The 115,343-nt window shown below is 27.5% G+C and carries 104 protein-coding genes, 2 other RNA genes and 1 other annotated feature (1 of these 107 running past the window's edge); of the genes, 6 read left to right on the top strand and 100 right to left on the bottom strand.

The window, feature by feature from the left end; all coding sequences use genetic code 4:
- From SLITO_RS00540 to SLITO_RS00425, 23 genes are all read right to left on the bottom strand, one after another.
- On the bottom strand, nt 1-428 hold the 5' end (the start) of the coding sequence (locus tag SLITO_RS00540) for a pseudouridine synthase (protein ID WP_075057868.1). Its footprint begins 472 nt before the window's first position; 428 of the gene's 900 nt are visible here — the first part of the coding sequence; its start codon is at nt 426-428; its stop codon lies off the left edge, out of view.
- Nucleotides 428-1,396: a CPBP family intramembrane glutamic endopeptidase gene (locus SLITO_RS00535; protein WP_075057867.1), complete on the bottom strand. Its 969-nt coding sequence runs from the start codon at nt 1,394-1,396 to the stop codon at nt 428-430. The genes SLITO_RS00540 and SLITO_RS00535 overlap by 1 nt, the downstream gene beginning before the upstream one ends.
- Nucleotides 1,397-1,410: 14 nt before the next feature.
- Complete coding sequence (gene guaB / locus SLITO_RS00530) at nt 1,411-2,880, bottom strand: IMP dehydrogenase (protein WP_075057866.1); 1,470 nt, start codon at nt 2,878-2,880, stop codon at nt 1,411-1,413.
- 13 nt (nt 2,881-2,893) lie between these two features.
- Nucleotides 2,894-4,432 (bottom strand): glutamine-hydrolyzing GMP synthase, encoded by a 1,539-nt coding sequence (gene guaA, locus SLITO_RS00525; RefSeq protein ID WP_075057865.1) that lies wholly within the window; start codon nt 4,430-4,432, stop codon nt 2,894-2,896.
- A 43-nt stretch (nt 4,433-4,475) separates the two neighbouring features.
- On the bottom strand, nt 4,476-4,952 hold the full coding sequence (locus tag SLITO_RS00520; protein WP_075057864.1) for a PTS sugar transporter subunit IIA: 477 nt from the start codon (nt 4,950-4,952) through the stop codon (nt 4,476-4,478).
- A gap of 74 nt (nt 4,953-5,026) precedes the next feature.
- A complete protein-coding gene (ptsP, locus tag SLITO_RS00515) occupies nt 5,027-6,748 on the bottom strand; it encodes a phosphoenolpyruvate--protein phosphotransferase (RefSeq protein WP_075057863.1) in 1,722 nt (573 codons plus the stop codon).
- Between the two features lie 137 nt (nt 6,749-6,885).
- The gene (locus tag SLITO_RS00510) at nt 6,886-8,826 is read right to left on the bottom strand and encodes a hypothetical protein (protein WP_075057862.1); all 1,941 of its coding nucleotides are present in this window, start codon (nt 8,824-8,826) and stop codon (nt 6,886-6,888) included.
- Between the two features lies 1 nt (nt 8,827).
- The gene (locus tag SLITO_RS00505; RefSeq protein ID WP_075057861.1) at nt 8,828-9,571 is read right to left on the bottom strand and encodes an ABC transporter ATP-binding protein; all 744 of its coding nucleotides are present in this window, start codon (nt 9,569-9,571) and stop codon (nt 8,828-8,830) included.
- 11 nt (nt 9,572-9,582) lie between these two features.
- On the bottom strand, nt 9,583-11,454 hold the full coding sequence (locus tag SLITO_RS00500) for a hypothetical protein (RefSeq protein WP_075057860.1): 1,872 nt from the start codon (nt 11,452-11,454) through the stop codon (nt 9,583-9,585).
- A gap of 1 nt (nt 11,455) precedes the next feature.
- On the bottom strand, nt 11,456-12,205 hold the full coding sequence (locus SLITO_RS00495; RefSeq protein WP_075057859.1) for an ABC transporter ATP-binding protein: 750 nt from the start codon (nt 12,203-12,205) through the stop codon (nt 11,456-11,458).
- 81 nt (nt 12,206-12,286) lie between these two features.
- Nucleotides 12,287-14,431: a class 1b ribonucleoside-diphosphate reductase subunit alpha gene (nrdE, locus tag SLITO_RS00490; protein WP_075057858.1), complete on the bottom strand. Its 2,145-nt coding sequence runs from the start codon at nt 14,429-14,431 to the stop codon at nt 12,287-12,289.
- Nucleotides 14,432-14,438: 7 nt separating this feature from the next.
- Nucleotides 14,439-14,900 (bottom strand): class Ib ribonucleoside-diphosphate reductase assembly flavoprotein NrdI, encoded by a 462-nt coding sequence (nrdI, locus tag SLITO_RS00485; protein ID WP_075057857.1) that lies wholly within the window; start codon nt 14,898-14,900, stop codon nt 14,439-14,441.
- A 3-nt stretch (nt 14,901-14,903) separates the two neighbouring features.
- Complete coding sequence (gene nrdF, locus SLITO_RS00480) at nt 14,904-15,926, bottom strand: class 1b ribonucleoside-diphosphate reductase subunit beta (RefSeq protein WP_075057856.1); 1,023 nt, start codon at nt 15,924-15,926, stop codon at nt 14,904-14,906.
- A gap of 80 nt (nt 15,927-16,006) precedes the next feature.
- Entirely contained in the window at nt 16,007-16,270 is a 264-nt protein-coding gene (locus SLITO_RS00475; RefSeq protein ID WP_075057855.1) for an HPr family phosphocarrier protein, read from the bottom strand.
- Nucleotides 16,271-16,337: 67 nt separating this feature from the next.
- The gene (locus tag SLITO_RS00470; RefSeq protein WP_075057854.1) at nt 16,338-18,503 is read right to left on the bottom strand and encodes an ATP-dependent helicase; all 2,166 of its coding nucleotides are present in this window, start codon (nt 18,501-18,503) and stop codon (nt 16,338-16,340) included.
- Nucleotides 18,504-18,511: 8 nt separating this feature from the next.
- Nucleotides 18,512-20,317 (bottom strand): serine hydrolase domain-containing protein, encoded by a 1,806-nt coding sequence (locus SLITO_RS05770; RefSeq protein ID WP_083433313.1) that lies wholly within the window; start codon nt 20,315-20,317, stop codon nt 18,512-18,514.
- A 15-nt stretch (nt 20,318-20,332) separates the two neighbouring features.
- The gene (locus SLITO_RS00455) at nt 20,333-21,298 is read right to left on the bottom strand and encodes a glycosyltransferase (RefSeq protein WP_075057853.1); all 966 of its coding nucleotides are present in this window, start codon (nt 21,296-21,298) and stop codon (nt 20,333-20,335) included.
- Nucleotides 21,299-21,427: 129 nt separating this feature from the next.
- The gene (gene pflA / locus SLITO_RS00450; RefSeq protein WP_075057852.1) at nt 21,428-22,174 is read right to left on the bottom strand and encodes a pyruvate formate-lyase-activating protein; all 747 of its coding nucleotides are present in this window, start codon (nt 22,172-22,174) and stop codon (nt 21,428-21,430) included.
- A 37-nt stretch (nt 22,175-22,211) separates the two neighbouring features.
- A complete protein-coding gene (locus SLITO_RS06150; protein ID WP_075057851.1) occupies nt 22,212-22,460 on the bottom strand; it encodes a glycine radical domain-containing protein in 249 nt (82 codons plus the stop codon).
- Between the two features lie 61 nt (nt 22,461-22,521).
- Nucleotides 22,522-24,579: a formate C-acetyltransferase gene (pflB, locus tag SLITO_RS00440; protein ID WP_075057850.1), complete on the bottom strand. Its 2,058-nt coding sequence runs from the start codon at nt 24,577-24,579 to the stop codon at nt 22,522-22,524.
- Between the two features lie 124 nt (nt 24,580-24,703).
- The gene (adhE, locus tag SLITO_RS00435) at nt 24,704-27,307 is read right to left on the bottom strand and encodes a bifunctional acetaldehyde-CoA/alcohol dehydrogenase (protein WP_075057849.1); all 2,604 of its coding nucleotides are present in this window, start codon (nt 27,305-27,307) and stop codon (nt 24,704-24,706) included.
- A gap of 87 nt (nt 27,308-27,394) precedes the next feature.
- On the bottom strand, nt 27,395-28,759 hold the full coding sequence (asnS, locus tag SLITO_RS00430; RefSeq protein ID WP_075057848.1) for an asparagine--tRNA ligase: 1,365 nt from the start codon (nt 28,757-28,759) through the stop codon (nt 27,395-27,397).
- Between the two features lie 72 nt (nt 28,760-28,831).
- Nucleotides 28,832-30,640 (bottom strand): PTS transporter subunit EIIC, encoded by a 1,809-nt coding sequence (locus tag SLITO_RS00425; RefSeq protein ID WP_075057847.1) that lies wholly within the window; start codon nt 30,638-30,640, stop codon nt 28,832-28,834.
- Between the two features lie 132 nt (nt 30,641-30,772).
- Here SLITO_RS00425 and SLITO_RS06145 point away from each other — a divergent pair, with 132 nt between their 5' ends.
- The gene (locus tag SLITO_RS06145) at nt 30,773-30,904 is read left to right on the top strand and encodes a hypothetical protein (protein WP_268794773.1); all 132 of its coding nucleotides are present in this window, start codon (nt 30,773-30,775) and stop codon (nt 30,902-30,904) included.
- A 19-nt stretch (nt 30,905-30,923) separates the two neighbouring features.
- Here the strand turns inward: SLITO_RS06145 and SLITO_RS00415 are convergent, their stop codons facing one another.
- The 6 genes from SLITO_RS00415 to deoD form a co-directional block, all read right to left on the bottom strand.
- Nucleotides 30,924-31,838 (bottom strand): type I phosphomannose isomerase catalytic subunit, encoded by a 915-nt coding sequence (locus SLITO_RS00415; RefSeq protein WP_075057845.1) that lies wholly within the window; start codon nt 31,836-31,838, stop codon nt 30,924-30,926.
- A 10-nt stretch (nt 31,839-31,848) separates the two neighbouring features.
- The gene (locus SLITO_RS00410) at nt 31,849-32,628 is read right to left on the bottom strand and encodes a MurR/RpiR family transcriptional regulator (RefSeq protein ID WP_075057844.1); all 780 of its coding nucleotides are present in this window, start codon (nt 32,626-32,628) and stop codon (nt 31,849-31,851) included.
- Between the two features lie 17 nt (nt 32,629-32,645).
- A complete protein-coding gene (gene tsaD, locus SLITO_RS00405) occupies nt 32,646-33,596 on the bottom strand; it encodes a tRNA (adenosine(37)-N6)-threonylcarbamoyltransferase complex transferase subunit TsaD (protein WP_075057843.1) in 951 nt (316 codons plus the stop codon).
- A gap of 52 nt (nt 33,597-33,648) precedes the next feature.
- Nucleotides 33,649-34,155 (bottom strand): anaerobic ribonucleoside-triphosphate reductase activating protein, encoded by a 507-nt coding sequence (gene nrdG / locus SLITO_RS00400; protein ID WP_075057842.1) that lies wholly within the window; start codon nt 34,153-34,155, stop codon nt 33,649-33,651.
- Nucleotides 34,142-36,265, bottom strand: a complete 2,124-nt coding sequence (locus SLITO_RS00395) for an anaerobic ribonucleoside triphosphate reductase (RefSeq protein ID WP_075057841.1) — start codon at nt 36,263-36,265, stop codon at nt 34,142-34,144. Before SLITO_RS00395 ends, nrdG begins: the two co-directional genes overlap by 14 nt.
- Nucleotides 36,266-36,371: 106 nt before the next feature.
- Nucleotides 36,372-37,091: a purine-nucleoside phosphorylase gene (gene deoD, locus SLITO_RS00390; RefSeq protein WP_075057840.1), complete on the bottom strand. Its 720-nt coding sequence runs from the start codon at nt 37,089-37,091 to the stop codon at nt 36,372-36,374.
- A 110-nt stretch (nt 37,092-37,201) separates the two neighbouring features.
- Here deoD and SLITO_RS00385 point away from each other — a divergent pair, with 110 nt between their 5' ends.
- Complete coding sequence (locus SLITO_RS00385; RefSeq protein WP_075057839.1) at nt 37,202-37,753, top strand: hypothetical protein; 552 nt, start codon at nt 37,202-37,204, stop codon at nt 37,751-37,753.
- Here the strand turns inward: SLITO_RS00385 and trmB are convergent.
- From trmB to secG, 7 genes are all read right to left on the bottom strand, one after another.
- Complete coding sequence (gene trmB, locus SLITO_RS00380; RefSeq protein WP_075057838.1) at nt 37,734-38,381, bottom strand: tRNA (guanosine(46)-N7)-methyltransferase TrmB; 648 nt, start codon at nt 38,379-38,381, stop codon at nt 37,734-37,736. The two genes, SLITO_RS00385 and trmB, sit on opposite strands and share 20 nt — an antisense overlap.
- A 7-nt stretch (nt 38,382-38,388) precedes the next feature.
- On the bottom strand, nt 38,389-39,846 hold the full coding sequence (mgtE, locus tag SLITO_RS05765; RefSeq protein ID WP_083433312.1) for a magnesium transporter: 1,458 nt from the start codon (nt 39,844-39,846) through the stop codon (nt 38,389-38,391).
- Between the two features lie 10 nt (nt 39,847-39,856).
- A complete protein-coding gene (locus SLITO_RS05760) occupies nt 39,857-41,899 on the bottom strand; it encodes an EAL domain-containing protein (protein ID WP_158500609.1) in 2,043 nt (680 codons plus the stop codon).
- Nucleotides 41,851-42,254, bottom strand: a transfer-messenger RNA (tmRNA) gene (gene ssrA / locus SLITO_RS00360). Before ssrA ends, SLITO_RS05760 begins: the two co-directional genes overlap by 49 nt.
- A gap of 126 nt (nt 42,255-42,380) precedes the next feature.
- The gene (gene smpB, locus SLITO_RS00355; protein WP_075057837.1) at nt 42,381-42,818 is read right to left on the bottom strand and encodes an SsrA-binding protein SmpB; all 438 of its coding nucleotides are present in this window, start codon (nt 42,816-42,818) and stop codon (nt 42,381-42,383) included.
- A 9-nt stretch (nt 42,819-42,827) separates the two neighbouring features.
- Nucleotides 42,828-44,924 (bottom strand): ribonuclease R, encoded by a 2,097-nt coding sequence (gene rnr / locus SLITO_RS00350; protein WP_075057836.1) that lies wholly within the window; start codon nt 44,922-44,924, stop codon nt 42,828-42,830.
- 24 nt (nt 44,925-44,948) lie between these two features.
- Entirely contained in the window at nt 44,949-45,239 is a 291-nt protein-coding gene (secG, locus tag SLITO_RS00345; RefSeq protein WP_075057835.1) for a preprotein translocase subunit SecG, read from the bottom strand.
- A 122-nt stretch (nt 45,240-45,361) separates the two neighbouring features.
- Here secG and SLITO_RS00340 point away from each other — a divergent pair, with 122 nt between their 5' ends.
- Nucleotides 45,362-45,757: a rhodanese-like domain-containing protein gene (locus SLITO_RS00340; protein ID WP_075057834.1), complete on the top strand. Its 396-nt coding sequence runs from the start codon at nt 45,362-45,364 to the stop codon at nt 45,755-45,757.
- Here the strand turns inward: SLITO_RS00340 and SLITO_RS00335 are convergent.
- The 11 genes from SLITO_RS00335 to secA form a co-directional block, all read right to left on the bottom strand.
- Entirely contained in the window at nt 45,754-45,975 is a 222-nt protein-coding gene (locus SLITO_RS00335) for a helix-turn-helix domain-containing protein (protein WP_075057833.1), read from the bottom strand. The genes SLITO_RS00340 and SLITO_RS00335 overlap by 4 nt on opposite strands.
- 1 nt (nt 45,976) lies before the next feature.
- Entirely contained in the window at nt 45,977-46,936 is a 960-nt protein-coding gene (gene whiA / locus SLITO_RS00330; RefSeq protein WP_075057832.1) for a DNA-binding protein WhiA, read from the bottom strand.
- Nucleotides 46,936-48,258, bottom strand: coding sequence for a prolipoprotein diacylglyceryl transferase (locus SLITO_RS00325; protein ID WP_075057831.1), 1,323 nt, complete (start codon nt 48,256-48,258; stop codon nt 46,936-46,938). The genes whiA and SLITO_RS00325 overlap by 1 nt, the downstream gene beginning before the upstream one ends.
- A 45-nt stretch (nt 48,259-48,303) precedes the next feature.
- Complete coding sequence (trxB, locus tag SLITO_RS00320; RefSeq protein WP_075057830.1) at nt 48,304-49,242, bottom strand: thioredoxin-disulfide reductase; 939 nt, start codon at nt 49,240-49,242, stop codon at nt 48,304-48,306.
- Entirely contained in the window at nt 49,226-50,629 is a 1,404-nt protein-coding gene (locus tag SLITO_RS00315; protein ID WP_075057829.1) for a prolipoprotein diacylglyceryl transferase family protein, read from the bottom strand. The genes trxB and SLITO_RS00315 overlap by 17 nt, the downstream gene beginning before the upstream one ends.
- A complete protein-coding gene (gene hprK, locus SLITO_RS00310; RefSeq protein ID WP_075057828.1) occupies nt 50,619-51,551 on the bottom strand; it encodes an HPr(Ser) kinase/phosphatase in 933 nt (310 codons plus the stop codon). The genes SLITO_RS00315 and hprK overlap by 11 nt, the downstream gene beginning before the upstream one ends.
- The gene (locus SLITO_RS00305) at nt 51,532-52,245 is read right to left on the bottom strand and encodes a folate family ECF transporter S component (protein ID WP_075057827.1); all 714 of its coding nucleotides are present in this window, start codon (nt 52,243-52,245) and stop codon (nt 51,532-51,534) included. Before SLITO_RS00305 ends, hprK begins: the two co-directional genes overlap by 20 nt.
- Nucleotides 52,246-52,247: 2 nt before the next feature.
- Complete coding sequence (locus SLITO_RS00300) at nt 52,248-53,342, bottom strand: Mur ligase family protein (protein WP_075057826.1); 1,095 nt, start codon at nt 53,340-53,342, stop codon at nt 52,248-52,250.
- A complete protein-coding gene (uvrA, locus tag SLITO_RS00295) occupies nt 53,335-56,175 on the bottom strand; it encodes an excinuclease ABC subunit UvrA (RefSeq protein WP_075057825.1) in 2,841 nt (946 codons plus the stop codon). The genes SLITO_RS00300 and uvrA overlap by 8 nt, the downstream gene beginning before the upstream one ends.
- 7 nt (nt 56,176-56,182) lie before the next feature.
- Complete coding sequence (gene uvrB / locus SLITO_RS00290) at nt 56,183-58,165, bottom strand: excinuclease ABC subunit UvrB (RefSeq protein ID WP_075057824.1); 1,983 nt, start codon at nt 58,163-58,165, stop codon at nt 56,183-56,185.
- A 131-nt stretch (nt 58,166-58,296) separates the two neighbouring features.
- On the bottom strand, nt 58,297-61,206 hold the full coding sequence (gene secA, locus SLITO_RS00285; protein ID WP_075057823.1) for a preprotein translocase subunit SecA: 2,910 nt from the start codon (nt 61,204-61,206) through the stop codon (nt 58,297-58,299).
- A 239-nt stretch (nt 61,207-61,445) separates the two neighbouring features.
- On the opposite strand from secA, the gene SLITO_RS00280 reads away from it, so the two are divergent.
- Both SLITO_RS00280 and SLITO_RS00275 read left to right on the top strand, forming a co-directional pair.
- Nucleotides 61,446-62,054, top strand: a complete 609-nt coding sequence (locus SLITO_RS00280; protein WP_083433310.1) for a YigZ family protein — start codon at nt 61,446-61,448, stop codon at nt 62,052-62,054.
- An 18-nt stretch (nt 62,055-62,072) separates the two neighbouring features.
- A complete protein-coding gene (locus SLITO_RS00275; RefSeq protein ID WP_075057821.1) occupies nt 62,073-63,011 on the top strand; it encodes a 5'-3' exonuclease in 939 nt (312 codons plus the stop codon).
- Between the two features lie 13 nt (nt 63,012-63,024).
- On the opposite strand, the gene SLITO_RS00270 is transcribed toward SLITO_RS00275, so the two are convergent.
- The 27 genes from SLITO_RS00270 to SLITO_RS06060 form a co-directional block, all read right to left on the bottom strand.
- The gene (locus SLITO_RS00270; protein WP_075057820.1) at nt 63,025-63,309 is read right to left on the bottom strand and encodes a F0F1 ATP synthase subunit epsilon; all 285 of its coding nucleotides are present in this window, start codon (nt 63,307-63,309) and stop codon (nt 63,025-63,027) included.
- On the bottom strand, nt 63,293-64,705 hold the full coding sequence (atpD, locus tag SLITO_RS00265; RefSeq protein WP_075057819.1) for a F0F1 ATP synthase subunit beta: 1,413 nt from the start codon (nt 64,703-64,705) through the stop codon (nt 63,293-63,295). The genes SLITO_RS00270 and atpD overlap by 17 nt, the downstream gene beginning before the upstream one ends.
- 15 nt (nt 64,706-64,720) lie before the next feature.
- Entirely contained in the window at nt 64,721-65,566 is an 846-nt protein-coding gene (gene atpG, locus SLITO_RS00260) for an ATP synthase F1 subunit gamma (RefSeq protein WP_075057818.1), read from the bottom strand.
- Between the two features lie 4 nt (nt 65,567-65,570).
- Complete coding sequence (atpA, locus tag SLITO_RS00255) at nt 65,571-67,142, bottom strand: F0F1 ATP synthase subunit alpha (protein ID WP_075057817.1); 1,572 nt, start codon at nt 67,140-67,142, stop codon at nt 65,571-65,573.
- Between the two features lie 13 nt (nt 67,143-67,155).
- Nucleotides 67,156-67,701: a F0F1 ATP synthase subunit delta gene (locus SLITO_RS00250; RefSeq protein WP_075057816.1), complete on the bottom strand. Its 546-nt coding sequence runs from the start codon at nt 67,699-67,701 to the stop codon at nt 67,156-67,158.
- A gap of 3 nt (nt 67,702-67,704) precedes the next feature.
- Nucleotides 67,705-68,241, bottom strand: coding sequence for a F0F1 ATP synthase subunit B (atpF, locus tag SLITO_RS00245; RefSeq protein WP_075057815.1), 537 nt, complete (start codon nt 68,239-68,241; stop codon nt 67,705-67,707).
- Nucleotides 68,242-68,244: 3 nt separating this feature from the next.
- Entirely contained in the window at nt 68,245-68,571 is a 327-nt protein-coding gene (locus SLITO_RS00240) for an ATP synthase subunit c family protein (protein ID WP_235443369.1), read from the bottom strand.
- Nucleotides 68,572-68,585: 14 nt separating this feature from the next.
- Nucleotides 68,586-69,356, bottom strand: coding sequence for a F0F1 ATP synthase subunit A (locus SLITO_RS00235; RefSeq protein ID WP_075057814.1), 771 nt, complete (start codon nt 69,354-69,356; stop codon nt 68,586-68,588).
- A 32-nt stretch (nt 69,357-69,388) separates the two neighbouring features.
- Nucleotides 69,389-69,760: an MG406 family protein gene (locus SLITO_RS06235; protein WP_144416383.1), complete on the bottom strand. Its 372-nt coding sequence runs from the start codon at nt 69,758-69,760 to the stop codon at nt 69,389-69,391.
- A gap of 71 nt (nt 69,761-69,831) precedes the next feature.
- A complete protein-coding gene (gene upp, locus SLITO_RS00230; protein WP_075057813.1) occupies nt 69,832-70,455 on the bottom strand; it encodes a uracil phosphoribosyltransferase in 624 nt (207 codons plus the stop codon).
- A gap of 16 nt (nt 70,456-70,471) precedes the next feature.
- Nucleotides 70,472-70,900, bottom strand: coding sequence for a ribose 5-phosphate isomerase B (gene rpiB / locus SLITO_RS00225; protein ID WP_075057812.1), 429 nt, complete (start codon nt 70,898-70,900; stop codon nt 70,472-70,474).
- Nucleotides 70,901-70,963: 63 nt separating this feature from the next.
- Complete coding sequence (gene rpoC / locus SLITO_RS00220; RefSeq protein ID WP_075057811.1) at nt 70,964-74,731, bottom strand: DNA-directed RNA polymerase subunit beta'; 3,768 nt, start codon at nt 74,729-74,731, stop codon at nt 70,964-70,966.
- 18 nt (nt 74,732-74,749) lie between these two features.
- Nucleotides 74,750-78,556, bottom strand: a complete 3,807-nt coding sequence (gene rpoB, locus SLITO_RS00215) for a DNA-directed RNA polymerase subunit beta (RefSeq protein ID WP_075057810.1) — start codon at nt 78,554-78,556, stop codon at nt 74,750-74,752.
- Between the two features lie 143 nt (nt 78,557-78,699).
- Nucleotides 78,700-79,068: a 50S ribosomal protein L7/L12 gene (gene rplL / locus SLITO_RS00210; protein ID WP_075057809.1), complete on the bottom strand. Its 369-nt coding sequence runs from the start codon at nt 79,066-79,068 to the stop codon at nt 78,700-78,702.
- Nucleotides 79,069-79,085: 17 nt separating this feature from the next.
- Complete coding sequence (gene rplJ, locus SLITO_RS00205; protein WP_075057808.1) at nt 79,086-79,586, bottom strand: 50S ribosomal protein L10; 501 nt, start codon at nt 79,584-79,586, stop codon at nt 79,086-79,088.
- A gap of 29 nt (nt 79,587-79,615) precedes the next feature.
- Nucleotides 79,616-79,744: a sequence feature (ribosomal protein L10 leader region), on the bottom strand.
- Between the two features lie 26 nt (nt 79,745-79,770).
- On the bottom strand, nt 79,771-80,457 hold the full coding sequence (gene rplA, locus SLITO_RS00200; protein WP_075057807.1) for a 50S ribosomal protein L1: 687 nt from the start codon (nt 80,455-80,457) through the stop codon (nt 79,771-79,773).
- Nucleotides 80,458-80,459: 2 nt separating this feature from the next.
- Nucleotides 80,460-80,894 carry a 50S ribosomal protein L11 gene (rplK, locus tag SLITO_RS00195; RefSeq protein WP_075057806.1) on the bottom strand — a complete coding sequence of 145 codons (435 nt, stop codon included), beginning with the start codon at nt 80,892-80,894 and terminating at the stop codon, nt 80,460-80,462.
- 97 nt (nt 80,895-80,991) lie between these two features.
- Nucleotides 80,992-81,498, bottom strand: coding sequence for a peptidylprolyl isomerase (locus SLITO_RS00190; protein ID WP_075057805.1), 507 nt, complete (start codon nt 81,496-81,498; stop codon nt 80,992-80,994).
- 9 nt (nt 81,499-81,507) lie between these two features.
- Nucleotides 81,508-82,134, bottom strand: coding sequence for a transcription termination/antitermination protein NusG (gene nusG, locus SLITO_RS00185; RefSeq protein WP_075057804.1), 627 nt, complete (start codon nt 82,132-82,134; stop codon nt 81,508-81,510).
- Between the two features lie 12 nt (nt 82,135-82,146).
- Nucleotides 82,147-82,542 (bottom strand): preprotein translocase subunit SecE, encoded by a 396-nt coding sequence (gene secE, locus SLITO_RS00180; protein ID WP_075057803.1) that lies wholly within the window; start codon nt 82,540-82,542, stop codon nt 82,147-82,149.
- 1 nt (nt 82,543) lies between these two features.
- The gene (rpmG, locus tag SLITO_RS00175; RefSeq protein ID WP_075057802.1) at nt 82,544-82,702 is read right to left on the bottom strand and encodes a 50S ribosomal protein L33; all 159 of its coding nucleotides are present in this window, start codon (nt 82,700-82,702) and stop codon (nt 82,544-82,546) included.
- 42 nt (nt 82,703-82,744) lie between these two features.
- Nucleotides 82,745-83,365: a sigma factor gene (locus SLITO_RS00170; RefSeq protein ID WP_075057801.1), complete on the bottom strand. Its 621-nt coding sequence runs from the start codon at nt 83,363-83,365 to the stop codon at nt 82,745-82,747.
- A gap of 10 nt (nt 83,366-83,375) precedes the next feature.
- Nucleotides 83,376-84,101, bottom strand: coding sequence for a 23S rRNA (guanosine(2251)-2'-O)-methyltransferase RlmB (gene rlmB / locus SLITO_RS00165; protein ID WP_075057800.1), 726 nt, complete (start codon nt 84,099-84,101; stop codon nt 83,376-83,378).
- On the bottom strand, nt 84,101-85,432 hold the full coding sequence (gene cysS / locus SLITO_RS00160) for a cysteine--tRNA ligase (RefSeq protein ID WP_075057799.1): 1,332 nt from the start codon (nt 85,430-85,432) through the stop codon (nt 84,101-84,103). Before cysS ends, rlmB begins: the two co-directional genes overlap by 1 nt.
- Before the next feature lie 12 nt (nt 85,433-85,444).
- Nucleotides 85,445-86,344 (bottom strand): hypothetical protein, encoded by a 900-nt coding sequence (locus tag SLITO_RS00155; RefSeq protein WP_075057798.1) that lies wholly within the window; start codon nt 86,342-86,344, stop codon nt 85,445-85,447.
- A gap of 9 nt (nt 86,345-86,353) precedes the next feature.
- Nucleotides 86,354-87,019 carry a uracil-DNA glycosylase gene (locus SLITO_RS00150; protein WP_075057797.1) on the bottom strand — a complete coding sequence of 222 codons (666 nt, stop codon included), beginning with the start codon at nt 87,017-87,019 and terminating at the stop codon, nt 86,354-86,356.
- Between the two features lie 3 nt (nt 87,020-87,022).
- Nucleotides 87,023-88,228: a hypothetical protein gene (locus SLITO_RS06060; protein ID WP_075057796.1), complete on the bottom strand. Its 1,206-nt coding sequence runs from the start codon at nt 88,226-88,228 to the stop codon at nt 87,023-87,025.
- Here SLITO_RS06060 and SLITO_RS06055 point away from each other — a divergent pair.
- Nucleotides 88,219-88,644: a hypothetical protein gene (locus SLITO_RS06055; protein WP_075057795.1), complete on the top strand. Its 426-nt coding sequence runs from the start codon at nt 88,219-88,221 to the stop codon at nt 88,642-88,644. The two genes, SLITO_RS06060 and SLITO_RS06055, sit on opposite strands and share 10 nt — an antisense overlap.
- A 385-nt stretch (nt 88,645-89,029) precedes the next feature.
- Here the strand turns inward: SLITO_RS06055 and SLITO_RS00135 are convergent, their stop codons facing one another.
- The 26 genes from SLITO_RS00135 to dnaA form a co-directional block, all read right to left on the bottom strand.
- Nucleotides 89,030-90,433 carry a hypothetical protein gene (locus tag SLITO_RS00135; RefSeq protein WP_075057794.1) on the bottom strand — a complete coding sequence of 468 codons (1,404 nt, stop codon included), beginning with the start codon at nt 90,431-90,433 and terminating at the stop codon, nt 89,030-89,032.
- An 18-nt stretch (nt 90,434-90,451) separates the two neighbouring features.
- Nucleotides 90,452-91,807 (bottom strand): replicative DNA helicase, encoded by a 1,356-nt coding sequence (dnaB, locus tag SLITO_RS00130; RefSeq protein WP_075057793.1) that lies wholly within the window; start codon nt 91,805-91,807, stop codon nt 90,452-90,454.
- Nucleotides 91,808-91,812: 5 nt separating this feature from the next.
- Nucleotides 91,813-92,259, bottom strand: coding sequence for a 50S ribosomal protein L9 (rplI, locus tag SLITO_RS00125; RefSeq protein ID WP_075057792.1), 447 nt, complete (start codon nt 92,257-92,259; stop codon nt 91,813-91,815).
- A gap of 62 nt (nt 92,260-92,321) precedes the next feature.
- Nucleotides 92,322-92,549, bottom strand: coding sequence for a 30S ribosomal protein S18 (gene rpsR / locus SLITO_RS00120; RefSeq protein WP_083433308.1), 228 nt, complete (start codon nt 92,547-92,549; stop codon nt 92,322-92,324).
- Nucleotides 92,550-92,561: 12 nt separating this feature from the next.
- Nucleotides 92,562-93,017 (bottom strand): single-stranded DNA-binding protein, encoded by a 456-nt coding sequence (locus SLITO_RS00115; protein ID WP_075057790.1) that lies wholly within the window; start codon nt 93,015-93,017, stop codon nt 92,562-92,564.
- A 13-nt stretch (nt 93,018-93,030) separates the two neighbouring features.
- Complete coding sequence (gene rpsF / locus SLITO_RS00110) at nt 93,031-93,621, bottom strand: 30S ribosomal protein S6 (RefSeq protein WP_075057789.1); 591 nt, start codon at nt 93,619-93,621, stop codon at nt 93,031-93,033.
- 171 nt (nt 93,622-93,792) lie between these two features.
- Nucleotides 93,793-94,404, bottom strand: a complete 612-nt coding sequence (locus tag SLITO_RS00105) for an IspD/TarI family cytidylyltransferase (RefSeq protein WP_075057788.1) — start codon at nt 94,402-94,404, stop codon at nt 93,793-93,795.
- An 8-nt stretch (nt 94,405-94,412) separates the two neighbouring features.
- Nucleotides 94,413-95,417, bottom strand: a complete 1,005-nt coding sequence (locus SLITO_RS00100) for a class-II aminoacyl-tRNA synthetase family protein (RefSeq protein WP_075057787.1) — start codon at nt 95,415-95,417, stop codon at nt 94,413-94,415.
- Nucleotides 95,417-96,931, bottom strand: a complete 1,515-nt coding sequence (gene lysS, locus SLITO_RS00095; protein WP_075057786.1) for a lysine--tRNA ligase — start codon at nt 96,929-96,931, stop codon at nt 95,417-95,419. Before lysS ends, SLITO_RS00100 begins: the two co-directional genes overlap by 1 nt.
- A gap of 14 nt (nt 96,932-96,945) precedes the next feature.
- Nucleotides 96,946-97,911: a tRNA dihydrouridine synthase DusB gene (gene dusB, locus SLITO_RS00090; protein WP_075057785.1), complete on the bottom strand. Its 966-nt coding sequence runs from the start codon at nt 97,909-97,911 to the stop codon at nt 96,946-96,948.
- Nucleotides 97,911-98,225: a DUF1904 family protein gene (locus SLITO_RS00085; RefSeq protein ID WP_075057784.1), complete on the bottom strand. Its 315-nt coding sequence runs from the start codon at nt 98,223-98,225 to the stop codon at nt 97,911-97,913. The genes dusB and SLITO_RS00085 overlap by 1 nt, the downstream gene beginning before the upstream one ends.
- 69 nt (nt 98,226-98,294) lie before the next feature.
- A complete protein-coding gene (locus SLITO_RS00080) occupies nt 98,295-99,218 on the bottom strand; it encodes an ABC transporter ATP-binding protein (RefSeq protein ID WP_083433306.1) in 924 nt (307 codons plus the stop codon).
- A 53-nt stretch (nt 99,219-99,271) separates the two neighbouring features.
- Nucleotides 99,272-100,129: an Hsp33 family molecular chaperone HslO gene (locus SLITO_RS00075; RefSeq protein ID WP_075057783.1), complete on the bottom strand. Its 858-nt coding sequence runs from the start codon at nt 100,127-100,129 to the stop codon at nt 99,272-99,274.
- Between the two features lie 40 nt (nt 100,130-100,169).
- Nucleotides 100,170-102,083, bottom strand: a complete 1,914-nt coding sequence (gene ftsH / locus SLITO_RS00070; RefSeq protein ID WP_075057782.1) for an ATP-dependent zinc metalloprotease FtsH — start codon at nt 102,081-102,083, stop codon at nt 100,170-100,172.
- 32 nt (nt 102,084-102,115) lie between these two features.
- Nucleotides 102,116-103,240: a tRNA lysidine(34) synthetase TilS gene (gene tilS, locus SLITO_RS00065; RefSeq protein ID WP_075057781.1), complete on the bottom strand. Its 1,125-nt coding sequence runs from the start codon at nt 103,238-103,240 to the stop codon at nt 102,116-102,118.
- Between the two features lies 1 nt (nt 103,241).
- Nucleotides 103,242-103,964, bottom strand: a complete 723-nt coding sequence (locus SLITO_RS00060) for a tRNA1(Val) (adenine(37)-N6)-methyltransferase (RefSeq protein WP_075057780.1) — start codon at nt 103,962-103,964, stop codon at nt 103,242-103,244.
- Nucleotides 103,958-104,707 (bottom strand): hypothetical protein, encoded by a 750-nt coding sequence (locus tag SLITO_RS00055; protein WP_075057779.1) that lies wholly within the window; start codon nt 104,705-104,707, stop codon nt 103,958-103,960. Before SLITO_RS00055 ends, SLITO_RS00060 begins: the two co-directional genes overlap by 7 nt.
- Nucleotides 104,700-105,335: a dTMP kinase gene (gene tmk / locus SLITO_RS00050; protein ID WP_075057778.1), complete on the bottom strand. Its 636-nt coding sequence runs from the start codon at nt 105,333-105,335 to the stop codon at nt 104,700-104,702. Before tmk ends, SLITO_RS00055 begins: the two co-directional genes overlap by 8 nt.
- A 14-nt stretch (nt 105,336-105,349) precedes the next feature.
- Entirely contained in the window at nt 105,350-105,922 is a 573-nt protein-coding gene (locus SLITO_RS00045; protein ID WP_075057777.1) for a toprim domain-containing protein, read from the bottom strand.
- A gap of 6 nt (nt 105,923-105,928) precedes the next feature.
- The gene (gene dnaX, locus SLITO_RS00040) at nt 105,929-107,737 is read right to left on the bottom strand and encodes a DNA polymerase III subunit gamma/tau (RefSeq protein ID WP_075057776.1); all 1,809 of its coding nucleotides are present in this window, start codon (nt 107,735-107,737) and stop codon (nt 105,929-105,931) included.
- 6 nt (nt 107,738-107,743) lie between these two features.
- Nucleotides 107,744-108,172 carry a deaminase gene (locus tag SLITO_RS00035; protein WP_075057775.1) on the bottom strand — a complete coding sequence of 143 codons (429 nt, stop codon included), beginning with the start codon at nt 108,170-108,172 and terminating at the stop codon, nt 107,744-107,746.
- A gap of 17 nt (nt 108,173-108,189) precedes the next feature.
- Nucleotides 108,190-108,277: signal recognition particle sRNA small type (ffs, locus tag SLITO_RS00030), an RNA gene on the bottom strand.
- Between the two features lie 95 nt (nt 108,278-108,372).
- Nucleotides 108,373-110,799: a DNA gyrase subunit A gene (gene gyrA / locus SLITO_RS00025; protein ID WP_075057774.1), complete on the bottom strand. Its 2,427-nt coding sequence runs from the start codon at nt 110,797-110,799 to the stop codon at nt 108,373-108,375.
- An 18-nt stretch (nt 110,800-110,817) separates the two neighbouring features.
- Nucleotides 110,818-112,716 carry a DNA topoisomerase subunit B gene (locus tag SLITO_RS00020; protein WP_075057773.1) on the bottom strand — a complete coding sequence of 633 codons (1,899 nt, stop codon included), beginning with the start codon at nt 112,714-112,716 and terminating at the stop codon, nt 110,818-110,820.
- Nucleotides 112,717-112,782: 66 nt separating this feature from the next.
- Nucleotides 112,783-113,910, bottom strand: a complete 1,128-nt coding sequence (dnaN, locus tag SLITO_RS00015) for a DNA polymerase III subunit beta (protein WP_075057772.1) — start codon at nt 113,908-113,910, stop codon at nt 112,783-112,785.
- Between the two features lie 101 nt (nt 113,911-114,011).
- Entirely contained in the window at nt 114,012-115,343 is a 1,332-nt protein-coding gene (dnaA, locus tag SLITO_RS00010) for a chromosomal replication initiator protein DnaA (protein ID WP_075057771.1), read from the bottom strand.

The raw sequence follows: 115,343 nt of genomic DNA, 5'->3' as shown, positions 1-115,343 counted from the left end.
AACTTATCAATTCTATGAACATGACTTACAACAAAACTATTTTCTAATTCTGGATCATAATCATTTTTTGAAATTAAATAAGAACGCACCATTGAATCGAGTGAAATTGCAACTGGTGAGTGAACTTCAACTCCTTGGTCTTTGTCAATCACTATTATATTTTCATCCTCGTACAAGATTTTTAAGTTTGAAAAATCTACTTCTTGTTGTATTAGTCTTTGTACTGGATTTTCATTATCATAAACTTCAATGAAATCATTTAACATCAAAAGATACTTTGGGTCTTTTGTTCTTTTTGAATTTACTTTAATTTTACCTTTTCTAAATCATTTTTGAATAATGCTAAGATTTGTATTTTTATACATTTTTTTTATAAACTTTATTAAAGTTTGATTAGCATCATTATTATTTATAGTAAAATTTTTCATTATAGTAATGCAAAGGTAAGAATTAAAGCAAATAAATTATTTATTAAATGTACTAACCAACTATAAGTAACATTGCCTTTCGAAAACCAAAATACCCCCGATAAAACAAATCCTGCAGTTGTATAAGTCATAATGTGTTCAAAATCTCCTGTGCTTCCATAATGGATAAATCCAAAAGACAATCCACTAAATATAAAACCTAAATATTGATTTGAGCTATTTGAAAAATAAGATTCTCTCATACATAATTCTTCACAAACTGGAGCTACAATTATAGACAATATAGATAATAATACTCCATAAGATACTTTAACTAACACCGAACTATTTCCTTGTAAAACACTTTTTAAACTGTTTTCGTTTTCACTTTGTGGTAATTTTAAAAGATTATCTTCGATCAACATTGAAAAGAATAAGCTAGAAATAAGATATAAAAGTATAAATCCTACAACACCTGTTATCAAAAGTGTTCATATAGATTTTTTAAAAGTATTTTTTATTCTTAATCATAAATTTCTATCGAAAAAGAACGCTATCGATATAATAATGACTTCACTTAATATTTGGCATATCATTTGTATAAAGATGTTAATTGTTTGTTTATTTTCGCTATCTTTTATTAAACTATTAGAAACTGTGCCAATAATTATATAAGTTAAACTTGGAAGTAAGGCAAAAAAATAAAACAGTGAATAACCTTTTGTTAAAATTTTTTTAGGGTTTCTTAATATAAATATAACTAAACCAAAAATATTTGACAAAATATTTATATAAAAAAATATTTCTTGTGAAGTGGTATTGGTTTTTAAATTTAAAAAAATTCTAAAAAATAAAGAAAACGCAAACGGCACAACAAAAGCACAAATAATAAAAACAGTTCCGTCAATTTTATAATTTAAACTGTTGAAATTAAATTGTGCTTCTTCTTGGGAATAATGCTTATTTCTAAACTCTAGAATTTTTTTCATTTTCTAACCTAAATCTATTTATTATAATTTGGAGCTTCTTTTGCAATTTCAATATCATGTGGGTGAGACTCAATCAAACTAGCTGAAGATACTTTAACAAATTTTGCATTTTTTATTAAATCATCAATTGTTTTTGAGCCTGTATATCCCATTCCACTTTTTAATCCTCCAATTAATTGAAAAATTACATCTTTAACTTTACCTTTAAATGGAACTCTTCCCTCGATACCTTCTGGCACCAATTTTTTTGCTCCTTTTTGGAAATATCTATCGCTACTTCCTCTTTTCATTGCTGCGATCGAACCCATTCCAACATAGCTTTTATATTTTTTACCGTTAAGAATAATTTCTTCTCCTGGTGATTCTGATGTTCCAGCAAATATACTACCAAGCATAACACAATCAGCACCAGCAACAAGCGCTTTAACAATATCACCTGAATATTTAATTCCACCATCAGCTATTACTGTTAAGTTTTTATCTTTTGAGTAATTATATATATCATTTATTGCAGTAATCTGAGGTACACCAATACCAGTAACAACCCTTGTTGTACAGATGCTTCCAGGTCCTACTCCAACTTTTACTGCATTTGCACCTGCTTCATGTAAATTTTTTGCAGCGTCTGCAGTACAAATATTTCCTGCAATAATATTTAGTGTTGGGTATTTATGTCTTATTTTTTTTACAACATCTATAATACCCTTACTATTTCCATGTGCTGAATCAACAACTAAAACATCTACTTGAGCTTTAACAAGAGCATCGGTTCTATCCATAAAATCTGGGGTAACACTTACCGCTGCACCAACCCTTAACCTACCTTTTTTATCTTTACAAGCATTTGGATAGTCAATTGCCTTATCAATATCTTTTGTAGTAATTAAACCAACAATTTTATAGTTTTCATTGACGATTGGTAACTTTTCAATTTTATTTTTTACCATAATTTCTTTTGCTTCATCTAAAGTTGTTTTGGGATTACCAGTGATAATATTTTTTGTTGTCATTATTTTACTTACAGGTTCTTCAACATCATAAAAATATTTTAAATCCCTATTAGTAACAATTCCAATTAATTTATTATCTTTGTCGACTACTGGAAGACCTGATATTTTATACATTCCCATAATTTCATTTGCTTTAGATACTTTTGTATCTGAACTTATTGTAATTGGGTCAGTTACAAAACCCGATACATTTCTTTTAACTTTTTGAACTTCCATAGCTTGATCTTCAATTGATAAATTTTTATGAATTATTCCAATACCACCAGCTCTTGCCATTTCAATAGCAAGTTTTGATTCAGTAACTGTGTCCATTGCCGCACTTATAATTGGAATATTTAGTTCGATTTCATTTGTTAATTTTGTTTTTGTTATTACATCATTTGGTAAAACTTCAGAATATCTTGGCACTATAAGAACATCATCAAATGTTATTCCTTCACTTACAATTTTGTCATTTAAATTATCTATGCTCATTTTATTCTCCTAATTATTCCCACTCTATAGTTCCTGGTGGTTTTGATGTTATATCATAAACTACTCTATTTACTCCTTTAACGCTATTAATTATTTCATTAGTTACGTTTGAAAGAAAATCTCAAGGTAGTTCACTTGCAACTGCAGTCATAAAATCAATAGTATCTACAGATCTTAATGCTACAAGATATTCATAAGTTCTATTATCACCCATAACACCAACAGTTTTAACTGGTAGCAATGTTGCAAATGCTTGACTAACTTTATTATATAATTTTTTTTCTATTAGTTTATTAATAAATATATCATCCACTTCTTTTAAAATGTCTGCTTTTTCTCTGCTCACTTCACCAATTATTCTTATTCCTAATCCGGGACCTGGGAATGGATGCCTATTCAATATAAAATCTTTTATCCCTAACTCTTTACCAACTCTTCTAACTTCATCTTTAAATAAAGATCTTATTGGTTCAATTAAACTAAAATTCATTTCTTTAGGTAAACCACCGACATTGTGATGTGATTTAATAGTTTTAGAAGAATGACCTTCAGAAGACGATTCAATAACGTCTGGATAAATTGTTCCCTGAGCTAAGAAACTTGCATTTTTTAATTTTAAAGCTTCTTCGTTAAAAACATCTATAAAAACTTTACCTATTACTTTTCTTTTTTCTTCTGGATCTGAAACACCTTTTAATGCAGTAAAAAACTTATCACTTGCATCAACCAATTTTATATTCATATCAAACTCTGAATAGTTTTGCATAATTTTTTTTGCTTCATCTTTTCTAAGTAAACCAGTATCAACAAAAATACAATTTAGTTGTTTACCTATTGCTTTAGATAACAAAACTGCACAAACAGAAGAGTCTACTCCACCGCTTAATCCTAAAATAACATTTTCATTTTTTACTTTATTTTTAATTTCATTTATTGAATCGTTTATAAACTGAGCCATAGTTCAATCTTTTTCACATTTACATATATTGTATAAAAAATTCTCAATTAATTTTAATCCATGTATTGAATGAGTAACTTCTGCATGAAATTGGATACCATATATTTTGTTTTTTTCATTTGAAATGGCTGCAATAGAATTATCTGATTTAGCTGCGATGCAGAAATCTGGCGGCATCTTTATAATGTGATCAGCGTGACTCATTCACACTTGAGAGTTATCATCTATATCTTTGAATAACAATGATTCATTATCTTCAATTGATAAAATTGATTTACCAAATTCTTGTTTTTTTGCTAATTCGACTTTCCCCCCAAGTTTTTGAGCAATTAATTGCATTCCATAACATACTCCTAGAACTGGAATATTTAAATTAAATATTTCATCATCGAATTTATATGCATCATAACTGTAGACACTTGCTGGACCACCTGATAATATAATTCCTTTAAGATTTTTGTATTCTTTTACTTTTTCTGCTGTTATTTGATAATTAACTACTTCAGCGTATACGTTTAAATCTCTAACTCTCCTAGCTAATAATTGAGTATATTGACTACCGTAATCTAAAATAATAATTTGTGTTTTAACCATATTTATTCCTTTCAAAAAAAACAATAAACATTAGTTTATTGTTTTATTTTACAACTGCTATTAAATCGCCTTTTTTAACTTTTCCGGTTTTTTGTATTTCAAACTTTTTACCTTCCATTGACTCAGTTGTAAATATAATTGGTGTTTGCATTGAAGGTACTTTTTTAGATACTTCAGCAATATTAACAACTGCAAGCAAATCTCCAACTTGTACTGAATCATTTTGCTTAACTTTTATGTCAAATCCTTCACCATTAAGAGAAACTGTATCAAGACCAATGTGAACCAATACTTCAACTCCATTTTTTGCAAGAATACCATATGCATGACCACTTGGAAAAACTGTTACTAATTTCCCTTCGATTGGTGAATAAAAACTATCATCGCTTGGTATAATAGCTAATCCATCTCCAAGCATTTTCTCTGAAAATACTTCATCTTCTACTTTACTTATATCAATAATTTCTCCATCTACTGGAGAAAATACTTCAAGACTTTTATTTTTTGTGAATAATCCCATGGGCTTACCTTCTTTCTTTTATTATTTTATAGCAAATTATTTATTTAAGTAAATAAATAATTTGGAAAAATTTATTATAGACTTTTATCCATTAAATCTTTTACAAGTTTAAGAACATCATCTGTTTTGTCACATTTTAAAGCTTTTTCAGAAAGTTCTTGTGTGTCTTTTAGAGTTAATTTTGACATAATACTTCTAGCTTTTAAAACGCTTGTTGCAGACATTGAGTAAGCATCAAGTCCTAATCCCATTAACAATGGTAGGGCATTTGGTTCACCAGCCATTTCACCACACATACCAACTCATCTATTGTGTTTATGTCCACCATCAATAGTCATTTTAATCAAATTTAGAATTGAAGGATTATATGGTTGGTAAAGATAAGCAACATTTTCACTCATTCTATCTGCGGCCATTGAATATTGAATTAAGTCGTTTGTTCCAATTGAGAAAAAGTCTGCATGTTTTGCAAAGTTTTCAGCATTAACTGCAGCTGCTGGAATTTCAACCATCATACCAATTTCAAGGTTTTTTCCAATTTTGTGACCTTCTTTTTCAAGTTCTTTTTTGCATTCTAAAGTAAAATCTTTTGCTGCTAAAAATTCATCTATAGTGGCAATCATTGGAAACATAATTCCTAAATGACCATAAGCACTTGCTCTCAATAGGGCTCTTATTTGGTCTCTAAATATATCTTTTCTATCAAGAGTAAATCTAATAGCTCTATAACCTAAAAATGGATTCATTTCTGATGGAAAATTGAAGTATGAAAGTTTTTTATCTCCACCAATATCTAATGTTCTAATTACTACTAATTTATTATTCATTTTTTCAACAACTTCTTTATATGAATTAAATTGTTCTTCTTCTGTTGGGAAATGATCATTATCCATATACAAGAATTCACTTCTGAATAATCCAATACCCTCTGCTCCATTTTCTAAAACACCTTCAACATCCTTAGGACTACCAATATTAGCTTCTAAAATAAATTTATCATAGCCGTCTTTTGTTAAAGTTGGTTGGTCTTTCATTTTTTTTAGTTCTTCTTTTTCTTGTTTAAATGCGTTTGATAGATTTTCTCAAGTTTTTTTATCTTCTGGGTTTAATTCAACATCCCCGTTTGAACCATTAATTGCAATGATATCATTTGGTTTTACTTTTGAAAGTATGTCTTTAAGTCCCAATACAGCAGGAATTTCTAAACTTCTTGCCATAATTGCAGCATGACTTGTTCTACCACCAACATTACATGCAAATCCTTTTACAAAAAGCGGATTTAATTGAGCTGTTTGTGATGGTGTTAAATCTTCTGCTACAATAACAACCTCTTCATTTATAGTTGCCAAATCAAGAACAGTTAATTTTAATACATAACGTAATAGTCTTTCTGTTACATCTTTTATATCCGCTGCTCTTTCTTGAAAATATTGGTCATCCATTGCCTTAAACATTTCAATATATTTATTGGCAACTTCTGATATAGATTTTGAAGCACTATATTTTTTATGTTTAATAAGTGAAACAAACTCTTCTGACATTACAGGGTCTTCTAAAATTGATGCATGCGCTTCAAAAATAGCTGCTTTTTCTTCGCCTAATTTATCCTTTGCTATATTTTTTAAATTTTCTAAATCTTTTTTAGCTTTTTCAATTGAACTATTAATTAAACTTATTTCCTCATCAATGTTTTTTGTTTCTTCATCTTTTATTATTATTGGTTCTTCTTTTAAGATGTAAACTTTTGCAAGAGCTATCCCATTACTTGCACCAATTCCATTAAATTTTTTGCACATTATATTTTTACCCTCCTAATATTCAATATATATTATACCTAAATTATTGCCATTAAATTATAAGTATATAAAAGAATCCAACTAATTAAAAAATTCTACCCTTCTTTATAGCGTAGAATTTATTTTTTCATATTTTTTTATATTCTTGAAAATCTTTTAAAGATTAAGAAAGAAAAGTATGTAATTAATGCTGAAAATAACAAATAAAATACATATGCACCAGTTACACTAAAAGTTGCATTTCTTTCTGGTTTGTACTCTTCGTAAATAGGTGATATTTCATCATCCTTTCTATTTTCTGAGTCATATTTAGCAAGACTTTTAAGATTTACAATCGGTTTTCTTGATCCTTGTCACATAGCTACATTATATATTGATGAAAATAAGTCATTTGTAACCGGAGAAGAAAATGAATTAAAATACATTGTAGAAAAATGAGTGAATGGGTTAAATGTTAAATAATTACTTGATGATCCCCCAATTGAGTCTGCTGCTGATAAAAAAGCATCTAAAGATTTACTGTTAGAATTTTTAGCACTGTCAATTCTTACCGAGTTTGAAAAATTACTTAATACAAATCAATTAAATAATAATAATTCAGGGTATCTATTGTATATTTTATTTACATTATTATTGTATTCTGTTGTTTTTTCTTGTGTTTTTGGGTTAAGTGGAATAAATCTATTTCAGTCAATACTTGGGTTTGATGTACCACTATTATTATAAATAAGTTGAAATGGTGTGTAATAATCTGAAGAGTTATAGTCACTGACCCTAGTTGACATTATTGAATATATATATTTATCATAATTTTTATCTAGTCACTCAAGATAACTTTTATAATCTTTCATTGATTCTTGTTTATCCAATCATTCAATTAATGGACTCAATTTAATTACATTTCCATTAGTTGTATCTCAAAATACCGGTTCTGCCGCATTGTTGTGTGGTGCTTTTTTAGAACTATCTAAAAAATTTGTGTCAATTAAGTTATATACTTCTGATAAAAAAGAATAAATGTTTGTGTTTTCAAGAACATGAACAGGTTTGTTACCGTTATAATCTAATGCATAATTAAGTTTATAACCATATAACATTTGACTTAATAATTGTTCATATGGATTTGCGCTAGAACTATGCCCTCCATTATTGTTATAATTGTATTCTTGCGAACTTTTTCAAGTTTTATAATTAAATTTAAAATTATTTTTTAAATTTAATGAAGAATTATTTTCAGGTTCTGGTGCACCCTCTTCATCCTCAACATAAAAATAATTCAAATTATTATTTACTTTTGCAAAGAAACTATCATTAAATCATTTTGAGATTTTATCATCATTTTTAAACTCATCATAAAATGAGTATGATAATTCAACTCTTGCAGTTCAAATTGGATTAGTTGTTAAATTTGCTGATGTAAAATAATCATATTGGGTTGTTTGTAACACAACACCTGAAATTAACTGTGAAAAAATCACTACAGTCCCTAAGAAAATATTAAGAACAACTGAACCTGCAACACTTACCGAAACGTTAATTGCAATAATTATTGGTGCTCATATTAATGTAAATATGAAGAAAAAGAAATATGTACTTCAATAAATAGATGCAGATATAGATGTCTCAAATAGAGATTTGTTTCTTAAAGCTACTGATATTAACATATTTAAAGTGCAAAGACTAAAAGCAATAGTCAAGTAAATTAAATATCTCATAAAAAATGAGTTAGTTATTTTAATACCGGATCTCACTTCAATTATCTGTATACCATCAATCATTTGTTTTTTATATAAATCATTTACAAGTAAAGTTAAGAAGATTATAAAGAAGAATAATTGCAAAATAAATTGTGCTATTAAAGTTATATAGGTATCTAAACTAATACTTGATGAAGTTGATATAGTAAAAAGAACATTTAATATAATAAAAATACATGCCATTGCAATAATACCTTTATTCACAATAACTCTTTTAAGATTTATTAAAAATAAAGTTTTAATTTTTGAATGAGCACCCATTTCTTTTTTTACTTTTGTTTTTTTGGGTTTTATTTCTTTCAGGTTTTTTGTATTTTCCATTTTATTCTACCTTTCCTGAATATAAACTATTCAAAATTGTTTCTTTATCAACTTTTTTTGAACGATACCTTTTATAAATTTCTGCAATACTTTCTTTTTTATTATCAAACTTGTTTTCATAAACTATTTCACCTTCATTTATCAAAACTAAATAATTTGCCATCTCTTGAAGTTCTTCTAAGATATGACTTGTTATAAGTATTGTTACACCTATATTTTGAAGTTCATGTAATATATTCATAAATGAAAGTTTAGCTTCTACATCAACGTTTGCAGTAGGTTCATCAAGAACAATATATTCTGGTGTCCTTACTAATATACTTGCCATAATTGCTCTTTTTTTTCAACCCGCACTTAATTGAGCTAATTTTCTTTTAGCAAACTTTTCTAAACCTAACATTTTAAAAACTGCTTGTGAGTTTTTTTTGGTTTCTTTTTTTGAAATGCCATTTGCTGCACATAAATAATATACATAATCTTTCAAAGATAAATCCATGGGAACATTGTTTGAATCTGGGAAAAACGCAACTTTTCTCAAATTATTATTTTTGAATATGTTTTCCCCATCGATTGTTATTTGACCACTATCAAGTTTAAGTTCTCCAAATAGAGCTTTAATTGTTGTTGTTTTACCTGCACCATTATCACCAACAAACGCAACAACAGAACCTTTTTTTATTTTAAAACTAACTTTATTTAAAAGAAATCCGCCAACTTCTCTTGTTACATTTTTTAATTCAATCATAATCCAATCACCTAAACTCTAGCCCTTCTTCTATATGATAATCAAGTTAAATACGCAAGCGGTGAAGCTACTAGTAAGTAAACAAAGAAAGCAAGTCCTTTAATAAAATATGAAGAGTATTTTAAATATCCATCTTTAAATAGAGGTGTTAAAGAAGAGTTATTTGTTTTGTTTTTATTTTCAGGAGCTTGTTTTTCATAATCAAATAAATTTTTTATGTAAGTTACAGGTCTTGAAACAGATAAAAATGATTGTGTACTTAATCCATCATCAACTAATGAATCCATAAATATACCACTAAACATCATTGGAAAGTGAATCATAATGTTTGTAGATGATGTTGAAAACGATTTTGTTAGTTTTGAATAGTCATCAAGTGAGTAGTTAACATCTTCTTTATTGTCAATATTAAAAATCATTGAGTTTTTTCATAATCCTAAAAATAGTCCATTAAATATTGTTAGTTCTGGATATTCTGTGTATTTATTTTTATATTCATCATTTTTATTAATAGTTTCAGAGTTACAATTTTTGCTTCCTTCACCTCAAGTTGAACAAGCTGATTCTTTTCCTCATGATGACTCATTATAAATTGAATCATTGCTAATAGTATCTATTAGTGTTTTATTATCTAAAATAAGATAATCATAATTTGCTAAATAGAATTTATTTATGTAATTTACCAAACCACTATATTGTGGTAATGTTTTATCTATTTCTTTAATAAAATTATTTAAGGTAACATTTATTTTATTAGAATCTTGACCCATATTATAAGATCTTTTATATATGTTTGGTGTAACAGATTTAAATTCTTTTACTAAATTTGAGTAAATATCTTCTTTAAAAAAAGTTTCATTTATATCTATTAGTAATTTACCAAATGATGTATTACTTAATAAATTTCATTCTGTTAATTGATCTTCTCCAAGCATATAGTTATACATTATTTCACCTTTTTTTAAAGCATATGTATAAAGTTGATTATTATCTGAAACTCTTCATGTTTTTAAATCGTTATTTTTAAATCTGTTATTACTTGGATTTATTTTTGCCAAACTATCTGCAGCTTTATTATAGTTTTCATTTAAATTATCTAATGTTTTTGATTTATTTTCAGGTGTATTGTCATCAAAAACACTGCTCAAATTCGCATCGTTTTTAAAATTATTATAAAAGTCTGATCCTGATTTAAATTTTAAATTTATTAAAGGTACTTTTTGTTTTTCTCCACTTGAAAGATTTCCAACAGAAGTTGCTAAGTTGTAAACAAACGGAGTTATTGAACAAAAAATCATAAAAATAGTTGATAAACAAGCTGCCATTGCAGTTTTGAAACTAAGTACAATTGCGTTAATTATCAGAGAGGAAAATATTCCTAGAAAAATAATAAAAAATAGTTGTGAAAATAATGTACCAAAATAAAACTTTGAATCCATATTAAAAATAAACATCATTGGTACTGATAATAAAAATAAAGGTAGTAAGTAAACAACTATAATTGTCAATTGAACTAATTGTCTTATTATAAACGATTTAAATACAGTATAACCCGCTCTAAGTTCAATTGCTTGAATACCGGTTCTGTTTTGTGTTTTATATAAATAAAATGAAATAACCATAGCATTAACAATAACAATTGCAGTTATAAAAATATAAACTACATCTCTATAAGAAGCATAACTTTTTTGAACTGAATATCCAGATGCAAATTCTACAATTAATAATAAAAATATACTAAACGAAGTTATAACTCCAGCTGTAATAATACTTGTAGCTTTTAAAGATATCTTTAGATTTATTCAATAAAGATTATTAAAATTTTTATAAGAAGAAATATAATTTTTGCTATTTGTCTTAGTTTCTTTTTCTAATTTTTCCATCTTATGATTCCCTCTTTTGATTTGCATATAAATTTCTTAATATTGATAGATCTTTAATTGGACTTTGCATATATTTCTTATATACATCCATTATTTTTTCTTTTGAATTATCAAACTTAGCATCGTGAACTATTTCGCCTCTTCTTATAAGAACCAAATGGTTTGCAACTTCTTGCAACTCTTCAATTATATGACTTGTTATAAGTATTGTTATCCCAACTTTTGCTAATAATCTAAATATTTCCATAAAATACATTTTAGACTCAACATCCACGTTTGCAGTAGGTTCGTCAAATATGATATATTTAGGTTTTCTTATTAGAACACTGGCCATTATAGCTTTCTTTTTTCAACCTGAAGACAATTTTTTAATTAATTTATCTTTAAAAGGTTTTAATTCAAGTAATCTATAAACATACTCAGTATTCAATTCAGTTTCTTCTTTTGATAAATCATTTGCAGCACAAATATAACGCAAATAATCTGATAATTTCATATTTAAAGGAACATTATTTGAATCTGGAAAGAAAGCTACTTTTCTTAAGTTATTATTTTTAAATAAGTTTTCTCCATCAATTAAAATTGATCCACTATCAATTTTTAGTTCTCCAAATAGAGCTTTAATTGTTGTTGTTTTACCTGCACCATTGTCACCAACAAAAGCAATTACATCACCATTGTTTATATTAAAACTAACTTTTTTCAAACTAAAATTTCCAATTTTTCTTGATACTTCTTTAATTTCTATCATGGTAAAATTTCCTTTCCTAACCATTATATATGAAAAAAAATAAAAAATTCTTTTATAAAACGGTACGTTTATAAAAGGATTTTATATTACACAAGCATCACAATCATAGTTTTCACTATCTTCTAATACATCTTGACGAACTCTAACATAATAAATTGAAGCACAACCTTTTTTGAAAGCTCTTATATAAGCCTTGTTTAAATCTCTTGTGGTTGCTTTATCTGTCATAAATAATGTAAGTGATATTGCTTGATCAACATGTTGTTGTGCTGCTGCAGCAATATCGATAATTCAATCTGGACCAACTCCGTATGCGTCCATTGCATAGTATTGCATATTATCAAAATTAATGTTATATGCAGGCACATAAACTCTACCTAATTTACCTTCTTTTCTTACTTCAACTGGTGCAACAACTGGTTGTAAGCTTGGGGTACAAGAAGATAAATAACTTATTGATCCTGTAGGAGCAACCGCTAATAAATGCGAGTTTGCTATCCCTGTTTTTTTTATTTCTTCAACTAAATTTATTCAATTTTGTTTTGAAGGTATTTCAACATTATATTTTTTAAATATATCTTTAACTTTTTCAGTAATTGGTAATCATTTTCCATCTTCACATTCTGTATACTTTTTGAAATATGATCCATCAGCAAATTTTGTATTTTTAAAATTTTTAAATGCTCCATATTTTTTTGCCAGTTTAGCAGATGATTTAAAAGCATTATAAGCAAGTACATAAAAGAATATATTTGTAAAGTCAACAGCTTCTTCAGAATTATAATATATTTCGTTTGTTGCTAAAAATCCATGGAGATTCATAGCTCCTAAACCAACAGCATGATTGTTTCTATTTCCGTTTTCAATTGAAGGCGCACTTTTTAGATCTGAGTTTCTTGATACATAATCTAATGCAAAGATTGAATCATAAACAACATGACCAAAATCTTTACCGCTTTCCATTACTTTTGCAATATTTAGACTTCCTAAATTACAACAAATATCTTCTCCAATTGTTTCAAAACTTAAATCATCTCTAAATGTACTTGGGGTACTTACTTGAACAATCTCGCTACACAAGTTACTCATAACAATTCTACCATTATGTGCATTTCTATTATTTACAGTATCATCAAATAGAATATAAGGATATCCACTTTCGAAATGTAATTCAGCAATTGTTTGAAATAGTTTTCTTGCATTTATATATGTTTTTTTAATATTATTATTTTTTAATAGATTTTCATATTCTTGAGTTATTGAAATATCTGAAAATGGTTTCTTATATTCTTTCTCAACATCATAAGGACTAAATAGAGCCATTTCTTTATTTTCCTTTGCAAGTTCAAATGTAATATCTGGAACCACAACTCCTAAAGATAATGATTTAATTCTAATTTTCTCATCTGCATTTTCTCTTTTTGTATCTAAAAAAGAAATAATATCTGGGTGGTGAGCGTTTAAATAAACTGCACCAGCGCCTTGTCTTTGTCCTAATTGATTAGCGTATGAAAAAGTATCTTCTAAGATTTTCATAACAGGTATAACTCCTGTTGCTTGATTTTCAATATTTTTAATAGGTGCTCCAAATTCACGTAAATTTGTTAAACAAAGAGCAACTCCGCCACCCCTTTTTGATAATTGAAGTGAAGTTGTAACTGCTCTAGCGATTGATTCCATATTATCTTCAACTCTTAGCAAGTAACAAGAAACATATTCTCCTCTTTGTTTTTTTCCTGCATTTAAAAATGTTGGAGTTGCAGGTTGATATCTATTCAATATTATTTGTTTTAATAAGTCTTCCGCCTTATTTATGTCTCCGCCCGCTAAAAATAGTGCATTCATAACAACTCTTTCTTCATAAGTTTCTAAGAATTGTTTTCCATCAAATGTTTTTAAAGCATATGCATTAAAAAACTTTAATGCCCCCATAAAACTTGGAAATGAATGATTAAAAGTAAATGCGTAATTTGTTAGTTCGACAATTTCACTCATTTTGTATTTGTTGATTACTTCTTCATCATAATATTCATTTTGAACTAAGTAATTAATTCTTTCTTCAATACTATTGAACTTCATAGTATTTGGAACAATTTTTTGTTCAATATATAATTTGGCTGCTTCTTTATCAAGAATGAAGTTATCTTTATCTTTTACAAAAATTTTTGACCTTGCATTAAGTTTTATATATTCTTCTGTGTCTATGACATCTTTTTTATTGTTCATATTATTATTAATTCCCTTCGTTTCAAAAATCATTAAGAATTTTTTTTAAAGTAACCACATCGTGGCTTGTTCCCAAAAGCTCAAATTGATAAAGCAAAGGAACATTAAGTTTTTTAGAAAGTATTGGTCCAGCAATTGCAAAAGAGTCACCAAAATTAGTGTTACCAGAAGCAACAACTCCTCTACAATATTTTCTATTATTTTCATCATTTAAAAATTTGATAACCTGTTTTGGTACAGCACCAGCAGTATCTTTACCGCCTCCACCATATGTTGGAGTAATTAAAACATAGTCTTTTGATATTTTAAGTTCATTTTCTAATTCATATGGAATTCTAGAATTATCAATTTCTAATTTTTCTATAAATCTGTGGGTATTGTTTGATATGGATGAAAAATACACAACATGAACTTTTCCGGTTGGTTTAACAATTTCAGAATCATCCACTAATTTAATATCGTCATGCATAAACTAAAACTCTCAATCAGAGTCTTCTGTCTCTTCAGTAACACCCATTATATAAGATGACCCATTACCAGAAAAGAAGTCATGGTTTTCATCGGCTCTTGCTGATAACTGGGTAAATATCTCAGGATCAATTCTTGTTTCTTCTTCTGAGAATGGTGATTCATAACCAAGGTTTTGTAAAAATTTACCAGCATTATACACACTAAATCTAATCGCATCATCTGCTATACCGAATCCATCGTATAACTCAAGTAAATATTTTTTTTCTAAATCAATTAATTCATACAATAAGTCGAATACAAACTTTTTCATTTCCGCTTGTTTATCAGGACTTAATTTTTGTACTTTTTTTTGATACTTATAACCACTGTAATAATTATGAATAACTTTGTCTCTTAAAATAAGTCTAATTATATCTGATGTATTAGATAGTTTACCTCTTGCAGATAAGTAAAATGGTAAGTAAAAACCTCCATACAATAAAAAACCAGGCATTAAAGCAGCAGCTACTTTAGATTTTAAAATATCATCACCAGTGTAAAAAGGTATTAAAATTCTAGCTCTGTCTTGTAAACTTTTAGTATTTATAACTCATTCGTGCGCTTCTTCGATTTGTTCACTTGAACATAATGTAGAAAAAATTGTTCCATAAGACCTTGCATGAACAGCAACCATAAAAGAAAAGTTAGCATATACAACTTGTTCATGATCTGTTAAAGAATTAGGTATTTGAGCAATGTCTCCGATAGTTGCTTGTATTGTGTCAAGCAATGTCAATCCTGTAAAGGTACGAGTTATCAGTTGTTGTCATTTGGGCTCAAGTGTTTTTCAAGAAACTAGGTCATTTGAAACTGGTACTTTTTCTGGTAATCAGAAATTTTGAGTTGCTCTATTTCAAACTTCTAAGTCCTTGTCATCATTAATCACATTTCAGTTAACTGAACGCATTTTTCCCTTAAACTTATTTAATGCATACTCAACTGGTGATACCGATTCATTATAATAATCATTTTTTTGTTTTGCCATAGTATTCCTTCCTAATTAGAGAAAAAAAAATACCTATAATTGTATTTTTTTACTTTATACATTATATGAAAATTAATTTATTAAATTATAGAATTATCTTTCATAGCTTGTTCGATTGCAGCTATAGCTTCTTTTTCATCATCTCCTGATGCTTCAATAATGATTTCAGAACCTGATTTTACTGCTAATGCCATTACGTTCATGATAGATTTTAGGTTACCTTCTTTATCACCTGTTTTAATCTTAATCTCTGATGTGAATTTTGATGCTTCTTTTGTTAATACTGAAGCAGGTCTAGCATGTAACCCTACTGGATCTATAACTTTTGCTTTAAATGAAGTCATTAGTCTTCCTCCTTTTTTATTACCCTTTCATTATATACAATAAATATACAAATATTTTCAAATAAAATTAAATTTTTTTCCAAGTTGAAGAATTTATTGGAACCATTTTTACCCCTTGTTTAGGGTCTTCAAAAGCGATTGAAATATATTTATCTTGTATTTTAACTACACTACCTTTACCAAATACAATATGGTCAATGATATCACCTTTTATTAAATTAATTTTTTTCAATTTTTCTTCCACTTTATCTTTTAAATTAATATTTGAAGCTTTTGTGCTTGTATATGTATTATCAGGGTGAAAGTATATATTTTTTTCAATTTCATATAATTTAGGGTCAAGTTCTTCAATAAATTTTGATTGAATTAGTTCCCCTTTAGATATGTGTGAATATTCACCTGAAACATAAGATATATAAAGTTCTTCTTTAGCCCTTGTGATCGCAACATAAAATGCTCGTCTTTCTTCTTCTAGTGAGTCTTTTGACATAAAACTCATATATGAAGGAAAAACATCACGATTTAGCCCTACTATAAAGACAACTTTATTTTCCAATCCCTTCGCTGCATGAATTGTAAGTAATGTGACTTTATTTAAAGTTTTTAAATCATCTTGATCAGAAATTAAAGCCTCACTATACAAAAAATCTTTAACAACATTAGAGTCATTTGAGAAGTTATACTCATTATCATAGTTAGCCATCTGGTCATAATAGGCATTTATATTATTTATTGCTTCTTGGTCCTCTTTATCATTAACATTAAACCTTGACATATATCCAGATAAATTAATAACTTTTTTACATGTTTCTTGAACAGAAAAATTAGTTTCTGATAGTTCACTTCCTTTAATAAGTGCGGAACTCACTTCCTTAAGATTTTTGTTTATTGTTAAAGCAATTTCAAGGTTTTTTGTTACCAAATCAAATAGACTCGAATTGATTTCATAAGCTTTTTGAACTAGTTTTTCTATTGAAACTTGTCCAACCTTAGGAGTTAGTGAAAGAAAATGTTCTACTGAAATATCATCTTTAAAAGATACAGCCTTAAGCATTGCTGTAACGTCTTTAATTACTTTTCTATCTTTAAACTTAAATCCTCCAATTAATTGAAATGGAATACCCTTATTTTGAAACTCTTTTTCAAATTCTTGGGATCAAGCATTTATTCTATATAAAACATAAATATCTGAATAACTGTATTTTTTAGATTTTACTATTTCTTGAATTTTATTGGCAACAATTTTAGCTTCACTGATTCTTGTTGATGCCTCATTAATTTTAATACTTTTACCTTCATGGTTATTTGTATGTATAATCTTTTCTTCCCTATTTTGATTTAGACTTATAAATTGATTTGCTAAATTTAATATGCTTTTAGTAGATCTATAATTTTGATTTAAAAATATAGTTTTTGAATTTGGAAATACTTTACTAAAATCTAGTATTATTTTTACTTTTGCACCCCTTCAAGAATATATGGTTTGGTCTGGATCTCCAACAACTGTTAGATTATTTTCCTTACTTACTCAACGAATTAAATCAAATTGTGGATAATTTGTGTCTTGGAATTCATCAACTAAAATGTAATCAAATCTATTTCTTCATTTTAAAAGAGTATTTTTATCAGAAGAAAATAATAAATGTGTCTTAAGTATAAGGTCATCAAAATCAACATAGTTATTTTCATCAAATTCTTTTATATAGGCATCATATATTCTGATTAATTTTTTTTCATCATTATTAAAAATAGTTTCTTGTAATTCTTCAATTGACTTCTTTTCAGACTTTCATTTACTTAATTTATAAGAAATTTTTTTATTATTAATTGTTAAATCATCAAAGATACCAAGTCTTTTTTTTATTTTATTAATAATTTTAGCTTGTTCACTTGCATCGACAATAACAAAGTCTCTTGATAGACCAATGCAATCACCATCTTCTCTAAGAACCCTCACACAAAAAGCATGAAATGTGGTTATCATTGGTGTATTATCAATTTCAGGCAAAGCTTTTATAACCCTTGACTTCATTTCATTTGCAGCCTTGTTAGTAAATGTTACTGCTAAAATTTTTTTTGGTGCTATACCTTGATTTTTAATTAGATAAACTATTTTGGAAGTAATGACTTTTGTTTTTCCACTACCAGCTCCAGCTATTATTCTTACTGGCCTATCTATATTTATAACAGCTTCTAATTGTTCCTTGTTTAAATCTTCTAGATAATTATCCATCTTACCTCCTATTGCATATTAATATCTTCATAAATTGCTTTTGATAACTCTTTAACAATTTTGTCATCTTTTTGTTTAACACTTGTCATAAAACAAACTATGAGCTCATTTTTTGGATCAACTATACAACTAGATCCAAGTAAACCATCTCATCCGAATTGACCAATAGAAGTTAATGGTTCTATTTGGTTTGATAATCTGACCCTTACTCCATAACCATAACTATAATCTTCATTTATATTCATATATAAAAATTTTTTTAAAAGATGAACTTGATCGCTTCTCATTTGTATTAACATTTCATCAGATAATAATTTTACATTATTTTTATCATTTCCTGTAAGTAAAAATTTTAAAAATTTAAAATAATCTTCACAAGTTGTAAATATACCCGAACCACCCATAGAAATATTCGGCACTTTTTCAATATCTTGAAGTAAGTAATTAAAATTATCTAGTTTTATTAATTTATTTTTTTCATTTTCATTTAATACTTTGTATACACAAGCTTCTCTAAGTTTATCAATCATATAAAAATCAGTATCATTCATATTAAGTCTATCTAATATATTTTCTTTTATAAAATTTCTGAATGAACTACCTATAGCTTTTTCAATTAATGCACTTAAAACATCATATGATATTCCATACTTTCAAGATGTTCCAGGTTCAAACTCCAAAGGTATATCACATACCATTTTCATAAATTCATCATTGGCAAATTCTTTATTGCGGATTTTTAATAAAAGTTTTTCTGTTTGATGCTCGCTTTGAGTTGTTTTACCCCCATAAACTAAGCCACTAGTCATTGTTAATAGATGATAAATTTTAATTTTATTTTTCGCTTCTTTTATTTCTCCGTTTTCATAAACTTTCATATTTTTAAATCATGGTAAGTATTTAGATACTTCATCGTTTAATGATATTAAATTCTTATCCGCTAAAATTAAAGTTCCAATTGCAGTTAGCATTTTTGTAATAGAATATCCTTTAAATATAGTATTACTTTTCATCAAAGTTTTTTCTTTTAAATTATTATAACCAAAAACATTTTCATAAATTAAAGACTTACCTTTTTGAATCTTAATTACTGCACCATTAATGAATGAGTTTTCAACTCAGCCTTGGATTAGGTTTTCTGTTTTCTTAAACTCTATTGATTTATTTTCAATTAATTCATTCATATTAATAACCCCTGGTATATAATTTTCTTCAACTACGTTTACATATTTTTTAGATTGATTTTGATTTATAAATTTTAAAGAATAAATTTTAATATTTAGTTTTGCATCAATCGCAGATCTTTTTTTAGGACTTAGGTAAATTGTGATTACCAAATAAAAAAATCAAATAGCTAGAAATGTATTTCCTAAATTTTGAATTATAACTGCTATTTTTCAACCATTGCTATTCATATCGCTATTACCAGGTTGATAGTATCTAAAAAATAAAAGTGCAACAATTTGTAATAAAGTCTGAACTATGAAGGGGATATATAAAAAATACAACTCTCTTCTTAGTATGCATAAAAATAAATTTTTATTTCCCTCATTTTTTAACCTTAAGAGGCAAACAAACTTTCCAATTGTATTACCTTTCAATAAATATGGTAATAAAATAAAATATATAAAAAATGAAAAATTAAAAGAGAAAAATAATATTAAAGCACTTTGTAAGCTCTCGACTTTTAAAAATATATAAATCAATATCATTGGTACAGAAGATAATAAGATATCAATAATTCTTGCTAATAACATTATATAAACCGATGGTTCTTTAAATTCAGTTTTATTTTTAACTTTTTGTTTTTCCATCTAAGTCTCTCTTTGTTATTTCATACTTTTAAGTTTTTCTTTGATATAGTTTGAGAAATTAATAACTAAATTTTTGAAAGTTTCATCTTTTGTATTTAAAAAAACAACGTTATTTTTTATGAAATCTTCTTTTTTAGGTTCAAATTTTCTATTAGCAAAATCAAATGCTTTTTTTGTTAATATTTTATTACTTGTTTTTGAGATTGTTCATATTCATATATGAAGCATTGTTTTATAATATGAGTATTTTATATAATCTTTTAATTCATTATATTTTTTAATTCTTCTATAATAATTAAAAATATGTGTTCATTGATTTACAATATCAAATATTGAATATTGAACTTGTCTTAAAATAACATTTTCTAAACTTTCTGAATTAATATATAAATAAGTTTTTGCTTGGCTATATATTTTATAGAAAAATAACATATCAAATCTAACTTGATTTCTAAATTTAAATTTAAAATTATCTATAATTTGAAAATTGTAAAGCTTGTTAAAAAGCAAATTATTTGTGTAAGCTAATGGATCATATTCTGATTCTAAAAAATATACTTTGTTTGATTCTAAAAATGATTTAGAGGGTATTTGATTATCATTAACAAAATTAAAACTATATTCAATAACATCTATTGAGTTAGAATCGTGTTCTTTTAATTTATTTTGGATTTTAATAACAAAATCTTTTTCTATTGTATCTCCTTGAGAAATAAATTTTACATATTTTCCTTGGCATAACTCAAGTCCAATATTTCAAGAATAAGAAGACCCGTATCTATTATTGTTAAATACTAGTTTAATATTTTTATTATCTTTATAAAGGTTGCAAAAATACTCGTTCTCTTCAATATCATTAATGTCACGATCTAAAACAATTATTAGTTCGTAATCTTTAACTGATTGGTTTAAAACGCTTTCAATCGAGTGTTTAAACTCTTCTTTTGCATTTGGAATTACAATTATAAATGTAACAAACATATTTTCTTCTACTTTCTATTCAAATTAATTTTACACTAATTGTAATATACATTTAAAAATAAAATATTTAATATGTTCATATTTTCAAAAATAAAAAACTGTAATAAAAAATACAGTTTTTTATATATATTATGATTTAAGAACGTTTTCAATTATTTTTCTACATTCTACAACATATTCTTTTTTTGGAGGAGTTACATCTTTGAGATAAAATTTCATTTTTAGGTTTTCATATTTGGGTATCATCATATTGTGATATGGTAGCATTTCAAATCGTTCAACATTGTTAAGCCCTTTAACAAACTCGGCCATTTTTATAAGATCATCTTTATCATCTGTTCACCCTGGAACAAGAACATGCCTTATTCACATCTTGGTATTACATTCGTCAACAAATTTTATTGCTTCTAATATATTTGTATTTGGTCTTGAAGTTAAACTAATATGCTTTTCATTATCAATATGTTTTAAATCAGCTAATACTAAATCAGTATATTTTAAAAGTTCTCTTCATTTGGATTTAATTTTTTCAATTTCATTGAATGTTCCAAAACACGTATCTAAGCATGTGTTTATATTTAATTCTTTTAGTTTTTTAAAAAGTGCAATACAAAAATCGATCTGAGTTGTTGCTTCACCACCAGATAAAGTGACACCTCCATGGGCATAAAATGATTTATTTTTTTCATATAATTTAATCACTTCGTCAATAGTAATAATTTTATCTTTTTTAAATTCTAAAGTTTCAGGGTTATGACAATACTTACACCTTAATAAGCAGCCTTGCAAAAATATAACTAGTCTTAATCCAGGACCATCAACAGCACCAAAAGTTTCAATACTGTTGTAGTAACCTACAATTTCTTTTTCTTCCATTGTTGTTACCTAAAAAAGAGGACGAAGTCCTCTTTAATTACATTGATTCATGGAAAGTTCTTGAAATAACTTCTTCTTGTTGTTCTTTAGTTAATTTTACAAAGTTAACTGCATAACCTGAAACTCTGATTGTTAATTGTGGATATTGTTCTGGGTGTTTTTGTGCGTCTCTCAATATTTCTCTATCTAAAACATTTACATTTAAATGGTGACCACCGTGTCCCATATATCCATCTAACATATTTACTAGGTTTTCAACTTGTTGTTGTGATGCTTTTGTTTTCATATTATTTCTCCTTTAACATTTATACCTATATATATTATATAACTTTTAAGTTAATTTTTTACTATTTTGGTAATTTTCCAGAAACTTTAATTTCTCCTGTTATTACTAAATCTTCATCTTTTCCTAATGCATTAGGAATAACTGAGAAAGTATTTGATATACCATCTGCTGCATGTTTAAATGGAATTTTTGAAACTGAAGCTAATGAAGCAACTGCTCCCGAACAATCTCTACCATGCATTGGGTTGGCTCCTGGTGCAAACGCTTCTGGATAACGTCTACCACAAGGTGTATCTCCTGTTGATTTACCATATACAACATTTGATGTAATTGTAAGAACTGACATTGTTGCTTCAGAACCTCTGTAAGTTTTATGTGATCTTACTTTATTCATAAATACTTTTACAACTTCTTTTGCAATGTCATCTACTCTATCATCATCATTACCATATTTAGGGAAGTCACCTTCAGTTCTATATGATGTCACAATACCGTGTTCATCTCTTACTGGGAAAACTTTAGCGTATTTTATAGCTGATAAAGAGTCTGCTACAACTGATAATCCTGCAATTCCAGTAGCAAAGAATCTATGTACATCTGTATCATAGAAACACATTTCTGCACTTTCATAATAATATTTGTCGTGCATATAATGAATAACATTAAGTGTATTTACATATTTCTCAGCAACTCACCCCATCATATTATCGAATTTTTTTCAAACTTCTTCATAATCTAATTGACCATCACCTGTTTGAATTGGTTCAAAAATTGGTGTAATTTGTTCTTTTAGTAATTCATCCTTACCACCATTAATTGCATATAATAATGTTTTTGCCAAGTTTGTTCTTGCACCAAAGAATTGCATTTGTTTTCCAACTTTCATTGGAGAAACACAACAAGCTATTGCATAGTCATCCCCATGAGTTGTTCTCATTATGTCATCATTTTCATATTGCATTGATGAAAACATAATTGAATATTTTGAACAAAATTCTTTAAATTTATTAGGCAAATTATTTGATCACAATATAGTTAAGTTTGGTTCTGGTGAAGGTCCCATATTTGAAAGGGTGTGAATATATCTAAAACAGTTTTTTGTAACAAGTGTTCGTCCATCTAAACCTATTCCACCAATTGATTCAGTTGCTCAAACAGGGTCTCCTGAAAATATTTGGTTATATGCAGGAGTACGAGCAAATTTAACTATTCTTAATTTCATAACTAAGTGGTCAACAAGTTCTTGAGCTTTTTCCTCAGTTAAAATTCCTTTTTTAAAATCTCTTTCAATATAAATATCTAAAAATGTTGCTGTTCTACCAAATGATTCTGCAGCACCATTGTTTTGTTTAATTGCAGCAAGATAAGCTAAATATGTAAAGTTAAATGCTTCGTGTGCATCTTTAGCTGGTTTAGAAACATCAAAACCATATGATTCTGCCATTTTTGTAATATCTTTTAATGCATTTATTTGTTCTGTAATTTCTTCACGTAGCTTAATTTTATCTTCTGTCATTTCACCGTCAATTAAGTATGAATCTTTAATTTTTTGTTGTATTAAAAAATCTGATCCATATAGGGCTAACCTTCTGTAATCTCCAATAATTCTACCTCTTCCATATGCGTCAGGTAGTCCAGTAACAATATGACTTCTACGTATTTTTCTCATATCAGGTGTGTATGCATCAAAAACACCTTGGTTGTGAGTCTTTCTATATTTAGTAAATATTTCTTTTACTCTATCAGACACTGTAAATCCATATGATTCATTTGCCTGAATTGCCATATTAATACCACCTCATGGCATTAATGCTCTTTTAAAGGGTTTATCTGTTTGTAATCCTACTACTTTTTCAAGTTTTTTATCTATAAACCCTGCAGCATGTGAGGTAATTGTAGATGGTATATCTGTATCAACATCTAAAACTCCTCCTGCTTCTCTCTCTTTTTTAGTAAGTTCCATTATTTTAGCTCATAATTTATTAGTGTTTTCGGTTGGACCTTTTAAAAAAGAGTCATCACCAGTATAAGGTGTATAATTTCTTTGGATGAAGCTTCTAACGTCAACTTCATCAACCCATTCACCGGGTTGAAAATCTTCTCATTCTTTAAATCTCATAATATCTCCTTTGTTATATATTATAGACCTTTTTAGAATTTTTTCTAAAAATTTATAATTTTTTTAATATATTTTATAATTTGCAATTAATTTCAAAAAAAACCTTATTGAAAGGTTTTTTTAATTATTTTGAAAATTTTTTAATATCTTTTCCGTAATATGCATCCATATATAGTTGTTTAATGTCTTCAATTAATGGGTAGCGTGGGTTAGCTCCTGTACATTGATCATCAAAAGCATCTTCAGACATTTTATCTAATGTATTAAGAAATGCTTTTTCATCAACACCATAATCTTTAAAGTTAGTTTTTAATTCAACTTCTTTTGTTAAAGCTCTTACTTTATCAATTAATGCGTCAACAAGTTCTTCATCACTTTTACCTTTTAATCCAATAAATTTTGCTAAAGAAGCATATTTTTCCATTGAGTTTTGTGTTTCATATTGAGAGAAGTATCCTTGTTTACCACCTTCAAGAACACAAGCTGCATTATATCTAATTACATAAGGTAAAAGAATTGCGTTTGCAGCACCATGGATAACATTGTGATATCCACCAATTTTATGTGATAATGAGTGAACTATACCTAAAAATGCGTTTGCAAATGATAATCCCGCAAATGCTGCACCATTCATAACTTTTTCTCTTGCTTCTTTATCTGTTGCTCCATCTTTATAAGCTCTTGGTAAATATTCGATTATATTTTTTGCACCTTGTAAAGCATAAGAATCTGTATATTCAGTTGCCATAACTGAAACATATGATTCTAAACAGTGGGTCAAAGCATCTAATGCAGGCGCATTTGTTGCTCCTTTTGGGACAGTCATTGTTAATGATGGATCAATTATAGCCATGTTAGGTGTAAGTGAGTAATCTGCTAAAGGATATTTTTTATGATCTTTATCATCTGTTATAACTGAGAATGGTGTTACTTCAGATCCAGTTCCTGAAGTTGTTGGTATACAAATCATTTTTGCTTTTCTACCTGTGTTTGGATATCTAACTATTCTTTTTCTTATGTCAGCAAATGTTACAGCAAGATCTTTGAAATCAACTTCTTCTTCGCTCTCATAATATAATCACATTAATTTTGCAGCATCCATTGATGATCCACCACCGATACCAATTATTGCATCCGCTTTAATATTTTCTAACATTTTTGATCCACGTAGTGTTGTTGAAAGCATTGGGTTTGGTTCAACATCATCAAAAATAGTATACTTGATATTCAAATCATCTAATTTTGAAGTTACTCTTTTACCATACAATTGGTTAATAATTTTATCAGTAACTATAAAAACATTTTTTATATTTCAATCTTTTAAATCTTCAAGAGCAACCTCAAGTGATCCAAACTTATGATAAATTCTTTCTGGTAATCTTAGTCATTGCATATTTTCTCTTCTCTCCACTAATGATTTTACGTTCAATAAGTTTAAAGGAGTAACATTTTGTGAATATGAGTTACCACCTTTTGTTCCACAACCTAATGTAAGACTTGGCTCTAACATAAAGTTATACATGTCTCCAACACCACCTAGTGAAGAAGGAGAGTTAATTAAAAGTCTACCCGGATTTAAAGTTTTAAATTTTTCAACTTTTTCAATTGAAGATTTTCTATTTATAAATAATGACGCTGTATGTCCAGGACCTAATTTTAATATATTTTTAGATTTTTTAATTGCATCATCAAAATCTTTTGCTTTGTATAAAGAAGCGTATGTAGACAATTTTTCATGAACTAATGCTTCATCATATTCTGTGCTTTCTGTTTCAACTAAAATAAATCTTGTTGTTTCTGGTACTTTTATTCCTACAAGTTTTGCTACATCTAAAGCACTTCTACCAACTAACTCTGAATTAAGAAGTCCAAACTTACCTTCTTTAAACATTGCTTTTCTAAACTTATTTTTTTCCTCTTCTTTTGTCACGATATAAGTATTTTTCTTTTCAAATAAACTTACAACTTTATCATAGACAGACTCCAATACAACTACTGAGTTTTCTGTTGCACAAACAACACCATTATCAAATGTATTAGACTGAACAATTGATGAAGTTGCAAGTTCTAAGTCTGCTGAATCATCAATTATTGCAGGTGCATTCCCAGCACCAACACCAATTGCAGGCACTCCAGAAGAATAAGCTGCCTTAACCATTCCTGGTCCACCAGTTGCTAAAATAATATCTGAATTTTTCATTACATATTCTGTTCCTTCTAGAGAAGGGTTTTCAATTCATCCGATAATATTTTTCGGAGCACCAGCTTTAACAGCAGCTTCTAAAACAATTTTAGCAGCTTCAATTGTACTTTTTTTTGCACCTGGGTGAGGTGAAATTATAATTGTGTTTCTTGTTTTAATACATAATAAACATTTAAATATTGCTGTAGATGTTGGGTTTGTTGTTGGTATTACAGCTCCTACAACACCAATTGGTTCATAAACTTTATCAATACCCCCTGGATCATTTGAGTAAAATGTACCCACAGTTTTTAAATCTTTATACTTATTATAAATAAACTCACTAGCATAGTGATTTTTTAAGATTTTATCTTCTATGATCCCCATTTTTGTTTCTTCTTTAGCTAACTTAGCCAAGTGAATCCTGTTCTCGTTTGCTGCTAATGCAGCTTTTTTAAATATATAATCAACTTTTTCTTGAGTAAATTGAGAAAATTCTTCAAATGACTCACGCGCTTTTTTAAACAAATCTTCAAATTCTTTCATAAGTTCCTCCTAAGAATTATTATAATTCTTTTTATATATATTTGTAAATTTTTCTATTATTTATTGTAAATTATAAAAAACCTACTATTAAAATAGTAGGTTTTTTGGGGTTCTTGGGAACGGTATTACATCTCTTATATTACCTGCCCCTGTTATATACATAATCAATCTTTCAAAACCAAGACCAAATCCAGCTGATTTATAATAACCATATTTTCTTAGGTCGTTATATCATGATAAAGAATCTGTATCAATTCCTAAATCTTTACATCTTTTTGATAATTTATCAAAATCATCTTCTCTTTGACTTCCGCCAACCAATTCACCAATACCTGGAACTAATAGGTCTGTTGCGGCCACTGTTTTATCGTCAGGGTTTAGTTTCATATAAAATGCTTTAATTTCTTTTGGATAGTCAGTTATAAAAATTGGTCTTTTAAAGTGTTTTTCACATATAAATCTTTCATGCTCTGTACCTAAATCCAAACCAAATTTTATGTCACTTTCTTCAAACTCATGATTATTTTTTACTGCATCTTGTAAGATTTTTATCGCTTCTGTATATGTTATTTTTTCAAAATTTGAGTTTCTAACTAGGTTTAATTTATCAATTAATCCGTTTTCCAAATTAGAATCACAAAATTCTAGTTCTTCTTTACATACTTCGAAAATATAATTTATAACATATTTAACCATATTCTCAATTAAGTCGATATTATATTTTAAATCTTCGAATGCGACTTCTGGTTCAATCATTCAAAACTCTGCAGCGTGTTTTGAAGTGTTTGAGTTTTCAGCTCTAAAAGTTGGTCCGAATGTATAAACTTTTTTAAATGCTTGTGCATATGCTTCTGCATTTAACTGACCAGAAACTGTTAAACAAGCTTTTTTACCAAAAAAATCTTTTGGATAATCTCCGTTATCTAATGTTGTTACAATAAAAGATTCTCCAGCTCCTTCCGCATCATTTTCAGTAATGATTGGTGAGTTAACATATACAAAACCGTCTTCTTGGAAAAACTTATGAATTGCAAATGCAGCAGATGATCTAATTTTGAATATTGATTGGAATGTTTTAGTTCTTGGTCTTAAATGTGATATCTCTCGTAAAAATTCTAAAGAGTGCTCTTTTTTTTGAAGAGGATAATCTAAACTTGCACTGCTTAATATCTCTATTTCAGATGCTTGCACCTCAAGTTTTTGTTCTTTTTCAGGTGTTAATAGAATTTTTCCATTTATATTTATCACAGAACTTATTCTCAATTGAGAAAGTTCTGCAAAGTTTTTAAGAGAGTCTTTATATACTATTTGCAAATCTAATATGGTTGATCCATCATTAACAACCAAAAAACCAACTGATTTACCTGCTCTATTAGTTCTCACTCTTGCTGTAAAACTAACAATATCATCATTTTTTAATTTTTTATCTTTTACTAATTGGTTTATATTCATTATCAATTCTCCTTAAACATATATATTTTATATAATAAAAAAAGATTTTGAAATCTTTTTTTATTATATATACTATTCACTTTTTTGTTTTTCTATTAATTCTTTTAAATAAGGTTTTAAAACTTCCTGTTCCCCACCGTAAACTGCTTGAATGCTTTTCCCCCTTATAATTACACCATTGCATCCACCAAGTGATTTTATTCCATCACCATTTACAATCGATGAATCTTTTACTGTCACTCTTAACCTTGAAGCACATGAGTCAACATTTTCAACATTCTCTCATCCACCTAAAAATTCTAATATTTTAGTTGCTTTTTCAATGTGTGCTTTGTTTTTTGAACCACTTGCTTTTTCTTTAAAATCTTTTTTTGTAAATAGATTTGATAGATTTGAACCATCTCTACCTGGTACCATAACTTTACCAAATTTTACTGCAAAATAGAAACTAAAGAAATATGCAGGTGCCATTATTAGACCTATTCACAATATATGTAGTGGGTTAGTTCCAGCTTTAAATGGAATTAAACCAAATACAATGTAATCAATGAATCCTCCTGAAACTGTCATTGAGGTGTGGGTTTTCATTAGTCCTGTTAATAAAAATGAAATTGAAGCTAATGGCATATGTACCAAATAGAACAACCATGGTGCCAAGAATAAGAAAGTAAATTCTATTGGTTCAGTAATTCCAGTTAAGAAACTTGTAAACGCAGCAGAGAAATAAATTCCCATAACTTTTTTTCTATTTTCTTTAGGAACATTTAATCACATTGCAATTGCTGCCATTGGTAAACCAAACATCATAAATGCAAATTTTCCTGATTGGAATCTACCTAAATTTAATCCCATACTTTCAATATCTTTAAAATTAATTAAATCTTGATGAGCAATTACTCAATACATAATAGTTTGATCACCTTTGGGGATTGCTAAACCTTTATTTCTAAGTTCGCTTAGTAATTCTCCAGCTTTTTGACCTGTGTGTAAAACAAAATCTGAGTTATTTTCTAATAATTGCTCTAGATCTCCACCTGCAGCAGACCATCATAATGGAGCATAGAAAACATGATGTAAACCAAATGGAACTAATGATCTTTCCAATATTTCATAAATGAATGAATCAGTACCCATAGGTAATTTTCCAGAGTTTTCACCAAACCAAGCCAAACCTTTACCTAGTGGGGGTCAAACTATTAAAAATATAAATGCTAATGGTATTACAGCCATAAAAGTTATTATTGGTACTAATTTAGATCCCGAAAAGAAACTAAATGCTGATGGTAACTGCGTTTTATGAAACTTGTTATACATCCAAGCAGATATTGCACCAACAAATATTGCAGCAAAAACACCTGTGTTTAATGAATCAATCCCTAAATTTGGTGTTATTAAGTTTTTGCTAACATTACTGTATCAAAGAACACTGTATGTATCAGTGTATTTTGATGATATTAATAAAGCAGATTGCAAACCATTAAATGCTAGAAATCCAACAACAGATGTAATAGCTGCAACACCTGAGTCATTTGTATAAGCAATAGCAACTGATATACAAAATAATACAGGTAGATTTCCAAATGCGACATCACCCATTGTATTTAAAACTTTACCAAAAAAATAAAGTCCTTGCATACCTTCTGTTACTAAAGAACCATTTAATATAACATAACCAATTCCATCTTGATCACCAGTATATATACAAGCGTTAGCAATGGTAGCGCCAACACCTAAAAAAATCCCAGCAATTGGTAAAAGAGCAATTGGTAATAAGAAGGCCTTGCTAAGTTTAGAAAGTGTAGGCATTATTCCACTTGTGAAACTTTTAACACTTTCTTTGAAAGACTTCTTAACTGTTTGTTTTTTTATTTTCTCTTCCATATATTTTCTCCTTATCCATAATTAATTATAGACCTATTAAAAAATATATCAACTTATAGTAAAAAACCAAAAAAACTTCCAATACACATAACCAAACAAAAGATTGCCGAATATTGAAGTATGTGGGCTTTAGTGAAACCTCACACTCCTTTATCTTTAACTTGTAAAGTTGATGAAACAGTTGTTTTTTTTCTTTTTAGAAAAAAATCAACTAAAAATAAAATAATTGAAATTACAAGGAATATTACAGCTGCTGTTAAATAATAATATCTTTGTTCCATAATTATCTATTTACCCAATAAAATATAATCTCTAATTTCCCAGTAATTTCAAAAAGTTTAACATTTGAATTACATACCGCAGACTCTCCACATTTAAAATCTACACCATTAATTACGCCTTCACCGTTGATTATAGTAATATTAATTCAGTAGTCAGTATTTGGTTTTTCGAATTTGAAGCTACCATTTATTTTTAACTTTTTAATCAAAAAATACTCTGATTCAAAATCAAAATTATCTTTATTTCTTATTATAAAATCATCTGAGTCTGGCACTGATATATTATTTAGTGAGTCTTCAATGTGCAATTCTCTTTTTTTATTGTTTTCTAATCTATCATAGTCATAAAGTCTATATGTAATATCGCTTGATCTTTGTAGTTCAAAAACTGTTACATTTGGTGTTATTGCATGAATTTTTCCAGGTTCAACATATAAAAAATCTCCAACATTAATTTCTTCTTTTTTTAAAATATCATTTCATTTATTCTCTTTAATTGCAATTTCAAATTCTTTTAAGGAGCTTGCATTATGCCCATAAATTAAATTTGAATCTTTTTTACAATCCATAATATATCAACTTTCTGGTTTACCTAATGAATTATGTTTTTTCTTAGCATATTCGTCACTTGGATGTACCTGTACAGATAAATAATCATTTGCTGTAATTATTTTTGCAAGTATTGGAAATTCTTTATTATAATATCCAAAAAATGATTTATTTTGATTATAAAAATCTATTAGTGAAATTTTATTATTATTAAAATTAACATAAGACATACCATTTGGATGTGCACTTATTAATCAAGCTTCTCCAACTTTTCTATCCCCTATTTCAAACCCGTATTTTTTTAATTCGCTTCCACCCCATATTTTTTCAGAAAAATATGGTATAACTTTTACTATGTCTAGACTCATTGTTTTTTTCCTAACCCTCAGAATTCATATAGTGATAAATTAATAAATCGTTTAGATAATTAAATGGGACTGAATTTGATATATGCCCTTTGTAGATTAATTCATCTGGATTATCAACAATCAATGTATGTATTGATGATAAGTACTCTACTATATTTGGTGAAGCAACCTTACCAGATATATAAATTATTTTTCTATTTTTTTTACCAATTTCAGTAATAAATTTGTCTAGTCGACTTGAGTTTCCATATCTTGTAAAAAATATAAAAACATCATTTTCTTTAGAACTTTCTGTTCTTTGAGTTAGTGTATCTTGATCACTATCTAATAAAAAAGTATCTAAATTATTTTTGTAAAGAAAGTTTGATAGCTCTTGTGCTGGACCAGATAATAAGTTTTCTCAATAACAAATAAATGCTCTTGATGAGTTTTTTAAAACTGTTAATGTTTGGAATATATCTTTTTTTTCAATTAATGCATAGTTTTGTTTAATTATATTTATATAGCCTTGTACAACATTTTCGTCGTTTTTGGCAACATTAATTTTTTGATTTTCAACATCATTTGCTAGTGATATAGCAAAATCTCTAAAACCTTTAATGTTTAATTTTTTTAATAGTCCGTATATAGCACTATAACCAGTTCCTGCTTCTTGCGCCATTCTTTCTATTTTCATATTTGTATCTACAATTTCCTTTAAATGTCCCTTAATAAAATCTACTATTTTTTTTTCTTTGATTGTCAAATCATTCTCATCAATAGTAGTCAACTTACTTAAAAATGACCTCATGTTTATCTCCTTCTGTTTTAATTGTTATAGTTAATATACTCATTACATAATTCTGCAATCATTGCTGCATTATCAGTACAATATTTTAAGTCTGGTACCAGTATCTTAAATATATTATACTTGTTTCCAATGGAAAAAATTCTATTTCTTAAAACTTTATTAGCACTAACTCCACCAGCTAAACTAATTGACCTAGGTTTGTATTCGATTATTGCCTTTTCAAAATTTTTAACCAGATAATTAATTGCCGCTTTTTGAAAAGAAGCGCAGAAGTTTTTTAGATTAAAACTATTATCTTTTTTGCTTTTGCTAATAATGTTTAAACTGGCTGTTTTTAATCCAGAAAATGAATAGTTATATTTGTCTACTAAATTTATTTCTGGAAACTTGTATGCATTTTCGTCACCATCAATCGATAACTTATCAATTTCAGGTCCTCCTGGATAAGATAGACCGAGCTGTCTTGCAACTTTATCAAAACACTCCCCAATTGCATCATCAACAGTTGTTCCAATAACTTCAAAACTAAGTGGTTTTTCCAAGTATTGAATTTGTGTATGTCCACCACTAACAACCAATGATAAAACAGGGTATTCGAATTTATTTTCAATATTTGCTGAATAAATGTGGCCTTCCATATGATTTAAAGCCATAGTTGGTATATTTAAGTATAATCCAAGTGTTTTAGCAACTAATCTTCCAATGATTAAGCTTCCTATAAGACCTGGTTTATCAGTATATGCAATGTATTGAATTTCATTTATTTTTACATTTGAATCTGATAATGCATTTATTATAACACTAGAAAAGTTTTCTACGTGCAATCTTGATGCTAATTCTGGTACAACTCCACCATAAATTACATGATCTTTTATTTGACTCGATATTATATTTGCAACAATTTTTTTATCTTTCATTATTGCAACACTAAATTCGTCACAGCTTGATTCTATTGCGAGTATAAGCATTAATTACCCCATTTCATTAAAAAGACCTCTAATTTAAAAGGTCTTTAGTTTATTAAATAAGTTTTTTCTCTTTAAGTCATTCTTTTGTATTTATTAATCTCTGATTACTACTACCTCTAAAGTCTAGTTGGGGGTCATATAGTTCTTGAACTCATCTTCCATCAACTAAAACATCAATTATCTTTAAAATTTTATATCTATATAATTCATCTTCACCATTATTACGTTGTTGAATTATTTCATCAATTGTGAATCCAGTATAAACTCAGATATTTAAACCAGTTTCTTCTTTAATTCTTTTAATTAAAAAGTAGACCTCTTTAGAACTAAACATTGGATCACCACCCGAAAATGTAACACCACTTAGTAAAGGGTTTTCTTTTAAATCTTTTAATATTTGTTCTTCATATTCTTTATCAAAGTTTTTTCCTAATTTAAAACTTCAACTAAGTAAGTTGTGACACCCTTTACATGCATGTAAGCAACCTGCAACATATATAGAATACCTAATACCCGGACCATCACTAATTGTTTCTTTAAAGATTTTAAGAATTTTCATTTTCTTGTTTTAAATGTTTCACTCTTTCTCTTTCTTCGGCTTGTTTACCTGAATTTCATCCATCCAAGTCACCAACAAGATATCCTGTAATTCTTCTTGTTCTTGAAATATCGTTTGCCCCACATTTTGGACAATTTAATTGTATCAATGAAGTATAGTGACATTTTTTACATCTATCAACTGGGTGGTTTAAACTACCATAATTAATACCATTATTTTTCATATAATCAACAACTGACAAAATTGCGTGTAAGTTTTTCTTTGCTTCTCCATCAAGCTCAATATAACTTATGTTTCCACCTAAAGTTCATTTATGATATGCAGCTTCTTTTTGAATTTTTTTATAAGCTGATATATTATAGTAAACTGGTACATGATTTGAGTTTGTAAAGTAATCTCTTGTTGTAATTTCACTTATTGAACCAAATCTTGATTTTGTAACTTTTGCCATTCTTCCTGCCACTGATTCTGCGGGAGTTGCAATTACACCGTAATTAAGCTCAGTTTTTTGTTTTCAAAATTCAGAAACTTTATTCATTTCCTTAACAATTTCAATACCAAATTCTTGCGCTTCTTCACTTTCACCATGGTGAACACCTATCAAAGCTTTCAATGCTTCTGCTAATCCTACAAATCCAATAGTTAATGTTCCTTTAACAAAAACATCTTCAACGCTGTCGTTAGCTTTTAGTGATTGCCCTCCTGTTAATACATTATTTCTCATTAAGAAAGGGAACTCTTTTGCTATTGCAGATATTTGGAATTTATATCTATTATATAATTGTTGGCAAACCTCATTAGATAATTCTTTTATTTTTGTTAAAAACTCTTCTTTAATTTCTTCTCTATTGGTTCTTTCACGATCAATATAATTATTTGAAATTAAACCTTTATCTTCTAGCAGTTCTAAGGCTATGAAAGGTAAATTTAAAGAAGTAAATGATAGGTTACCTCTCCCTACACTTGTTTTTTCGCCTCTTATATTCTCAAAAACTCTTGTACGACATCCCATTGTTGCGGGCTCATACATCCATCTATTTGGATCGTTTATATTTCATTTTTCATGCATATTATATGGTTGGTCTAAAAACATAAAGTTTGGAAATAATCTAGTACTTGTGGTTTCAAGAGCGTCTAAAAATAAATCAAAGTTTTTTGTTTCTCAATCATTAACATTTTTTCAATCTTTTTGATTTAAACTATCTGCTCTTTTTTTATCATTTTGAGAAAAGTTTAGTCCATCTTTAACTTTAAATATTACTATTGGGAATATTGAAGTTTCTCCATTTCCTAATCCATTTCTTAAAGCTTTAAATAAAGATTTTATAACTTGTCTACCTTCATTAGAAGTATCAGTTCCAATGTTAATTGATGAGAATACAACTTGATTACCACCTCTAGAGTGTTGGGTATTCAAATTATAAATGAAACCTTCCATTGCTTGATCTGTATCAGAACTTACTTTTTTATTTGCATTTTCAATAAGTTTTTTTATTGTTTTTTCTGGGATGCTAAATTGTGATAATAAATCCATTAGTTGATTTGGATTAGTATTTTCAAATTTTATAAAATCAGAGCTGTTTATTTTATCTTTTAAAACTTTTTCATCATATTTTGATTCAGTTATTTCTAGATATGAAACTACATTTTCAAATAATCTTTTATTAAAAGATTTTGATACACCTTTTGCCATGAAAAAATCAAATGCTGGGATTGCTTGTCCTCCATGCATTTCGTTTTGAGCAGTTTGAAAAACTATTGCAGCAAGTTCAGCATAAACTGCAATTGATTTTGGTTCTCTTATGTGTCCATTTCTTGTATAAAATCCATCTTTAAATATTTCTTCTATATTGTACTGTACACAAGTTGCAGATTTTGTAGCATAGTAATCAAGATCATGTATGTGAATAATTGATTGTCTATGTAAATCTGAGTGTTTTTTATCTAGTAAGTTTTCAAGTGCGTATTCTTTTGCAGTAATTGATGCAAATTTCATCATTTTTCCACTTGGTGTATCTCCACTCATATTTGCATTTTCATTTTTCAAATCATTATTTTCAACTGATATTATTGATGATATTTCATTTGATATGTTTTTTGTATTTGTCATATGTTTAGCCCCCAGGAGTGTAAAAAAACTCTATTTAAAATTTTACCTTTTTAAATATTAATTTACACTTTTTTATTTATTTTTTTAAAATTTTATTATAAATTTCTTAAATATTGTTTTTTAATAGAGAAATTGAAGATTCTAAAGCAAGTTCACACATCTTCATAAACTTATTTTGTCTCTCTTCAGAAGTTGTGGCTTCTTTGGTAATAAAACTATCTGAAATAGTTAATAGACATCCTGCTTTTTTATTTGTTATTATTGCATTTGCAAATAAAGCAAACGATTCCATTTCAACTACGTCTAGATTTTTACTTTTTGCAAACTCAATTGAGTCACCCATTCTATAGAACACATCAGAAGAATGCGCTATACCACTATGCAATTTTATATCAAGCTTTTTAGAAGTCTCTTCTATTGTATTAAAAACTTCTTCACTCGATTTTATTATATTATCATTAATGTTTCCGGCAATTTTAGCATAATTGTTTTCTCCAAATGCTGATTTTACATTATATATATCGTAAACATTTATATTTTTATTATAACTACCAGCTGAACCTACTCGAATTATGCAATCAACATCATAAAACTTAAAAAGTTCATAAGAATAAATACCGATACTAGGACAACCCATACCACTACCAGCAATAGTAATTTTAACATCTTTATAAAATCCAGTATAGATATACATGTTTCTAACATCATTAACTAGTTTATAGTCTTTTAAAAACGTCTCTGCTATTTTTTTAGCTCTCAGCGGATCGCCCGGCATGAGCACTATTTTAGCAATTTCGTCTTTTTTTGAGTTAATATGAGGTGTCATAAATTTCTCCTTTTTTTTAATTATATTGTATTTTTGTATCAAATTATTTTAAATATTTAATTATTTAAATATTGGAATGATTTATATTATAATCATTTCTAGGTGAAATTATGGACTTTAACTTAATTCAAAAGAATATTAAAAAACCTATACTTTGATTTGGTTCTGTTGTTTTTACATTAATTATAATATCATTAATTATAATTCTTGTGATACCAATAGAAAAACATAACAAAATTATATTTTGTTGCGTTTTTGTTCTAAACTATATACTTATATATTTTATATCAACTTGTTTAAATTTAAGTAAGTCATCTATAAGTTTATTTTATAATATTGAAGTTACAAAAGATGACGAATCAAGTGATTATGAAGTAACAGTTATAAAATCGCTATTTAACTATTTATTTACTATTTTATTTACAATTTGTGCCTTTTTTATTGAACTATCTAGTGGTCCGTTAATTATTAAATCAACGTGATCTTCTTATGCAAGAGAAACGTTTTGAGTTTATTTAATAATTTTTTTAATAAACATTACTTATTTTTTCTTATACACTTCTATAACTCTTTATTTAATAAATGAAAATAAAGAGTTCAAAAATGCTTATATTACTTACTACAAAAAAAATAAAGAACATATTACTCTTTCAAAAGAATAATTTTCTTTATTTTTTTTCCCATAGCATTAAATTTAACTTCATATTCTGTCTGAGTATTATTTTCTAATTCTTTTAAATCTGAATATAAATCATCATTGTTATACAATAATTTAAATTTTGATTTAATAGCTTCTTCTAATGTAAAGTTATAAAGACCTTCATTATCTGTTTTGATTTCTATTGTACTTTTTTTTAATAAAATATCAAAATATATGTCAAGGTATTTAACGTTAGTTAATCTATATTTTGAGTGTCTTTTTTTAGGTCATGGGTCAGAAAAATTTAAATATATTTTTGATATTTGTTTTTTTGCGAAGAAAGAGCTTAGTTTATCCGCGTTCAAGTTTAGAAATCTTAAGTTTTGTTTAAAAGACCCAAAATACTCTATAGATTTTTTTAACGCAACTCCTATGACTGTTCTTTCTTTTTCTAATGCAATGTAGTTAATTTTTTCATTATTTTCTGATTTATTAATTACGAAGTTTCCTTTACCGCATCCTATTTCAAGGTGTATATCATAATCATTATCAAATTTATTTAAACAATTTATATAATCTTCTTCTTGTAAAACTCATTTTTTATTTAGCTCAATATATTCAGATGTTCAATTTTTATTTCTTAATCTCATTTTTCTCCTACATAATTATAAAATTAATATAAAACACATATGTAATACCAAAGAATATACTTGTTGATACCATATCTATAAAGGTTGATAATACTGGCGATGCCATAATAGCTGGATCGATTTTAAATTTTTCAGCAATTATAGGCAAAGAACCTCCGACAAGTTTTGAAAATATTAAACATAAAAATAAAGAAATAGATGTTATTGCAATTGTATATCAAATAATGCTACTTGATACATCCCCTCTATACTGAATTGCATAAAAAACTAATGATCTAATTAAATTTATAACTATTAATACCATTCCTGTAATCAATGATACTCTAAGTTCTTTTCAAAGAACTCTTCCTAAATCTCTGTTTGAAACTTCTTTTAAAGATATTGCCCTTACTACCATTGTTGAGGACTGAATTACACTATTACCAGAAGTGCTTGATATAACATTTGTTACAGGCAATATCATTAAGACAATGAAGAATAGTCCGCCTTTTACGTCAAGTAACTCATTGCTTAAATTACTTTTTTTTATAAATAAATTTAAAAATAAAAATATAATTGTTTGAGTCAAGGTTGCAACAGTCATTAGTATTACAAGTCATATACATCTCGATTTCATCATTTTTCAAATACTAGTTTTAAAATACTCATCCTCAGTTGGCGTAATTGCAGCCATTTTATGAATATCTTCAGTAGCTTCTTCTTCAATAACATCAAAAACATCATCTACTGTTACTACTCCAACTAATTTATTTTGACTATTTGTAACTGGTATGATTGTTAATTCATATTTTTTAAATAAGTCTATAACAGACTCTTGATGATCTCTTGTATATGCTGAAATGAATCTTTCATCCATAACTTCACTAACTATTGTTTCTGGTTTTTCAAACAATAATGACTTCATGTCAATTACACCCTTTAAATTGTTTAATTTATCAACAATAAAGAAAGTATTTTGTTCTTCTATTATATCTTGTTTAATCTTTAGCTCGCTTATACATTCTTTAATTGTTCATATATCTCTAAAACGTATATATTCAACATTCATTATGCTACCAACTGTGTCGTCGTCATATTTAAGAATAGTATTAAGTTGTTCTCTAGATTCTGGAGTAGATGATCTTAGAATTTTTTTAACAATATTCGAAGGCATCTCTTCTAAAATATCAACTATATCATCAGTATAAAGATTTTCAAAAATTTCTTTTACTTCTTTTGAATTCATAACAGTGATTACTTTTTCTTGTATCTCTGGATCAAGATAAGGGAAAATTTCAGCACTTTGATCAGTTGTTAATAATCTCAAAATAAGCACAATGTTGTTTTCATCTAATTCAAACATCGCTTCTGCAATATCAAATGGATAATATTTATCAGCAAGTTCTCTAATTGAATTTATGTCATGCTTCTCTATATGTAATTTTAGTAATTTTAATATTTCAATCTTTTTCGAATCTGTACCCATGTTCCATCCTTTATTTTGTCAATAAATAATTTAATTCTTCTGATATGTATTTTTTTAAATCAGAAGAACTCCCCATTAGACTACCTAAAAAATTTTTTAGTCCAATTTCTTTTAACCTTTTGTATATTATATAACTATTTACATTGGTTGCAATAAGAAGTGCTTCAATTTTTTTTGCAATTGTTATTAATCCTTCTATTACTTTTTTGTGGTTATCAATTGCTTGTGCCGATTTTGAAAGTTCACTTTCTAAAAATATAAAGTCTGGTTCATAACATTGAATAAGACTATAATCTGTTAATTCATTTCCAAAATTAGAGATTGAAGTTTTTATATTATTGCTTTTCAAAAACATTATATTATTTTTTAAGGTAGCTTTACTATTAATCTCTTTGTTAATTTCAAAATTTAAAACTAAATTTTTTAAATTTATTTTTAAATTTTTTAATTTTAATATAAACTCGTCTTTATCGAATGATGAGCTTGATAAATAGTCGCTGTCATAATTTACAAAAATTAATTTATCAAATTTATCTGTACCTATTTTTCTTGAGTAATCTTTAAGAGAACTCAATGATAGGTATCTTAAAAATAAACTTGTTAAACCCATATCATCAATTAACTTTTTGGTTTTATAAAAAGTTTGCGAATTTAATTCTTCACCATTTATTATTCCATTTAAAAAATACCCACTAAAATCTTTTTTTTCTAAATTGTAAATAGGTTCGTATAAAGTAGTGTGTAAGTTTAAATTCACAACTTCATTCAATGATGAAATTTTTCTTAATTTATTTTTTTCAATTAATATTTCACTTGGATTTGCAATTGTGTGACTCTCTTCAATAATTAGTAGTTGATTTTTAATCATATAATTATTCAAGTCATTTAAGTTATTTAAATCGTTTGAATGGACTCCATAGAAGCTTGAAACCGATCTAATGTTTATTTTAATTTTATAACTCTTTATTAAAAATATTGTTTGTAAACTGATTAAAGTGTTAAATAGTTTTGTTAACTCCGGAGTTTTTTTAATATCATTTGACAAATTTTCTATTGGAATAAATACACCAAATGTTTTATAGTTAGTTTTAAAAAATATAACTTTTTTAAATTTTTCACTTATACTTTTGTATGCACTAGTTGCAATACTATTAAAGATATAATCCTTTATATTGTTACTCACCTTTTTTTCAAGTTTATCAAATTCAGCAATATAAAAATTTGAATATATTCCATACCTAACTTTTTCTTGGCTAATTAAATTTAAGATTTGTGAATTTGATGATGAATAATTTAAATAGTATTGATTTTCATAAACAACAATATTTTGAAGTTTTAATGCATGAATATAAATTTTATCAATTGTTTGACAAATCAAATATGTTAAATATAATGCTATAAGAACTAATATCACATACAAACTCTTATCTTTAATTTCTGAAAAATTACTGTATATTATATTTCAAATTAAAACAATTAAAAATGCAATAAATATGACTACAGTGCAAATATACCATGAAGATAATTTTTTAAATAAGTAATATTTTAAAATACTACCTATAAATGGCAATATATACAAAATTGAAACAAGTGTCTTTGAATAGTTTTCATCTAATATCCCAAAATATTGAGAAAATAAACTTGAAAATAATAATAGATTTAATAAGTTTCAAGTTATTATTCCAATAGAGGCATACCAACTTATAAAAATAATTGAAACCCAATATGAAATAATAGGTAAAAATAATGTTAAATATAAAACTTTTTTGTCCGCTGTAATAATACTAATAATTGCAACTATAAAGGTTGAAAGAAAACCAAAAATTACTCCCAAGAATAGTTGGTAATATATATAGATTTTTTTAAATATGTGTCTTGAAAAACCTCAAGCAAACATATAAAAAATAATTGAAATTAAAGAAAAAGAAAGAATAATCAATATTGTAGACAAAATATCCAAAACAATCACTAGCCTTTCTTTTTCTTCAATTTTGCAAAAAAAAATGGTGGAGATGGCGGGAATCGAACCCGCGTCCAAAATACTCCAACCCATAGCGTCTACAGTTTAGATAGTTTTTAATTATCCATAAAAAATAAAACTAACAAAAATAATTTATAGATTTTGTGAAGTTATTTTCGATTAACTCTCTCACAATTAGTTAATCTATTATGCTAGGTAATACGTCATTAAATGAAGCATAAACACATTTACTAACGTTGAATGCTATAAGTATAAAAACTTATTAAGCTGCTAAAGCAACTCCAGCTGATGCATTATTGATCATAAATGCTGGCATTTCAAATTCATTTTTGTTTTCGTTTGCATTTTATCAAACCTAGAAGTATTAAGGTCTACCAAACCACTGCAACTATGGGTGAAAATATCCTGTCGAGACCGGGACACCCCCATAAGATAATTATAAAACATTTATAATTATTTTTTTTAAATAATTAAATAAAAAACAAATATTAAAAATATATTTTGTTTTTAAAACAACGGTTTACTATTACCTTGTTTTTAATATATAAATTATTTATATTTTTTTAATCCTTCTTTCTACCTCTCTTTTTTTTATAACCTCTCTTTTGTCATAAAGTTTTTTTCCTTTGCCAAGGCCAATTTCTAATTTTGCATAATTACCTTTTAAATATAATTTTAAAGGAACTATAGTTAACTTTTCTAACATAACTTGCTTAATAATTTTTTTTATTTCTTTTTTATGTAAAAGAAGCACTCTATTTCTTGTTGAGTCAAATTTAACATTATTTGCAAACTCATATTTTTTTATGTTCATATTTAATATTTCTGGTATGCCTCGTCTTATCAAAATAAAAGATTCATCTATTGAAACATTTTTTTCTCTTATTGATTTTATTTCTGGTCCAGTTAAAACTATACCTGCTTCATAAGTCTCTAATATATGATAATTGAAATAAGCTTTCTTATTTTTTAATAATACATGCTCTCCCATACTAACCTCTTAACCAACAAGTTCAAAATCAATTACTCTTTTTTTTACATCTGCATTTTTAACTCTTATTTTAATAATTTGACCTAATCTCAATGTATTATTATTTTTATTTATCATAATACTTTTTTCTGTATCATAGACGTAATCTTTTAATTCTGAAATATGCACAAGACCTTCAACACAATTAGAAAGTTGCACAAAAATACCAAACTTTAATACAGCAGAAATTACACCTGAATATTCTATATTCACTTTATCTTTCATATATTCGCACATACAAACTTTATTAACTTCTCTTTCAGCTGATACAGCATTTCTTTCGGTTTCATTAATAATGTTTGAAGCTTTTGATATAAATTTTTCATTATTTTTAAGTTTATTCTCTTTAAAGTCTTTTTCTACCAAATATTGTTTTAAATATCTATGAACTAGCAAATCACTATATCTTCTAATTGGAGACGTAAAATGAGTATAACAATCACTTGCCAGACCAAAATGACCAATATTATCTAATCCATATTCAGCCTTTTCCATAAACCTAAGCAAAGTGATATTTATAACTTCTCTTTCAGTTTCGTCTTTTACTTGTAATTCAATTTCCTTTAGAGCACTTTGGATTTTTTTTGGGTTTAATTTTTCTAATTCATTCATCTTAGCATTAATCCCTAAAGCCTTTAGAGAAGCATACCATTCCTTTAAACTATCTTCTTTTGGAATATCATGATTCCTATAAATAAGTGGATATTCTTTTTGAAAAATTATTGTTGCTACTGCTTCGTTTGCACTAACCATAAAATTTTCAATCAATTTTTCACTTATTCCACGTGATCTTTTTATTATATTTACAACATTAAACTCTTTATCTAAAATTATTTTAGGTTCTGATATTTCAAATTCAATAGATCCTCTTGAAATCCTTTCTTTTTCTATTGCTAAATGTAATTCTTTAGCATTTTCAAGCATTTCAAGAACTTCCCCATTTCTATTATTTGGGTTTTGACCTTCAAATATACTGTTAACTTCTTTATAAGTCAATCTTGCTTTTGAAATCATTATTGATTCATATACTTTTTTATTAACTACTTTACCATTATTGTCAAATAAAATCTCTGCAACCATACAAAGTTTCTCTTCATTTGGATTTAAACTACAGACACCATTTGATAATTTCTCAGGTAGCATTGGAATAACTTTATTAGCTAAATAAACCGAGTTACCTTTAAACAATGCGCTATTATCAAGTTCTGTAAATGGTCTTACATAGTATGAAACATCCGCTATTGCAACAAACAATTTATAACCGGTTAAAGTTTTTTCTACATATATTGCATCATCTAAATCTTTTGAGTCTTCTCCATCAATTGTAACTAGACATTTATCTATAATTGAATCCTTAAGCCTCCTCTTAATTTCATAATCATTATAATTTATTGGAACAGCAACTTCATCAGCCTGTCTTAATACAAGTGGATTGAAATCTGGTTTTATATTAAACTCATAGGCTATTGATATAATTCTATCCACAGCCTTATTTGAGTTCCCAATAATTTTTTGTATTTTAACAAATAATTTTTTATCTCTAACATCAAGGATTTTAACCTTTAATATTAAATCAGGTTTAAGTCTAAAATCTTTTTGATTTATCATTACTATTCTATAATTTTTAAAACCTTGCTCGCTAGGAATTAAATCAATAAAACGGCCACATTTACTTTTAACTAATTCCCCAACTAATGAAGTTTTTACCCTGCTAGATATACCTTCAATATTTGCTTTTGTTCTATCGTCGCTTTCCTTTTCGATAGTGTAAATAACTTCATCAGAAGTAATACAACCATTTAATGAATTAGGCGCAACAAAAAAATCTTCTTCTAGATTGTTATAATTTTTTACAAAACCAAACCCTTTGTCATTTATTCTAATTGAACCTATTTTAAATTTTTCATCTATATAATATATTTTATTATCGTTAGTTCAACCTATTTTATAATCCTCTTTAAGTTTTTTTAAAATATTAGTTACTTCTTCTTTGTTATTAAAGTGGTTTAAAATATCGTTTAGTGTCGTCTGTTCGTTTTTTTTTAAATATGAAATTAAATGTTCCATAAATACTTCCTCTATGAAAAAACACTATTTAAGAATAGTGTTTGTTATTATACCTATTACTATTGTTACTACAAATAAAATTATACCAAGACTAAACATCCAAATTGACATAGTTTTGTCAGTACCTCTTTCTTTTGAGTTAGAAAATAGTTCGTCATTTCCACCATTTAAGGCACTTAAACCAGTTTGTGAACTTTTGTTCTGAATTAATCCAACAACAATCATAAGTATTGATACTATTAAAGCAATAATTTCAAATACAAGTATAATTTGATTTGACAGTTCTTTTTGAGAAGCCGTTGCCAATAAATTCATACTTTACCTCCGTTCAATATAAGTATATATTACTATAAAATGATTAATTAATTAAGAGTAATTAAATTTTCTTTAACTATATTCTTTTAAATATATAAAGTATAATTTTAGTAGGTGATTTTATGCAGTGATTGGATTTAATTTTTAAGCTTATTCAAAAAATTTTTAGAAGAGAGTCTTTTAAAAAAAAATATAAAGTTATTAATCAAAAAAAATTAAAGAATATATTAAAGAATAAAAAGTGACAAGTAATTGATTTAAGAAATAAAGTTGATTATGAAGAACACCATTTAGAAAATACTACAAATGTACCTGCATGAAACTTTAATTTTACCTATTTTAAATTAATAGATAAAAATAAAAAAATACTTCTTATAAGTAATGACTATAGAAGTAATTTATATATATATAAAAACCTTAAAAGAAAAGGTTTTAAAGTTAAACTTTTGAACACAGGATATAAAAACATTAGAAATAATGAGATATATGACCCTATGACAAAAGTAGTAATTTATTAATTATTTTCCATAAAAAATTCAGTAAGATTTATTTCTAAACCTCTTGCTAATTTTTCAATTGCTTTTAATGAGATATTTCTTTTACCTCTTTCGGCATCTGAAATATAATTTTTATGTAACCCAGATCTAAAACTTAATTCCTCTTGAGTTATTCTTGCGTTTTGTCTCAAACGTTTCATGTTTTTGCTAAAAATTTGTAAAATATTGTTTTTTTCCATACTAACCTTCCTTAATTTGTTTTGCTAATTTACTAATAATTTTAAATAGATTGCTTACTCCTGATTTTGTTATTTTTATTCCTTCACCTTCTAAAACTTGTACTAATTCAGAAAATGAGGTTTCAGGATTTTTAAGACGTGCTTTTGCGAGTACTTGGGCTTTCAAAGATAATTTACTTAACATTCCCTTATTTATAATTAAATTTATTTCTTCAATTTGTCTATTTCCAGTTTTTGTAATATTTTTCTGGTTATGAATTTGTGTATTAATATACCTAATAACATTATTTTTTAAATCTCTGCCTATTCTTGTGTTTTCAAACGCCATTACTGATTCTGCAGCATCAATAAATTTTAAGAAATCTGAAACTAGCATAGATTTTTTTAAATATACAACAAAGTTGTTTCTTCTTGTTACAATTTTAAAATCAAAATCAAATGAATGCATTAAATTCAAAAAATAAATTGCTTCATTTTCAAATTTAAATTGCAACTCTAGATGATAGTTTGGAGTTTCTGGGGAATTAACACTCCCCACTGCAATAAAAACTCCAGAAACATAGGCTCTTATGAGATCCTGATGTTTTTCAAAACTGTTTTTTCCTGATACATCTTCTATTTCAATTATTTTTTTGTTGTTTTTAAAATCATAGATTTTTAAATCTTCTAAAAAATCTTTAACATTTTTAGTTAATAAAATTCTAAATAGTTTTTTATTTTTTACTTTTATAGGTAAATCAATTATTGTAGTTTGAAAGTCTTCTTTATAAAATTGTTTCAATATTTTATAAATACCTCTAACTAAAGCATTGTTATTACAAGAAATCTGATATAAGACTTCATTATCATTGTATATGATTTCACCATTAAATTTTAAAAAACCTGTTAATAACATTTTCATTTGTTTTAGTGAAAAGTCATGATTTAGGATTTCGTTTTTTACATCAAGTGCAAATGACATTATTCCCTTTTCTTGAACTCTTTTTTAGATGAGTTATTTTCATTAATTTCATTGATTTCTTTTTTATCGGTTTTATCCTTTACAATGTTTGTATTTTCTTGAATTGTATTTACTGGGAAAAACTCTTGCTCATATGTATATCCCGGTCTTCTAATAAAATATGGGAATAAAAATTGAGCTAAAAGAATTATAACCAATCCAGAAAATGCTGTCAATCCTATTACAACTAAAGATAACGTTCTATTGTACATCAAAAACAAGTGATCATCAGGTCTGTCTAATTCAAGAACAAACCTAATTAAATTCCAAGCTAAAAAGTAACCCCCAAATGCGACACCACTTCTAGTAAGCATATATTTATTAGGGTTATTGGTTTGTAGCAATAGTTTCCCTTTTTTAAATCGCCTAATTATTGGGTTTTTATCATTTATTTTATCAACTTTTTCTAAATATTTATCTCTTTCTTTTTCTTCATAATTTTGAGATGTTGCTTCATTTCAAACTTCTCAATATGTTTTTTTACCTTCTTCGTATTTTCTAGTAAAAAAATATCTAAAAGAGTATTTTAAATCAAATTGGTATTTTTCTGGATTCACTTTTCATGGTTTTTTACCTATTCATCTACCAATGAATGGAATTAACATAGTAATTATAAGTCAACTTACCAATAAGAAAAAAGATTCATACAAAAAAATTGGATGCATTACATAAGTTTGACCATCTATTAATCCATTACTATTAGGGGATGAATTAGTGTATTTAAAAGCCATATTGTCTCTTATAAAAGTTGGGAGTCAAGATAATACTGATTTGTCCTCATATAGTCCTGCGGGTTTTCCAAAAAGTTCATGGTTGAAAAAGTTTCCTCATCTACCAACTACTTGTCCAAGTAATACATTTGGAGCTATTGCATCAGCATATTCTCAAACTGTAACTTTTGTTTTTAATGACACAATATTGAATATAATAACACCAGCAATTACTGTAACAAAAATTGCTCCATGTATTGACATACCCGCTTTTCAAAAAGCAAATAAACCAAAAAATCCAACTCCGCCTGCATTTCTACCATTTTCTGCGTTTAATTTCCCAAAAAAACTAGCACCAAATAAACCTAAAGGGACAACAATAATAGCCGCTATTCAAAGTTCTTTAAAACTTAATTTTTTTCTATAAAATTGAAGAGCACAACCTAAAATTGATAAAAGAACTCCAAGCGACATTGTCAAGGCATACATATGTACGCCCCCGTAATCACTTTGAGCTCTTGTTCCTATGTCGGCTTGCGTTCAATTATTTCCTTGAATTCAGCTTAATAACATTAAATCACAACCTTTAACTATGTAATTTTATCATAACTATGATTTTTAGTTAAGGTTTTCTATAAATTTTATTGCAAATTGAGCTGCGATTGCACCATCAGAAACAGCTGTTGCTATTTGTCTAAACGGAGTATCTCTAACGTCTCCAGCTGCAAATAATCCTTTAATATCAGTTTCCATTTTATCATTAGTTAAAATGAACCCTTCTTCGTTTAAAATACTTTTATCATTTATAAAGTTTGTATTTGGAACGTGTCCAATAAAGGGAAATATTGCTGATACTTTTAATTCTCTAATGTCTTCATCTACTAAATTTTTTATAGTAATTGATTCAACTTCTTTTGAACCTTTTATTTCAGTCACAACACTATCTAATATAAATTCAATTTTATTATTGTTTTTTGCTTTTTCTATCGATTTTTTATCTACTCTAAAACCTTGTCTTCGATGAATTATATATACTTTTCCAACAAATCTTGTTAAAAAAATTGCTTCTTCAATTGCAGAATAACCGCCACCAACAACAGCTAATTCATCCTTTTCCTTATAGAATGCCCCATCACACGTTGCACAATATGAAACTCCTTTACCATAATACTCTAACTCACCAGGTACTTTTAATAAATTTTCCTTAGTTCCTGTAGCTATTATCATAGCAAGACCAGTGATTATTTTTCCGTTAATTAATTCAACTATAAACACATCGTTTTCTTTTTTATAATTTTTAATCCCACTACCAGCTTCAACCGCACCCAAGTTTAATGCTTGTTCATAAAAATGAAAACCTAAGTCTGGTCCTTTTATTGTTTTAAAACCTGGGTAGTTTTCGACTGAGTCAGTTTTCATAACTTTACCCCCAGGTGTTGAATTTTCTAATAAAATTGTTCTTAATCCAGCTCTACACGAATAAATTGCAGCAGATAATCCAGCAGGACCCTCTCCAACAATTATTAAATCATAATCAGTTTTAATAAGATTTTTCATACAATCAGCCACTTTCCCTTCATTTTTTTGGCGATATAAATTGAGCAAATATAAATAAAACAAGCCCTAATAAAAATATACTAAATAATGATAAATAATTAAGTGCTGGGTGCATTTTAACCGCTAGCTCGTATGGATCTCTAAATGAGTCAAGTAAAATCCTAATCAATGAAATATACATTATATAAAAAGATGCAAAAACACCTGAGTGCCAAACAAAATATTTATTTGGATTGTTTAAATTGTATAGATCTTTTGAATCTCTTCCTAAAAATTCTCTTATTCTTGATTTTTGGAATTTTAAATTAATATACTCTTCAGATTTTTTTTGCGATTTAATATTTTTTATAAGTTCTTTATTGTTATTATCTCTCTTTATTTTTTTAATTTTATTTTTAATTTCTAAATTAATTTTTTTATAATTCTTTTCCGCTTTTAGTTGTTCTTCTTTTCTTTTTGTAATTTTGTTTTGCAAGTTTTTTGTTTCTTGTATATTAGTCTCATACAAGATATATGCTTTTTTTCAAACTCAATTCATTTTCAAACTTAGTTGACCTTTTGAATTTTTTAAATAAACAACGGGAATTTGAGTATTATACGATATCAAATCTTTTTCATCTATTCACCTAACTTTTTTATTAAACTTACATGGAAATGCGTAAGGATCAATTTTATAAGGTTTTTTATTGAAAATCTTTCAAAGTTGTGGAATAAGCAAAACTAGAATTAATCAAAATGCGAAAGTTGCAATTGATTCATATAAAAACAATGGTTCTCTAAACTGAAGTGTTTCGTACTCTTGACCAGTTAATGGGTTACGAAAATAAAAAAGTCTATGTCATATAAAAGTTGGAAGCCATGTAATTTTATTCATATTATCATCAGACACTGTCTTACCCATTATCTCATGATTAAATAAATTACCTCATCTACCAATTGACTGGCCTAATAAAACATTTGGCACAATACAATCTGCATAAACTCATATTGATATTTTAGTGACTCTTTTTTTATATCAAAATCACACAAAGGCTGCTGTCCCTCCAAAAAACATACCACCAAAAAAACTTAAACCTGGTTCTCAAAAAAAGAATAGTCTATATATTTTTCAATCCTCACCAGTGGTTCCCAATTTCCCAAAAAAACTTGCACCAATAACTGCTATTGGAATTGAAATATAGATTCCATTTATAAATTCTTTAAGAGGTATTTTTTTTATTCTAAGACAAACTATTGATGCAATAACAACAAGAATAACTCCTGCCAAAATAAATATTGAGTATAGAAAAGAAAGGTTATCTGAAAATCTACCATCCGATCTTGGAAAAACTCCTTCAGGGATTGGTTGTCCATTAGATCATTTACTACTTAAAAAATTATTGATCATTATATTTTAATGCTCTTTCTGAAATTAGTTCAACCTCGCTTTGATATTGGCTATTTTGTTTTAATTTTAGTTTTGCAACAGCTACTTCAATTATGTTTGGTATATTTCTACCAGTTGCAACAGGAATTTTAATGTATGGTATATCTACATCTAAGATATTAAATTTTTGAAAATCACTACCGATTCTATCGTATTCATCGGTACCATTATTTTTAAATTGCAATAATTCTATTACTATATCTATCTTGCTATCATTCATAATAACTTGATATCCATTCGTTTTTGATACATCAACAATCCCAATCCCTCTTACTTCAACTAAATTTTTTAAGATTTCATGACTTCGGCCATATAAATCTGTAAATTTTCTAACAATTACAATTCTGTCATCACCAACAAACAAATGATTAGCTTTTATTAAATCAAGTGTAATTTCAGATTTTCCAATTCCTGATTTTCCAATTAAAAGAACACCTTTACCAAAAACGTTAACAAGTGAACCATGTAGTTCAATCGTTGGTGCAAAGTAGTCATCCATGAATTCAAGAAGACTTTGTGTAAAATTACTAGTTGAATCATTAGTAGCTCTTGTTACTAATACTTTTTTTTCTTTTGCAGTTTTTATTAATAAAGTATCTTCAAATTTTTTTGTAATTATAATTAAAGGCACGTTTTGTTTAAATAAATTATTATATCTCTTTGCTCTTTCATCTTCTTCAAAATTCATTATGTATTGATATTCTTTTGTTGACATCATAATAACTCTGTGAGCTTTTTGGCCTTCTTCAAAATAACCTGCAAGTTCTAAACCTGCTCTATTAACACCATATGCTTCAATAATAATATCTTTTTGTTTTTTGTTTTCAGATAATACTTCTAAATTAAAATTATTAATTATATCTTTAACTTTTAGTGCTCTCATTTGCATTCACCTTCTTATCAACAGATTGCTTGCTCTCTTCTTTTGCAATATCTCTATAACACCAAACCTCATTAACAGATCATTTACTTAATAATGGTTGTAGTGCTTTATAAGAAGAATAAACAAAAAGTATATATATGCTTAATGATATTGGTAGTTTAATTATTTTAACAGCTAAGTCTAATCATGCAGCATTTCCTTTTCATGACATCATTCAAATTTGATTGAAAAATAAACTTTGAATTATATAAAACACTGAGTAAATTACAATTACTTTTGCTAGTATATATTTTCTATTATTAAAAATAAATACAAGTGCACCACCAAAACCAAGTAGTGCTTTACAAAACATGTAGCCTGCATGATATCCAAAACTGTTTGGAACTAATATTGTCATTAAAGTGTCAGTACATATACCTGAAATCACTCCACACAAAGGTCCAAACAACATACCAACTAAGAAGATTATTCAATCTCCTAATGCTAATCTAATATTAAACCCTCCAAAAATTAATTCTGATAGTTTGTATGATAAGCCTGTTAAGACTGCACTAACAGCACATAATGTTGATAAAACCGCTATATGTTTTATTGATATTTTTTTAAATGTAAACTTCTCCATCGCTAAAGCAATAAGAAGTAATGCCGCAAGACATAGAGCAGCTATAATATTTGTCGCTAGATATCAATTCATTTTTATTTACTCCTATATCATTCATAAACCTGTGGAATAAAATATAAGCTTCCACAAACTACAATATTATTGTATATGTTTTTTTCTAAAAATATTTTTCAATCACCAATGTAGTTGTAGTCACTTTTTAAGTCTTTAGGTATTATCCAAGATTTAGGGTGTTCAAAATCAGTTATATATAAATTTTTTATATTTTTTTTAAGAACTTTTAATATTTGAAAATAATCTTTTTCTTTACTAGATGCATAAATAACAATTGGATTATTTAACTTTTTGATTTGTTTTATAACTGTTTTTACTCCATCAATATTATGACACCCATCAATTATAAATTTTGGAGTTTCATTTAGATATGTATACCTTCCGATCGGAGCAATATAATTATTGTATTTTACATCTAGTCACTTAAGAACTTTTTTTGCTAATCCAATATTTGATCTTTGATAATTAATTTTGTTTTTAACTTTTTTAGCGAAAACAACTTTTTCATTTACTTTTTCTTTAATTATTTTTTTATATTTTTTATTATCGGAGCTTACAAATAAAGTTCTTCCAGGCTTAATGATTCCAACCTTATGTTCTATTATGCTTTCAATGTTATTACCAAGTAATTCAGTATGATCGTAACCTATTGATGTTAAACAAACACAAACTTGATTTTCAAATAAGTTTGTACAATCTAACCTACCACCAATTCCTGCTTCTATGACTGCATAATCAATATCAAATTTATTAAAATATAAAACTGCTAAAAACATTCAAATTTCAAAAAATGTAAGTTCATATTCTTTAATTATTTTTTTATTGTCATTATATAATTTTTTTAAATCTTCATCATTTATATAATTTCCATTTAGTTGAATTCTTTCATTCTGATATAAAAAGGCTGGAGATATAAACAACCCAATATTCTTAAATTTTGAACGCAAACCATCATATATATATTTTGAAGTTGAACCTTTACCATTTGTCCCAACAACATTAATAACTTTAATATTATTTTGTGGATTACCTAAATTAGATAATAGTTTTTTTAGATTATATTGTTTTTTAAATAATAATGTTGTTTCAATAAAAGTTTCATCGACTTTAATCATTTAAGTAGTCCTTTAGATATTTTGCAGTAAAACTATCTTCGCTTTTAATAATCTGTTCTGGTGTTCCTGTAACTAAAACTTTTCCACCATTGCTTCCACCTTCTGGACCTAGATCAATAACATAATCAGATACTTTTATAAAATCTAAATTATGTTCAATTGTTAGAACTGTATTTCCTTGATCAACAAGAATATTTAAAACATCTATTAATCTTTTGACATCATCTATATGTAATCCTGTTGTTGGTTCATCAAGCAAGAACAAAGTTTTACCTGTTTGTTTTTTTAACAAGAAGGTAGATAATTTTACTCTTTGTGCTTCTCCACCAGATAATGTTGTTGCATTTTGTCCTAATTTAATATAACCAAGACCAACAGCTAAAATTGTTTCAAGTTTTTCTTTAATTTTAGGTATGTTTTCAAAAAAGTCATTTGCTTCTTTAACGGTCATGTTTAAAACATCTCAGATATTTTTCCCTTTATATTTGACTTGCAACGTTTCTTCGTTATATTTTTTTCCCTCACAAGTTTCACAAGTTACTTCAACAAAACCTAAAAATTGCATGTCAACTCTTATTATTCCATCACCTTGACAAGTATCACATCGTCCACCAGGAACATTAAAACTAAATCTTCCTTTTTTATATCCCCTAATTTTCGCTTCGGGAACTTCTGCATATAAATCTCTAATATCATCAAATACCGAAGTATATGTTGCGGGGTTTGACCTTGGTGTTTTACCAATTGGGTCTTGAGAAACATAAATAATTTTATCAATGCTTTCAAACCCTTTTATTTTTTTATAACTACCAGCTTTAATAAGTTCTTTGTGAAGTTCTTTTTTTAAACCTTTGTAAACCACCTCTTCAACTAGAGTTGATTTACCACTCCCACTAACTCCTGTTACTGTAATAAATTTACCCAAAGGTAGTGTAACATCTATATTTTTTAAATTATTTTCAGTAGCTCCAATAATTTCTATTTTTAATCCGTTACCACCTCTACGTTTTTTTGGAACAGGTATAGATCATTTTTTAGATAGATACTTTCCTGTTATTGATTCTTCATTTTTACAAATATCATCATAAGTTCCTTCTGCAACAATTCTACCGCCATCAATTCCAGCTTTTGGGCCGATATCAACAATTCAGTCTGCTTCTTTCATTGTATCTTCATCGTGTTCAACTACTATTAATGTGTTTCCTAAATCACGCAATTTTTTTAAAGTTTGTATTAGCTTGTCATTGTCTCTTTGATGTAATCCTATTGAAGGTTCGTCAAGTACATATAAAACACCAGAAAGTTTTGAACCTAATTGTTTAGCAAGTCTAATTCTTTGAGACTCACCTCCAGATAATGTTGTAGCAGATCTTGATAGTGTTAAATAATCAAGTCCAACTTCATTTAAAAAACTAATTCTTGAAATAAGTTGATTTAGTACAAGATTTGCAATTTTTTGTTGACTCTCAGTTAACTTTATATTTAATAAGAAGTTTAAATTATCTTCAATTGTCATTTCTGTGAATTCGGAAATAGATAAATTTTCAATTTTAACACTTAATGCTATCTCATTTAATCTTTGACCACTACAAGTTTTACAAACTTTAGAAATCATATACTTACCATAATATTTTCTGTTATCTTCAGATTTTGTTTCAATATATCTTCTTTCAATTAAATTTGCAACTCCTTCAATATAGTCATATGACTTCAAAATATTTCCTGATGAAGTTACTATCTTAGTCTCGATAGGTTCATCACTACCATATAATAAGTTTCTTATTTGACTTTTTGAAAGAGAATTTAATGGGGTTTCCAAATCAACAAGATACTCATAACATAATAATTTAAATTTTTGTCACTCAATATTTTGGGTACCAACTAAATTTTTATAATATAAAATACCACCTTGTGATATTGATAACGACATGTCTGGCATTATCAATTCTGGATCTGCCTCAAGGTTAACACCTAAACCATAACAAGTATTACATGCCCCAATTTTTTTGTTAAATGAAAATAAATTTGGTTCTATATTTGGTATTGCAAATCCGCATTCTCTACAAGAGTAATTTGTAGAAAACAATTTTGATTCTTTATTTTTATTAGGATAAAAGGTTTTAATTAAACCTTTTGAGTAATTCAATCCAACTTCAATAGCTGAATAAATTCTTGATTGAAGATCCTCATCTTCTTTTTTATAAAAAACTCTATCTACAACAATATCAATATTATGTCTTTTGTTTTGTTCTAAATCTATTTCTTCATCTAATGATTTTATTTCATCATTAACTTGTACTCTTAAAAATCCTTCTCTTTTTAATTTTAAAAATAAATCTTTATGGGTTCCTTTTTTATCTCTAACAATTGGAGCTAAAATATAAAGTTGATCATTTTCATCTGATTCTAGTCTAACTGATTCAACAATCTCTTTTAGAGAAGAAGATTTAATTGGACCGTGTCCATTAATACAATATGGTGTTCCTATATTTGCGTAAAGTATTCTTAAATGATCATGAATTTCAGTTGTTGTCCCAACTGTTGATCTGGGATTATGACTAGTTGTTTTTTGATCAATTGATATTGCAGGGCTTAACCCTTCAATGTCATCAACGTCTGGTTTTTCAACAGTTTTTAAAAATTGTCTTGAAAAAGAAGAAAGAGATTCAATATATCTTCTTTCTCCCTCTGCATAAATTGTATTAAACGCCAAAGATGATTTTCCACTACCTGATAAACCTGTAAATACTACAATTTTTTCTTTTGGAATTTCTAAATCAACATTTTTTAAATTATGTTCTCTTGCGCCCTTTACTATTATTTTATTCTGCATAAATCTCCTAACTAGCTTCGATTTCAATAATTAGATCTCTAAGCTCAGCAGCCTTTTCGTAATTCTCTTCTTTTGCTGCTTGTAACATTTTTTTTCTTAAATCTTTTACAAGTTTTTCTTTTTCTAATTTTTTTTGTTTTGTTTTAGAGTCAGTTAACTTACTTAATTTATCTCTTAAGTTAAACTCGCCGTCTATGTCAATTATTTTTTTAATTATAGTTTTTGGTACTATATTATTTTTTACATTATATTCTTGCTGGATTGATCTTCTTCTATCTGTCTCTTCAATTGCTTCTTTCATAGATGCCGAAAATGTATCTGCATAAAATATAACAACACCATCAGAGTTCCTTGCTGCTCTACCGATAGTTTGGATTAAACTTCTTGTGTTTCTTAAAAATCCTTGCTTGTCTGCATCCAAAATACAAACTAAGCTTACCTCAGGTATATCTAAACCTTCTCTTAACAAGTTAACTCCGACAATCACATCGTAAATTCCTCTTCTTAAATCATTTAGGACTTGGTTACGTTCAAGTGTTTTTAATTCAGAGTGAAGATATGCAACTTTAATATTTCTTGATTGAAGATGAAATGAAATATCTTCAGAACTTTTAATTGTTAAAGTTGTAATGAATACTTTTTGTTTTTTCTCCATTCTTATTTTTATTTCTTTTATCATATCCTCAAATTGATTGGTTGTTGGTCTGGTTTCAATTATTGGATCTACAAGGCCAGTAGGTCTAATAATCTGTTCTACTACTTCATTATTTGTTAACTCTAATTCATAATCTCCTGGGGTTGCAGAAGTATATATTACATTTTTAAGCCTTGAAGTAAACTCTTCAAAATTTAATGGTCTATTATCTAAAGCGCTTGGAAGTCTAAAACCATATTCAACCAAAGTAGTCTTTCTGCTTCTGTCAGTGTTATACATACCTCTTACCTGCGGAATCATCATATGTGATTCATCTATTATAGTTAGAAAGTCATCTCCAAAATAATCAATTATTGTAAAAGGTGGTTCACCTGGCATTCTAAAATCTAGGTGAGCTGAATAGTTTTCAATTCCATTACAAACCCCAAACTCTGCCATTGTTTCTAGATCATAATTTGTTCTTTTTAATAATCTATCTGCTTCAATGAATTTACCTAGTTTATTCAATTCATCAACTCTATGATTTAATTCATTTCTAATGTTATCAATAACTATTTTTAATTTGTCAAAATTAGTTATGTATGCTGACGCAGGAAAAACAGTGAACAGTCTTAGTCTATCAATTACATTATTATTAAGTGAATCTATCATTTCGATAGCTTCTATTTCATCTCCGAATAAAGAAATTCTAATATTATAATTATCTGTTCAACTTGGAGCAATGTTTATTACATCACCTTTTGCACTGAAACAACCCATTTCTAATGCTGTATCATTTCTAACATAACCAGTTCTAACTAGAAAAGTTAATAAATCTTTTTTAGAGATCGCTTGTCCTACCTTTAGTTCAAAAAAAACTTTACTATATTCTTCAGGGTCTTGAGATGCATAAATTGCAGCAACACTTGCAACAACTATAACATCTTTTCTTGTAACAAGCGCATTCATAACACTCAATCTCATCATAGCCAGGTCGTTATTTCTTCTCGCATCTTTATCAATATATAAATCTCTTGCAGCAACATAGGCTTCTGGTTGATAAAAATCAAAATCCGAAACAAAATATTCTACTCTATTTTTTGGAAAGAACTCTTTAAGTTCTATATACAATTGCATTGCTAAAGTTTTATTATGTGCAAGTATTAAAGTTGGCTTATTTATTTCTTTAATTACATTAGCCATTGTAAACGTTTTACCTGTTGCAGTCGCACCTAATAAAACCTGGTTTTTTTTATTATTTTTTAAACCTTCAACCAAACTCTTTATTGCTCTTGGTTGATCTCCACTTGGTTTGTAGTTTGTTACTAATTCAAAATCTCTATATTCTCTTTCCATCATATCACCACCAAAAAACTAAAAAATCTAGGTTTTATTTGCCTAGTAGATAGTAAATTTTATTTTACACTCTTTTTATTAAAAAACAAATAAATTTATAAATAATTTATAAATTTATTTGTTTACTTTTATTATCCAATTTTTGTTTTAGTTTGGACTTGCTCTGTGTCATGGATTTCATCTGGATTCACAGAACCATCTTTGTTTACTTTTATTATTTTTTTTACTTTACCTTTTTTATCTTTAACTACGTAATCTTGTGGTTCTTGAATTTTTTCAGCAACTGCTAAAAGAATTTGAGCTTCAATCATAATTCTATTTTTTTCTTCATCATTTTTATCGACTGTAAGTTTATCAACACTTGCTTTAATATCTTCTTTTGTGAATTTTTTTTGGTATAGGTCAAATTTTTTCAATATGTTATCTAAATCGTCTTGTGTTAATTCCATCATTTTTTTATTTTTTTGTTCAAAAACTTCATCTAATTTTTTCATTAATCCTTCAAGGATAAAGAATTGAAATTTTGTTCTCTCTAACATTTTTGGATCATTTTTAAAATCGACAAGCAATTCATTGAATCTTTTTTCAACTGATGGTCTTGAAAAATCATTTGGCATAATTTTTCATTCATTTAATATATCATTAATATCTTTATCTGTAACATCAATAACTTTTTTTTCATTAGTTTCTTGGTTTACGTTTGACATTCTAATATCATTCTCATCAATAGATCTTACAAATGATTCGTTTAAGCCTTCAATTGCATCTTGAGCAATTAAAACTTTCATTTTATTAAACAATCTTGCAGACTCTTCTACATATTCATGAAGTGGGTTGTTTTGCGCATACTGTTGTAAGTAAATTCCACTTCTTAATTTTTGTGATAGATTAATATGTTTTGTTCAATGTTTATCAAATGATTGAATTATGGTTCTTCTTTCTAACTCAAGAATAACATTAGGAGGTACATCTTTTGTTTTTTCTAAATAATATTCCATCATTTTTTGCTGTATTAAACGAGCAACTTCATTTTTTTCTAAACTATTAAAATCTTTTTCAACTATTGCATTGGTTGCAACAAGTTTTCCGTTAATTGATTCAATTAAAGATTTGTTATTAATAACTTTTTCTCCTCTTACAAGTTCTGAGTTATTTTCTACAGTTTCAAATGCAACTGTATATTGGAATCTTGCAATTACGTTTTTTAAATCTTCTTGCAATAATATTGAGTCTCTTTGAGCATACATAGCTTCTCTTTGTTGACTTAATATGTTGTCATAGTCTAAAACGTTTTTTCTTTGATCAAAGTTTAAACCTTCTAGTTTTTTTTGCGCATTAGTAATTGCTCTTGTAAACATTTTTGATTTAATATGGTCATCTCCCAATTTCAAAAACATTTGTCTAATTTTTGGTGATGCAAATCTTACCATTAATTCATCTTCCATTGAAATGTAAAATCTTGAAGTTCCTGGGTCACCTTGTCTACCACTTCTACCACGCAATTGATTATCAATTCTTCTTGCTTCGTTTCGTTCAACACCCATAACAAAAAGACCACCATTTGTTCTTGTTTCCTCAGTAAGTTTGATGTCAGTACCTCTACCGGCCATGTTTGTTGCTAAAGTAATTGCTTTTGGTTGCCCTGCTTTTTCAACTATTTCTGCTTCTCTATGGTGATTTTTTGCATTTATCATTTCAAATTTAAAGCCTGCTTTTTCAAGATTTCTGGCAACTTGTTCTGATGATTCAACTGATGTAGTACCAATAAGAACTGGTCTACCTTGATCATTTAACTCTTTTAAATCAGCTAAAAGTTTTTTAAACTTAGCTTTCTTAGTTCCAAATGTGTAGTCAGGTTCATCTTTTCTAATCACAGGTTTATTTGTTGGACAACAAATAACTCTTGTATTATAAATTTTCAAGAACTCTTCTTCTTCGGTTTTAGCTGTTCCTGTCATACCAGATAGTTTGTTATATAGTCTGTAAAAGTTTTGGTATGTGATGGTTGCAAGTGTAACAGTTTCTTCTTCTACATTAACGTTTTCTTTTGCTTGAATAGCTTGATGTAATCCATCACTATATGCTCTACCTGGCATTACCCTACCTGTAAATTGATCAATTAAAACTATTTCGTTTTCCTGAATAGTGTATTCAACTTCTTTTTTAAAAGTGTAGTTTGCTTTAAGAGCATTCATTATTAAGTGAAAAAGTTCAGTGTTTTTAACATCAAATAAATTATCTAAACTAAAATAAGATTGTGCTTTTTCAATACCACTTTCTGTTAAATAAACTTGTTTAAATTCTAAATCTAATTCAATGTCAGTTTCTCTTGATATAGATTTAGCGAAAGTATCAGCAGCCTTATATAGGTTTACTCTATTTTGGCTACCTCCTGAAATAATTAACGGTGTTCTTGCTTCATCAATTAGAATTGAGTCGGCCTCATCAATTATTGCATAATTTAATTTTCTTTGAACTTTTTGACTAAATTGGTAAACCATATTATCTCTTAAATAATCAAAACCTAATTCTGCATTAGTTGTGTAAGTAATATCTTGAGAATATGCATTTCTTTTTTCATCTTTTGTAAGACCTCTACCGTTTAAACCAACAGTTAAACCAAGTAAACTATATACTTTACCATTTATTTCGCTATCTCTTTGTGATAAGTACTCATTAACAGTAACAACATGAACTCCCTCACCACTCAAAGCATTTAAATAAGCAGGAAAAAGACCTGTTAAAGTTTTACCTTCACCAGTTTTCATTTCAGCAATATCACCTTGGTGCAAAATAATTGCCCCAATTAGTTGAACTCTATAGGCTTTTAAACCCAACACTCTGTATGCAGCTTCTCTAACAACTGCAAATGTTTCAATTAATAGATCATCTAATGACTCCCCATTTTTTAGTCTTTCTTTAAACTCTGAAGTTTTATTTACAAAATCTTCATCTTTAAGATTACTAAATTTTTCTTCCATTGCAATTATTTTATCTGCGATTTTTCCATGATTTCTAACTATGACCTTGTCTCTTGCCATACAAAACTCCTTTTTACAAAAAAACTAAATTAATTATACCTCTTATTAACTCAAAATAATAAATATAAGTAAAATTTATGTTTTGATAATTAATAAATTTAATGCTAAAATATTATTGTTTTAAAAAGTATTCAATGATTTATAAAATATTTTAGTTTTAGTAAAATGTTTTTAATTTCGTATATATAATTACTGTTAATTGTTTTTAAAAGCACATAATTATAAAATTAGATTGGTAGATGAAAGTGGATAGTTTCAATGAATTAGATATTGAAGAATTTTTATCAACTTATAAAGCTTTTAAAAACTCTAAGTTTATTACAATTATTTGAAAAGTTTATAACAAAAACCAATTAGAGGAATTTTTAAATATCAATAAGGACAATACTGCTACTCATAATTGTTATGCATATAAATATGGATTTCAAAATCAAGAGTATGGTTATTTTAATGATAAAGAGCCTAATGGTACGTCAGGCGATTGTTTACTTAGCATAATTAATAAAAAAAATATTACTAATATTGTAATTTTAGTAACAAGACACTTTGGCGGAACAAAGTTAGGTACTGGTAATTTGCAAAAAGCATATTCGGCAGGCGCAATTGAACTAATTGATAAATCAAGTATCAAAATTAAAAGTATTATGTGTAAGTTGAAAATTCAATATTCAATTAATGATAGTAAAAAAATAAATAATTTTATAAATAAAATATGTGTAAAAACAATACCATTAATAGTATACGAAGGAAACTTTGTTATATCTACTGTACTAATTAAAACTAAGGAACTATTAAATGAAGTGATGTTTAAAATTAAAATTCTAGAAGAAATTATTGACTATTTTTAAAAAGAAAGGTAAAAATGCATGGATAAGAAAAAAGTTGTAATAATTGATGGTTATCATTTATTACATAAGGGTTACTACGGTAGTCTAAAAAGAAAAAAAGTGGCCGTCAATCGTGAAGGAAAACTTATAAATGCAGTATACGTTTTTGTAGCAAATATTTATCAATTAATCAAATCTAATAGTTACCATACAATTATCGTTACATTTGATGTTGGTAAAGAATGTTGGAGAAGAGAAATATATCCTGAATATAAAGCAACGAGAAAAGAAACACCCCCAGAATTAATCCCACAAATGCAGTTAGTTAGAGAGTTTCTAACATCTGCAAATATCCCTTGGTATGAAAAGGAAAGATATGAAGGCGATGACATTATGGGAACTATTTGTCGACTTGCTGTTAAACTTGGATATGATGTTGAAATATTTTCAAATGATAAAGATACATATCAACTTGTTAGCGAAAACGTTACAATTGTATCTCAACAATCAAAAAAAGCTGAAAAAGAAGTTGTTACAGAAGATACAGTTACAGAAAAGTTTGGTTGTTTACCTTGTCAAATACCTGATATTAAATCACTACTTGGTGATCAATCAGATAATATTAAAGGTGTTAAGGGTTTACATTATAAGACAGCTATAAAAATGATTAAAAAATATGGTAACGTTGAAAATATATTTCAAAACATTGCTGACTTTCCACCAGATAAGCAAAAAAAACTAGAAGAGTGCAAAGAGCATGTTTTAAAAAATAAAAAAATAACAAGAATTCTTAGTAATGTTGATTTGGGAAGAATTGACTTTAGACCATTGAGGGTAAATTATATTAGGTTTATGGGATTTTTGAAAAGAGAACGTATGTGAGCTTTTACAAAAATGATAAACGATAAATTTGAAGAACAACAAAAAATTATGATAACTCATAGAGAAAATTTACAAAAAGAAAACTCAGGTAGTTAATCCTGAGTTTTTATTATATTCTTTGACCTTTTTCATCAACTTCATAAAGTCTTTGGGTAATTATTTTAACTTGATTGTTAGATATTTTTATAATTCCACGGTGAAGATGAATGTGTTTGGTTATATTATTTACAGTATACTTCATATTACCAATAACAAGAGTTGAAACAATTGGGGCATGATTTGCATAAACTGTTATTTTTCCAGCTGTTGTAACAATTGTTAATGAATCAACTTCAATATCATCTAGAAAAGTTTCTTCTGGAGTTACTATTTTAAGTTTAAACTCTTTTCCCATTTGATTGTTCTTTAAATCTTTCTAAAACATCATCAATTGAACCCGCGTACATAAATAATACTTCTGGAACATTATCAAGTTCTCCATTTAAAATTGCTTTAAATGATCTTATTGTGTCACTTACTTGCACATATTTTCCTGATCTACCAGTAAATTTCTCCCCAACTGTAAATGGTTGAGACATAAAGTTTCTAATCTTTCTTGCTCTATTAACAATAATTTTATCCTCTTCTGATAACTCTTCCATTCCCAAAATAGCAATAATTGATTGAAGTTCTTTATACTTCTGCAAAGTCTCTTGCACTTTTAAACTTATTTGATAATGTTCTTCACCAATTATTTGAGGATCTAACATTCTCGAACTTGAACTCAGAGGGTCAATTGCGGGGTATACTCCTAAAGAGGCAATCCCTCTATCAAGAACAACTCTAGCGTCCAAGTGAGTAAATGTAGTTGCAGGCGCAGGGTCTGTTAAGTCATCAGCTGGAACATAAACTGCCTGAACAGATGTGATTGATCCCTTTTTAGTAGAAGTAATTCTTTCTTGCAATGCACCCATTTCTGTGGATAAGGTTGGTTGATAACCAACAGCTGAAGGCATTCTTCCAAGCAAAGCAGATACTTCTGATCCGGCTTGAGTAAATCTAAAAATATTGTCAATAAATAGTAAAACATCCTGTTTTTTAAAATCTCTAAAATATTCTGCAATTGTAAGACCTGTTAATGCAACTCTCATTCTTGCTCCTGGTGGTTCGTTCATTTGACCAAATACTAAAGTAGTTTTATCAATTACTCCAGCTTCAATCATTTCATAATACAAGTCATTTCCTTCTCTTGTACGTTCTCCAACTCCTGCAAAAACAGATATACCACCATGGGCTTTAGCAACGTTGTTAATTAATTCTTGAACTAAAACTGTTTTACCAACTCCGGCACCACCAAATAATCCAATTTTACCCCCTTTTGAAAAAGGCATCATTAGATCAATAACTTTAATTCCAGTTTCTAATATTTCTGCAGATGTTGCAAGTTCATCGTAACTCGGAGCTTGTCTATGAATTGGTAAAGTTTCAACATCCTTAACCTGAGGTTTATCATCTATTGGTTCACCTAAAACATTAAACATTCTTCCTAAAACTTTATCTCCAACAGGAACAGATATTGGTCTTCCTGTATTTTTTGCTTTAAGTCCTCTTATCATTCCTTCTGTAGGACCCATAGCAATTGTTCTAACTAAATCATCACCAATATGTTGAACAACTTCTAATACAAGTTTAACTCCATTATTATCAACTTCAATTGTATTTAGTAACTCTGGCAACTCTGATGGGTTAAACTTAATGTCAACAACCGGTCCAAGAACCTGAACTACTTTTCCTTCTGAACTTTTAATCATTTAATACTACCTCCATTAATCGCTACTTTGGGCATTTGCTCCACCAACAATTTCACTAATTTCTTGAGTAATGCCTTCTTGACGTTTTCTATTATAAAGTATGCTTAATTTTTCAGCAATTTCTTTTCCATTTTTTGTTGCTGATTCCATAGCCATTCTACGACTTGCTTGTTCAGATACTTGCGATTCAATAATTGTTCCAAACAAAATTGTATTCAAATACATTGTTACACTTGTTTGCAAAACAGTTGATCCATCAGGTTCTAAAACTAAATCATCATTATCCTTTTTTTCTTTTGGAGATTCAATTGGTAACATGTCTAAAATTGTTGCATCAAAAGTTACATTATTTATAAATTTTGTATATATTATTTTTATTGAATCAAATTCTTTTTTTAAATAATTTTCTAATAATCAAATTGATAACTCTCTTGATTGTTCATTTGAAAAATCAACATCAATATTTGATAATTTTTTATAAATATTATAATTATTTGCTTTTGAGTAATTAAATATTTTATTCCCAATTGGTAGAACCAAATCAGTTTGTTTAACATTTTTTTTAAACAACTTAATTATATTTGAATTATATCCTCCGCAAAGACCAAGGTTAGAACCAATAATAATTCATAATGTTTTTTTAATTTCTTGATCTTTTTTTCTCATAAATTTTGAGTCAGATGTATGTGAAATTATATAATTAAAGACTTCATAAACTTCTTTTAAATAACTTTGTGTGTTACCAAGTCTTTTAGATATTTTTTTTAACTTTGCAGTTGCAACAAGTTCCATTGCACCTGTTATCTTACCAATATCTTTTGTTGATCTAAGCTCATTTTTTAATTCACTTAAGTTAGCCATTTAATTAAAGTCCTTTAAATTCTTTTTCATCCCCAAAATCTGAAACAACTCAACCATTTAGTTTTGATGTAATAGTTTTTAAAATTGAAACAAGTTGTTTATAAATATCATTTTCTAATTTATCGCTAAACTCTTTTTCTGTTTCTAATAATTTTCTAAGCGCTACTCCATTTTTATCTGTGTTAAAGAAATTAAAAATAGTTTCTTTAAAGTTTGTCATTTCTGATAAAGGCAATCATTTAATAAGTCTTTTTTTAATAGCTAATAGAACTATTGCTTGATCGATTTGAGATATTGGTTTGTATTGTCTTTGTTTTAATAGCTCTACAATTTTAGCTCCATGGTCCAATGTTGCTTTGGTTGTTTCATCTAAATCACTACCAAATTTTGCAAATGCTTGTAACTCATAATATTGAGCAAGCTCAAGTTTTAGAGTACCAGCAGTTTGTTTAACTGCTTTAATTTGCGCAGAAGAACCAACCCTAGAAACTGAAAGACCTGTATCAACAGCTGGTCTTATACCTGAGTTGAATAATTGTTCTGACAAAAATATTTGACCATCTGTAATTGAAATTACATTAGTTGGAATATAGGCTGAAATGTCACCCGCTTGAGTTTCAATTATAGGCAAGGCAGTTATACTTCCTCCCCCAAATTTTTCATTTACTCTTGCAGCTCTTTCAAGAAGTCTTGAGTGAAGATAAAAAACATCTCCTGGATAAGCTTCTCTACCTGGTGGTCTTCTCAATAATAAGGCAAGTGTTCTATATGCTATCGCATGTTTAGACAAATCATCATAAATAATTAGAACATCATCACCTTTTGACATTCATTCCTCTGCGATTGCAACTCCAGTATAAGGAGAAATATATTGCATTGGTGCTGGTTCTGAAGCTGAAGCTGATATAACTACTGTGTAGTCCATTGCATTTGCACGTTTTAATTTTTCAACAACTTGTGCAACTGTAGATTCTTTTTGTCCAATAGCAACATAAATACATTTAACGTTTTTACCTTGTTGATTAATTATTGCATCAATTGCAATTGCAGTTTTCCCAGTTTGTCTATCTCCAATAATCAATTCTCTTTGACCTTTTCCAATAGGGATTATTGAATCTATTGATAATATACCGGTTTCAAGTGGTTGATTAACTGACTTTCTTGACATAACTCCAGAAGCAATTTTTTCAACATAACTAAATTTTTTATTTTTCAATGGTCCATTACCGTCTATTGGCATACCAATACCGTTTAGAACTCTACCAAGTAACTCATCTCCAACTGCAGTTTCTACAATTTTTTTTGTTCTAGTTACTTTATCACCTTGTTTTATTTTTGAGTCATCACCCATAACAACAGCACCAACAGCACCATCTTCTAGGTTAAGAACCATACCATAAATTTCATTTGGGAATAATAAAAGTTCTCCCATCATAACATTATCTAGACCATATAAAAGAGCAACTCCGTCTCCAATACTTGCAACTTTTCCTTCTTCTGAAACTGTGATTTTCTTACCGTAATCTTTAATTTGTTTTTTAATTACTTCAGATATTTCATTTATTTTAAGCGACATTTTTAATCACTCCTTAGCTTCTGTTTTCTTTTAATTTATTTTTCATATCTTCAAGTTTACCTTTAACTGAAAAATCATAACTTTTATTAGCAACCTCTACGACAATACCGGCAATAATATTTTCGTCAATTATATTTTCTAAATTAATATTTTTATTTAGTTTTGAAGAAAGTTTTTTCTCTATAACTTCGATTGTAGAATTGTTTATTTTTGTTGAAGAATATATAATTCCGTGTTCAATGTTCATACTCTCTCAAATTAATTTTAAAGAGTATTTAAAAATTTGTTGCACTGACCCAAAAACTTTTCTTTTTATCATTAGCTTTAATGCATTAATGATATTTTCATCGGCTTTTTTTTGCAATGAAGATTCTATAATTTTTTCTTTAGTGTCTTCATCAACAAAGTTATTTGATAAAAAGTTTTGGATTTCTGGATTAGCCTCAAACATAACTAAAAGACTTTTCAAATCTTCTATATATTCGTTCGATTTTTTATTATCTATTGCTATATCTGATATTGCAGTTGCTCAATTGTGAATAATGTTTTGTCTTTCCATTAACTATTTACCATCGATGCTGTTTAAAAAATCATTAATAAATTTATCATTATCACTTTTTGAAATTGATTTTTCAACAACTTTTTCTGCGACATCAAATGCAATATCAATTATTTCTTTTCTAATATTTTCTTTAGCCTCATTTTTTTCAAAGTCTAATATTTTATTTGCATGATCTTGAATATTTTGAGCTTCTTTTTTTGCGTTGTTAATTATTTCTAATTTAATGCTATCGGCTTGACCACGTGCAGAATCAACTATTGTTTTAGCTTCTGTTTTTGCACTTTCTAAAAACCTTGTAGCATCAGCGTTATTTTTATTTGCTATTGTTTGTTTTGAAGATGCTTCATCTAACAAAGCATTAATTTTTTTTCTTCTATCTCTAATTGTTTGTCTAAATGGTTTATAAACAAGTTTAAATAATAAAAGCAAAATAATAATTGTTGACAAGATGTGAGCAATTAAAATTGGCAGATTTGGAAACAAACCTTCAATTATATCTGGTAAACCATATCCTGGTTTTTCTAAAAAATTTATCATTTACTATGCAACAAATATTAGTAAAATACTAATAACTAAAGCATATATGGCACCAGATTCTGCAAAACCAGCTGTAATAATTAAAGTACCTGTAACTTTTGGAGCTACTTCAGGGTTACGACCCATTGCAATACATGCACCATAACCAACTATACCTTGACCTAAACTGGCTCCAATCATACCAAAACTACAAATACCTGCACCTAACAATTTATATCCGTCACCTTCTGCAAGGAACATAAATTGAGAAAACAATGTGTAAATTGGCAACATTGTTATAAATGAGCCCCCTGTTAAAATACATGAATTTTTTAAAACTTCTAAAAACATAATTTCTTCTCCTTTTATTCTTCTCCAGATTCTCCGTTTGCTGAACTAGACCAATATGATAAAGTAAGCATTGAGAATACTATAGATTGGATAACTCCATCAAATAAATCAAAATATAAATGCAATCAAGGCATTAACGATATAGTTAATATATTAAATCCTGATCACCAATATTTATACTGAGCAAGTCAGTCATTAGCCATTGAATCAGATACAGAACCAACATTGCTAAATCAACCTGCTTGCATATTAATTAACGCTGTATATAATAGCGCTAATATTACACTACCTCCAAGCATATTACCAAATAACCTAAATGATAAAGATATCAAAGGTACAAATTGTCCAATTAATTCTACTGGGTTATAGTACCTTTTTAAAAATGCTCATTTTTGGTATCTAATTCCATAATAATAAATACCTATAAATGTAACAAAAGCCATCGAGAATGTGGTTGTATATGATGTTGTTAATGGTTCAAAACCAAGCAACGCAACCACTGATGAGATGACAATATACATAAATATGTACATCATATATGGGGTTAGTTTTCTATGCTCTTTTCCCATAATTGATATTACAATTCCTTCAACTTTGCTAATAAACATTTCTGTTAAAACAAGAAAGCCTGAAAGTTCTTTTTCTTCGTTCCTATTTCTAATCTTGACATTGTATACTATACAAAATGTACAAATTATAATAAACGTCATGAATACAGAAAAGAGTTGTGGAGTTAATGCTAAAAATCCATCAAATAATTCACCACTAACTAAGTAAGAGACCATTTAACCTCCCCCTTTTTTATTTAATAATTGCCTTATAAAAATCTACTTACTTTTATTCATCCATTTATAAAAGGAGCGAATATGATCCCATTGTAACCGATTATAATCCCTATTGGATTAATAAAGTTTTGTAAATAAAGACTTATAAGGAATGGAACTATATATATTCCTAACTTTAAAATCAATAACGTTGAATAAAAGAAAGGGTCTAAATTTATAATAAATTTACGTATTATAAATTGATTATAAAAAAAACCCGACCAGCAACAAGCTATTCCTAAAAAATAACCAACTAATCATGGATAATTTATTTTTTTCAACAATAATAAAGTTAACAATACAAAGAAAACCAAAATTGAGGTCGTGAGATATAAAAAAAATAATTTAACTTTTTTTAAATTCATTTAAAGCTCAATCCAGTTCCATCAATTTAATATTACTCCTAAAAAATATAGAAATTAAATAATTTTTAAAATTATTTTGTACCAAATATTCTATCTCCTGCATCTCCAAGACCTGGAACTATGTATCCGTCTTCATTTAATATTGGGTCTAAACTTGCGGTATATATTTCAACATCTGGGTGATCTTTTTGTAATTTTTCAATACCTTCTTTAACAGAAACTAAGCAAACAAATTTAATTTGCTTAGCGCCTCAACCTTTTGCAATTTCAATTGCTTTTGAAGCACTTCCTCCAGTTGCTAGCATAGGGTCAACAACAATTACATAACTATTTTCAATATTTTTAGTTTTTTTAGCATAGTATTCAACAGGCTCTAAGGTTTCTTCGTTTCTATATAAACCAATATGGGCAATTCTTGCTGTTGGAACTAATTTTTGAATACCTTCAGTCATACCTAATCCAGCCCTTATAATTGGAATTAAAACAACTGGTACGTCAATTGTATATCCTTTAGTTTTTGTGACTGGTGTTTCAATATCAACCTCTTTTAAAGGCATATCTCTAAATATTTCATACACCATCAACTGTCCGATTTCATTCAAGTTTTCTCTAAAATCTTTTGAAGAAGTTTCCACTTTTCTCATTCTTGTAAGTTTATCAATTATTAATGGATGCTTTATAATTGTAAATGACATAAAATATCTCCTGGTTCTATAAATTATCTAATTTTTCAACTCTTTTTTGGTGTCTTTCTCCTTCGAAAGAAGTATTTAAAAATGTATCTAATATACTAATTGCTTTTTCTGTTGCCAAAATCCTTGCTCCTAATGCTAAAATGTTTGCATTATTATGTTTTCTAGCCATTTCCGCATCTTTTTCATCACGGCATAAAGCAGCTCTAGCTTTTTTAACTTTATTTGCAGCAATTGATATTCCAATGCCGCTACCACATATAACAATTCCAACTGAATTTGATTGAACAACTTCACGTGCTACTTTTGCCCCAAAGTCAGGATAACCAACTGCTTCTGAGCTATCAGTTCCTATATTTTTAACTTCAATATTTTTTTTCTTAAGGTATTCAACAATTTTATTTTTTAATTCAACTGCCGTATGATCGTTTCCAATTATTACTTTCATAATTCCCCCTCAAAATAAATATTACCATTATTAAATAAAAAAATCAGGGAGAACCCTGATTTACTAATATTCTTGTTCGTAAACTTCTTTACCTTTTTTAATTATTTCTTCACTACCAGTTAAACCAGTACCAGCTGGAATTAGATTTCCTAGCATAATATTTTCTTTTAGACCGGCTAATTTATCAACTTTTCCTTTAATAACTGCTTTTACAATAACTCTTGCAGTATCTTGGAATGAAGCTGATGAAAGTCAAGAATCTGATTCAAGCGGAGCTTTTTTAATACCAAAGATAACATTTTTTGCTAAAGGAGGTTTTTTATTTTTAATAATTGCTTCTTTAACTTCATTTCTAAATGCTTTTGCAGAAATAACTTCACCTGGTAATAAATCTGTTTCACCTGAGTCAATTATTTTTACTTTATTTAGCATTTGTTTAATTATTATTTCAATATATTTATCAGATATTTCAATACCTTGAAGTCTATAAACTTTTTGAACTTCTTTTAGGATGTAGTTTTGGACATCTTCAACACGCGCAACTTCAAGAAGCTCTTTAATATTTATTGCTCCTTCTGTTAGTTTTTGACCACGTATAACATGTTCTCCTTCTTCAACACGAAGAATTGCACCATATTGTGATTTATATCTTTTTTCATCTTGGTCTGATGCAACAACAATTGAAACAATACCATCTTCTTCTTTTGTCTCTTTTACAATACCATCAATTTGTGAAATTATTGCAATAGAACCTTTTGGAGTTGTTATATCTAATAATTCTTTAATACGAGGTAAACCTTGAGTTATATCAGCACCACCAGCAACACCACCAGTATGGAATGTACGCATTGTTAACTGAGTACCTGGTTCTCCAATTGATTGTGCTGCAATAACACCAACAGGTTCACCAATAGTTACGACTTCACCTGTTGCCAAGTTAATTCCATAACATTTTTGGCATACTCCTCGTTCAGTATCACAAGTTAATATTGTTCTGATTTGAACATCTTCAACACCCGCTTCAACAATTTTATCAGCTATTTCAGGGGTAATTAACTCGTTAGCTTTTAATATATTTTTACCAGCATTATCATCTATATCTTCAAAAGAGTATCTACCAACAAGTCTATCTTTTAAAGGAACAATAACATTGTCATGTTTTGTTTCAATAATTGAGTGGACTCAAAAACCTTTTGCTGGTTGACAATCATCTTGGGTTACAATTATTTCTTGTGAAATATCCACTAATCTACGTGTTAAGTAACCTGAGTCAGCAGTTTTTAAAGCAACGTCAGCCATACCTTTACGTGCACCATGAGTTGAAATGAAATATTCAGAAACTGTTAATCCTTCACGGAAAGAAGATTTAATTGGAATTTCTTTAATATCACCTTTAGGGTCATTCATTAATCCCCTCATACCAACAAGTTGTGTAAAGTTTGATACGTTACCACGAGCACCTGAGTCAGCCATAACAAAAACAGGATTTTTTAAATCTTTTTTAAGTATCTGTTCAAGTTTATTTTGAATAGTATCTTTTACATTTGATCAAACAGCAATAACTCTACGTTTTTTCTCACTTTTAGTAAGCATTCCTGAGTTATAGAATTTTGTAATATCTTTAACTTTTTGATCTGCAATTTTAAACTCTTCAAATTTTTCAGTATATGCAACAACGTCAGCAGCACTAATTGTGGTTCCAGATTTAGAAGAAAATTTAAATCCTAAATCTTTCATGTTGTCCAACATTTGTGCTGTTTTTTGAGCACCGTATGATTGGAAATATCTTTCAATAATTAATGATAACTCTTTCTTTTTAATTGGTTGTTGAAGAACATATTCTTTTTCAATATATTCTCTTATATTTGTATCGCTGCTTACTAAAAATTTCTTAACTTCGTTTTCTGCGTTTAAAATATTTGAGTTTATTATTCATGGGAATTTTTCATTAAACATTTGGTTAAAAATTATTTTACCAACTGTTGTTATTAAAATTTTATCCATATCTTCTTCTGCAAATATTTTATTTTCTAATTCGCTTACTGGAATTCCAACTACAGCATTAAGTGAAGCTTTTTTAGTTTCATAAGCCAATAAAACTTCATTATAACTTGTGAATAAAGTACCTTGACCCAATAATTCTGGATTATCTGCTTCTTTTTCTTCAGTTGTAATGTAATAGTTACCTAAAATCATATCCTGAGTTGGAGTAACAATTGGTTTACCATCTTTAGGACCTAAAATAGCTTTTGATCCAAGCATTAGCGCTCTTGCTTCTGCAACTGCTTCTTCACTTATTGGTAAGTGAACAGCCATTTGGTCTCCGTCAAAATCGGCATTAAATGCAGTTGTTACAAGAGGGTGAAGTCTAATCGCTTTACCTTTAACAAGTTTTGGTTCAAATGCTTGTATTCCAAGTCTATGCAAAGTTGGTGCCCTGTTAAGTAAAACAGGTCTATCTTTGATTACTTCTTCTAGAACATCTCAAACTTTTGAATCGTTACTTGAGATTAGTTTTTCAGCAACTTTAACGTTTTCTGCATGTCCATCTTCTTGTAATTTTTTAATTACAAATGGTTTAAACAATGTTATAGCCATATCTCTTGGGATACCGGCTTGATACATTTTTAAGTCTGGTCCGATTGCAATAACTGATCTACCTGAGTAGTCAACACGTTTACCCAACAAGTTTTGTCTAAATCTTCCTTGTTTACCTTTTAGTATTGAAGTTAGAGATTTTAATGCTCTTTTATCTTTACCGAGTACTGGTCTAGGTTTTCTTTCGTTGTCCAACAAAGCATCAACAGCTTCTTGTAACATACGTTTTTCATTGTTTACAATAATACTTGGAGCACCCATTGACTTAACTTTTTTTAAACGTTCATTTCTAATAATTATTCTTCTATATAAATCATTAATTTCTGAAGTAGTGAAACGACCACCATCAAGTTGTATAATTGGTCTTATATCAGGAGGAATAACTGGTATTACACGCAAAATCATTCATTCAGGTCTAGATTCAGACTTTTTAAGGGAGTCTAAAATTTCTAATCTTTTCATTAGTTTACTTTGATCAGATGATCCTTTTTTCTCTTTTAATTCTTCTCTAATATTTTCAATTTCACTTGCTAAATCTATATTTTTTAATAAATCCTCTATTGCACTTGCACCAATTCCAAATTTTGCACTTGTGTGTCTAGATATAAATGTAGCAGCCTCATCCATTGAAAATGGACTTTGTGGTGAACTTAATTGCTCAATTAAATTTGAAGCACGTTTAAAAGAAAATTCTTCAGGTTTAAGATTTAATCTTAAATCTTCTAAAGTTTTTAATAATTTATCTCTTGTTTTTAAACTTGCTTTACCATTTCCTAAATCCAGTACTTGTCCTTTTTTTAAATGTTTAGATGAACCTGGGTCTAACACTATGTAACTTACAAAATAAACTACTTCTTCAACTTCCTTAGTTTTTAAATCTAAAATTGAAGCTATTCTTGATGGAGCAACTTTTAACATTCAGATGTGTGTTACTGGTTCTTCTAATTCAATATGTCCCATTCTTTCACGTCTTACAATAGATTCAGTTATTTCAACTCCACAACGTTCACAAACTTTACCTTTGTTTTTAACTTTTTTATATTTTCCACAACTACATTCATAATTTCTAGTTGGGCCAAATATTCTTTCATCAAAAAGACCTTCTTTTTCAGTTTTCAAAGTTTTGTAGTTTATTGTTTCAGGTTTTGTAACTTCACCTCTTGATCAACTTCTAATTACATCGGGAGAAGCTAATTTGATTTTTATCATTCTTTTATTTGTTTTGTTTATCATTTTCTAACTTTTCCCTTTCTAATCTTCTTGTTTTAATTCTTCAATACTTGTTTCTTCAAAGTCAGTAATTTCATTTGAATTATCAAAAGTTTCATTACTGTTCTCCATAAAATTATTTAATTCATCAATATCTATTTCGTTTTCATCATATGCACTAATAGGAACTTTTTTACCATTCTCATCAATCATATGCATATCAAATCCAAGACCCATTATTTCTTTTGTTAAAACATTAAAAGATTCAGGGATACCTGGTTTTGGGATTGGTTTAGATCTAACAATAGATTCGTAAGTTTTAATACGTCCTTTTATGTCATCTGATTTAATTGTTAATATTTCTCTAAGAGTATAGGCAGCCCCATATGCTTCAAGTGCTCAAACTTCCATTTCCCCAAATCTTTGTCCACCATTTTGTGCTTTTCCACCAAGCGGTTGTTGGGTAATTAATGAGTATGGTCCAATATTTCTAGTATGCAGTTTGTCATCAACCATGTGAGAAAGTTTTAACATATACATAACACCAACTGATATTGGTTTATCAAAAGCTTCACCAGTTCTACCATCAATTAACTTAACTTTACCGTAGTTTGTCATTCCAGCTTCTGCCATTATGTCTTTTAAATCTTCTTCTTTAACACCTTCAAAAACAGGAGTACTTATTTTTATTCCTAATTTTTGTGCGGCCATACCAAGGTGGATTTCTAAAACTTGACCGATATTCATACGAGATGGAACCCCTTGCGGGTTTAACATAATGTCAACTGGTGTACCATCTTCCATATGTGGCATGTCTTCAATTGGTAATATTTTTGATATAACACCTTTATTACCGTGACGACCTGCCATTTTGTCACCTTCTTGAATTTTACGTTTTTGAACAACATATACTTTTATAACTTCAAGAATATCAGCAGGTAAATCATGCCCATTTGCTTTACTAAATCTTTTGATTGATTTAACAATACCTTCTCCACCATTTGGTACTCTTAAAGAGTTATCTTTAACATTTCTTGATTTTTCACCAAAGATTGCATGTAATAGTTTATCTTCAGGAGAAAGTTGTGTTTGAGATTTTGGTGTTACTTTACCAACTAAGATATCTCCAACTTTAACTTCTGAACCAATTGCTACAATACCGTCTTCATCAAGATTTTTCTTAATAGCCTCAGAAACATTTGGAATATCTCTTGTTATTTCTTCTTGACCTTGTTTTGTTTGTCTTCTTTCGATAGTATATTCATCAATATGAATTGAAGTGAATCTGTCATCAATTACAACTCTTTCTGAAACGATAACTGCATCTTCATAGTTATATCCATTTCAAGTTGTAAAAGCAACAACTACATTTTGACCAAGAGCAAGTTCACCTTTTTCCATTGAAGGACCATCGGCTAATATATCTCTTTTTTTAACTTTATCTCCAACTTTAACAATTGGGATGTGAGTAATTGCCGTTCCATTATTTGATCTATTAAAATCATTTAAATCATAATTTTTAATACCATTTTTTTGTTCTACAACAATTCTTTTAGAATCAACATATTTTACAACTCCACCTTCAGTTGCAACAATTGCATCCCCTGAGTCTCTAGCGGCTTCAAATTCAACACCAGTTCCAACAACTGGAGATTCTGGGTCAATTAAAGGTACGGCTTGACGTTGCATATTGGCACCCATAAGCGCACGGTTGGCATCATCATTTTCCAAGAATGGAATACATGATGTAGCAATTGAAACAATTTGCTTAGGTGAAACGTCCACATAATCAACATCTGATGAATTAACCATAATGTCATCACCTCTGTATCTTGCAATAACTTGGTCATCAATAATTGTTCCATCTTCTGCAATTTTAATATTTGCTTGTGCTACAACATATTCTTTTTCTTTATCAGCTGTTAAATATTCGTATTGATCTAAAATTACTTTTTTATTTTTAACTTTTCTATATGGTGTTTCAATAAATCCATATTCATTTATTTTTGCATAAGTAGAAAGGTTGTTAATCAATCCGATATTTGGTCCCTCAGGTGTTTCAATTGGACAAATTCTTCCATAGTGAGATGGGTGAACGTCCCTAACTTCAAGAGCAGCCCTATCTCTACTTAGTCCACCTGGCCCAAGAGCAGTTAATCTACGTTTGTTTGTTAATTCTGCAAGAGGGTTAGTTTGGTCCATAAATTGAGATAATTGAGATAAGTTAAAGAATTCACCAATTATCGCAGTAAGTGGTTTATTGTTTATAACTCCTGATGGTTTCATTTTGTAAGGATTAGAAGTCGCAAGTTTTTCACGAACGTTTTTTTCAATACGCATCATACCGATTCTGAATTGATTTTGTAATAATTCTCCAACTGTACGGACTCTTCTATTTCCTAAATGATCAATATCATCAATTTCTCCAATACCATTAGTCAAGTTTAAAGCATAAGATATTGTTGCAATAATATCTGGGATGTTAATAAATTCATCTTTAGATTTATTTGTTATTCCAATTATTGTTGCAACTTCATCTCTTAAGTCATTGTCTTTATAAACTTTTATTTTTTGAATTTCATTACCTGACTCAATATTATTATTAAAATTTATTTTTTGAACCATTGCCCCTGCACTTAAAACTACATCAATGTCATCAATATTATCTTTTGTTACTTCAAGACCTTTCTCAAACACAACTTTTCCTTTTACATCAACAATATCTTCGGCTAAAATTCTTCCAATTAATCTGTTTTTAACAGCTAATTTTTGTTGCAATTTAAATCTTCCTGCTTTTGTAAGATCATATTTTCTTTTATCAAACAAAAGACCATATAAATATTTACTTGCTCCATCTGCCGTTGCTGTTTCACCTTGTCTAATTTTTTTATAAATTTCTTGGACTTGATTTTCAAAATCTATATTAATATCACCTGTTAATGTATCTTGTTCATAACTTAACTCAATAATTTTATCATTGTCAAAAATTTCAAGAATTTCATCCTTTTCCATTTTGAATGCAGTTAGTAAGCTTGAAACTGTTGTTTTTCTAGATTTATCTATTTTTACATAAAAAACACTTGCGTTTTTATTATCAAGAGTTTTTTTTGTCTCTAGTTCAAACTCTAACCATGTTCCTCTTGATGGTATTACATCTGCAAAATAAATCATTTCACCATTTTTACGGTTCATCTCTTGTTTAAAATAACTTCCAGGTGAACGAACTAATTGCGAAACTACAACTTTTTCACTTCCATTAATAATGAATGTTCCTCTGTCTGTCATTAAAGGGAATTCCCCAAAGAAAACTTCCCCTGTTTTATATATATCTACAGTTGCAATAAACATATCTTCTTTTTCTTCTTTTAATTCAATTTGTATAGAGTCTTTTTCTCCATACTTGCTTTTAAACTCAAAAAAATAAAGATTATCTTTACCGTTTTTAAAATCTAGAGTGTTGGCTTCTAATTTTTCTTGTAATCAGCTTTTTAAAAAAGCTTCTGTTGAACCTATGATGTTATTTTTTAAAACCTCAACATCTTCCATATGAATTGTAAGAGAAAGATTTGCATAAATTGGTGCATCATAAATTTTTGACTCTTCTTTTGCTTTTACCATTGACATTCTTGGTTCTCTAAAGTCTCAATCTGTAAGTGAAAGAACTATGTTCCCATCAGCTGACATTATTGGAAATACTTCAGAAAATACTTCATTTATTCCAACTTTCTTAAATCATTCGAAAGTTGCAGTTTGTAGTTCAATTAAGTTAGGAAGTTCTAGGTTTCCAGAAACTTTTGAGTAGTCCCTTCTTTGAACAAGCGCATTTATTTTTTTTGTTTTGAAATTCATTTAGTGTCCCCCAATCAAATGAAATACACGCACATAGATTCTATACTATTTATACACATATTTCAACAGATTCATAACTCTTTTTTTAAAATGCAAAAGCAAGCAATGAATGCTTGCCAATATTTTAAAGTGGATTATTGCTATTATTTTAAGTCAACAGATGCTCCTGCATCCATTAATTGTTTTTTAATTTCTTCTGCGTTTTCAACTTTAACATTTTCTTTTAATGCAACTGGCAATGTTCCGTCAACTAATTTTTTAGCTTCCATTAATCCTAAACCAGTAATTTCTTTTACAAGTTTTATAACAGCAACTTTATTTCCACCAGCACTTGTAAGCATTACACTTACTTCTGAAGGTGCTGCTGCTGCTCCAGCATCAGCTGCAGGTGCTGCAACTGCTGCTGCTGCAACTACACCGAAGTGATCTTCTATTGCTTTAACTAATTCGTTTAATTCTGTAAGCTTCATTCCTTCTAAAGCTTTTATAATATCATCTTTTGTAACTGCCATTTTTTTATTCTCCTTTATTAATCTGTTTTTGTTTTAGCTATTTCTTTTACAGTTAACATAAACTGTCTCAATGGATATAATAGTGAAGAAGCAAACATTGAGTATAGTTCTTCTTTTGAAGGGAGCATTGCAACTTCTGTAATTGCTGCTGTATCCATAACATTTCCTTCATAAATTCCAGCCTTAAGTTTAAGATCTTGGTTTTTTTTGCTAAATTTAGCAACTAACTTTGCAGGTTTTATTGGGTCTTCATCTGAAAATAAAAATATATTTTGTTGAACCAAATATGGGTCTAAACCACTAAGTTTTAATTCATTAATTGCTCTTGTAAAAAGTGAGTCTTTATAAACTTTTACAAATACATTTTCTTCTAAACAAAGTTTTCTTAAATCACTGATTTGAGCAACTGATATTTTTTTATATTCAGCAATAACCATACCTTTACATGATTTTATTTTATTAGTTATTTCATTTATAACTTCTGTTTTGCGAACATGTGCTGGTCTTGAAACTGACAAATTAGGTACCTCCATTTCTAGTATTACTATTAACCAAATAAAAACCTTGGAAAACCAAGGTAAAATATAACTTTAAATCAAAGTTATATATTTCATTCCTCGGCAACATTATTAAGAGTAAACTCCGTTACTTTCTTTGGTATGAATAGCAATTATAATAATAACATTTTTATTTAAATTTTTATTAATTTTCGACTAAAACTTTTATACCAGGTCCCATTGTTGTAGAAATAGAAACATTTTTAATGTATGTCCCTTTAACTGCTGCTGGTTTTGCTTTTTTAATAATTTCTAATATAGCATTGTAATTTTTCAATAAATTATCTTCAGTAAATGATACTTTACCAATTATTGAATGAACATTTCCTTCTTTATCAGTTCTGTATTCAATTTTACCTTTTTTAATTTCGTTAATTGCATTAACAACGTCTGTGGTAACAGTACCAGTTTTAGGGTTTGGCATAAGACCTTTTGTACCAAGTAATTTACCAATTTTACCTAACTCCGCCATTATTTCTGGAGTTGCTACTACTACATCAAACCCAAATCAGTTTTCTTTTTGAATTTTTTGTATTAATTCTTCTCCTCCAACAAAATCAGCTTTCGCTTCTGTTGCTTCTTTAACTTTTGTTTTAGTTAGAACAAGAATTTTTTGAGTTTTACCAGTTCCTCCAGGAAGAACCAAAGCTCCTCTTATTTGTTGATCCGCATGTCTTGGGTCAACATTTAAATTAAATGCTATATCAATTGTTGAATCAAATTTTGTTGTTGAAGTTTCTTTTGCTAGTTTAATTGCGTCGTTAATTGAGTATTGTTTAGTTTTGTCTACCTTTTGATTTGCTTCTTTTAATTTTTTGCTAACTTTTGGCATAACTATTTACCTTCCTTAGATGGCATTCCATTAACTTTAATACCCATATTTCTAGCTGTACCTTCAATAATTTTCATTGCTGCTTCAACTGTATTTGCATTTAAATCTGGTAATTTATATTCTGCTATTTTTTTAATTTCGCTTACATCTATTGTTGCAACTACTTCAGTCCCAGCTTTTTTAGCACCTTTTTGAATGTTTGCTGCTTTTTTCAATAAAAAAGCTGCTGGGGTTGTTTTTAATTGAAAGTCAAAAGACTTATCATCATAAGCAGTAATAACTACTGGAACAACTTCACCAGCTCTATCCTTAGTGGCTTCATTAAATTGTTGAGTGAATTGAGGCATATTAATACCTAATGATGCTAATTCAGCACCTGGTTTTGCTTGCATTGCCATAAATTCAAGTTTCGCTACACGTGTGATTTTTTTTGCCACGATACAACACCTCCTGTTTTTCGCTGTGGTCCAATCGTATACATAATTGTAATACTTCCACAATAAAAATCTGCCATTTATAATAATACCATATTTATTAAATTAATTCGATATTTTTTATTACAATTGGTTCTATTGGTACATCTTCATGAAAATTTTTAGAACCTGTTTTTACGTTCTCTATTTCTAAAGCAACTCTAAGACTTTCTTCATCAGAGACCTTACCAAAAGCAGCATACTCTCCATCTAAAAATTTTGCATTTCCTGTTACTATAAAAAATTGACTTGAAGCACTGTCTTTAATCATTGTTCTAGCCATAGAAATAACTCCCACTTCATGAGATAAATTATTTTTATCAAACCCGTTAGACTTGAATTCACCTTTAATTTCCTTAGCCCCTGTTTTTTCTTTCATGTCTTCGGTCATTCCACCGCCTTGGATCATAAAACCTTTTATTACTCTATGAAATATTAAATTATCAAAATAATTTTTCTTTATTAATTCCACAAAATTATTTACTGTAATTGGTGCAATATCTGGGTACAAATCAATATTAATTGATTTACTATTTTTTATATTAATTCTAATTTTTATTTTTTCCATAGTTATCCTTTATAAGTTATAAGCTAAGCTTAAATTTGAAAATTCAAATTCTGTTGGTGTAATTCTTCCAAAAAGTTCTATATTAACAATTGCAATACCTTTTTCAAAATCCATTTCCATTACTTGGCCTTCAGTATTTGCAAAAGGACCTTCTTTTACCATAACAACATCTTTAACTTTAAAAGTTGCTTCAAATAATACTTTTTCTTTTTTAGGTTGGTTTGCATTACCTTTGTTAGATTTTCGATCTTTTCCAATTTTTTCATCTTGATTAATTAGTCTAAAAACTTCTTCACTTGTTAAAGGTAAAGGTTTAGCTCCTCTACCTGAAGAACCAATAAACCCAGTTACACCAGGTGTATTACGTATTATAAATCAAGTTTCGTCTGTCATATGCATATTAATAAAAATGTAACCAGGGAACTTATTTTTATCTATAATTTTATTATTTTTCCCCATTACTGGACTTTTAGATATTCTAATATCAAAAACTTTTTCTTCAAGATTTGAAGACTCAATCTTTTGCAATAAATCAGACTTAACGCTATCTTCATGACCACTATTACAGTTTATAACAAACCATTGGCCCTTATAAGATGCTAACTCTTCTTCCATTTCTAATAAATTTGTTGTCATAGTACTCCTTATTTAAATAATTTTTAACTCTACAAATAAATGTTGTAGTCCATAATCGACCGCAAAGAAAAATACGCCAAATATTAAAATAAAAACGATTACTCATAAAAATTTAATACTTAAATTTTCTCTTGAAGACCATTTAATTTTATTAATCTCTTTTAAAAATTTAACAGGTGCTTCTTTTGCGGCCTTTTTAAACCCAATTTTATCTTTATGTTTTTTAACTTTTTTTGCTCTTGCAGCTTTTATTTTACCTTCTTGGGTTCCATCATGTCCTTGTACTTCTTTAAAAAGATCTTCAAATTGTTTTCTACGTTCTGCCTTTTCTTGTTTTTTAGCTTCAATCTTTTCTAGTTTAATTTTAGCTTTTTCTTCTTTGGTTAACTTTTTTTTATTTTCATCCATTTTATCTGGTCTCCTTGTGAAGAACATGTGTATTACATGTTGGGCAAAACTTTTTAATCTCTAATCTTTCAGAGTGGTTGATTGAACTCTTTGTGAATGTATAATTTCTTGAAAGACAATTATCACAAACAATAATTATCTTATTCTTTTTTGTTGGCATATTAAATCACAATACTTTCTTAGATAATTATATATTAAGATTTTAATTTATTAAACTTCTGAAGTATTTTTTTAAATTTTCTTTGCAAATTAATATTCTTTTTCGGTTGATTTTCAAATTTTCCATTATTTCTTTTTGTGTATTGCCTTCATACATCATATAAATGATTTTTTTATCAATTATAGAAGCATCCGAATTAAGATAATCTAGTATTATTCTTCTAACTTTTCTATCGTTGTTGCCGACCATATATTCTTGGTGCGAATAACTGTCGACATCTTTGTCAAACGCACTTATGTACGAGTTTGAAACTTCACCTCTGTTTGAGTTTATAGCTTGTATTGTTGCCATTCTTTTTTTTCTTCTTAAATGTTTGCCATAGTCCAAAATTCTATTTCTTAGAATAAATTTTGCATAAGCAGCCAATGGCACGTTTTTTGATTTATCGTATTTTTTTTCAACTTCAACAAGCGCCGAATATATAACGTGTGTAAAATCTTCTAAATCTAATTGTACTATTGCTAGTTTTTGATATTCTGTAGTAATTGTTTTATATAATGTGTTTTTAAGTATTGATATGTCATTTGTATTAAATAAATTATTAAATTTTATTTCAACAAGTTCATTAATTAATTTACGAGTTCTTAAATTACTGCTTTCCATGTAATTTCTCCTATCTTTTTTTAGTATAAAAACTGTATAATATGATCCCTGTTGCCACTGATACATTTAATGAATCAATAACATTTGTTGTATCAATTTTAAACAATATGTCTGAAGAGTTTAAAATACTATTTGATACACCTTCACCTTCATTACCAATAACTACCACTGTTTTATTTGCAGAGTCAAGAGTATTTATGCTAACACTTTCGTCTTTTAAAGCAGAAGTAAAAATTCAAAAGCCATTCTCTTTTAGTTTTTTTAAACATGCTACTAAGCTACTAACTTTTATTATAGGAACATTATAAATTGTTCCTGCTGAAGCTTTTATAACAGATGGAGTTATTTCTGCTTGATTTATAGATTTTATAATAATTGCATCAACACCGAATAAAGATGCACTTCTAATTATTGCACCTAAATTTTGTGGATCTTGTATTCTATCTAACATTAAAATCATTTTACAATCATTTTTAATTAGATATTCATATTCAAAATATTTGAAGTTAAAAAGAACTGCAACATAACCTTGATGAACAGAGTATTTAATTTCAAATTTTGTTGAGAGTAAATCTTTTTCGATTGACTCTCATTCGATTTTATTATTCTTTATATTTGAATAAACATTTTCTGAAAAAGAACTACCTTTGGTTATATATATTTTTTTAATTTGGGAAGGGTTTGTTAAAATGATGTTTTCTACTGCGTTTTTTCCATAAGCAAAGAATTGTTTCATTAAATTATTTCACTTTCTATTAGTTCTTTTCTTAGTTTGTCAGCTTTTATATAGTCTTTTTTAGTTAGCGCTTTTTTTCAAAGGTTTAATTTTTTTATATCTTTATCAGTTAACTGTTTTATGTGATATTTAAAACCGATGCAATCAAGTATGCTTTTAAATTCTGACATACATAAATCTAAACAACTATCCTTAATTTGTGAGTTTAAATTTTTCATCATTTCATCTAGTAATGTAATTACCATTGGAGTATTTAAATCATCTTCCATATATGAATTAAATTTATCCATATAATTGAAGGGCACCAAATCTTCATCAATTGGTATTTGATTTCTTTGATTGATTTCTTTGATTGCTAATTTCCAATTACTTGTTTTTAGCAAATTAAAAACTTTTTTATTTCATTCTATGGCTTGATTTATAACATCAATAGAAATATTTAAAGGTTGTCTATAGTTAGATGATAAAAAAATGTACCTTAAAGTATTTAAATTATACTTTTCAAGAAACTCATTTACAGTAATTATGTTACCTAAAGATTTAGACATTTTTACATTTTCTATTGATAAATGTCCATTATGCATTCAAAGTTTTGCAATCTCTTTTTCATTTTTTGCAAGATACTGTACCCTCTCGTTTTCATGATGAGGAAATTTTAAATCTATACCCCCAATATGTATATCGATTGTTTCGCTAAAAAAGTGGTCTATCATTAAAGCGCATTCTGTATGCCAACCAGGTCTACCTAAGCTTCATTTTGATAACCAATTTTTACCTATATCTGTTTTTTTTCATAAGGCAAAATCACCTTGATTTTTTTTATTTTTTTCTAAGTCAACTCTTACACCTGTTCAAAGATTTTCTAGTTGTTGCTTAGATAATTTACCATATTCATTTTTAACTTTTGAAATATCAAAATAGACACTTCCATCAACTATATATGCGTAACCTTTTTCAATTAACACATCTATAAAATTGATAATTTCCCCAATTTTTGAAGAAATTGCAACAATATTTGATGGTGTTTTTATATTTAGATCATTAAGATTTTTTAAAAATGCGTTCTTATATTTATCTACAAGTTCATCCTCGGTAATATTTAAATCTATAGCTTTATTAATTATTTTGTCATCAATGTCTGTTATGTTCAAAAGGTATTTATATTTTATTTTTTTATGATCAAAATATCTAACTAAAGTATCAGCTAGTATTAAAGGTCTTGCATTACCTATGTGAATGTAGTCATATACAGTTGGACCACATGTATAAATGTTAATCTGGTCTTCATCAATGTCTTTAAAGTTAGTTGAAAATGAGTCAAATAATTTCATTCATTAATAATCCTATCTATCTCTTTTAATTAATGGGTGTACTGCTTTATAAGTGAAATATAAAACTGTTGAGTTAAATAATATTTTTAAAGGTGCTTGTATTAATCTACTAATAAGCATAGCACTATATCCTTTTGAACCTTCAATACCTAAAAATCCAGCATCCCCCCAAGCCGAAATTAAAGATGTTGAGATATATTCTGATGCGGTTGCAAATAATATAATTGGTAATAATATATGAAGTGTTTTTGTGCTTTTTTTAAAAAATAATACAAAATATATAATCCATATAAAAAACAAACAAACAAGTATCGATCCTGAAAAGAACCATTTATAAACTTCTTTTGTAACATTTATGTCAAATATGTTTATATCCCCAGTGTAATAATCTGTTATTACTAGTATAAAAACTGCAAAGCAAACAATAAACAAATTTATCAAAAGCATATTCACTCAATTATAACCCTTACCAAGTCTTAATAAACTAGAACCAATACCTGCTATAAATCCAAATGAAATAACAACGATAATAAAAGCAGGGTGAATGAACGAAGGTACAAAAATCATTACTAACACTTCTGTAATAACCGCAACTAAAACCCCAATAATTGGTCCGAATATAAATCCAGTTATTTTAACCATAACCCCTTCAAAGGCAATTCTAATAGGAGGAAAAACAGTAATGGGAATTGTAAGAGAAATAACAACAGTAACACTAACATTAATTGCAGTAAACATAGTTATGTAAGCTATGTTTTTAGTTGTAAATCTAATACCATGATATCTTTCTTTCAATACAACATATGAAAAAGTATTGTATATAAAATATGCCAATATAAATGCACCTATAAGTCCTGACATTGCATAAGCAAGGTTGTTACCATCTAACAACCAATTACTAATTTTTTCCATAAATACCTCTTAAAGTCTTCAATCAATTGCATTTAATCCTTTTTTTAATAGCTTTTCATTTATTTTTGAGAAAATTTTACTTCCTGAAAAACCTCTATTAAAACTAAAGGGAGAAGGATGAGTTGTTTCAATTACATCCTCCACTTTTTTCTTAAATTTATTATATATACTTTTTGCACAATTACCTCATAAACAATAAATAATATTTGAATTTATTTTATTAATATTTTCTAAAAGTTCAATAATAAATTCATTTCAACCTATATCTTTATGAGAGTTGGGTTTGTGCAATTTAACTGTTAGAGAAGTGTTTATTAGAAATACACCTTGTTTAACTCAGCCAATAAGATTGTTATTTTTAGAATGATCTATATTTAAATCATTACTAAGTTCTTTAAAAATATTACTTAAGCTTCTTGGTGTCTTTAAATTATTAAAACTACTAAATGCTATTCCATCTGCTTGGCCTTCCCCATGATATGGATCTTGGCCTATAATAATAACTTTAATTTGATGTGGTTCTATATTCTGAAATAACCTAAATATTGTTTCAAGTGGTGGTGTGAAATTAGATTTTTGTTTCAGTTTATTTCATATATTAGATAATTTATCATCTAAATTGGATGATTTAATTAATTTTAATCATTCTACTGATAATAAATTTTCTCACTCCATAACTTATTCTTTCTTTTTTTTATTATCTTTAATTTGTTTTTTTTCTATTTTTCTTAATATTTTCTTTTCTTTTCGACTGGTTGCAAAGTTTTCATAATCTTCAAGTTCAGCGTCTCTTCGCGGTGTTGAAAAAATTTCATCTTCTTCTTGTATTGGTCCTAGATCAATTAAATCATCTCTTTTTGAAACAAAATTATTTGAAGTTACCAAGTTATCTTCATATAAACTAGTAATTGTCCTTGTAACATCTTTTTTATTAAGAACTTCTATTTTACTATTATCAATAGGTTTTATATCACCTTTTAAAGATTCCTCATAGTCATTATGGATAGCGCCCAATTCATTTTTATTATTTAAAACATCTACTTGATTATAACTATTATTATTATGAATTTCAGAACTATTATTAGAAATAGTTTCATCTATACTTTTATTTACATTAAGAAAAGAACTTCTATTATTATCAACATTACTTGTTTCAATATTAGAAGTTATTTCTTTTAATTCTTTTACATTATCGTCTACATTATTTTTTAAGTTAAATGGAGCATTGTTTGGTTCAAGCTCATTATTAAGAACTTTTGGTTCTTCGATAATCGTTGGTTCAACTTTTTGATCTTCAACAACTTTTTGTTCTTCAACAACTGATTTTTTTTCCTTCTGTAATATCTCTTTTATTCTATCTTCTATTTTATTATCTATGCCTTCTTGTAACAAACTACTTATTTCTTCTTTTTGTTCTTTTTTTTTTAGTTCTTTTTTATTTAAATCTTTATATGCTGATAATTCTCCCAAACTGTCATCATCAGTGCTGTTATAAATTATATTTGGATCATCATTTGGGTCTTTATAAATTGCTCCCATTTTATCTTCACTAAATACTGAATCATCTATTGATAAAGTATCATCATTAAAAATAATTGGTTCATTATTTGGCATGTCAAAGTTTTGCATTTCAGTTTTTAAAGTATCATCATTAAATAGCTCATCACGTTTTTTCTTTTTATTTTTTAAAAAACTACTTTCTTGATTCTGGTTCAAATGATTAAAATTAGATCCACCACTATTTAAAGTATTATCCATTTCATACCCATATTGGTTTTGATTTTGTCTATTGTTAAAACCATTTTGGTTTTTACTGTTATTTAAATACGGGTTATTGTTTTCACTTAAATTATCTGGTTGTTGATGATGATGATATGGGTTCATTTGTTGAGGTTGTTGATATTGTTGTTGATGATATGGGTTCATTTGTTGAGGTTGTTGATATTGTTGTTGATGATATGGGTTCATTTGTTGAGGTTGTTGATATTGTTGTTGATGATATGGGTTCATTTGTTGAGGTTGTTGATATGGTTGTTGATGATATGGGTTCATTTGTTGAGGTTGTTGATATTGTTGTTGATGATATGGGTTCATTTGTTGAGGTTGTTGATATTGTTGTTGATGATATGGGTTCATTTGTTGAGGTTGTTGATATTGTTGTTGATGATATGGGTTCATTTGTTGAGGTTGTTGATATTGTTGTTGATGATATGGGTTCATTTGTTGAGGTTGGTATGGATTTGTTTGTGGGTTGTAAAACATACTTGTTTGTGGATGTTGCATATTTGAAAAATTATTAAAACGTCCCATAGGCATATTATTAGTTAAAAAGTCATTGTAAAGTGGTGCTGATTGTCCGTGAAAAACTGATTGGCCACTAAAAGGAACGGGTGCAAACCCCATAGCCCCTTCATATAAAGGATATGATGGAGCAACTGTTCCTAAAGCTAAATTATTAAATGATAGTCTTGGCATACTATATGAATATGGACTGAGTACGTAAAACATTGACTGAATGAAACGGTGTGCATCTTCTTCTTTTATGAAAGACGCTATTATTATGTTGTTTCTAAAGTCCACTACACTATAATAATTGTTTTCAAATTTTATGTAATAATTCATATACTAGCACCTTAAAATATAAATAATTATCTCATATTTAAATAAAAAATAATAGACAAAGGTCTATTCTTTACTATTAGAGATTTTTATATTAACTTTTTCAACATCTAAAGCTGAAAACATATTTTCAGTACCAATTTTAAAGAATTTATCTTTTGAAAATTGGTATATTGTTGGTTCATATCAATAGTACACAACATCAGTTCTTTTTTTATCACTTGATTCATCTTTAACTTCACTGATTTTAAAACTTGCAAGAGACATACCAACAATAACATTATTTAAACCAGTTATATTTACATCATAACTTTTTTCTTTCTCGTCGTTAATAGGAACTGAAAAGTTTAACTTAATTGATGGCGCTAAATCTGACTTAGCATATACAAATGTTTTATTTTCATTATTTTTTGTATCTTGCGCTTGAATTTCTTCTTTTTCATTTTCCTTAAATATTTTTGACCCTTTTGAAATATCATATGGAGTGTCTTTGTAATCAGATAGGCTTGAACCTTCGATACTTTCAGTCATCAAGAAGTCAGAAGGCATTAAAAACCCTATTTCTAATTTATCCCCTTTACCATTTAATTGTTTATGTAATAAAGCAAAAGTATTTTTATTTACACCTGCTAATAATTTTTTTGATTCTATTGTTGCATTCTTAGCTAAAATATCATAAAAGTTTTCTGCATCAGCAGATTCCATCGCAAAGACAGATTTATCTTTATAATCTTTAAAACTTCCAAACTTATCATTAGCAAATAAATCTGGGTAAAATTCCTCTCATTTCATATTATAATAGTCAAGCAAATTTGATTTTCTTGTTTGTCCAAACGGAGAATTATCTTTTTTTAATTCTGAAGTTTTTTCTAGATCACCTTTATCATTAAATTCTTTAACAACCGGAACACCAAAAGAGTTTTCTCCATTAAATGTTGTTACTTCTTTATCTTTATTTTCGCTATTATTCCCAAATTTCCCAGATAGTTTTGTTTTGTCTAAAGAAATATCTTTAATATTATAGTCAATGGTTTTAAATCTTGTATTTTTTGTTGATTTTGTAAAGTCTTCAATAAAATTATCTTTAACAGAATCATCTTCAAAACTTACTTTAGCCTTTTTGTCGGTGTATGAATCGTTAAGAATATAATCAAGAGATAATCCTAAACCTTCTTTACCTAAAAACTTTTGTTCTTTAATTCTTTTCTCAATATTTTGATATTTACTATCTGTGTATGTGAATGCTTCTAAAATTTGGATTGTTAGATTTGATAATAATTTATTTTTGTCATTTGCAAATAAGTCAATTGCACTTATTTCTTTTTTTTCATCTCTCCAATCAAACTCAAATTTCTCTTTACCTCCAACTAAAATTTTCATTGCATCTGTTGGTGCTTCACAAGAAATTGTATTAATGGCAGCCGTACTAGTTAGCATTAAAGCTGATAAAACAGATATTAATTTTCTCATAACTTTCTCCTTCTTTACTTACTTCTTGGATTGCTCTTGGAATTTTCCATAATTTCTCATGAAGTTTACTTTAATTGTACCAGTAGGTCCGTTTCTATGCTTAGAAATTATAACATCTGTTTCGTCTGTTGTACCCGCTGAATCAAAATTTGCATTTTTATTTTCATAATATGCATCTCTATACAAAAACATAATAATATCGGCGTCTTGTTCTATTGCCCCACTATCTCTTAAATCTGACATAAGAGGAATTTTTTGTTCTCTACTTTCAACACGTCTAGAAAGCTGAGATAAACAAATTATGGGCATATCTAATTCCCTAGCAATTTTTTTTAATTGTCTAGATATTGCAGCTACTTCGTTTTGTCTACTTTCAAATCTACTTGAAATTGAAGATACCAATTGCAGATAGTCTATAATACAAATATCAATTTTGAAGTCTCTTTTCATTTTTCTTAGTTTTGATTGTAATTGAAGTACATTTAAACCTGGTGAATCATCTATTACAATATTCATATTTGCAATTGATTCTCCGCTCGCAAAAATTCTTTTTCATGTTTCTGGAGTAAGTCCTTTTGCATTTCTTAAAGAGTTGGAATCCACTTTTGAAGTCGCACTAAGAATTCTTTGTACTAGTTGTTCTTTTGGCATTTCTAATGAAAAAAATGCTACACCTTTATTATATTCTGAAGCATTAATTGCAAGGTTAAGTGCAAATGCAGTTTTACCCATAGAGGGTCTGGCAGCAAGGATTATAAAATCTCCTTTTTGTCATCCGCTAGTCATTTGATCTAATTCAGAATAACCAGAAGGTACACCATTAATTATTTCTTGATTTTTTTCTAAATCTTCTAGTTTTTTAATTACATCAACAATTATTTCCTTAACTTCAGTTGCTTCATCTTTATGAACATCTGTTTTTATATCCAAAATTCTTTGTTGAGTTTCTAAAAAAACTTCATCAATTGGTACTTTATTTTCTCTTAATTTTTTTATGTAATCAAGTTCTTTATCTAGTTTTCTACCTATAGAACTTTTAAATACAAGATCAATATAATCTTCGAAACCTTCATCGGTAATGTAATATCCAGAAATATTTGAAATGTATTCTATACCACCAACTTCATCTAATTTTTTAGTTGTTTCAAGCTTCTCAATAAGTTTTGTTAAAGTTATGATTCTACTTTCCTGAGAAACATCATTTATGGTTTGAAATATAATGCCGTGTTCCTTTAAAAAAAAGTCATCTTTATTAAGTTGTGTTAAAATCTCAAAACATGCTTTTGGGGAATGCACTGCAATAGATAGAACTGTTTTTTCTAAATCTACTAGAGTTTTGTTATTGAATTGTTCTGATGATGTTTCTAGATTCATAAATTCTATTTGTTTCCTTCTACATTAACTTTAAGGGTTGCTATATTGTTTTTTGAAAGTTTTATTTTCAAATAAAATAAGCCCATCTTATTAATAACTTCATGCTTTTCAAACTTTTTCTTGTCAATTATTAAATTATAACTTTTTTCTAATACTTCTACAATTTGATTTAAAGAAATTGTACCAAAAGCTTTATCATCTTTAAATTTTAAAGTAAATTTGAGTGTTATTTTTTCAATTTCAGATGCCAGTTTTTTTATTTCTTCTTCTTTTTGTTTTAAAAATTCAGTCTCTTTATTCTTAATCACTCTTAAATGACCTAACTCATTTGAAGAAGCGATTTTAGCAAGTTTTTTAGGAATTAAAAAATTTTTTGCATAACCATCAGAAACTTCCACAACGTCATTTTTTTTACCATAGTTTTTAATATCTTCTAAGAGAATTACTTTCATAAAATCACCATATTAATTATAACAAATAAAAAACACTCAATATTGAGTGTTATTAAAATATTTTATTGAACTATAAATGGAATTAAACCCATAGTTCTTGCTCTTTTTATAGCAACAGCTAACATTCTTTGATGTTTTGGTGAAGTACCTGTAACCCTTCTTGGAAGGATTTGTCCATTAATCGAAATAAATTTTTTTAATAGATCTACATCTTTATAATCTATATAATCGATTTTATTTTTAGCGAAGAAATTAACTTTTTTTCTTCTTACAAATTTTTTTACCATTATTTTTCTCCTTTATTAATCTTCTCAAAGAATAGAATCATCATCAGATACTTTTTGATCTTCGATTAAATCAAAATCAAGATTTGGACCTGATTGACTTTCGTTTAAATTACCTTGATTTGTAAAATTTGAAAATCTGTCTTGATTATTTAAGGTTGCGTCTTGACCTGAGTTTGATAAAAATTGCACTCTATTAGCTCTAACAAAAACGCTTTGGTTATACTGACCATTTACGTTTTCTTGTCTAACGTTAATTGATCCTTCAATCGAAATTTGAGCACCTTTTTTAACATATTTACTCATATTTTCAGCAGTTTTTTCTCAAGCAAAACAAGGCACAAATTGTGTATACTGCTTACCACCTGAAAATTCGTTTACAGCTAAAGTAAAGGCAACAAATGCTCTATTATCCTTTGAAGTTCTTAGTTCAGGGTCCTTAGTTATTCTACCTATTAAATTTACAGAGTTCATAATTTCACCATCCTTAAGCTTTTTTTTCTTTAGTTGCTTTTGGTTTTGTTTCTTTTGTTGTTTCTTTTGTTGTTTCTTTTGTTGTTTCTTTTGTTGTTTTTGGTTTTGTTTCTTTTAATGTTTCTGCTTTTACAGAAGTTTCTTGTTTAACATTATCTGATACAGATTTTGGAGTGTCTTCCTTATTTTCTTTGAATTCTTTTTTTTCAAAATTGTCATCTCTTCTGTATTTTTTTTCATATGGGCGAGATTGTTTTCTTTCTTCTCTATATTTAGTCATGTCTGTTTTAGCATACTTTGTAGATTGAATATAGTTTTTTTCATTTTCTGTATTAATAACTAAATATCTGACTACATTTTTGTCAATTCTTGACACACGTTCAAATTCTGCAATATTTGAAGAATCTGTTTCTACGATCAAAACAATATAGTGTCCTTTTTTCTTTTTGTTTATTTCATATGCAAAATCTTTCAATCCTCAATTTTCAGATTCTAAAATTTTCCCTGAATTTGTAGTCAAAATATCGCTAAGTTTTTTTTCGACACTTTTAATGTCTGCAACATCTTTGTCTACGATATACATAATTTCGTATTTTCTTATCATAGTTTCTCCTTGTGGTCTATTGGCCTAAAAAAGGCAAGGAATTAATATAAAAATTAACTCGCTTTTTTATTATATAATAAATTGCAAATTTATAATTAAAAATAAAAAAAATGATTATTATATTTGTAATGTAAGTTTAATAATCATTTAACTAAATCTCTAAAATTTTTATTACCCTATTATATCTTTTTTAAAAGTAATTTTAATGTTGCTTATTTCTCCAGGTATTAGTTTAACATCTATGTTATCTATACCCTCTATTGCTTGAAGATCATCAACCCATTTGGTATTAATATTCTCATAAGCATTAATAATAATATCTTTTTTAAAACATTGAGGTGTTTGAGTTTGGAAAAAACTTTCTCTATTAACAGTTTTTATTTTATTATTATCATACATTTTTAAACTACTTGTAATATTTAATATCGGGACAACAACTTGATGCTTTTCTAATTCTTTACTTAACTTGTTTATTAAAGAACTCGAAACAAATGGTCTAGCTCCGTCATGGATCATAACATATTTTTGTGAGGCTTTTTTTAAACCAGCCATAACTGATTCAGGTCTTGTCTTTCCTCCATAAACTTTAATTATATTATCAGTATTTATTACATTAAAAATTTCATCATTTGAAACTAAAATTACTTCTTTAATACTTGGAACCTTTAAAAATTTTTCAATTGCTAAAGTTATTACAAAGTCACCATTAATATTTTCTAATAATTTATTTTCTTCTCCAAAACGTGAAGATGTTCCATTTGCTACAATGATTGCACTTATCATTTTACTCCTTAAAAAATTTTTATTTTGTTTGCATTGCAGTATTCTATAAATTCATTTGATCATATAGAAGAATGAACTTCTGCAATATGTTGTTTTTCTAAAATGATCATTGTTATTCTATTTATAAACAAACCTGCCGATAAAGTTAAGGGTAATTTATTAGATTTGATTAAAAAATTATAATTATTATTGTTTTTATAATTTTCTTTAAGTAATAAATTTTGCTCTCTTAAAACTTCCCTATCAACTTGATATGAAGCATATCCTATTGAAACTGCTTTTTCACATTCGCTATTATAAACATAAAGTTTTGAGAATGTTTTAAAATTAAAGACATCTTCTGAAAAACTGTTCATACTTTTATGATTTATAATTTTCTCAACATAATCTTTTAAAACAAAACTTCCGTTTTCTTTTGCAAATTTATTAATTCTTTCTTTAAAAGTTAATAATGGGTAAAGTTCCCTCAATTTTTTATAAGTTACAAATGTAAGTGTTTTAGAAAAATGTAAAGATTTTAAGATTTTATGATTTGAGCTTACTTTTTTATCTGTTTCATAAACTTGTTTATATATTTTAACTATAAAATCATCTAAATATTGGTGATCAAGTTCTTTAGCTAATATTTCAATACCTAATTCATCATAAATTAATGAACTTGTATTACCTAATTTTGCATCTCTATCTATTGTTGAAAATTTAGATATAATGCCTTTTTTGTGTTCTAGATGTTCAATTTTAGAAATTAAATTTCTTCTCCATTTATTATTTGCAATTATAATTTCTCCAAAACCTTTATAATCAATCACATCAAAATCGATTGGTCTTTTTGTTTGTTGAAAATCATCATTTAACCAATCTTTTTTGTTTGTAACTAAACCACCATCAACAGAAATTAGTTTTAGATCATTTTTTAGTCCAAAAAAAATGCTGTCTTTAATTTCTTCAATAGACGCTAAAGTTTCTTTAAAATTAAGTTTTGAGACATAACCCAAGACAATTCCATACTTCATTATTTACCTCTTGGTCTTAATTGAGGGAATAACAATACATCTTTTATTGATTCTGAGTTTGTTAACAACATAACCAATCTATCGATTCCTATTCCAATACCCGCTGTTGGTGGCATACCGTATTCTAAAGCTTCAATGAAGTCAATATCTAATTCTGATGCCTCTTCATCTCCTGCTTCTGCTTGTTTTATTTGGTCTAAGAATCTTTCATACTGATCAATTGGATTATTTAATTCAGCAAATGCATTTGCGTACTCTCTTTTATTTATAAATAATTCAAAACGATCAGTAAATCTATTATCATCTTTATTAAGTTTTGATAAAGGAGATATTTCTTTTGGATGCCCTATAACGAAAGTAGGTTCTATAATTTTATCTTCAACATACTGTTCAAAAAATAAATTTATTATATGTCCTACAGAAAAATGATATTTTTCATATTTAACATTATGTTCTTTTGCTAATTTAGTGGCCTCTTCATATGACATATGTTTTCAAAAATCTACCCCACAAACTTCTTTTATTGCATCAACCATGTGTCATCTTTTAAAAGGTTTTGAAAAATCAAATTCTATACCTGAGTATGATACTTTAGTTGTTTCATTTACTTTTAAAGCACATGTTCTAAAAATTTCTTCACACAAAGACATTAAAAAATTCATTTCTTTATAAGCAACATATATTTCTATTGATGTAAACTCAGGGTTATGCCTTGTACTCATTCCTTCATTTCTAAAAAGTCTTCCAATTTCATAAACGCCCTCAAAACCACCAACTATACATCTTTTTAAATGAAGCTCAGTTGCGATACGTAAATAAAAATTCGTATCTAAAGCATTGTAGTGAGTTACAAAAGGTTTTGCATCTCCACCTGCTTTTTTTAAATGTAATATTGGTGTTTCCACTTCCATGTAACCTTTTTCATCCAAAACACTTTGGATTGTTCTAATAATTTTATTTCTGCTTTGGAAAACTTTTTTTGTTTCTGGGTTAACAATTAAATCAACATATCTACGGCGATATTTTTCTTCAATATCTGATATACCAGCATGTTTATCTGGTAATGGTTTAAGCGCTTTTGTTAATAGTTTGTATTCTTTAACTCTTATTGTTAATTCTCCGTGATCTGTTTTCATCATTATCCCTTTAACACCAATAATGTCACCCAAATCAATATCTTTGAAATAGGAGAAATCCTCAGTCCCCACTTCATCTTCTCTAATGTAAAGTTGAATAGTAGCTTCTTGATCTTGAATATTTGCAAATATTGCTTTTTTACCTGCTTCACGAAATAGTCTTACCCTACCTGCTGTTGTAACTTCGTTACCCACACTAATTTTTGATAAATCTTCTTTAGAGAATCCATCAAATTGTTCTATTAAATGATTAAGTGTATGACTTCTTTCATAACTATTTTCAACATATGGGTCTCTTCCGTTTTTAACAAGATCTTCTAATTTTTGTCTTCTAACAAGTTCTTGTTCAGTAAAGCTTCTATCTTGATTATTTTTCATTTTATAATCCTTTCTTAATATAATTCTAAAACACTTTCTAAATCTTGGAAATTGTTTATATAAACTGCTTTTTGTTGCATTTCTTTATAGTTGTCGCTTTTATTATACGCTTTTATATATCAAACGAGTTGCTTACGCATTTCTTTGATTGCATGTTCTTCACCCAACTCTGATATTAGAAGTTGAGCATGCTTTTTGATTGTGTTTTTTCATTCTTCTAAACTAGGTTTGCCTAGTTCTTTTTCATTATCTAAATAGTATTTTATTTCTTTAAAAATTCATGGATTGCCTTGTGCTGCTCTTGAAATCATAATGGCATCACAACCTGTTTCTTCAAACATTTGTTTTGCACTCTTGCCATCAATAACATCACCGTTACCTATAACAGGTATTTTAACGGATTCTTTAACTTTTTTTATTCAATTTCAATCTGCTTTACCTTTATAAAATTGATTTCTTGTTCTAGCGTGTACAGCAATTGCTGATGCTCCGTTTTTTTCTGCAATCTTTGCTAATTCAACAACATTCTTATTTTCTTCGTCTCATCCAATTCTCATTTTAACAGTAACGGGTTTAGTTGTACTTTCAACAACTGCTTTAATAACCTCTCCAACTCTTTCTGGGTACTTTAATAAATTTGCACCTGCTTGGCTTCTCATAGCTACCTTAGGAGCAGGACAACCCATATTTATATCAATTATGTCACAATCAGAATTTAGGTCTACTATTTTTGTTCCTTTTACAAAAGAATTGACATCATATCCAAAAATTTGAAGTGATGTCGGTTTTTCATTTTCTGAAACGTATATCATTTTTTTTGTTTTTTGATTGTTATGTACTAACCCTTCCATGCTAACCATTTCTGCATATACAAGTGAAGCACCTTTTTCTCTACAGATAGTTCTAAATGCACTATTTGTAGTTCCTGCCATCGGTCCTAAAAATAAATTTCCGTTAATATTTATATTTTTTATTTTCATTATCCAATAAGCTTACCGTTTAAGTACATAAAATTATTAATCTCTGTAAATTTTAAGTATATTTTCTTATAAAACTTTTCGAAAAACTCTTGCAAATGAGAGGCCACAACCTCTTGCTTTAAAGGTCTCCCTAGTCATTCTACTGAAACATATAATACATTAATGTTATTATCATTAGTAATTAAGTTAATATGTTCGTAAATAAATACAAAATTTTCAACCTTTGCATTTACCAAAAGTGCTAACTCACCTATTTTTTTGTGATACTCTTTTACTTTGTCTAAATTATCACCTTTAAATGTGAATACTGGCATAGTTACCTCCATATCATAATTTAATTATATACTTTTTATTTACAAATAAAAAAGTACCTCTAAGTACTTTTAAGATCAATCAATATCTGATGGTTTTTTTGGATTAGAGTTATTTTTAATATTGTCAATCAAACCATTTTTCACATGTATTACAGTATCCCCAATTTCACTAATATTTGGGTTATGAGTGACAATGATTATTGTAGTTTTATATTTGTTTTTTATATCAACAAGTATTTCTAAAACTCTCCTACCCATTTCTTCATCAAGAGCACCTGTCGGTTCATCACCAAATAATATTTCTGGGTTTTTTGCAAGTGCTCTAGCAATCGAAACCCTTTGTTGTTGTCCACCTGACATTTGGTGTGGGTATTTATTCATTTGGTCTTCCATACCAATTGTTTTAAAAATATCTGTTAAAGACATTTTATTTTCTTTGCTTTTACTTAAATTTTCACCAACTTCAGCATTTTCCTTAGCTGTTAGATTTGAAAGTAAGTTATATTGTTGAAATATGAATCCAACGTTTTCTCTTCTAAACTTTGTCAAATGTGAGTCTTTTAATAAAGATAAATTGTTACCAAGAACAAAAACATCACCTTCACTTGTTTTGTCTAAACCAGAAATTGTATTTAATAAAGTAGTTTTACCAGAACCTGAAGGTCCTAAAATAACGATAAATTTACCTTTTTCAATTTTAAGATCAACACCTCTAAGAACTGGTGTTAATACATCACCTGTTTGATATCATTTTTTTACATCAAATAATTCAATAACGTACTTATCTGTATCAGGTTTATTTCCTGTTGTTGAAATAACTTCCCCGTTTAATATTTTTTTAGAAAATTTAGATGTTTGTTGTTTTTGAAACCTAACTTTTTGCTTCAATTGCTTGAATTCGTCACTTTCACTAAAAGAAGGTTTATCAATAATTAAAAACTCATTTTGTTTTATATTATTTCTTTCTTTAATATTGCTATCTTTGTTTTCCATATTATTCTCCCTAATAGAATTTTTAAGTACACTAGAATTATTTTAACACATTATTATAATAAAGACGAAATTTCACTTGGTTTAATATTGTATTGCTTAGTACAAAAATCACAAACTACCTCAATAACTTCACCATCATTAACAGCTTTTTCTAATTCTTCTTTTTTTAACAATTTCAATGAGCTCATAACTTTTTCAATTGAACAAGTACACTCAAACTTAATTTTTTGTGTATCTAAAATTTTTGCATCTTCACATATGTCTTTAATTAAAGCTTCGTAATTTGTAGTTTTCTCTAAAGTTTCAATTAAATAATTTAATGTCCCAATTTTCTCTTCTATGAAATCAATATCTTCATCTTTGAAATCTGGTAATAGTTGTATCATAATACCACATGCTTTTTTTACTTTCCCGTTTTCAAATTTAACACTTGAAGTAATTAGAGATTTTACTTGATCACTTTTTTGCAAGTAAAACATAAAATCCATATTTATTTCACCCGATACAATTTCAATTCTAGATGTGTAGGGCTCTGGTATTTTTTTATCATATCTTGATATTTGTAAAAACCCATTTTTACCAACGGCTCTAGCAAGATCGCTATCATTTGTTTCTTCATCTTTTGTAATTTCTACATTTCTGTTTTGAACATAACCTCTTATTTTGTTGTTATCAAATTCCGCAATTATTGATCCAAGTAATCCCATACCATTAATATTAGTAATAACTTTTGAACCGTCTTTTATTGAAAGACTAACTAATCCTGTATCAATAATTGATCTCCCTAGCGCTTCTGTTGCAATTTCATTTAATTTTTGAAGTGATTTTATTTCATTAAGACTTTCTGTAATATCCACAATTGATATTTTGACATTTTTAACATTGCTAATAGCTCTAACTTGTAAATCCATAGTATCTCCTTTTTTTTAAAAAAAAATAGCTCGTATATTGCTATTTTTTCTCATCATCATCTGGTTCAAATTCTAAAATTTCCCCAGCATTTTTTTTCTTTTCTTCTTTTTCCATTCTTTCTTTTTCTTTAATTACTTCTTCTGGTAATTTATTATATTTATTAATATATTCTATTTGTTCTGCTGTAATTGTTTCAAGAACCCTTAATGATTCAGCAATCAATTCAAGTAATGGAAGGTTTTTACTTATAATACCATGAGCTGTTTTGTAGCAGTTCTCTAATATTGTATTTATTTCATTATCAATTTTGAATGCAACTTCATCAGAATAAACCCCTTTTGTTTGACCATATGATTCTTCTTGCATAGTTAAGTATTTTGTTAACCCAAGTGAAGACATTCCGAATTGTGTAACCATTCTTCTAGCGATGTTAGTTGCTTTATCTAAGTCATCATGTGCACCTGTTGTAATTTTATTTTTCCCAAATATTATTTCTTCAGATGCTCTTCCTCCAAGATAACCAGCTATTGATGAATAAAGATCTTCCTTAGATGAGAAATTCGATTCATCTTTTGGTGTCATTATTGTATATCCACCAGCATTACCCCTTGGTATAATAGTAACTTTTTGTACTTTAGATGCAGAATCAAGTTTAAGACCTATCAACGCATGTCCGGCTTCATGATATGAAACAACTTTCTTATCCTGAACTGTCATTGCTCTTGATTTTTTAGCTGGTCCTCCAACAACTCTATCAATAGCTTCGTCAATATCGTTTAAAGTTATCATTTTGCGTTTATTTCTAACAACTAATATTGCAGACTCATTTAAAACGTTTTCAAGTTGTGCCCCTGAAAAACCTGGTGTTCTTTCCGCCACCCTTTTTCAGTCAATTTCTGGTGAAACAGATTTATTTCTTGCATGTAATTTTAAAATTGCTTCTCTTTCCCTAATATCTGGAAGTGATATTTGAATAGTTCTGTCAAATCTTCCTGGTCTCAATAGAGCAGGATCTAGAACATCAACTCTGTTGGTTGCAGCCATTACTATTACACCTGAGTTTGAACCAAACCCATCCATTTCAACTAGAAGTTGGTTTAATGTTTGTTCATTAGTTGCAGAACCCATTGCAGTGTTTCTTTTTCTACCGACTGCATCAATTTCATCAATGAAAATAATACAAGGTGCTGCTTTTTTAGCATCTCCAAATAAGTCACGGACCCTACTTGCCCCAAGTCCTACAAACATTTCTTCAAATTCTGACCCTGCCATTGTAAAGAATGCGACATTTGCTTCACCAGCAACTGCTTTTGCAAGTAATGTTTTACCAGTCCCTGGCGGACCTTCCATAAGAACACCTTTAGGAACCCTTGCACCCATCATTGCATACTTGTTTGGATTTTTTAGATAGTCGACAAGTTCAACTAATTCTGTTTTTTCTTCATTTATACCAGCAACATCTGAGAATTTGACATCTGATTTAATTTGTCTTGGTCTTTGTGACTTTCCACCAAGTATTCCGCCACCCATTCCACCTTTTGCCATTGAACTAAATATTCAAATATAGAATAGTATCATAATTAATATAGGCAAGGTACTTTGGATTATTGCCCAAATTGGTGATTGTAACTCTTGGTTGGTAACAATGTTTCTTACAAAATCTCTAAAAATTGGATCATTTAATAAATAATCATATTGTTGATTATTTATACCAACCGTAAATTTGTGAATTGTACCATCTTTTTGATAAGTTCCAGATATAACATGTACGCCATTTATAATTTTTTCTTCCAAGCTGTTTTGATTAATAGAGTTTTGTCTCATAAGAGATTCAAATTGCTCATATGTTAACTTTTCAGCAGCTCCAGCTATAAACATCCATATTGCAAAAGCAAGCAAGATAATTAGAAGTATTGAAAAAAGTATAATGTATAAAGTTTTCTTGTTTTTCATTAAAACACCGCTTTTTCTAAATCGTTATAATTCTATCATAGTTTATTTAAAATTATTCCATTAACTGGGTCAAACACCAATATAGTCTTAAACCTATTATAATAGCTATATTTTTTATTCATATAGAATTTTTTTAACCTTACCTTATTATAATACAGTTTTGATTGTCATTTTAACCAATTATTTGTATATATTAAATTTTTAGAATTAAAATTTGGTCCATTATAAAATGAAGGTTTTTCTTTGCTTTCAAATAAAAAAAGTTCTTCTTCATTCACAATAAATAATTTATTATAGTCTTTTAAAATTATTTTATTTTTTATTTTTATATTTAAATAGCTTTTTTTTGTTTGCAATTGTTTTTCTAGTTCTTTTATAAAAGATTTTTTAGTATTTATTAAAAGCCCGATTAGCCCTTTTTTTAAAAAATACATATATAAAAACCTTAGTTTGTAATCAATTTCTTTACTATTCAACCATTTTAAATCAATATATTCTTCTTTTTGTAAGTTAATTTTTTTAACTATGTCTATTTCTTGTTTTTTTAGCTTTTTATTTATATTAACCATCTCTTTTTTTAAAAGATCAATTTTGTGTGGAGTTAGTTGGTTTCTAATTTGATTTCTTTTATATTTAAGATCAAAATTAGTTTTATCAATTGCATACTCAATATTATTTTTATTAAGATATTTTAAAATATTTTCTTTTTTATAATTTATAATTGGTCTTATTATTTTACAACCTTCTACGTATGTTTTATGTTTTATACCATAAAAATTAAGAGTTGTTTTTTTGTCTAATTGCATTAAATATGTTTCAACATCATCGTTTAAGTTGTGAGCAATAAGAACTGAATCCAAATTTTCTTTTTTAATAATTGAGCTAAATATTTTATATCTTTCTTTTCTTGCTCAAGCTTCAAAATTTTTATAATCTTTTTTATAAAAAATATTTTCAACATATAATTTAATTTTGTATTTTTTACATATATTTTCCACAACTTTTTGGTCAACAATAGATTCTTCTCTGTAATTATGATTTACATGGCAGACGACCAAGTTTTTATACTTTTTTTTGACTAATAGTTGCAATAAAAAGATGCTATCCGGCCCACCTGATACCGCTACTAAATATTTTCCTTTTTTACTTAAATTCATTTTAATCCTTAAATAATTCTAAAGTTTCTTGAGTGTAACTACCATCATCATTGTGTATGTACAATGGTTGTAGTATCTTGCAACCTTTGTTTTTTGAAAGTTTTGCTTCTATTAATATTTTTTTACAATCTGTATTTTTTTTCTTTGAAGAAACAAATTGTATTCTTTTAATAGAAAAACCCGCTTTATTCAAACTTACAATAATTTCTTCAAATCTATCTGCAACATGTACAAAAACTAATCTGCCATTGTTATTTAACAAGACTTTAGAACAATATAACATATTTTCTAAATCAAGTTTTTTTTCATGTCTTGCTATTGTTAACTCTGATATTTCATTAAGTTTTGACTCATCATTTAGTTTAAAGAACGGCGGATTACAATAAACAAGATCAAATTTGTTATTTTTATCTTTAATATAATGAGAAATATCTTCATTTATAATTGAAATCTGGCTTTGTAAATTATTTAAGTATACATTTTTTATTGCAATTTCAGATGCTTTTTTTTGTATTTCAACTCCATATATATTTGCTTTTGTATATCTTGACAATATAAGTGGTATTACAGCATTGTTAGTCCCTATATCTACTATATTTTTAACTTTATTATTTATTTTTAAAAACCTCGCAATAATTACAGAATCTATACAGAAATTAAACATATTTTTTTCTTGTCATATACTTAAATCTTTATAATTAAGTAGTTTATTTTTAATTAACATTCAATCTCCCTCATAAAATCAATTAATAAATTTTCAATAGACAAATTAAAATAGTTTTGTTTCTTAACCTCATTTAGACATAACAATATTGATTCAGCAAGTTTTAAGTTTATAACCATAAACTTTTGAAAATTTGCTTCGAGTGAGTTTACTATTTCTTCTTTTTTTTCTTTTTTCAAGTTTATAAAATAATCAAATAATTTTATTTTATTTTTTTCTATATAAAATTTAGATAAATCATCTTTTATATTAATATCTAAATCTTCTGGTTGCACTTTATAAATTAAGCACCTAGATTTTATTGTGTCTAATATTTTGACGATATCTTTAACCAATATAACACAATAAGTATTTTTTGGTGGTTCTTCTAAAAACTTTAGCAAAGTATTTGAAGATGTTTCCTTTAAAAAATCACCATTCTTTATAATGTAGATTTTTGAAATATTATTTTCAAAAGAACTACGAGAATATTTATAAATTATTTTTTTAATATCATCTTTAGAAATGGTAGAACCTTCACCACTTATTGTTTCGGAATTTAAATTATTTTTTGAAATAATTTTTTTGCACCAATTACAATCGTCAAAAATTGGTGAGTGGTTTTCACAAAATAAAACTCTTTCGAATTCTAAAGCACATCAATCTAAAACATTTTGATCACTTGAATTAATAATTATTGCATGATGCATATTATTTTTAGAAATAGCGTTTGAACAAAAATAAATGAAATCTTTTTTATTCATCTTTTTTTAATCTTTTATTAAGAGCATCATTAATTAAGAAATCAACTTGTTGCAAAACTTCGTTTATAGGTTTTCTAGAATCAACAACTTTGATTCTATCTGTATTTTCTGATACTAGAATTTGATAACCCTCATATACAGCCTCATGAAACACTGAATCTTCACTTTCGAGTCTATCGGGTTTTCTTTTTCTTTTAACCAGCCTTATATGAGCTTCTTTTGGTGTAATGTCAAAAAAAATTGTTAAGTCTGGTTTTGTTGATCCTAGAACTATATTTTGTACTTCATCAATTTCTGCCATTCCAACATTTCTTGCATATCCTTGGTAAGCAGAAGTTGAGTCCATAAATCTATCACATATTACAATTGTTCCAGCTTTAAGTGTTGGTATAACAACTTTATCCAAGTGTTGTTTTCTTGCAGCAATATATAACAATGTTTCTGTTCATGGTGTTATTATGTTTTTTTTATCTAATATCATTTGTCTTATGTCTTCAGCAAAAAGTTCCCCCCCTGGTTCTCTAGTTAAAAGAACTTTAAAACCTCTTTGGGATAAATTATCTTTTATCATTTTTGATATGGTTGTTTTCCCTGATCCATCGATACCTTCTAAAGAAATAAAGAGCATATAATTCACCTATATTATTTTTTAATAATCCTTCTGTTTTCAATTGCATTTATCAAAGTTTCTTCATCTATATAATCTAAAGAACCACCGAAAGGAATCCCTCTTGCTAATCTTGAAATCTTTTTACAATTTTCTTTTATTACATTGATTATATAATTTGCAGTTACTTCGCCATTAAAAGTTAAATTTGTGGCTAATATTATTTCCATATCTTTACTAATTCTAGCAAATAATTTTGGTAATTGTATTAATTCTGGTGATATATTTTTATTTAAATTAATCTCCCCATTCAAAACATGAACCATTCCTCTAAAATCACTTTTTAAAATTTTGTTAGCTTCTTTTTTTGAAGTGACAACACAAATTTGATCTTTGTTTCTAGTTTCATTATCACAAAAACTACACTTTTTATTTATTGTATAGAAATTGCATATTGGACAATTATCAAAATTTTCATCAATAGTTTTTAAAACATCTTTTATAATATTTAGTTTTTCTTTTGACTCAATTATATCAATTAAAATTTTTTCAGCTGTCTTAGAAGTGATGCCCTCAACTTTTTTTAATTTTTCAATAACTTCATCCATTTAAATTTATTCCTCCACTTCAATTTCAAAATCTACAAAACTCTCTTTAACTTCATTTAAATAAATTTCATTTGTTGAATCATTATCTTTTGTTTGATTTTCCCATAGAGAGTTAAAATCATTTTTATAATATTTCGGTAAGTTATTTTTATCTTTTAAGTTTGAAAATTCATTTTTAATAAAATTTCATTGTGACTTATCAATTACAAAAATAAAATCCAGGTCTAGGAACTTTAATATTTTTTCTTTAAATCTTTTATCTCTTAATTTATTGTTTGCTCAATTTGATTGAGATTTTGTCTCTGATATCATCACAGAACATCTTTCACTTGAAGCAACCACTTTAACTTTATAGAATGGAATAATAATATTTAAGATTTCGTTTTTTATGTTCATTATTTCAAATAATGAGTTAAGTTTTTTTTCAACAAATATTCTTTTATCTTTTTTGGCACCTACAAGTTCATTGATAACGTCTTTGTTATTGAAAAATATATCTTTTTTTAAAAATTGTTTTTCACTATTCATGAGTTTTATTTGAAATTCTTCTTTTTCAATATCGGTTATCAGTTGCTCTTTTAATGGTTTTTCACTTTTCATTTTTTCATTTTTAACTTCGAGATTTTCCTTTTTCACTTCTGATTTAGATAAATTATTTTCAACAATATTTTCTTTTTTACTATTTTTATTATTAATAAACATGCTATTGTATTCGTTTTCTAAACTTATAAGTTTTTTATTAATAGATTTTAGTATTCCTAAAATTACTACATATAGACCCATATTTGAAGTTTTACTTTTTGAATACGCTTCTACTAAGTTATCTGTAATTAATAAAACTCTTTTTATATCTACACTTTCAAATCAAATGCAATCATCTTCATTTAATATTGTCATCAACTCTTTATTTGAACATATTTTATATTCAATAACTTCTTTTAAGATTTCAACTATTCCTATAATAAATAATGAAAAATCAAGGCCTTTTTTGTTAAACTCTTCTAACTTCGGAATTATTAATTCTGGTTTATTATTTATGATATTTTTGATAATTTCAATTTTTTCTTTTTTTGATGATATGTAAAATAGTTTTTTTAAAATATCAATATTTATGACTCCATCAGATATCGCAATACATTGATCTAAATAATTTAAGGCATCTCTCAAGGACCCTTCTGTTATATAAAAAATTTCATTTAAAGTTTCTTTATCAATTTCATAGCCTTCTTTTTTTGCTACTTCTTTGATTTTTTCTGTTAATGTATTTTGTTCAATTTTTTTAAAGTTAAATATTTGACACCTAGATATAATTGTAGAAGGTATCTTATTTTGTTCTGTGGTTGCTAAAATGAATATTACATACTTTGGCGGCTCTTCTAAAGTTTTTAACAATGCATTGAATGCAGAGTTTGATAACATATGAACTTCATCAATTATATAAACTTTATATTTTGATAAAGTTGGCATTGTTGATACATTTGATTTTATACTTCTAATTTCATCTACTCCATTATTTGATGCAGCATCGATTTCAAAAATATCAGGGTGAGAATCCTTATCAAATTCAAAACAGCTTTTACACTCATTACATGTTTTATACTCTGTTTCAGATATATTTTCACATTGCATTGATTTTGCAAATAACCTTGCAAGAGAAGTTTTACCTGTACCTCTTTGACCTGAAAATATCATCGCATGAGAAAAAGAATTTGATTTTAATTGGTTTATTAAAATTTTTTTGATTACATCATGTCCCACTAGCTCTTCAAAATTTTTTGGTCTGTACTTTCTATATAAAGCTTTTTTTTGTTCCATTTTAACCTAACCCCTTAATTTTTTAAAAAATTTTTTAAGTTCTTGCTTGAAGAATTCCTCTTGATTTTTATTATATACTTTATGAAAAGTAATGGTTGATTTTATTCTTGAATAGTCACACTTCTCATTTTCTAATCAATAATAGACTTTTTTTATGTTTGAATGTTCTAATGTTGCTATACACATTATACAAGGCTTCAAATTAACATACATAGTATATTCACTTAAATTTTTTGATTTTGTTTTTTTGAATGCTTTATTAATAGTTATAATTTCAGCATGATTATTAAAAATATACTTTTTTTGACGAGTATTGTAACCCTTAAACTTAATTATTCTATCTTTAATTATCACAGCTGCTATTGGCACATCTTTTGATTTATTACATTTTTTTATTAACTTTTGCAAATTTTCGAAAATTATATCTTTTTCCATTAATACCTCAAAACATAAAAAAAGTCACTGTACAAGGCACTAGATTCTTATGGCTGCTACCTTCCGGTCCTGACCAAGTTCGAACGTCACCCTTACAATGACAAGTATATAATATCACAAATTTAATAAATTTAAATATATTGTTAAATTCATAATGTTTCACGTGAAACAAATAAAAAATGTTTCACGTGAAACATTTTTTATTTGTTAAATTTTATAGAAACTGACGTTAGTGCTTCACCGTCGTTAACATCAAAACCTATTACACCTGAGCTGTTTCTTGATTGGAGATTAATTTCGCTTGCTAAAATTCTAATAGTTCTTCCTTCTGAAGAAATCATTATGATTTCGTCTGTATCTCTAATTGAAAATATGTACTTTAATTTACCGGTTTTATCATTTAATTTCATCCCTAAAACACCTTTAGATCCTCTACTTAAAAGATTGTATTCGTCAATTAATGTTTTTTTCAAAATACCTTTATCAGATATGGTTACAACCATTGTATTCTTAATTGTTGAACAAGCAGATATAGTTTTGTCTCCTTTATCTAACTTAATAGCAATTACACCTTTTGAACTTCTAGACATTGTTCTAAATTTATTTTCTTCAAGTTTTAGAACTTTGCCTTTTTTAGAAGCTACCATTATGTTTTCATTATCTTTTGTTGGTACAACCGATATTAATTTATCATCTTTATCCAGTATAATTGCAATTTTACCGAAATTGTTAACTCTTTCAAACTCTTTAATCGGAACTCTTTTAGCTATACCTTTTTCAGTGATTAAAAATAAGTTTTTGCTTTTATTTTGTTTATAGCAAAGTATAGAAGTAATTTTCTCTTCATGACTAATACCAATGTAATTTATAACAGGTATACCTCTAGAAGACTTTGAAAATAAATCAATTTTGTATGCTTTAATTTTATAAACTTTTCCAATATTTGTGAAAAATAATATTTCATCTTTTGTTTTACCTATTGTAGATAATGTAATTTCATCATTAGCAACTGCATTTAAAGTGGTTCCTTTACCACCTCTTTTTTGAGTCTTGATTTCTTCGATTTTAATTCTTCTTACATATCCTTCATTTGATAAAGTTAATAAAAACTGTTCATCTTGAATTAATTCTTCTTCTTCAATTTGAGTTAATTCTTCTTGAATTATTTTTGTTCTTCTTTCATCACCGTATTTATTTTTAATTTCAGTTAATTGGTTAATTAAAATTTTTTCTTGAAGATCTTTAAATTCAAGAATTTCAGTTAAATAAGCAATTCTTTTTTCAATTTCTAATATTTCATTTACAATTTTCTCATGTTCTAAAGATACTAATCTTTGCAATCTCATATCTAAAATTGCCTTTATTTGTTTATCATCAAACCCAAATTTATTTAATAAATTATTCGATGCTTCTTGGGTTGTTTTAGAGTCTTTTATAATTTTTATAACTTCTTCAATATTATCAATTGTAATTTTTAGAGCTTTTAAAATATGCAATTTTTCATTTAGTTTATTTTTTTCATATATACTTCTTTTTACAATTGTTAGAATTTGGTGATTTATATATAGTTTAATAATATCTTTTATATTCAAAACTTCTGGCTTACCGTTATTTAATGCAAGCATATTAATAGCAAAATTATATTGTAAGTTTGTATATTTATATAGTTTTTTTATTATAAGTTGTACATTTGAATTTTTTTGGAGATCAAGAACGATACGAATACCTTCATAGTTAGATTCATCTCTTATATCATGTATTCCACTTATTACTTTATTTTTATGAAGTTCTGCAATTTTTTCAACAATTCTTAGTTTGTTTGTTTGATACGGTATTTCAGTTATTACAATTCTTTGTCTTTTTTCTGTATCTTCTGTTAAAATTTTAGCTCTAAGTGTAACACTACCTTTACCAGTTTTGTAACCTTCAATCATACTATTACCATTAGTCATTAACGCACCCATTGGAAAATCAGGTCCTTTAATGAATTTTAAAATTTCATCAATAGTTATCTCTTTATTATTGATTGTTTCTATAATTGCTTCAATTACCTCTTTTAAATTATGAGGGGGAATATTTGTAGCCATACCGACAGCAATTCCAGTAGCTCCATTTACAAGTAGGTTTGGGAAGTAACCTGTTAAATAAACTGGTTCTTTTTCTAGAGCATCGTAATTATCAACAAATGGAACGGTATCCATATCAATATCTTTTAATAATAGAGAAGATATTTTTGATAATCTTGCCTCAGTATAACGCATTGCAGCAGCACCATCTCCATCAATTGAACCAAAGTTTCCATGTCCTTCAACTAAAGGATATCTATAAGAGAAATCTTGTGCCATCCTCACCATCGCTTCGTAAACTGATGAGTCTCCGTGAGGGTGATATTTACCAATTACTTCACCAACAATACGTGCTGATTTTTTATGTGGAGTATCTGAAAATATTTTAAGTTCATTCATAGCAAAAACTATTCTTCTTTGAACTGGTTTAAGTCCATCTCTAAGATCAGGAAGTGCTCTACTAACAATAACGCTCATAGAGTATTCTAAAAAATCTTTTTCTACCTCACTTTTGATATCAACTTCTAATACTTTACTGTTAATTGTTATATCTTTTTCCATTTAATAAATACCTTCGATCTAAATATCAATATTTTTTACAAACTTAGCATTTTGAATTATAAATTTTTTTCTTTCTTCAACATTATCGCCCATTAAATTTGAAAATACTTCATTAGCTAAAAATGCGTCATCTGCTGTCACTTTTAACATAGTTCTTCTTTCTGGGTCCATTGTTGTTTCTCAAAGTTGGATCGGGTCCATTTCACCAAGTCCTTTATATCTTTGAATATTATATTTTGTTCCTTCATATGTATCTTTCTTAAAAATCTCAAGTTCAGAATCACTATATGCATAATTCACGTTTTTTGAATTTCAAATTTTATAAAGTGGTGGTTGCGCAATAAAAATGTTTCCATTTAAAACAAGGTCTTTCATGTATCTATAAAAAAATGTTAGAAGTAAAATTTTGATGTGTGCACCATCAACATCAGCATCTGTCATAATAATTATTTTTCCATATCTCAATTTTTTAATATCTAAATCTTTCTTAACATCTGTACCAACAGCAGCAATAATTGATTGTATTTCTGTATTTTCAAATACTCTATCTTGTTTTACTTTTTCAACATTTAAAACTTTACCCTTTAAAGACAAAATAGCTTGATTTTTTCTATTTCTTCCTAGTTTTGCACTTCCTCCGGCAGAATCTCCTTCGACTAAATATAATTCTGATTCTTCAACACTTTTAGACTCGCAATCTGCAAGTTTACCAGGTAATGAAAAATTATTAATAGAGGATTTTCTTTTTGTATCTTCTCTTGCTTTTTGAGCTGCTTTTCTAGCTTTTTGAGATAGAGTAATTTTACTTAAAATGTTATTTGCATCTTCTGGGTTTTTTAATAAATACTCTTCAAATGATTCTAAGACAGCATTATAAACACTATCTTTAGCATCGTTGTTTGAAAGTTTTGTTTTTGTTTGACCTTCGTATAATGGATCTTTATGTCTTATAGAAACTACAGCAACAATCCCTTCTTTAACATCTTCTCATATATATTTATTACCATTATTTTGTTTTAAATTATCAACATATAAGTGTATAGATTTTAGAAGGGCGTTCTTGAACCCATCTTCATGTGAACCGCCTTCAGAAGTGAAAATGTTATTACAAAATGAATAAAGATCATCATCATAGTTTTCGTTGTATTGAACAGCTACTTCTACATCTATGTCATTTACTTTTTTATTAACATAAAATATTTTATTGTTTATTTTTTCTTTGCCATTATTAATTTCTTTAACATAGTCTTTTATTCCATCGTTAAAAACAAAACTAATTTCATTGTCATTTCTTTCGTCAAAAAGATTTAGTTTTAACCCTTTATTAAGGAATGCAAGTTGTTTTATTTTGTTTTTTATTAAATTAAAATCAAATTCGACAGTATCTTTAAAAATTTTCTCATCTGGTTTAAAACATATTATAGTTCCATCAACATCTGTTTTACCTACTTTTTCTAGTTCAGTTGATTTTGTACCACCTTCTAGAAATTTTTGTTTATATATTATTCCATCTCTCATAACATAGGCTATTACATATTTTGATAAAGCGTTAACAACTGATGCTCCAACCCCATGTAAACCACCTGAAACTTTATAAGTAGATTCATCAAATTTACCACCTGCATGAAGCACAGTAAAAATAGTTTCTAGAGTTGTTTTATTTGTTTTTGGGTGAATATCAATTGGTATACCTCTACCATTATCTTTAACAATAACTTCACCATTATTTGTTATAACAATAGTTATTTCATTACAATAACTAGCAAGAGCTTCATCGACAGAATTATCTATAATTTCTCAAACTAAGTGATGTAAACCATTTTTGTTTGTATTTCCAATGTACATACCTGGTCTTTTTCTAACAGCTTCAAGACCTTCCAGGATTTGTATTTGTTCTGCATTATAATTATTCTTCATAGGAAACCTTTTTCTACCTACTAATTATAACATTTTATAGTGCTTTTTTATTGATTGATAAAAGACTTAGTTTGAAAACATTGGTAATATAATTTGACTTAAACTATCATCTTCAGTAGAAGATATAACTATTGGTTTTTTTGCATCGATAAGATTTATTTCAATCATCTTGGTTTCAAAAGTTCTTAATGACTCTATTAAGTATTTTGAGTTAAATGATATATTTTGATCATCAATTCCTTTTAACTCAAAGTCATCAAATTCTTCTTCAAAACTTCCTACTTGGTGAATGCTTGATTTAATAAATATTTTTTCATTTTCTAAAACTAAATTAACAACTGGTATTGAATTATCATCATTTGGTAAATCTGCTCTAGATATTAGTTTAAAGAACTTTTTATTATCAACGAATATAGTTGTATTAAAATCTGTAGGAAAAACAGCATTAACATCAGGAAATTGACCTTCTAAAACTGTAGTTTGAAAAATTGTATTATTAATAAATATACATGTATAACTATCCATAATTGATATTTTACATTCTCCAACATCAGGAAGTAATTTAATAATTTCTAAGACACTTCTATAAGGAATGTTTGTTTCAAATTTGCCTTCAAGTTGTGGGGATCAATAATTAATTCTTTTTCTAGAAACTCTATATCCATCAGTACCAATAATATAAAAAATACCGTTTTTTAATGAAAAGTTTAACCCAGACAAAACTATTTTCTGTTTTCATTCATTTACAGAAATAATAGTTTGATTTAATGCTTTTTTTAGATCGTTACAATTTACAGTAATATTGTCACCGTTTTCTCTAAAAGCAATTAAAGGGTAATCATTATAATCTAATATATTAAGAGAGAATTCTAATTTTTTTCCTGACAAAACTACTATATTATTTTCAACACAAGAAATATTAACAATTTCATCATCCATTTTTTTTAATATCTCTAAAAAATATTTACCTCTTATTAAAATGTTACCAGCTTGTTTTATGTTCAAATTCATCTCATTTAATTTAATAGTAGTTTTTATTGAAATAATTGTATTAGTAGAAATTAAAACTAAATTATCAACAGAAACATCAAAACAAATACCAGTAATACTAGGAGAAGGAGATTTTAAATCAATTATTCTATTACACTTGTTAATCTCTTCAATTAACGAAAGTCTATCTATACTAAAAAACATAATTCCTCCTTATTAATATATTATTAAATTATTATTATTATATCCTTAATATGTGGATAAGTATCTCATGATTAGTAAATATGCAAGTATATAGAAATAGTTTACGACACGATATCTTTTTTTATTTTCTTTAAAGTGTTTTTAAACATCTTGTCTTCCTTCAAAAATTTATTTATTTTGTTAAAAGCATTAAGAACAGTTGTGTGGTCTTTACCACCAAAAGCAAGCCCTATTTCAGAGTAGTTCTTTTTAAGTATTTCGCCTGTAAGATACATTGCAACATGCCTAGCTTTTACAACATTTTGCACTCTTAATCCGCTGTCAATAGATTTTATACTTACTCCATAGTTTTGTGCAACTACGTCTTTGATTTTTTGAACTGTTATTTCACCACCAGGAGCGAATGAGTAGTCTTCTAAAATTTTTGAGATCATATCAATGTTTATAACATCTGATTGTAACTGTTTGCTTTGGATAAAATAAAACTCTATTTTATTTATTATTCCTTCAATTTTTCTTACGTCTGTACCAAAAAATGAAGAAATATATTTTTTGCTTTCCTGTGTAAGGTTTAGGTTGGCAAGTTTACATTTGTAATCAATTATATTTAAAGATGTCTCGTTATCTAATTTTTCAATTTTAACACTCAATCCTTGTGAAAATCTTGATACCATTCTTTTATCAAAACCATTTAATTGTTCTGGGAATTTATCAGAAGATATTACTATTTGTTTATTGTTTTCAACAAATGAGTTAAAAATGTTAAAAAATATTTCATTTGTCTTTCCGCTGTTTGCTAAGAATTGTATATCATCTATTAAAATAACGTCTACATCATTTATTTCGCTTTTTGTTGTTTCTATTTCTTTAAAACCATCCATTAATGAATCTAATATCGTTTTTCTAAATTCTGATGATGTAAAATATTTAACTTTCAAATTTTCATTAATTTTCCCAACTTCATAACATATAGCTTTAAGTAAGTGAGTTTTTCCTAAACCTGAATCACCATAAATGAAAAGAGGGTTCCATTTCATACCCAAGTTTGAAATTATTGCTTTTGCAGCTTTTAGTGCATTAATATTGCTTGATCCTGTTATAAAGTTATCGAATGAATACCCTGTAACTAAAGATTTTTCTTTTTTTAAGTTTACCAGCGATTTAATTTCTTTTTCATTATTATATTCTTCATTTGTTAAAAATACGACACTTAGATCTTTTCCTGAAATCTCACATATTTTTTCTTTTATTTGTTCCCCAAGATTACCTAAGTATCATTTTGATAATTCTGATTTTACAATTATAACTTTTTCATTTTCATCCAGTTCTTTTAAGACTGCTACTTTGATGTATTCCTCATAAACATTTGGTTCAACCAAGTCGCAGGATATTAATCATTCCTTAGTTTTTTTTCATATATCGCTGTTATTCAT

Source organism: Spiroplasma litorale, from assembly GCF_001267155.1.
Lineage (GTDB): Bacteria > Bacillota_I > Bacilli_A > Mycoplasmatales > Mycoplasmataceae > Spiroplasma_A > Spiroplasma_A litorale.
Note: the sequence above shows the minus strand (reverse complement) of the source record. Positions and strands in the feature narration are given on the sequence as shown.